Below are 115,343 nucleotides of genomic sequence, written 5' to 3'. Positions count from 1 at the left end.
GAGAAAAGTAAAGAGAAGATGCAGCAGCTATTAAATGAGCTATTTCATATTTTTGAAGAAGGCAAAAAGGATGGAATTCATCCAAATCTTTCAGGGAGAACAATTTTATCCATTGTATTTGGAGCGTTCGTTCAGCTTCATAAACAGATTCTAGCAGAGGAAATTGAACCAACGATTGAATTTTTAGAAGATATTGAGCAATGCTTATGGCGTGCCATTAGCGTTGCATCATAAAGAAATAAAGGGAGTGGGCACATGCAACAAATATCAATCATTCCAAAACCAAAAACATACGGACCTTTAAAAAATATTCCTCATATCAAAAAAGGAGAGCTTTCTCAAACCTTTTGGCGGCTGGCAGATGAATTAGGGCCGATCTTTCAGTTTGAATTTTCAAAAGCAACAAGTATTTTTGTTTCCAGCCATGAACTTGCCAAAGAAGTATTTGATGAGAGGCGTTTTGATAAATTCATTGGAAGCAGTCTCAATAAAGTGAGAACATTTTCAGGGGATGGGTTATTTACAAGTTGGACAGAAGAGCCGAATTGGAGAAAGGCTCATCACATCTTGATGCCGGCGTTTAGCCAGCAGGCCATGAAAGGCTATCATGAGATGATGCTCGATATTGCCACACAGCTTGTACAAAAATGGCAAAGAACGGGCCGTGATGAAGAAATTGAAGTAGCAGAGGATATGACAAAGCTCACTTTAGATACGATCGGGCTATGCGGTTTTGATTTTCGATTTAACAGCTTTTACAAAGAAAATCAGCATCCATTTATTGAAAGCATGCTGAATGGCTTAAATGAAGCGATGGATCAAGCAAGTAGATTGCCGGTCGCAGATAAATTAATGATCAAAAGAAGAAAAGAATTTGAACAAGATGTTGAATTTATGAAGCAATTAGTAGATGACATTATTCAAGAACGGAAAAAACAAGATAAAACGGGCAATGATTTACTTTCTCTCATGCTACATGCAAAGGATCCTGAAACAGGTGAACGCCTGTCAGATGAAAATATCCGTTATCAAATCATTACCTTCTTAATAGCAGGTCATGAAACAACAAGTGGATTGTTGTCATTTGCGATTTATTTTTTACTAAAGAATCCAGACAAATTAAAAAAAGCCGTACAAGAAGCAGACGACGTGCTACAAGGCGGACTGCCGACATTTAAGCAGGTTCAAAAACTAAGTTATACGCGTATGGTCTTAAATGAAGCACTTCGCCTCTGGCCGACGGCGCCTACGTTCTCTCTTTATGCGAAAGAGGATACAGTCATTGGAGGGAAATATCCGATCAAAAAAAACCAAAGTGTCAGTGTGCTACTTCCTAAAATACATCGGGATCAAGCGGTTTGGGGGGAGGATGCAGAAGAATTCAAGCCTGAACGTTTTATGCATCCTGAAAAGATTCCACAGCATGCCTATAAACCATTCGGAAATGGCCAGCGTGCATGTATTGGGATGCAATTTGCCCTTCATGAAGCCACGATGGTTCTGGCGATGGTTCTGCACAACCTTGAACTGATTGACCATACGTCGTATGAACTGGATTTAAAAGAATCCCTGACGATTAAGCCGAATGATTTTAAAATCAAAGTACGGCCAAGAAAGCAGCAATTCTTTATGGCGCCTCCGAAAGAAGAACCAACAAAAAGCACGGCATCTGCTGAAGCAAAAATAGCGAGTCATGGAACACCGCTATTGGTCTTGTACGGATCAAATCTGGGCACAGCAAAGCAGATGGCAAACGAATTTGCTGAAGACGGAAAAGCAAAAGGGTTTGACGTGACAACGGCACCGCTTGATGATTATACTCGAAAGTTACCAGAGTCAGGCGCAGTTTTAATTGTAACGGCTTCATACAATGGTCATCCGCCTGACCATGCGAAACAGTTTGTGGATTGGGTGACGCAGGATGAGGAGCAGGATCTATCAAACGTGACATTTGCAGTCTTTGGGTGCGGGGATCGAAATTGGGCGAGCACGTATCAGCGTATTCCTCGTCTGATTGATGAAGCACTTGAAAGAAAAGGGGCGAAGCGTGTAACGGATATTGGTGAAGGCGATGCGGGCGGTGATATGGATGAAGATAAAGAAACATTCCAGAAGACAGTCTTCGATGAGCTTGCAAAAGAATTCAATTTAACCTTGCAGGAGAAACGCCAAGAAAAGCCAAACCTATCCATTGTATATACGAATGAGCTAGTGGAACGTCCTGTAGCTAAAACATACGGTGCCTTTTCAGCTGTTGTATTGAAAAATCAAGAATTACAATCTGAAAAAAGTACCCGCCAAACAAGGCATATCGAACTTCAATTACCTGAAGGCAAGCATTATAAAGAAGGAGATCATATCGGAATCGTGCCAAAAAATAGTGCAACACTCGTTCAGCGAGTGACCGATCGTTTTAAGCTGGATCCCAAGCAGCACATGATACTCTCTTCGGAAAAAGAAGCAAGTCATTTACCATTAAATCAGCCAATTCAAGTCGAAGAATTGTTGGGGTCACATGTAGAGTTGCAAGAGCCTGTGACACGTACTCAGCTAAGAGATCTTGCAAAATATACGGTATGCCCACCTCATCGTATTGAACTTGAACAAATGGCGGGAGACATTTATCAAGAAGCTGTATTAAAGAAGCGTGTGACCATGCTGGATTTACTAGAACAATACGAAGCATGTGAACTGCCATTTGATCATTTCTTAGCCCTTTTACCAGGATTGAAGCCTCGTTATTACTCGATCTCCAGTTCGCCAAAGGTGGATGAAAAGAGGCTTAGTATCACAGTAGCTGTTGTGAAAGGAAAATCATGGAGCGGACGCGGTGAATACGCAGGCGTCGCATCAAACTATTTATGCGGACTGCAAGAAGGAGATGAAGTGGCCTGCTTCCTCCATGAAGCTCAAGCAGGGTTCGAATTGCCGCCTTCTCCTGAAATACCAATGATCATGATTGGACCAGGAACAGGTATCGCCCCGTTTAGAGGGTTCATTCAGGCAAGGGAAGCATGGCAAAATGAAGGGAAGTCGTTAGGTGAAGCCCATCTTTATTTTGGCTGCCGCCACCCGCATGAAGATGATCTGTATTATGACGAAATGCAGCTTGCACAAGAAAAAGGAGTCGTCACCATCCACCGTGCTTACTCTCGCTACGAGGAGCAAAAAGTGTATGTCCAGCACTTCATTAAAAATGATGGAGCCAAGCTCATTGAATTGCTCGACAAAGGCGCCTACCTGTATATTTGCGGGGATGGAAAGGTCATGGCACCAGATGTCGAGGCAACACTTATTGAACTGTATCAGACTGAGAAACAGTGTGCGAAAGAAACAGCTGAACAATGGCTGACATCTCTAGCCAATGACAACAGATATGTAAAAGATGTATGGAGCTGATCATGTTGAAAAGAAGACAAAGGGCTAAAATAAATCACTTTTTAGCCCTTCGTCAACAATCTTGAAACCGCCAAAATGGCGGTTTTTCTTTTTTCATAGAGAGATCGCTAGAATAAATATTTGGAAGATACGAAACACCTAATTTACAAATGAAATATTTTGTAAAAAATAAGAATATTCTCTCATTTACTCCAATATGAAACAATCGTATCATTTTTGATATAGGACATAAAGGAGGAATATGATGAAAAAGGTGAAAAAATTAATCCCTTCTCTACTCGTTTTTGGTGCTTTAAGTGTGCCTAGTTTTGCCCATGCAGCATCTGATTCAGTACTTACGTCTGATTATGACATGGTGACTTCTGACGGAAAGGTGATTTCTTCAGCTGACTTCCACAACGATATGAAAACCCCCTCATCCTTTGACAAAGTGGATGATCTCTCTTCTACTATTGGCGAAAAAGTAAAACCACTCACAAAATATTTAAAAGACTTTCAAACAAAAGTAGTCATTGGAGACGATGGTAGAACAAAAGTGACGAATACAAGAGTAGCACCCTATAATTCTATTGCCTATATTACATTTGGTGGATCTAGCTGCACAGGAACACTCATTGCTCCAAACAAAATATTGACAAACGGACACTGCGTCTACAATACAGCCACAAGAAGCTATAGTGCAAAAGGGTCTGTCTACCCAGGCATGAATGACAGCACGGCTGTGAACGGCTCAGCAAACATGACCGAATTCTATGTACCAAGTGGATATATCAACACGGGGGCGAGTCAATATGATTTTGCCGTCATTAAAACAGATACGAACATTGGAAATACGGTCGGCTATCGCTCTATTCGTCAAGTGACAAATCTAACAGGTACAACGATTAAAATTTCTGGATATCCAGGTGATAAAATGAGATCGACTGGCAAAGTGTCACAATGGGAAATGTCAGGTCCAGTCACGAGAGAAGATACGAATCTCGCATACTATACGATCGATACATTTAGCGGAAACTCTGGCTCTGCGATGCTAGATCAGAACCAACAAATCGTCGGGGTCCATAATGCGGGTTATTCAAACGGAACGATCAACGGCGGACCAAAAGCGACTGCTGCCTTTGTTGAATTTATCAACTATGCGAAGGCGCAATAAAAATAGAACAATCAGCTTGTTTCCTTTACAGGGGACAGGCTTTTTTTATCGTCAAATGCAGAAAAGTTTCTTTTTTTGTTCATCACTATTTCATATTTAAAAGCTATGCTGAATGAAATAAATGATAAAGAAAGAAGAGATATGAGTGAAAAATAAAAAAATAGATATGATATTGTTGTTGATTTTATTGATTGCAGCTTTTCTCTACACCTATCAAATTTGGCAGAATGACAGTGCCAATCAATATTATTTAGCTGCAGTCAAAAGTATGTCCAAAAGCTTCCATCACTTTTTTTATGCCTCATTTGATGCAGCTGGATTCGTATCAATTGATAAACCACCCGTCGTTTTATGGATTCAAACCATCAGTGCACTTATTTTTGGTTTTCATACATGGAGTGTGATATTGCCGCAGGCACTTGCTGGAGTGGGATCTGTTCTTCTTCTTTATCTCATGATAAAACCGGCTTTCGGTCAAGGTGCTGCAAGGGTGTCAGCGGCCGTTATGGCTCTCACACCAATTGCCGCAGCTGTGAGTAGAACGAACAATATAGACAGTATGCTCGTCTTCACATTACTTGCGGGTACGTATTTCTTAATGCGTGCTGTAAAAAGCGGAAAGATGCGCTGGCTTCTTATGGCCTTCGCTTTGGTAGCGGTAGGATTTAATATGAAGATGCTGCAAGCGTTTATGGTCGTTCTAGCATTTATTTTCTACTATTTCATTTCTGCTCGCGTACCGTTAAAAAAGAAAATTTTCTCTCTCTTATGCTCGATCGTCGTATTAGCCTGCTTATCTCTATCGTGGGCAGTTACTGTAGATATGACAGCTGAAAGTGAGCGCCCTTATGTGGGAAGCAGTCAAACAAATTCAGTGTTAGAACTTGCCTTTGGGTATAACGGCACGGAACGGCTGCTTGGTCAGACGACAGGGAAATCCTTTGGTGACATGAACCAGCAAGCAGGTATGGTGATGCCAGACAATTCTGGATTAGGCGATTCGTCAGAGGATCAGTCAAACAGAAATCAGCCGCCGCCATCCCAAAATCAAATGACGCCACCTCAACATGGTCCAGATGGTGGTTCTCCGCCTGGAAGTGCTGTAGGTCAACAAAGCATGAATATGTATGGCACTGGGAATCCCGGTATATTTCGTTTATTTCAATCTGCATTGTCAGGTCAAATCAGCTGGATGCTGCCGTTTGCTTTGTTTGGACTTTTAGGGATGATCATCAGTTGGTTGAAGGAGAGAAAAGCTCAATTAAATGAATGGAAACAAACGATGTTTTGGACAGCATGGCTGATTCCTGCTGCCGGATTCTTTAGTATTGCGGGTTTCTTTCACCATTACTATCTCATTATGCTTGCCCCGCCTATTGCAGCACTATGCGGCATAGGAGCTAAGAAGATGGGAGAGTTATTTAAGGCAAACAAAGGAGTATCTGCGTATTTGCTTCCAGCAGCAATCGCTGTTACAGCCATCTTCCAAGGGTATATTTTGAGTAACTATACGACTCAAATCAGTAGTATTTGGATGTATGCCATTGCGATTGCGGGAACAAGTATCGCTATCCTATTGCTGATGTACAGAGAAAAACAATTGATCATGAAACGACTGCTCATCACTGCTTTGACAACGCTGTTACTGTTTCCGGGTTTTTGGTCCGCCACCCCAATCATATATGGTGGAAATGCTGTTCTTCCAGAAGCAGGTGTACAGCTGGCTAGTTCACGAGGAGGGAACATGTTTACATCTAGTGTCGATCAAGGCTTACTCACTTATTTAAAGGCTCATCAAACAGGTGAAACGTATTTATTTGCAACGCTTACGACTGTTACCGCAGCGCCATATATCATTGATGAAGATGAGAATGTCATGGCTTTAGGCGGTTTTAATGGGACAGATCCTATTTTGACTGTCAACAAATTAAAAGCACTTATTCAACAAGGAAAGGTGAAATACTTTTTATTACCAGACAATCAGTCATCAGCTAACAGCAAATTGGTGAGTTGGATTAAATCACATGGTACAGTCATCTCATCTGAAGAATATAAACGATCCTCATCAGCTGAAGAGGGGATGCCGTCCGAGATGTCTTCACAAAACGAAACATTATATAGAGTAGATGAAATATCTTAAGTAGAACAAGGCGAATGATGAAGAGATCATTCGTTTTTTCTTATGGATCAGTATCTAGGAAGATTCAGCTCATGTTTTTCACATGTCATCACTCAGCCACTCATACATTAAAAATGACTCATTCCCTTCAAGTCAACATCATTTCATCAAAAGTATGAGGAGGTCACGAGCTTTTGAAGATGAGAAAAGGCTGGATCGCTGCTGTCGTTCTTTGTTTTGTCATTTGGATGGGTGCGTTATTAGGTGGTTTTGGAGAGGATCGTTCAGCAAAAGGGGCAGATCGTTATGATCATGTGATTCAATTTCCTAAGGAACGGTATCCTGAAACAGGCAGTCATATTCAAGAAGCTATTCGAAAAGGACACTCAGACGTGTGTACCATTGACCGAAATGGGGCAGATGCCCGCAGGCAAGAATCATTAAAAGGAATTCCCACAAAACCTGGTTTTGACCGGGATGAATGGCCGATGGCGGTGTGTCTTGAAGGAGGAAAGGGGGCGAGCGTTCAATATGTCAGTCCATCAGATAATAGAGGCGCTGGTTCATGGGTCGGGCATCAAATCAGTGGGTATCCTGACGGGAAACGAATTTTATTTATTGTCAAATAAACATAGACAAGAGGCTCCTTGAGAGGGGCTCTTTTTGTTCAACAGGAGCGTATTCGAGCTAGCAGGTACAAAAGATTCAGTGGTACAATCAATCCATCAGGTACAAAGACTGACAAGTAGAAAATGTGAAGGGACATATGCTTATGGAAAAGAACCGTGCATTATACGATTTTTTCATGCAACATGCAGAGAAACTGACTGAAACATGGTATGAATCAATTGAGGATGATGATCCAGAATCCATTTATCGTTCAACAGATTCCAGCATCATAGCAGAGCTAAAACGGCAAAATCAAGATTATTATCAGCATTTTATACGCGCACTTATTGAAGACAAGACGTATTTACATACGAAATTTAAAAAATGGTCTGAAGACTTAGCAAGTGATCCGAAGCACTTGAACACGCCATTAGATTACGTCGTGAGAGAGTATATGTCCAATCAAAGAGTGGTTCTTCATTACTTAAAAGAGTTTATAAAACAGCATCAAGGTGATATTGACATTGACCGAATATTTTATTGGTATGATTTGATATCTGAGGCATTTAACATTTCAATTCATGTCTTTATTCAGCAATATGTGAAAAATACCACCAATAAACTCGTTGCACAAAGAGACATGATTTATGAGCTGAGTTCCCCAGTCATTGTGTTAAAAAGTCATGTTGCCTTATTGCCTTTAGTTGGAGATATTGACACTGCGCGAGCAAAGATTATCTTAGAAAATACATTAAAACAGTGTTCGCAAAAAGGTGTTCAACATTTATGTATTGATTTATCAGGTGTCGTCATCATTGATACGATGGTAGCACATCAAATCTTTGATCTTGTCACGTCACTTCGGTTAATTGGGGTTGATACGACCATTTCAGGCATTAGACCAGAAATTGCTCAAACGGCTGTACAGCTTGGACTGCCTTTTAATGAATTTCAAACGGCTTCATCACTTGCTCACGCTTTAGATCGTATGACTGAATTTTCATCCATATAAAAACCAGGCCTAGTAAACGGCCTGGTTTTTATTTAGATCACAGCGTCAATTTTTGTTACTTTCCAATCCTTTTGTACTTTCTCGAAAGTGACAGTACGTTTTACTTTGCGTCCATCAAGTGTTGGGACTGTGAATTCGTATGTGCGGATTGTACTTTTCTTAGAGACGAGTTTAGGTGTTGCCTTATCCCAATTAAGCATATTGTCTCCGTCACCAACTGGCACAGCCATTTTACCTTTATGAACGATGAACTGATAGTCTTTTAAACCGTGAGTAATGGCATCTTTTGTGAAAACTTGAGATAGATAGCTGTTTAGTTTTTTCTTTGTATCAAATGTTTTAGACAGGTAGTTGTAAGTCATATCTTTATAAGTAAATGATTTTAATTTGTAATCTGAATGCTCTTTAATGTTGTAGCCTGACATCGCACTCCAAAAGTGTTCTCTTGCATCAAGGGCAATATGTAACGCTTCTTTATTTGTCAAAGCGGCTGATTTTTTGGAAGCGGCCAGTGTTGTTGTTTGTAATGAGATCATAAGCATAATAGCGGTTAATAAAACAAATAATTTTTTCAAGGCGATTGCCTCCTTTTCTCAATGAAAACTTCTTATGTTACAAATGTTACAATAGTTACATAGATATTACAAGTATTAAATCTAAATGTTTTTTATTTCTTTTCTTTCTACATATATAACGTTTGAGGGAGACAAAAAGTTTTCATTTTTTTATTTTTTTCTTCCTCATTAATATTTAACCGTTCTAAAGAAGAATAAAACGTCTTTTGGAAAGATTTCTATTTGTCTCTTCAACACTCTTTTTTTATGTATGACATATACTGTCGTGATGAATGTCTAAGAAAGTGGTGTTTAATATGTATAATCCATATGAAGGTACGTGGAATGGGTACTTGTACGATCGGCAGGTACAAAGCATGCCGGCGTTTCCTATTTCTCAAGTTGGAGGATTTCCCGGCTTGCCATTCGGAGGGACTGGGCAAGGGCAAGGAGCAGGAGGACAATCGGTCCCGCCAGCCCCGCCGCAGCATATCATCTCGCAATATCAACAAGCAGTTTCTCAGCCTCAAAGTATGCAGCCGCTCATTGCAGGGCAGAGTGTAGGCGGAAGCCAGCAAACGGTTCAATTTGCAGCTGGATGTAATAGAAGGTGGACCATTGTGTTCCTTAGAAACGGTCAAGTATTTCTCATGTATGTTCTTTCCTCGCAGCCTTTTGGCCGTACAACGGGTTTCATATGGCCGAACTTTACATTTGGCTCGTTCCCAAGCTCTAGTATTCTTGCATATTCTTGTTCATAAAAGAAAAAGCCGGCTATCATCAGCAGTTGATGAAATACCGGCTTTTTTTAATGAATATTTCTAAATACGCCAATCACTTTACCTAGTATACTCACATTCTGTAAAATAATCGGTTCCATTGATGGATTCTCAGGCTGTAATCTAAAGTGTGTATCTTCCTTATAAAAACGTTTCACTGTTGCTTCATCTTCTTCTGTCATAGCCACCACAATATCTCCATTGTTGGCAGTGCTTTGCTGACGCACAATGACGTAGTCTTTGTCCAAAATACCTGCATCGATCATACTTTCTCCCATAATTTCAAGCATAAATACTTGTTCATCTGGCGCTGCAAAAGTTTCTGGAAGTGGGAAATATTCTTCTACATTCTCAACAGCCGTGATAGGCAAGCCTGCTGTGACTTTTCCGATGACTGGAACATTCATTACAGCGCTCTTTGGAATATTCATTTCCTCTTCATCTAGTACTTCGATCGCTCTAGGTTTCGTTGGGTCTCTTCTAATTAAACCTTTCGTTTCTAGTCTAGCTAAATGTCCATGGACAGTTGAACTTGATGCTAGACCGACAGCTTCGCCAATTTCACGAACGGATGGGGGATAACCCTTGCTTTTTACTTCTTCTTTTATGAATTTCAGGATATCGAGTTGTCTTTTTGATAGCTTCGTCATCTTTTGCACCTCAAAACGTCAATTTTAAAGAAATTATAGCATGTTTTTCCTAACAGTACAAACATAGGTTCGAAAAAAAACGTTTGACAGAAACGTTTGTTCGTATTTATAATGAGTGTCAGAAAGAACGAACACACATTCTATTAGGAGAGATGACATTATGAGGTTAAAGGAATCTATTATTTTTATTGGGCTATTCTCATTCATCGTAGGCATATTTCTCTCACTTATTGCAGTCACTAGCCATAATGATCCAAATCAATATGTTAAAATAGAGGTTCAATCAGGTGATACTCTTTGGGGATTAGCTGATCAAGTAAACGACAGTAAATCAATCGATAAAAATGCTTTTATTGACTGGGTAACTGAACACAATGATCTCGCTTCAACTGACATCCAGCCTGGAGACATCCTTGTCATTCCAGTTAAAAATGAGCATCCAGTCGTATATCAACTTGCAACAGTACAGTAGAAAGGTCGATTGAAGACATGAATGCAATCATTTATGCGAGAGTAAGTACTGCCAAAGAAGAGCAAGAAACCTCGCTTAAAAGACAAGAAGAAGAACTGCTTGCTTTAGCTGCAGCGCACAAGATGAATGTAGTCAAAGTGATTAAAGAAAAAGCGAGTGGATACGATCTTGATCGTGACGGTGTTTTTGACATGCTGGCTGCGCTGAAAGAGGAAGAAATCGATGCTGTTCTCATTCAAGATGAGACACGCCTTGGAAGAGGGCAGGCGAAAATCGCTCTTCTTCATTGTCTGTTTAAAGAAAAAGTCAAGGTGTACAGCGTATTTCATAGAGGAGAGCTTGAGCTTTCAGAAGCAGACGAGATGGTCATTGAAATTGTAGGCGTTGTAGAAGAGTATCAGCGGAAAATTCATAATTTGAAAATTAAGCGTGGGATGAAAAAAGCTGTTGAGCGAGGGTATCAACCCGAACTAAATTTAAAACATCAAGAGCAAGCGCCTGGCCGCGAACGTATTGAAGTACCGATTTCTGAAATTGTTCGATTAAGAAAAAACAACATGACATTCGCTGAAATTGCAGTGACATTGCAGGCACTTGGTTTTGACATTTCAAAAGCAACCGTCCATAGAAGGTACCAAGAATATGAAAAAGGGCTTGCGACTTAAAGCGTGATTTGTTGTAAAAATGACTGATATTTAGTAGTATGTAGAGAAAATGTTTTAAAGGAGTTTGTCATGATTTCTAAAGAACAGCTTGCAAGAATCAATGAGCTTTCAAAAAAGTCGAAAGAGGCCGGTTTGTCGGACGCTGAGAAAACAGAACAGAAGCAATTAAGAGAGGAATATTTAAAGGCTTTTCGTTCTTCTATGAAAAATACACTCAAAACCGTGAAAATCGTCGATCCAGAAGGAAACGATGTCACACCAGAAAAATTAAAAAGAGAAAGAGACCAGAATCTTCACTAAAGGTCATCATTTCTTGATTTTTGAAAAGATGGGAGGAATATTCTCATCTTTTTTCATATTTGTATAAGTTTTTAGGTGATCGATAAACTAAATGTGACAAAATCCTTCTTTTTCGGCGTGAAATAGTTGTGAAAAAAGGACAGTAGATTTATGATAATGGTGTACACAAGATACGGAAGGGGATTTATATGGAAACGATTGAATTGAAATCTATTGCAACAATACGTACTCTCTCCATAGACGCAATTGAAAAAGCGAATTCCGGTCACCCTGGAATGCCGATGGGCGCTGCACCAATGGCGTACGCTTTATGGACGAATCACTTAAACGTAAGTCCGCAAAATCCAAATTGGTTTAACAGAGACCGTTTTGTGTTATCTGCGGGACATGGCTCTATGCTTTTATATAGCATGCTTCATTTAAGCGGATACAATCTGAGCATCGAAGATTTAAAACAATTCCGCCAATGGGGAAGCAAAACACCTGGACATCCTGAGTTTGGACATACAGAGGGCGTAGATGCGACAACAGGTCCTTTAGGACAAGGGATTGCGATGGCGGTAGGAATGGCACTTGCAGAAAGACATCTTGCAGAAACGTATAACAAAGATAACTTTAATGTTGTGGATCACTATACATACAGCATTTGTGGAGATGGAGACTTAATGGAGGGTATTTCCTCTGAAGCTGCTTCACTTGCTGGTCATTTAGGCTTAGGCCGTTTAATTGTTCTTTATGATTCAAACGACATTTCTTTAGATGGCGACCTCGATCGTTCTTTCTCTGAAAATGTGAAGAATCGTTTTGAAGCGATGAATTGGGAAGTTCTTTATGTAAAAGACGGCAATAACATTGACGAAGTGACGGCTGCTATTGAAAAAGCCAAACAAAGTACAGACAAACCTACACTTATTGAAGTGAAGACGACAATCGGTTTCGGATCTCCAAACCGCGCTGGAACGTCTGGGGTGCACGGTGCACCGCTTGGCAGTGAGGAAGCGAAGCTAACGAAGGAAGCTTATTCTTGGACGTTTGAAGAAGATTTCCATGTACCTTCTGAAGTGTACGATCATTTCAAAACAGCTGTAAAAGACGCTGGACAGAAAAAAGAAGCAGCGTGGAATGAACTGTTTGAGCAATATGAAAAAGAGTATCCAGAACTGGCAGCTCAGCTGAAGCTTGCGATTGAAGGGAAACTTCCTGAGAATTGGGATCAAGAGGTTCCTGTTTATGAAGCAGGTTCAAGCCTTGCCTCTCGTGCTTCTTCTGGAGAAGTATTAAATGGCATTGCAAAACAAGTACCATTCTTTATTGGCGGGTCTGCTGACCTTGCTGGATCAAATAAAACAACCATTAAAAATACAACTGACTTTGGCAGAGAGAATTACGCTGGCAGAAACATTTGGTTTGGTGTGAGAGAATTCGCAATGGGTGCAGCATTAAACGGTATGGCACTTCACGGCGGACTTCGTGTATTCGGCGGAACATTCTTTGTTTTCTCAGACTACTTAAGACCTGCCATTCGTCTTGCTGCATTAATGGGACTTCCTGTCACTTATGTATTTACGCATGACAGCATTGCGGTTGGGGAAGATGGACCAACGCATGAGCCAGTTGAACAGCTCGCTTCATTACGTGCGATGCCTAACCTTTCTGTTATTCGTCCAGCTGATGGAAACGAAACAGCTGCAGCATGGAAAATTGCTGTATCTTCAACGAATAAACCGACAGCGCTTGTTCTTACTCGTCAAAACCTTCCAACGATTGATCAATCACCAGAGAAGGCGTATGAAGGCGTAGAAAAAGGTGGATATGTCGTCGTTGAAGCAGCTGATGCACAGCCAGAAGCTCTTCTACTTGCTTCAGGATCTGAAGTAGGTTTAGCCATTGAAGCGCAAAAGGCACTTGAAAAAGAAGGCATTCGCGTTTCTGTCGTGAGCTTACCTGCATGGGATCGCTTTGATGAGCAGTCAGACGAATACAAAGAGTCCGTTCTTCCTAAAGCAGTGAGAGCACGTGTTGCAATCGAAATGGGTGCTTCACTTGGCTGGGAACGTTATACTGGCCTTGATGGCGATGTGATTGCGATTGATAAATTTGGCGCTTCTGCACCAGGCGAAACCATTATTGAAAAATACGGTTTCACTGTCAGCAACGTGGTGAGCCGCGTAAAAGCAAAGCTGAATAAATAATCAGTCTCCAAGCATCATGCTTTTTTGCAGTCGGTTTGCAGAGCTTTTCACTATGCTCTGCAAACTTTTTTCTTTTTTCTTGTTTTTTTGACAAAACTAGTTTCTTCTTGCTTCATATATAGACAATTCTTTCTTTCACATTTTTGTATAATACAAGCAATAAGCGAGATTGACGAAATGTGAAAGGAAGGGATAGACATGGAACGCCATTATTATATTTATTGGATTGAAGATGAGTTTGCTCATCATTATTTTGGTAGAGAATCTATCTTGTTTCATTTGTTTGAATCGTTACACTGGACGAATCGCAGTGATGACGAATTAGTCATGCTTGTTAAGCAAGTGGATTATGTAACGAAACGAATCCCTGCTTTTCATATGCACCAGCGTTTAATGAACAATTTAACCAATATTCACTATACACAAATAGGCTCAATATACAGTGCATCGCTGCCAGATGGAAAAGGCACAGCCGCATTCATTATAAAAGACCGTTACATTCAAATGTCTGCCACAGGCAGTTATGAGGCAGAAGCGGTGTTTTTTGAAGTACTCAGAAAAATTAGTCCTTGTTTCCTGGCTATGGACTTTGGATCAAAGAAGCACGGGTGGCTCAATCCGGTAAAAGTGAGGAATTTTGTTTAAAAAAATAAAATTGAACGTGAAATGTTGTATAATAGCCTTTTGTTTAGTACACTTTATACGAGACAACATGAAGGAGGAAGAATTATGGATTTATGGGTTGTCATCCTTGTAGGCGTTGTTGCACTGCTTGCAGGAGTTGCACTCGGATTCTTTATTGCTCGTAAGTATATGATGAGCTACTTGAAAAAGAATCCACCAATTAATGAACAAATGCTTCGAATGATGATGATGCAAATGGGCATGAAACCGTCCCAAAAGAAAATCAATCAAATGATGAAAGCCATGAACAACCAAGCGAAATAATACGTACGTTATTATGATCATAGATGGAACATGGTCCCTAAAGATTGGACAAGCGATGTCCTTTCTTTATTGAAGTCACCTTCATCAGACGCATAAAACCACTGTACTTGCATGAATAAAGCAGGGAAAGTGGTTTTTATTTTGCCGTGAACCGTTCGTTAAAGACAAAACAAAAAACCACTGTGAGCAGAGGTTTTCGTTTCTTTTATTGTCACACATATCAACTTTTCTAAAATCGTGCGGCATTTGTTTCTATCTTGAGATATCATTAGTTGGCTGAGTTTGAGTGTAAGTGTCGTTGATATTGTAAGAGGAGATGATCTAGCTGCTGGCTATGTTCGATGGTCACTGTTGATGTCATCCCATTATGCAAGACAACTTTCATCAGCTCTTCTCTTTTTTCTTCAATTTGAGTTAATAATGATGTTTTTACCAAAGTCATGTTCCTTTCATGCAAATCTTGATAAAAAGAATCGATTCTATTATATCCATTTTAAGGTTTATTTTCAAATTTAAAGGGTTTGGTATCTTGATGTCAAATTAAATTATATAAGGTTTTAAGAGATTAGACCATCTTTATTGAGATGATGTAAAAAAAATGAAATGAATTTGTCATCTCTTATTGTATATTGTAAGAAGGGGGTGTTCTTTTGTCAGATTTGAATTACTTTTTAGCGTTTGGAGCAGGGTTTCTATCTTTTATCTCACCGTGCTGTCTGCCACTTTATCCAGCCTTTTTATCCTATATTACGGGCGTTAGTATAGATGAAGTGAAATCTGAGAAGGTGATGCTGAGAAGAAGAAGTCTGCTTCATACATTATTCTTTTTAATTGGGTTCTCTCTCATTTTTATTGCCATTGGATTTGGGACATCGTTTGTTGGGAAGTTTTTCATTGAATATCAAGATGCGATTCGTCAAATTGGTGCCATTCTTATTATTCTCTTTGGCTTTATGATTCTTGGTGTATTTCAGCCTTCTTTTTTAATGGGAGAAAAGAGGTTGCAGTTTAAAAATCGTCCAGCCGGTTTTTTTGGATCGATTCTCATCGGAATGGGTTTTGCTGCTGGTTGGACACCATGTACCGGCCCGATTTTATCAGCTGTCATCACACTTGCCAGCAACAAGCCAGAGTCCGCTGTGACCTATATGATTGCGTATGTATTAGGTTTTGCTATCCCATTTTTTGTTCTTTCCTTTTTCATCACAAAAATGGCTTGGATCAGAAAGCGTCAGCAGCTCATCATGAAAACTGGCGGGATTATTATGATCGTAGTAGGGATCTTGCTGTTCTTTGATCTTCTGACATGGATCATTATTATGTTCTCATCATTATTTGGAGGATTTACGGGTTTTTGAAATCGTTTTCTACAGTCGCGGCGAATGGTTTTTTTTCGTCAATTGGAGTATATTATACATAGGCTGACCTTAAAGAATAAAGGAATGATTTGATATGATGATCATAATTTCTTCTATAGTGGCGGTATGTATGGCGGTAGCCGTCATGTTTATTCGCATTAAATCATCTGCAAAACCTGCAACCGCGAAAAAAATTATATTACCTCCTATCTTTATGAGCACTGGAGCACTGATGTTTTTTGTGCCAATGTTTCGAGTAACTGGAGCTGAATTTTTAGAGGCGATTACTGTAGGGATGTTTTTCTCTATCTTTTTAATTAAAACATCGAAATTTGAAATTAGAGGCAATGAAATCTATTTGAAACGTTCAAAAGCATTTGTGTTTATTCTCATTGGACTTCTTGTCCTTCGTATCGGAATGAAGACGATTTTAAGCTCTTCCATTGATTATGGTGCGCTCAGCGGGATGTTTTGGATTCTAGCCTTTGGCATGATTGTCCCTTGGCGGGTTGCGATGTATTTGTCGTTTAGAAAGCTGTCTAAACAATTAGATCCGCAGCAGGTCCAAATGAATTAAACCTCCTTTTTAAAAGGAGGTTATTTTAATAAAGATTCATATGGGGAATGGTCGATCTTTTTTTCTTGAAGGCGCTTTAGTAGAAATTTATGATCCCGCTTCGGTGTAGCGATAATATAGCCGCGAATGATTAAGTCTAAATTAATGCTGGCCGCTTGTTCTTTTAGTGCCAGCTCGCCAATTTTACCGGCGATTTTTTCTTTGGCGACATCTCTAAACAGCTCTGGAACCGGTAATACTAGCTCATTTAATAGCTGTTTGTCTTCATCGCGCCATAGGTGCAGGCTCTTTTGAATATATTCATCCTGCCAATCAAGCTCTGATTTCCCGTCTTCTTTCGGCAATCGTTTTAAAAACTTGCGAAACATAAAAAAGCCACCGATTGCTAGTAATCCAATCATCACTGTACCCCAAAATAAAATGAACCACAAAAACCAGCCGCTTAACATGTTCTCACTCCCTATATCCCTTCTCTCTACTCTATTTTACATGAAGGGAAGGTAGAAGAAAATAACAAAAATGTATGTGTTTTTTCTCTATAAACGCCTTTTTTGATCAAGAGACGCCCATTTACTAGAATGACCCAAACCATTTAGTAGAAAAGGAATACATTATTGTATAGCGACTCTACTATTTGGCCATGGTGGTTCGCACAAGGTATTGACTTGAAACGAACGGAAGAGAGCCCGCCTGTATACAGGCGGGCTCTTAATGTTTGAAGTGCGGCATTTGAAAGGAAAATGCTCCGTCTTGACGATGGGCATCCTTTTTGATTTTGATTGATATGATTCTGTTTTCGTAATCTGTATCAATGTCTTTGTCATTCAAATAAAAAGGCAGTATGACACTTTTTTCAATCGGCTGTTCTCTTTCATCAATCAAATAAGCGAGGATGAGCTCACATCCGGAAAAGGTCAGTTTTAAATCAGTGATCGATAGGGTGGAGAGGTCGATCTCAATAATATAATCACGGCTCGTTTCATAAAGATCTATTGGGAGCTGTTCGTCATACCATGCAAAAGGATCGTCCATTAATACATTCAGCCAATCATCTATTTCAAGAAAATCAGAGGAATTCACTTGCTTTTCATTCTCCATAAACACTCCTCCATCACATCTCATAATAAATCATATGATAAAAGCTGAAATGTGTGAAAGACCTAAAACATCCCGTTTGGTCACGGGCTTTAGAGAAAATGTTTACATATCATGATGTGAATTGTGCTTTTGTCTTGTATGGTTGCGGTTTTTCACTTTTTTACTGCCTGATAGTGGCTCAGGTTGCCCGCCTTGATGCTCTTTAGGAGAGTTTTGACGTATGTCTTTCCCTGTGTTTTTGTTCGTCATCATTTCTCACTCCTTTCTTATTGGTTTTTTTTACGCTTTTTATTGTTTTGCTTTTGTTCTTCTGTTAAAACGAGCTGATCATTTTCTATATAACCTGCACCATTTCCTTGGCTTTTGGCTGCGTTCATGCCGTCAATGACATGATTTGCTTTTCTTTTTGTCATGTTCTATCACCTCAGCATTAGTATGAACCCGTGCTGCTCAGTTTATGAAGAGTAATCATTTCCTTGTGATAAGCTAAACTTATTGAATTTAATAAAAGCATTGTTATTTACTTATGTATGAATTTGTTTTAAGATGAAATTGTGAGAAAATTGTGGTGAAATACGACGATTTTTCTGAGAATTGAAATTGATCTTGATCATCAAAAGGGGGATTTTGGACATGTCGAAACAGCAGCAAGTCGCTAAACAAGACGCTTTTCAATCTAGAAAAACGTTTTCGACAAATGGGAAAACGTATCACTATTATTCGTTAGAAGCACTCGAGAAACAAGGAATCGGAAATGTTTCTAAGCTGCCTTATTCCATTAAGGTACTTTTAGAATCAGTGCTTCGCCAAGTAGACGGTAGAGTGATCAAAAAGGAACACGTTGAAAACTTGGCAAAATGGGGAACTGCCGAGGTAAAAGAAATTGATGTTCCATTTAAACCTTCTCGTGTTATTTTACAAGACTTCACGGGTGTGCCAGCTGTCGTTGACCTTGCTTCTTTAAGAAAAGCAATGGCAGATGTGGGCGGAGACCCAGATAAAATCAACCCTGAAATTCCAGTTGACCTGGTCATTGACCACTCTGTACAAGTCGATAAAGCTGGAACTGAAGATGCATTAAACATTAACATGGATTTAGAATTCGAACGTAACGCAGAGCGTTATAACTTCCTTAGCTGGGCAAAGAAAGCGTTTAACAATTATCAAGCTGTTCCGCCTGCAACAGGGATCGTTCACCAAGTGAACTTAGAGTATCTTGCAAGTGTTGTTCATGCAATCGAAGAAGATGGCGAGATCATCACATATCCAGATACATTAGTTGGTACTGACTCACATACAACAATGATTAACGGTATCGGTGTACTTGGATGGGGCGTTGGCGGTATCGAAGCAGAAGCTGGTATGCTTGGTCAGCCTTCTTACTTCCCAGTGCCAGAAGTCATTGGGGCTAAATTAGTTGGAGAGCTTCCAAACGGAACAACTGCAACTGACCTTGCATTAAAAGTGACACAAGTTCTTCGTGAAAAAGGCGTAGTGAACAAGTTCGTCGAGTTCTTCGGACCTGGTGTTGCACAATTGCCGTTAGCTGATCGTGCAACAATTGCGAACATGGCGCCAGAATACGGTGCAACTTGCGGATTCTTCCCAGTAGATGAAGAAGCGCTAGCTTACCTTCGCCTTACTGGACGTGATGAAGAGCAAATTAATATCGTTGAAGAATATTCTCGCGCAAATGGCTTATTCTATACGCCAGATGCAGAAGAGCCAATTTTTACTGATGTTGTGGAAATTGATCTTTCTCAAATTGAGTCAAACTTATCTGGTCCGAAACGTCCACAAGATTTGATTCCACTTTCTCAAATGAAAGAGACGTTTCATAAACACATCGAAAGCCCAGCTGGTAACCAAGGTTTTGGCTTAGAAAAATCAGAGCTAGATAAACAAATCGAATTTGATCTAGCAAATGGTGAAAAGGCTGTGATGAAGACAGGTGCGATTGCGATTGCAGCGATTACGAGCTGTACGAATACATCGAACCCATACGTCTTAATCGGAGCAGGTCTTGTTGCGAAAAAAGCCAGTGAGCTCGGTATGAAGGTGCCAAATTACGTGAAAACGTCACTAGCACCGGGTTCTAAAGTTGTAACAGGGTACCTCGTGAATTCGGGACTTCTTCCATATTTAAGAGACCTCGGATTTAACATCGTTGGGTATGGCTGTACAACATGTATCGGAAACTCAGGACCGCTGGAAAAAGAAATTGAAGATGCTGTCTCTGAAAATGATCTGCTGATCACTTCTGTTTTATCAGGTAACCGTAACTTCGAAGGTCGTATCCACCCGCTTGTAAAAGGAAACTACCTTGCATCTCCACCATTAGTTGTGGCTTATGCACTTGCTGGTACGGTGAATATTGATTTAACAAAAGATCCGATCGGTGTCGATAAAAATGGAGAGAACGTTTATTTCAATGACATTTGGCCATCAATGGATGAAATCAACAGCGTTGTGAAAAGCACTGTCACACCTGAGCTATTCCGTTCAGAGTATGAAACTGTTTTTGACAACAATGACCGCTGGAATGAAATTAAAACAACGGATGATGCATTGTATAAATGGGATGAAAATTCCACATACATTGATAACCCGCCATTTTTTGAAAACTTATCAGTTGAACCTGGTAAAGTTGAACCACTTAAAGGATTGCGCGTAGTGGCGAAGTTCGGTGACTCTGTCACAACAGACCATATTTCTCCTGCTGGAGCAATTGGTAAAGACACGCCTGCAGGTAAATACTTGCAAGAAAGAGGCGTTTCGCCAAGAGACTTTAACTCATATGGATCACGTCGTGGTAACCACCATGTAATGATGAGAGGTACTTTTGCAAACATCCGCATTAAGAACCAAATCGCACCAGGAACAGAAGGCGGGTATACAACGTACTGGCCAACTGGTGAAGTGACATCCATTTATGATGCATGCATGCGTTATAAAGAAGATGGAACTGGTCTTGCGATCTTAGCAGGCAAAGACTACGGAATGGGTTCTTCACGTGACTGGGCTGCAAAAGGAACAAATCTTCTTGGAATTAAATTCGTTCTTGCGGAAAGCTTTGAGCGTATCCACAGAAGTAACCTTGTCTTCATGGGCGTACTTCCTTTACAGTTTAAAGACGGTGAAAGTGCAGAAACTTATGGACTAACAGGAACAGAAACATTCGAAGTAGATGTTGATGAAACAGTTCGTCCGCGTGATCTTGTCACTGTAAAAGCAATTGATACAGATGGCAACGAGAAAACATTTGAAGTAATTGTTCGCTTTGACAGTGAAGTCGAAATTGACTACTACCGTCATGGTGGTATCCTTCAAATGGTACTGCGTGAGAAATTGGCAAGCAACTAATAAAGCAAAGAAGAGAAGGCGATTAGACAGCTTTCTCTTCTTTTTTAACATAGTGGAGGATCAATCATGTGGAAAAAAGGAATGGCAAGCGCTGTTTTACTTGTGTTGATTGGTTTACTTGCATGGAATGTATTCGGACCAAAAGAACCCGCCATCGGTCTTGAAACAGGGGACAAAGCCCCTGATTTTGAGCTCAAAACCCTTGATGGCAAAACGGCATCTTTATCTGATTATCGAGGGAAAAAAGTACTTCTCAATTTTTGGGCGACATGGTGTAAGCCTTGCCGAACAGAAATGCCAGATCTAGATGCAATTAGAAGTGAAAATGACCAAGTTGAGGTACTAGCGGTGAATTTGACGAACACTGAAAAGAGTGTGGATCACGTCGCATCTTTTATTGATGAACTTAAGGTCAGTTTTCCTGTTTTATTAGATCAAAAAGGTATTCAAGCGAGATATCAGGTACTTTCATATCCGACGACATACATACTAGATGAAAAAGGGCGTATCCTGTCTGTAAAGCATCAAATGCTCACAAAAAAAGAAATTGAAAAAGAGCTGGATCTATAATGATTCAGCTCTTTTTTGCTTATTTTCTAAATGTTTTGGCGAAAATGGTATGAACAGAGTGGAGGTGGTGATAGAAATGAGACGAAGAAAGCGCCGTACTTTTGAAGAACTTGTGCTTGAAAATAAAAAAGAATTATTAAGCAATGAGGAATTTTTAAACCAGCTTGAAGAAAAGTTGGAAGAGCGATTTAGACAGAAATAAGTTATGATTTGACCTTTTTCGTTCATCCTAAAGAAGAGGGAGGGATGAATGATGGGTAGAGAGCATGATAAACAAGCGCAGTTTACACCAGACCATTTAGGGACAAAACCTGTAGCATACAAACGAAATAAAGGCAAAAAGATGCATAATAAATCGAATGAACAGCCTGATGTGATACAGACGAAGGGCGAATAATAGGAGGGAAGCATGATGAATGACAAGTCATATCAATCCAATCCAGATGATCGTTCTGATAATGTTGAGAAGCTGCAGGATATGATCGAAAACACACTTGAAAATATTGATGAATCTGAAGCAGCAATGGGTCTTTCAACAGAGGAAGAAAAGCAGATGATCAAGCAAAAAAATGAAAACCGTAGAACAAGTATTGACGCAATGCGTTCTGAAATAAAGGACGAGGAAGCAGCAAGAAAGAGCGGTTACACTGAATAAACCAGGGATTCCTGGTTTATTTTATTGCCTCTTTTTAGAAGAACCAATTGGAATGTGGTAAAATGTCAGAGACGTTAGGTTTTGATAGGAGAGCGATGAAAACGTGTATGTATCTAAAAAAGAAATAGAAGTCCGTTATGCAGAAACAGATCAAATGGGCATTGTGTATCATGCCAACTATTTAATTTGGATGGAAGTCGGCAGAACAGCGTTAATTAAAGAATTAGGCTTTTCCTATGCCCAGTTAGAGGCAGACGGTGTCCTTGCACCTGTTGTCGATCTTCAGGTTCAATATAAGAAACCACTACTGTACGGTGAAACGGCTACAGTTCACACATGGATAGAAGAATATAACGGCGTGAAAACAGTGTATGGCTATGAAATACAAAAACCTGATGGACAAACGGCTATTACAGGGACCACCTCACATATTTGTGTGGACAAAGAAACCTTTAGACCGATTCAATTTAGAAAAGCTTTCCCTGCATGGCACAGCGTTTACGAACAGTCCAAGAAGCAGGTTTGATTCATGGCATTTGGAATTAAAAGAAAGGATCTACATGCTTGGAAATCAGCTGTTCGGGAAGGGAATGTGGCCTTTTTGACACACTATTGGCTTGATGACCGTTTTCCGCATGCGAATACTGTCACAAAGGCAGCCTGTCAGGATATGGAGCAATTAATCGCTTGGGGACAAAAGCATGGATTAAAGAAAGAATGGATCCATGTTCGCGAAGGTTTTCCTCATTTTGATCTCATTGGTGATTCGCAAAAACGGATTTTGCAAAAAGAGCGGTCATTAGGAAACATTCAGGAGTATGGACTTTATATTGAGTGATAAACAAAAAAGATACCCGAGGGATGAGGTATCTTTTTTGTTTATTCATAATGAAATTCTGGTTCTTTCACGGACTCGTTATAATCAATATGCAGATCATGGTTGTCAAAATACCAAATATCACTTTCTTCCACAAAGAAAGTAATGCCTTCTACTTCAGCGGTTGCGCCGGCATTTTGAGGTTCATCTTTTGCGACGCCGAGAGAAAAGCCTTTTTGTACATTACTGCACCCGCCATATCTGACAAAAAAGCGAACATGATCACCTTTTTCTAAATCCAGTTCATTCTTGTACCAATTGAGTGCATCATCTTTTATCGTTAATTTCAATGTGATCGCCCCTTTTTGAAGTCATGCTGTTTTTAAATGCAGGATGCAAAAACAGCTTTTCTTTACTTTTACCACATATTTAAATTGATGAAACGGCTAAAGCCATTTGATTTTCGGTTCAGTTTTGTTGAGAATTCGTTTGAGGTTGGCGATGTGTCTGAAGATCACAAAGCCAGCAAGAACAGCAACAACAATAATTAAAAATAGATCTTGGGTGAATATGCTGTAAATGAATGTGTAGATCCCAGTCAGCATAGATGATAATGAAACATATTTACTAATGTATAAAAATAAGAAAAAAGCAGCGATCATCGTGATAAATAAGAACGGGGCATAAAATAACAGCACGCCGCCTGATGTAGCGACCGCTTTTCCCCCTTTAAATTTTGCAAAGACAGGAAAGCTGTGACCGATAACAGCAGCCACTCCTGCTAATAAGGGATGAATGTCCAGTTGCATGAAAAACGGTAAAGCCGAAGCAAGAGTCCCTTTTAAAATATCAGCAGTGATAACGATGGACCCTGCTTTCACACCCAGTGTACGGAATGCATTCGTCGCACCTAGGTTCCCGCTGCCATGTTCACGGATATCGATTCCCTTTGCAGCTTTCCCGACAATGAGACCTGATGGAATACTGCCGAGAAGATAAGCCAAAATAAACATCAAAGCAATTAACATCTGCATAACTCCTTTATATTCTCCCTCTTGTCTTACATTTTAACATGATCTTATGAAAAACATGGCGATCTTTTTTTGAAAAAAACGATGGCCGATGAATTCAGCTTTGTTTTTAACAAGAAATTCGCTAAAATAGAAGAAAAGGAGTGTCTGGATGAATCATCCTTCAAAACAAGAAATTGGGCGTATATTAAAAAGCAGTAAGCGAATTGCGGTTGTTGGTTTGTCAGATCAGCCGCACCGAACGTCTTATATGGTTTCAAAAGCCATGCAGGATGCCGGTTATGACATCATTCCTGTCAATCCAACGATTGATGAAGCACTTGGGGTAAAAGCGGTCGCCTCTTTAAAAGACATAGAAGGGCCTGTTGATATCGTCAATGTCTTTAGACGTTCTGAGTTTTTGCCTGAGGTGGCGAAAGAATTTCTTGAAATAGACGCACCTGTTTTTTGGGCGCAGCAAGGCGTATATCATGAAGAGGCAAAAAGGCTGATTGAGGAAAATGGCAAGGTCGCCATCATGGACTTATGTATCAAAGTGGCTCATGCGATGACAAAAACTCATTAAATCGTCAAAAATCCTTGTTTTTTCAAGGATTTTTGCTTTTTTGTTGCAGAAATATATTTGCGATTCTAGAAGAAAGCGATAAAATAAGGCGACAGGGACCTATCGGTGACCTTGCATATCGAGAAAAAGAGCGATAAGATAAATATAGAACATTTGTTCTGTTTTGCTAAAACCATCATATGATTGCATTTGGCTTATGAAACAGTCTTGTTTATAATGGACTTCTAGTTCTGATTGCAGAATGTAGAACATTCTCGTAACCGTGCAAAAGAGCATGTATCGCTGAATCACACATGCATGGTGATGATGCAGCTTATTAAAGTGGACAGTAATGAGCAGCATGATCATCATTAAAATCTAGAGAGATCATTGATGATTAGCCGGTTATGTTTGTTAGTGAAAGGGGATTAAGCATTTGGTTAAAAAGCAGCAAGTAGATTATAACGATGATTCTATTCAGGTGCTAGAGGGGCTTGAAGCGGTCCGTAAACGTCCAGGGATGTATATTGGATCGACGGATTCCCGCGGTCTTCATCACCTTGTCTATGAGATTGTAGACAACTCTGTCGATGAAGTGCTCGCTGGCCATGGAGATCATATCATTGTCAAAATACATAAAGATAACAGCATTTCCGTCCAAGATAAAGGGCGCGGAATGCCTACTGGTATGCATAAGCTTGGAAAACCGACACCTGAGATCATTTTAACTGTCCTGCACGCAGGCGGAAAATTTGGTCAAGGTGGTTATAAAACAAGTGGTGGACTTCACGGGGTTGGGGCGTCCGTTGTGAACGCACTTTCAGAGTGGCTCACCGTGACGATAGAACGCGATGGATTTATTTATCACCAGCGCTTTGAACATGGCGGAAAGCCAGTCACATCACTTGAAAAAATCGGGAAAACGAAAAAGACCGGTACACTGATTCATTTTAAGCCAGATCCAACGATGTTCAGTGTCACCACCTATAATTTTGATATATTATCAGAGCGTTTAAGAGAATCAGCCTTTTTATTAAAAGGGCTAAAAATAGAGCTGATTGATGAGCGCCATGATGTGCAGGAAACCTTTTATTATGAGACAGGTATTGAAGCGTTCGTTGCTTATTTAAACGAGGAAAAGGATGTACTTAGTGAAGTCGTTTCGTTTGAAGGCGAACATCAGTCCATTGAAGTCGATTTTGCCTTTCAATTTAACGACGGATATTCAGAAAATATTCTGTCGTTCGTCAATAACGTAAGAACCAAAGATGGCGGTACACATGAGTCTGGTGCAAAAACGGCCATGACGAGAGCCTTTAATGAATATGCACGCAAAGTGACCCTTTTAAAAGAAAAAGACAAAAATTTAGAAGGTACGGATATTCGTGAAGGTCTGTCAGCTGTTATTTCTGTCAGAATTCCTGAAGAACTTCTTCAATTTGAAGGACAAACAAAAGGAAAGCTTGGAACGAGTGAGGCTAGGTCTGCTGTAGACGCTGTGATCTCTGAAAAATTGGCTTATTTCCTTGAAGAAAACCGCGAAACGGCAACACTGCTTGTGAAAAAAGCGATTAAAGCGCAGCAGGCAAGAGAAGCGGCTAGAAAAGCAAGAGAAGAAGCAAGGAGCGGCAAGAAACGGAAAAAATCTGAAGCAACACTCAGCGGAAAATTAACACCTGCTCAATCTAGAAACCCGGCAAGAAACGAACTGTATCTTGTAGAGGGCGACTCAGCGGGTGGATCAGCCAAGCAAGGACGTGATCGTAAATTCCAAGCGGTGCTGCCGCTTCGAGGGAAGGTCATTAATACAGAGAAAGCAAAGCTTGCGGATATTTTCAAAAACGAAGAAATCAACACCATTATCCATGCCATTGGCGGCGGGGTTGGTGTCGATTTTAATGTAGAAGACATCAATTATGACAAAATTGTCATCATGACAGATGCTGATACAGATGGCGCGCATATTCAGGTTCTATTGCTTACATTCTTCTACCGCTATATGAAGCCGCTGATTGAGCATGGCAAAGTATTCATTGCCCTTCCGCCTTTATATAAAGTTAGCAAAGGCTCAGGGAAGAAAGAAGTCATTGAATATGCTTGGTCTGATGAAGAAATGGATGACGTACTAAAGAAAGTTGGAAAAGGATATACGATTCAGCGCTATAAAGGTTTAGGTGAAATGAATGCCGACCAGCTATGGGAAACGACAATGAATCCAGAGTCGAGAACGCTTGTCAGGGTGAAGATCGATGATGCTGCACGGGTGGAACGCCGCGTCACGACACTGATGGGTGACAAAGTAGAACCACGCCGTAAATGGATTGAAAAGAATGTCGCCTTTGGACTTGATGAGGAAAGCAACATTCTTGAAAATGAAAACTTGTCGCTAGCTGAGGAGGTTTAAACATGGCACAACAAGAACGATTTCATGATTTACCGTTAGAAGAAGTGATTGGGGACCGTTTTGGTCGCTATAGTAAATATATTATCCAAGATCGTGCACTTCCAGATGCACGTGATGGATTAAAGCCTGTACAACGAAGAATTTTATATGCGATGTATGCAGAAGGAAATACACAAGATAAAAACTTCCGTAAAGCTGCCAAAACAGTCGGTAACGTCATTGGTAACTATCATCCGCATGGTGATTCATCTGTTTATGAAGCAATGGTGAGAATGAGCCAGGATTGGAAAGTGCGAAATGTGCTGATTGAGATGCATGGAAATAACGGGAGTATCGACGGAGATCCTCCTGCTGCCATGCGTTATACTGAAGCAAGGCTTTCTGCCATTGCATCAGAGCTTTTAAAGGACCTCGACAAGGAGACAGTCGAATTTGTCGCGAACTTTGATGATACAAGCAAAGAGCCTGTTGTCTTACCAGCGATGTTTCCCAACCTTCTTGTGAACGGTTCAACAGGGATTTCAGCCGGTTATGCGACTGATATTCCACCGCACCACCTAGGAGAAGTGATTGATGGCGTGATTAAGCGAATTGAACAGCCGCATTGTACGGTTGAAGATTTAATGACAGTCATCAAAGGGCCTGATTTCCCAACAGGCGGGATCATTCAAGGTGTGGATGGAATTAAGAAGGCATATGAAACAGGAAAAGGAAAGATTATGATTCGCGGAAAAGCGGAGATTGAAACCATCCGCGGTGGACGCCAGCAAATCGTGATCACAGAAATTCCTTATGAAGTGAATAAGGCCAATCTTGTCAAAAAGATGGACGAGTTCCGCATTGAAAGAAAAGTAGAAGGGATTTCTGAAGTTCGGGATGAGACGGACCGTACCGGCCTTCGGATTGTTGTAGAGCTGAAAAAAGAAGCGGATGCGAATGGTGTCTTGAATTTCTTATATAAAAATTCTGATCTGCAAATCCCTTATAACTTTAATATGGTCGCGATACATAACAGAAGACCGACTTTAATGACGCTTACAACTGTACTAGACGCTTACATTGCTCATCAAAAAGAAGTGATGACGAACCGCTCAGCATACGAGCTTCGAAAAGCAAAAGAACGTCATCATATTGTAGATGGATTAATTAAAGCTCTTTCCATTTTAGATGAAGTCATTGCGACGATTCGTTCGTCTAATGATAAGCGTGATGCGAAAAACAATTTGATGGAGAAATATGATTTTACAGAAGCTCAATCAGAAGCGATTGTTTCTCTCCAGTTATATCGTTTAACAAATACAGATATCACTCAACTAAGAGACGAAGCAAGAGAGCTTGACGTGCGAATTGCAGAGCTTGAAGACATTTTAGCGAATGAGAAGAAGCTGTTTAAAGTCATTACGAACAACTTGAAGAAGTTGAAAAAGACGTATGCTGATGAAAGACGATCTGTCATTGAGGAAAAAATTGAAGAAATTAAGATTAACCTTGAAGTGATGATCGCATCAGAAGACGTGTACGTCACAGTCACAAAGGATGGATACATCAAACGGACAAGCCAGCGTTCCTATGCTGCATCAAACGGTAAGGACTTCGGTATGAAGGATACAGACCGACTGATTCACCAGTTTGAAATGAATACAACCGATGTTCTTCTGCTCTTTACGAATAAAGGGAGCTATATTTACTGTCCAGTTCATCAGCTGCCAGATATACGCTGGAAAGACATGGGGCAGCATATTACGAATATTATTTCGATTGATCGCGATGAATCCATTCAAAAAGCGATCCCAATTAAAGAATTCGATGAATCATCGTATCTCCTGTTCTTCACAAAAGGCGGTATGGTGAAGAAAACAGAGCTTCTCCAATATAAAGCGCAGCGTTATTCAAAACCGCTTGTCGCCTTGAATTTAAAAGGTGATGATGAACTTGTAGATGTTCATGTCACAACAGGTCAGCAAGAATTGTTTATTGCAACGAAAAATGGCTATGGATTATGGTTTGATGAAGAAGAAGTGAGTGTGGTCGGTCCGAGAGCGGCTGGTGTGAAAGGCATCAATTTGAAGGACGGAGACGAGGTGGTCTCTGGACAAATGATTGATCCGAAGAACAATGTGCTTGTTCTCACGACACAAAGAGGTGCTGTGAAGCGGATGAACCTCTCTGAATTTGATAAGACATCAAGAGCAAAACGTGGAGTGATCATGCTAAGAGAATTAAAGAAAAACCCTCACAGAATTGTTGCTGTGATTGCTGCTTCACTACACGATACACTTGAGATTGATACGGAAAAGGGTGCCACGATCCCGCTCGATATTTCCACACTAAGGGCAAATGATCGTTATAGCAATGGATCGTTTATTTTAGATGAGGAAGAGCAGGGAGAAGTAACTCAAGTTCTTTTATCACCTGCTGCATCTGACCAAGATGACAATAAATAAGCAAAATGAAAACCCCCTGCGTAAGGCAGGGGGTTTTTTATGATGAGGTCAATTTAACTCTCGTGATTGCCAAACATGCTTGTGATGGCATGCACTACTTCAATTCCTTGGTAAACGAAAAGAGAAAGTGAAGTGACAGAGAATAGACCTAGAATGAATACTCTTAAGAAAAATAACATCGTGTAAAACCTCCCAATTTTTGTTTGATTTAAATGGTTGGGTTAACACGAGCTACTCGGAAATTCGAAGACTGGTAGAACACTGCAAGTAAATGCTTCTTTTTCCGGTCAAATCGATCAGTATAAGTGATGCGTGCAAATCCAGCTGCCATACTGCCAATGACTAGCAGTGCTGTAAATGCCGCAAATACTGCGTTCACATGTTTTTGTTTCTTTTCATCGCCTGCTGTCTGAACGATTTTCATTTCATGTGATTCTTGATCAGCAACCACCTTTGCATGATGGTATACCTGAACGGAATGAGGCATTGAGAACAAATGAAAACTTGCAAGTGCTATGAATAAGACTGCTAATTTTAACAGCATATTTTTTTTCATTTTTCTCACCCCTTCCTGTTTATTTTCATGATCTTACCACGTTTTCAGTTATTTGAAAAGTCTTATTTTTTTACTTTCCCTCTTTAAAAAAGCGCTAAACATCAAGACATCTATAGGACTGTTTCACTTCATGAAAGGTTTCAATTTTATTTTTTAAATTTAAAAAAAGTACCGAGATCAAAGATCTGGCACTTGTCAAAAAGAATGTATTGATGTCGGTTTTGCAACAGCTTTTGTGAAGATTCCCGCAATACAAATGGCAAATAGAACAAAAATAAACGCATGAAGCAGTCCGACTTGATTGGCGAGCAGTCCTAAAACAGGGGGCCCTGATAGAGAGGCTGTATACCCAGATAAAGTGACGATACTGACACGTTTGACAGCATAGCGGCTATCATCACCAGCTGCTGAAATGGTCAGCGGGAAGCCTAAGGACGCGCCAAGTCCCCATAAAAAGATAGATATCATACACACGACGAGTGAAATCTTTAAAATCACCAAAAATAGTCCGGCGGCAGCAGATAAAATCGCGATTCTTAGCAATAGCACCCTGCCAAAGCGATCAATGAAACGTCCGCTCAGTAATCTGCCACTAATCATTCCGCACAAAAATAATGCATAGATGACCGTACTCATTGAATGAGAAACCTGATAGCCATCAACCATTGCTAGTGGAATCCAATCATTTGCAGAACCTTCTACAAATGCGAGACATAAGGCAATCATCGCTAATGAGATCGTCCGTTTGTTCAGCCATGATGTTTGAGAAGCCTCAACGGATTCTGACTGCGTCTCATCCGGATCTTTTCCTGTCCCGTGCGGAATAAACCGTGTACAAATCAGGATACTGAGAAAGAAAAGGAGTGCAATGGTGAGAAGGTGAATGAGGACAGACACACCTAAATAAATAAAGAGAATTCCGGCACCTGCACCAATTAACGTTCCAATACTGAAAGAAGCATGCAAAATCGGCAGGATCGTTCTCTTGATCTGATACTCAATCTCCGTTCCTTCTAAGTTCATGGCTACATTGCACATGCCTGAGCCTGAACCAAAAAGAAAAAGACCAGCAGTGACAATCAGCGTAGAAGAGAGGGCGGCGCCGATTGCAAGGGTTGAGAATCCAATAAACATCAAAAAAGCGCTGACCACAATCGCCACTCGGCCGCCTTTTTTGCGAACGAATACATTGGAAAGAATCAGCCCGACAATGGAACCTACAGATAGGCCGAGTAAAATGAGTCCCATTGTGCCTGTATCTGCTTGCAACAAATCTCTCACTTCTGGTGTCCTTGAAAACCAAGTGGAGATGGAGATCCCAGACATCGTAAAAATAACAATGATCGCTTTATACCACTTTAATTTCATCTAATCCCTCATATCTATGTAGTCTTACAGAACAAATCTACTCGATTATAAAGGAGACTTCTTGATTCGTAAATAACATGAGGGAGGATCATCATGAAGAAAATATTCCAACTTCATCATTCTTTGATAGAATAAAGACAAAAGGGGCGATACATATGTCATATCGAATAGGTGTTTTAAAGGGAGACGGGATTGGACCGGAAATTGTTAATTCTAGTATGCGTATTTTTAAGACAGCGCTGTCACAGTTCAATGAACCATTTGTGGAATTTGTAGAGTGTCCTATCGGTGCTGAAGCCATTCATTCTCATCAAGATCCAGTGCCAGCTTCTACGATAGCCGCCTTGAAAAAATGCCATGGCTGGATATTAGGACCTCATGATTCAGCTTCATATCCTGATCAATTGAAAGAAAGAAGAAATCCAAGTGGAGAACTGCGTCATACATTTGATTTATTTGCAAATATTCGTCCATCGCAATCGCTACCAGGTGTGAAAAGCGTTGCCAGTGGCGTCGACCTTGTCATTTTTCGAGAAAATACAGAAGGCTTTTATCCAGACCGGAATATGTATCAGGGGACAGGAGAGTGGATGATTACACCAGATGTCGCCATATCTACAGGTGTGTTTACAAAAAAAGCAATTACCCGTATTACCCACGCGGCCTTTCAACGTGCAGTGGAGAGGAGGGGGAAAGTCACCATTGTTCATAAAGCGAACGTGATCAAATTAGGATCTGGCTTGTTTTTACGAACATGTCAAGAGGTAGCGAAAGCATATCCACAAGTGGAGGTTGAGGATATTCATATTGATGCGATGGCTGCTCATTTAGTGAGACGTGCAGGTGATTTTGATGTGATTGTGACAGAAAATATGTTTGGCGACATTTTATCTGATCTTGCAGGAGAACTAGTCGGCAGTTTAGGAATGGCACCTTCATTAAATTGCAACGAAAATCAAGCGATGGCACAGGCGGCACATGGTTCAGCACCTGATATAGCTGGTCAAAATATCGCCAATCCAATGGGCATGATTCTTTCTACAGTGATGCTTTGTAACTGGCTACATGTGAAATATCAAGATGAAAGATTAAAACAGACAGCGAGTCTGATCGAACATACTCTTGGTGAGGCCTTAAAAAAGAACTTGAAAACGAAGGATTTAGGAGGAAATGAGACGACAACACAATTCACCGAGGCATTCATTCAAACGATGAATGAAGTTTCAATAAAAGGGAGATGAACATGAAAACCGAAAAAGAAAAGATGATCAAAGGAGAATACTATCACCCAAATGACCACACATTGATGAAAGATCGAGCAAAAGCGCGACAATTGACATTTGCCTATCAGCAAACAAATGAGCCATCACAGAGAAAGGCCATTTTAAAGGAGCTTTTAGGCGCTTGCGGAGAAGATGTGGTGTTTGAAGGCAGAATACAATGTGATTATGGATACAATATCGAGGTTGGTGAGCATTTTTTTGCAAATTTTGATGCTGTGTTATTAGATGTTTGCAAGATTACAATTGGAGATCATTGTTTGTTAGGTCCGAATGTACATATATACACAGCTGGACATCCGTTAAATCCAGAAGAACGTCAAACAGGTATTGAATTCGGCAAACCAGTCACAATTGGACATCATGTATGGATTGGCGGCGGTGCCATTATCAATCCAGGTGTGACAATCGGAGATCATGCTGTCATTGCATCAGGAGCCGTTGTGACAAAAGATGTTCCGGCAAATGTGATTGTTGGCGGGAATCCTGCAAAAATCTTAAAACATTTAGAGGAATGAAAATCTGACGAATCAACCGTTGGATTTTCATTTTTTATTTTATCTCAATAAGATAAGTATACTTAATAATGAGACAAAGAAAATTCAATTGTTTCTTAACTTCCTAGAATATATATTATGTAAACTAGATATTAATTAATGCAAAAAGAGAATCTTTGACTTGATCCTCTTTATTATTAGATTTTATATTCAATCGACTCAAACGCAGCACTACTTTCCAGTCTCAGCAAACTGTTTCAATCGATCTCCAATTTCATCTCTTACCCTTTGGAAAAATGACCACTTCTCTTCTTCTGTTCCTTCTGCTTTTGCTGGATCATCAAAGTCCCAATGGACACGTTTGACATGAGGTGGAGTCATCGGGCATTTATCAGCTGCGTCCCCGCATAGTGTGACGACTAAGTCAGCGTGATGCAATATTTTCTGATCAATCAGGTCAGACGTTTGATTAGAAATATCAATCCCTATTTCTTTCATTGCTTTTACAGCATTCGGATTTAATCCATGAGCTTCGATACCAGCACTATAGACCTTCCACTCATCTCCAAGATGTTTTTTAGCCCAACCTTCAGCCATTTGACTGCGGCAAGAATTACCGGTACATAAAAAGTATATTGTTTTCTTTGACATGTTGATCGTCTCCTTTAATGTATAATCATTAGCCAGAAATACAATGCTAAAAGTGTGATGAATAGCGTTGGTACAGTTAAAATGACCCCTATTTTGAAATATGTCCCCCAGGAAATCTTCACACCTTTTTGAGAAAGGACGTGGAGCCATAGTAGTGTTGCTAAGGAGCCAATGGGCGTAATTTTTGGTCCTAAATCAGAACCAATGACATTTGCGTATATTAACGCTTCTCTCATCATTCCTTGTGTATCGGTGCCGGAAATGGCTAATGCATCGATCATGACCGTCGGCATATTATTCATGACAGATGAAAGAATCGCTGCGATAAATCCCATACCAAGAGTACCTGCCAATAAACCTTGATTTGCTACAGCTTGAATCACGCTAGAAAGAGCATCAGTAAGCCCTGCATTTCGCATGCCATAGACAACAACGTACATACCTATGGAAAAGAAAACGATCGCCCAGGGAGCTTCTTTTAGAACGCTTTTTGTTTGAACAGAAGGGCTTTTTTGTGCAATGACCAAGAATAAAATAGCAATCACTCCAGCTATGACCGATACAGGTATAGATAAAAATTCGCTTGCAAAATAACCAATCAACAAAAAAGCTAATATATACCAAGATAATCTAAACATCTTTGGATCTTTTATTGCTTCACTAGGTTGTTTTAACTCATTCATATCATAGTGTTTAGGTATACTCTTTCTAAAGAAAAGGTACAGTACAGTGATACTCGCAAGCAACGAAAAAAGGTTTGGAACAACCATTCTGGATGCATATTCAATAAATGTAATGTTGAAATAGTCGGCTGTTACAATGTTCACCAAATTACTTACGACAAGTGGAAGCGATGTTGTATCTGCAATAAACCCACTCGCGATAATAAAAGGGAATACTATTTTTTCATTGAAGTGTAATGCTCTGACCATGGCTAAAACAATGGGTGTCAAAATAAGTGCTGCACCATCGTTTGCAAATAGAGCAGCGACGATTGCACCAAGGATGGTCACATACACAAACATACGTAGCCCACTGCCTTTTGCAGCCTTTGCCATATGCAATGCTGCCCATTCAAAAAAGCCGATTCGATCAAGGATGAGTGAAATGACGATAATGGCGACAAAAGCTAAAGTCGCATTCCAAACAATGCCTGTCACGGTGATCACATCGTCTACATTCACAACACCTACGATTAATGCTAAAATAGCTCCTCCACAAGCGGACCACCCTATGGATAAATTTTTTGGCTGCCAAATAACCAGTACCAAAGTGAACAAAAATATGATTAATGATAAAACGGCAAAACTCAAACCCATCCCTCCTTACGAACAAGAAATGTTTGTTGCTTTATGTTGTATACTTTTTAAAAGGTCATCTTCTTTATCAATTTGATTTAAGATGATCCGAATCGTCTCAAATTCTGGAGACAGTGTATTGATTGAATAATAACGCCACTGCCCTTTTCTGTTCTCATGAACAAATCCAGCTTTTTTTAATTTTCGTAGATGCTGACTAATCGCTGGTTGACTCATTTCGAACATATCTACCAGTTCACAAACACAATATTCTTTCTCCAAAAACAATTTCATCATGATCAGTCTTGTTTGATCACTGAGTGTTTTTAAACAATTCGACATATGTGTCACACCAATTGAAACATCTGTACTCACAATGATTCCCCCTCTTTTCAACTCCTTCAATAGTATATAACTGAAAACTTATATAATCAATTGATTATATGAATTCAAACAAAAATTGATTCGTGTGAAAATGATTGATTTAAATACCGACTTCTCTTCTTCAAATGAAACCACATAGTTATTTAAATAGCCCAGTTCTCTATATTGGCAAAAAAGGTGTTGATAAAAACAAAAGACAGAGGTCTTGTGCCTTTTATCATTCGAGTGAAATTAAATAATCAAGAAGAAAAAACTTACGAGGCAAAGACGGTTATACATGCCACTGGTACGTGGAAAACCCTAACCCAATAAATGCTGAAGGGATTATGACAGAAAATGAAAAAAGAGTTGCTAATCGAATGGCATTCCTGATATTTTAAATCGCGATCTGACTCGGTATCAGAATTGCATTGGGCATTCTGCTGTTAACACTTTGCTAGAGCTGCCAAAGCTAAAAGAGACATCAAAAAGCACAGAAATGATATGGATTTTAAGAAAGCAGGATATTAGTGAGGTATTAAGAGGAGAAAACAATGATCAATTGCCTGCAAGAGGTCAATTAGATGGAAAGGACCCTTCTTGGTGTCCTATGATCAGAAGGTGAAAGAGGGTCCACAAATTAAGATACAGTTATTGTTTCAACTAATTAAAGGACCCTTGTTCTTGTCTTGGTACAAATTAGATAGGTCATAAAGGTTTTTGGGGTAATTCCATTATTTGAATCTCCATCCCCCATGAAGTTGTGATATAGAAAAATCCAAGAGAGCTCAGCTCTCTGACTTTAACATCAGACTGTTCTGCAAAATATTTTAAAGCCTCTTCTATATCGGTAACTGTAATAGCTAGATGGGCTACACCGATATCACTGGGTTTTAGGTGAACATTCTGTTGATCTGGCGTCGACCATTGAACCAGTTCGATCTTTCTACCGCCATATTGCAAAAATGCCGCCCCTTCTACAACTGAATGTTCGTGAACCCCAAAGTACCTTTTTAAACTATCGTCCTCAAACTGCATCCGTTTTGGCCGGAACAAGACTTCAAAACCCAAAATATGAGTGAAGAATTCAACTGCTACTTCGATATCGGGTACTACAAATCCTGAATGCTCGATTGTACCTTGAAAAATTGTATTTTTCATATCGCTAAACCCCTTTGATTTTTGGAAGTAAATGTTTCATTATAAAGTGGTATTTAAAGTAGCTATATCAATCTTTTGTGATTTCTATATCTTTTTTGAATATCCATTAAAATTTACATGTTCCATCTGAACAATATTCATCGAGCGACGACTCTAATTTATGCTCTTCAACCTTACGATTCCCGTACTCTTCTTTCCATACCTGTTGTAATGTTTCTAAAAACACTTCGCTAGGTTGTGCTCCTGAGATGACATATTTATCATTCACAACGTAAAAGGGCACGCCCTGAATCCCAATTTTAGATCCCTCGGCTCTATCAGCTGCGATATTCTCGCTATATTGATCATTTGATAAAACATCCAAAGCTTCGTTGCCATCAAGACCTATTTCACTTGAAAGTTGAGCAAGTGTTGCGTGATCACCGATATCTAGTGAATCTGTGAAATGAGCTTTCAAAATACGTTCCATAAACTCCCGAATCTTCCCTTTCTCTTTTGCATAATAAGAAAGACGAAGTGCATCATATGAATTCGTAGGAATCATTGTATCAAATTGATAATCTAACCCAACCTCTTTTGCTTTCTGTTTCAATTGATTGTTCAGTACTTTTGCTTTTTCATATGGGACACCATGCTTAGAGGATAATACTTGATGGATATCCATTCCTGTATTTTTTTTCGCATATGGATCTAATTGAAAATGTCGAAATAAGACTTCGACCTCTTCTTTATGTTCAAACTGTTCTAACCCTATTTCAAATTGACGTTTGCCAATATAACAAAACGGGCAAACAAAATCAGACCAAATTTCTACTTTCATCCTATGTTCCCCCTTTATGATTTTAATGAATGTATTTTGTCTATTCTTCTTTATTACGCTTTTGAACGTGCGAGGTGGGATGATGTTAATTAAAATCTTTTTAACTAATCCCACCAATGCTCTTTTTTAAAACGTTCGTGCTACCGTTTTTGCTTTTTCAATTGTTGAAGTAACAATTTCTTCTTCTTTAGTTGGATCATAGTCAATACCTTCAACAAAAATCGTTGGTTCCACTTCAATTCCAACAAACTTCAGCGCACCTCTTACGTAAGAATCGGAATGTTCCATTCCAATTGCCTGCGAATAAAATCCTCCCATACCATGAATATGGATTGCTTTTTTCCCTTTCATCAATCCTTCTGGACCTTCTGATGTATATTTAAACGTTTTTCCAGCACTCATGATTGTATCAAAATAGGCTTTTAATAAAGGTTGGATTCCTAAATTCCACATTGAAGACTGAATGATATATTTATCTGCTTCCATAAATTGCTTTGTGAATGCATTCACTGCTTCTATTTTTTGTGATTCAACATCTGTTAGCACTTCCCCACTTCTTAACTTCTTTTGTCCAGTTAAAAAATCAGCATCGATTAATGGCACATTTGCATAATAGACATCTACTTCTATTATTTCATCCGTTGGATTTACTTTCTTATATTCAGTGATAAATGCTCTAGCAACTTGCGTACTTCTTGATTGTTCCTCACTTTGAGGTGTTCCTTTAACAAATAATACTTTTGACATGATCATGTCCCCTTTATGATTTTGATTTTGAATACTTATAAAAAGAATGCACACGCAATATTTTGGTATGACCCTAAATGATTCCTATAATTTCTGCTGAATCAACAACCTCATACAAAAAGCTGATTTAATGATTATAGACAATGGGCATTTTTCCGATTAATTGGTGTTGCCTAGCAGCGTCATACATGAGTTTAGCGACATTTTCCCTAGATACGGACATTTTAGCTGGCTGATCGCCGAATGAATAACCGTAAGATTGCCCGTTGTATTTGATATTAGGATTAATGATTCGAACGACTGTCCAATCCAGGTTCGATTCTTTAATCAGTTCTCCTATCTTCTTCATTTCGGCATAACCATTTGGCATGAGAAGTTTAGGCAATATTCTTGGCAATATCGTCGATAAGCTTTTCTTATCGTCTTCAGATTGCAAGGCTGGCGTCGCGAGTGTAATCAACCTTTTTTTGGTGAACTTCTTCATCGCTTTGACAATTCGGTTATGTCCATCGGCGATCGGTGTACCTTTTTGTTTTCGAGACAAATCAATGCCGGGACCTAAGGTGCTTATCACGACATCAGCTTCTGAAACTGCCGTTTCAATAGCTGAAGTGTTCGTTAGTTCACCCGTTACAATGCGTAAATTCGAATGCTTTTGCTTGATTTTCTCAGGGTTTCTAACATATACCGTAACGATATCTCCGTTTTCTAATGCAAACTGTGTTAAAAGTTGACCGATTGCACCAGTTGCACCAAAAATAGTGATGTTCATGGTCGTCTATCTCCTTTTGTTATTCAGAATGATCACAATGATTTCCTTGATCAAAAATCTTTCGTAATAACATGTGTTATTTAAGCAACGCGCGTTGTATAATTGATGATAAGATGAAAAAGAATAATAAACAATAACCAAAATAGCCAATATGTAGTTTACGCAACACTTCTAATGTATTGTCGTTTTTAGACAAGATGATGAACCCTAAAAGGAGAAGAAAAAATAATTATGCCAAAAAAAGATCCGAGAATACTTCGTACAAGACAATTGATTGTAGACTCTTTTCTTTCGTTAGCTAGTGAAAAAGATTTCAACCATATAACGGTACGTGATATCACAGAAAAGGCTACTATTAACCGGGCTACATTTTATGCGCACTTTGACGATAAATTTGATTTATTACATTCTACAATCACCAATACATTTACAGACAAATTGAAAAAAAGACTCAATGATCACGATGGATTCAATGAAAAAGTCATTGCAAATATTTTTCTAGCCATGTGTGATCACCATAAAGAGATAAGCGACCTATGTCCCAAAGGTTATCATTCTTTAGGAACTATTATCGAAAGTAAAATTAAAGAGGAGTTACAGAAACTAATAGCTGATCTTATGCTAAAAGGAACTAAAAACATCATCGAATTAGAGGATAAACAAATGGTAGCAACCCTATCTACTATGCTAAGTTGGGGGATATACGGAGCTGCATACACATGGAATAAGGATGGAAGACTTATTTCATCAGAAGAGCTAGTGACTAAGACCCTGCCTATCTTTAAAAATGGCATGAGTCAGTATTATCTTTAATGAAAATGATGTTAACAATCTGCTTGAGCCGGCAGTGCTATAAAAAATATTAAAAAAACACAGAAATGGTATGGATTTAAATAATGGTGTATTTGGAGGAGTGCAAGAGGTCAATTAGGCAGGCACGATTTGTTGTTGCTTAAATGACTGGTGATAAAGAGTCTGCTGAAACGTGTAGCACTAAAGTTATAAAGCTTTACTTTAAATAGTGGGATTCTTATACGGCTATTGTTTATCAGGTCATACAATGGATCTGCATTTACCATCTTGTTCAAGCCTATCCTTTTGTTTGTTTTTCAAAACTTCTACGACCTTCTCAATAAATTAAATCGGTCGTAGAAGTTGGCCCTTATTTGTTGTACTGTAAATCAAATATTCTGGGATATTTCTTTTAAGAATTGCTTTCTCTTTTCATCTGTTGTTAAATTCACTCTAGAAAAATGAATCCATTTCGTGGATTCATTTTTCAATCCCAAATCTGCTAGCGTTCTGTTAATAAAAACGCTTTGAATGGCATTTCCAGCTTCAGATTCTATATACTCTTTATCTGTAGTTGATGTTGAGATCACGGTTGTTTTTTTTATATTTGTTAATAAACCTTTTAAAGTACCAGTATTTTGATCTTCAATGAATGCGAAACCGCTTAACATCACTTTATCAATAAATCCTTTTAAAATAGCAGGTAGATCCCACCACCAGACTGGGAATATAAATATCAATTCTGTTGACTGTTTTAATTTTTCTTGATAATCCTTCACTAATGAATAAGGCGTTTCTCCTTTATGAAAATGCTTTAATTCTTCAGCTGTAAAAACAGGATTAAATCCATCTTTATATAAATCGATTACTTGAAACGGTTCTCTCTTTGTTTCTAATTTTTCTGTTATGGAAGTCAAAATGGCATGATTATAGCTTCCATCCCAAGGATGTGCATAGACAATCGTTTTCATTATTCATTCACCCTTTTTCTGAGTTTTGCATCATTTTTTGATGTACATTGATTTTATTGTATGCTATAACATACTACAAGTACGGTAATCAAAGTGCGATACTAACCCAAAGGAGAGTATAAAATGAATGAGGAGTCCTTCCAGACGAAAGCTGAGCTAAAAGATACTGGTTTTGGGTATACTTTGTCATTAATTGGTGGGAAATATAAAATGCCAGTTCTGTATGCTTTATATTCAAACGATGGTCCTGTTCGCTATAATCAGCTGAAACGTAAGCTCGGAACGATTTCTTTTAAAACATTAACCAATACACTAAAAGAGCTTGAGGCGGATCACTTAATTCATCGTAAAGAATATCCCCAAGTGCCTCCAAAAGTAGAATATAGTTTATCTGAAAAGGGCTTATCACTGATGCCTGTATTAGATGAGATATGTTATTGGGGAGAGAAACAAATGAAAAATAATTAGGTAGAGTGGAAAGAAAGCTACTACGGTTTAAACATACTTTTTAAAGTAGCTTTCTTCTCATCTTATATCAATCCGATTGGCTCATTTTGTTGATGCGCTAACTCCATTTCTTCTGCCAGATAGAGATCGTTCATTTTATCCATATCATCATCTGGTCAATTTTGGCTCAGTTTACGCAATTTAACTGCAACGGTCTGACAAACCTCTGGCATTAAGTAACTATCAGAATCCGAAAGGTCAAGCAAAGGAATGATGTCATCTGTAAAGTTTTCAAATGGTATGTCCCCGCCAAATCCCTCCATTTCATCTAAATTCATACCGATACATGCTGCTAACTTGCATCTAAAATCATGGAAGTCGGTGTAAGACCAATGTGCTTCGAAATGAGTAAAATCCATTCCCACGAATCATTCCTCCGTTTTCAAATTGTGATGGTCAATGTATTCAACATTCGCAAATATTACTCCTGATTGATCCTATAATAGGACAACGAGGCACGCAACGGAGTCCTAAGGTTATTTTGATTTAATCCCTGCCCCACAAAGAGGGATGATAATGGTTTCTTTTGATTCCTTTTGATATTTCATGTAGCCAGCAAAATTGATGGCAGATGTCACTTCGACATAAAATCCTTTCTCACTCAGTTTAGAGCGTGCATGTATAATTTCTTCTTCTTCAATATCAATAAACGTACCATTCGTCTTGTATACAGCTTCTAAAATTTGTTTAGAACGCGCTGGGGCAGCAATAGCGATCCCTTCTGCTACGGTCCCTTTATTTGTGACAGGTGATGCTGATTCTTCTTCATTTTGATAGGCTTTCACAAGGGGTGCGCAGTTTTTCGCTTGGACAGCAACAATTTTCGGTATTTTATGAATGAGACCATTTTCGAATAACTCTCTAAAGCCATAATATGCACCAAGCAGCAGAGTGCCGTTTCCAACCGGAATGATTAAAGCATCCGGTGCTCCTTTTAGTTGCTCATAGATTTCATAGGCGTATGTTTTTGTACCCTGGAAAAAATAAGGGTTATAGACATGGCTTGCATAAAAAACGTTTTCTTCGTCTACTGCCTTTTGGGCCGCAGCTGCAATGTCCTCTCGTGTACCATGAATTTCTTTAATCGTTGCTCCGTGGGCTTTTATTTGAGCGACTTTTTTAGGTGATGTTTGATCACTTAGATAGATGTCACAGGCAATACCACAACGCGCAGCATACGCAGCAATTGCCGTTCCTGCATTCCCGCTGCTATCAGCAATGACTTTTGTTACCCCTAATTCCTTAGCTTTTGTCATTAACACAGCTGCTCCACGGTCTTTAAATGATAGTGTCGGCATCATATAGTCAACTTTTACATATGTGTTTGGCTCATTAGGATCTAGAACGATTAAAGGAGATTGGCCCTCGCCCATTGTCACAGTTTCCCACGTCTTAGAACCTTTTGGAAATGGCATGGTTTCAACATAACGCCACAATGAATTTGGATAGTGATCCCAAGCTGTGACGTCTATTTTCGGGGTATCTTTCACTAGATTGAATACTCCACCACAATCACATTTCCATAGAGTTGGTGTCATCTCATATTTTTTCCCGCAATGGTTACAACTTAATTGATTCATTCTTCATCTGCCCCTTTGAATATTTTTTTATACAAAATATAATTTTTTATATAGGGTGGTCAAAAAAATATTCTAAATATATGCAATGGCATCCATTTCAATTTTGAAACCAAAATGTAATTCATTCGTTGGTACAATCGTACGAGCTGGTTTATGTTCACCGAAAAATTCGGTATAAACCGCATCTACTTTGTCCCATAATTCAATATCTGAAATGTATAATGTCATGCGCAAAATCTTTTCTTTTTGACTTCCAGCAGCCTCTACAATCATCTCTACATTCTTAAGCGCTTGTAATGTCTCTTTTTCAATGGGGCCGAACTCTTTTTCTGTCGTTTCAGGATTGATGGCAAATTGTCCCGACACATAGACCGTGTTTTGATGAATGGTTGCGAATGCATAGTGTCCGTTTGATTTTAGATTTCCTACCTCGAGTACGCTTTCCATTTTGACACTCCTTACCTCGATTTATTTTTGATTTCATCCAAATAGCTATAGACGGTTACTTTGGAAATGCCTAACATAGATGCGACCTTCTCAACAGATCCTTTCATTAAAAAAATGCCCTTTTCATCCATGAATTTGATTAGTTCAATTTTTTCATGACGTTTCATAACTGGATGAACACTGTTTTGAATGATTTGTTGAATCAATTGATCGACGATTTCTTCCACATTTTCAAGATCATCATTTGATGTTGTTTCTTTTTCTTGAGCTTCCACTTGTGTAGAAAGAAAAGTATCCATAAATTGCTGCATTTGATTCAGTGCTTCAACATCAAAATTGATACAGAAAGCACCGATCACTTTTTGCTTTGAATCACGTATTAATGAAGTCGAAGAACGAATCGTACGCTTATCTTCTGTTACAAATGTATAACCAGCCAAATAATCTTCTTTAAAATCTTCTGATTGTAATACAGTCTTGACTAGATGATCAAATGATTTGCCGATTTCTCTTCCTGTCACATGGTTATTTACTGTAAACATGACAGATGCTTGAGGATTCGTTAAATCATGAATCACCACTTCACAATTTGGTCCAAACATTTTTGCAGTAGATTTTGCTAAAGGAATATAACTCTCTAATAACTTTTTAATATGTTCCATGCCTAAGCACCTCATTTTTTTATTCCACTAGATTATATAATTTTTTATATATAAAAACAATATATAGATTTATTTATATATTGTAATGCTCACAAGATCACAAATATGAAAATCACCATATAAAAAAAGCAGCCATTGACTGCTTTTTGCTTGTGCTCCTTTCTAATTGTCTTCCTGCTGGATGCCATACAAAATGACGTCAATTCCCCATCGGAACCGTTCCATTGATACGGTATCACCTGCAAACATTTCTTCTTTTACACGATGAATGAAAGGAAACAGCGTTTTGTCTGCTTGAAGAAATGCTTTTTTTGTGTCTGAAATCTGTGAAGAGCCTTGTTTCTTCCAAGAGACCTTTTCGTATGCTACAGAAGATACGTATAACAGCAATAGGTCTACTCCCCATGCTGCAGATGTAGATTTGATCCCGCCTTCATGCAATGCAGCGAGAATACGTTCGGTCAACTGAAGAAAGTTCGTTCCTTGTGGAATGGTGGAAAGAGAAATTTCAGCGAGACCAGGTTTTTCGAATAGCAGGAGGAAATAAGTATGCAATAGGTCGAATAACTGTTCTTTCCATGTGCTATCCTTTGAATCTGGATAAACCATTTGTCCGAGACCATAATCCAATACGTAAGCACTGAGTTCTTGAACATTGTTCACGTAGACATACAAGGATGCAGGTCCCGTATCGAGTGCTTTAGCCACCTTACGCATACTCATGCCCTCTATCCCATGCTCCTTAAGAAGCTCATAGGCCGTTTTCACAATAAGCTCACGGCTTAAGGGTTGTTTAGCCGGCCGAGACCGGCGACTGATCATACGACGATTTGAATTGTTCATACTCTCTTTATAACATGTCAAAGTAAAATAGTAAATTGAGCATCAATTATCATCCTTTTGAAAAGAATTCATCATATTTGCAAGCTTGACCGCAGCGTCATTTGAAAAACACAGTTTTAAACTATTCTCCGATTCATGCGCTTTTTCCGATGAATATTCATACATCATGTCTTCGTATTCTTCAATCGCCTTTTCAATATGATGAGGATGTCGGACAATAGCAAGTGCTAGCTCCCTTGCATCAAACATCGCCATGTTCACACCCTCGCCTGCGAATGGCGACATGACGTGAGCTGCATCACCGATAAGCGTTACTCCTTTATGACGATTCCATTTGAAACCGACAGGAAGCGTATAAATCCGTCTTGGAATGATGGCATCTTCTGCATAACGAATATAATTTTTCAGCTGATCATCCCAATCACTAAATAACGCTAATAATTGTTCTTTTGCTTCTTTCGCTTGATGAAACGGTATACCACAAGTCTCGATCCAGTTGCGTTCTACCATAAGGCTTGCATACACTTTGATTCGGCCATCTCCGTTTAACTGCCCAATCAGTCCTTTGTGGTCTGCCAAAGCAAACATCTTACCTCGTTTATTAAATTCAGCTAAATCAGGGTGTTTCTCCTCTACGCTTAAGACATTCAGTTCTAGCATCGTGAGCCCAGAGTATTCAATCTCAATATCTGTTAACAGAGGACGCACACGAGAAAAAGCACCATCAGCCCCAATCAAAAGGTCAACTGTTTCGACAACTCCGTTTTCAAAATGAAGCTCTGTCATACCACTTTCTAATGAAACGCATCTTTCTAGTTTATACCCATATTTGATGGTTTCAGCATCAATTTGTTCTAACAGTAGTTCACATAACACACCACGATCAATTTCCGGGCGAGTACCTGTTTGATCTGATTCCGTTTCTTCATCTAAATAAATTCTTCCTGATTTATCAAGTAATCGGAAATCTTCCCCTTCATAGCGGGCGTTCTTTTGAAATTTCTCATAAACTTCTGCTTCTTTTAAGGCTTTTTGACCTGTTTCTTCGTGAATATCCAGTGAGCCGCCTCGTTCAAGGCTCTTGTCATGCATCTCCCGTTCATAAATGGTTGTTTGTATACCGTAATTTTGCAAAATTAAGGCGAGTGTTAGTCCCCCAGGTCCTCCTCCAATGATAGCGATTTGCTTTTGATTCTTAGATAATGACGTCATCTTCTGCATCTCCTCATCCCTTTGTGGAAATCGTTTTAAATTCCATTTCATTTATATTATAACGAACATCGTTCGTAAAGAACAGTGTTCGTTCAAAATCGTTTGTTGTACGATTTTGTTTTCATGAAAAGAAACCCATCTCCCACCCTCATATGATACACTCCATCTAGGAAGGTTAAAGGTTGTCGAATCATAACAATGATACTTAGATCAGTAGGTCTCCAGTGTTCTCACTCTAAGTGTAAGAGGTGTTTCTATGAATAAATTATTGGCTATGTTGATATTAGGATTAGGCTTTAGTGGTGCCGCACTTATTCTTTCTATCCCTTTGTTATTCAAAGTCAAACCAGAACAATTTGAGCTGGTGTTTGCTGCTGGATCAGCGGGCGCTTTCGCAGTATTTGCGGTCTCATGCCTAGTGCTTCGAAAGCAATTCAATCGCTAAAAAACCTAAACAAAATCCACCGTCATGAACAGTGGAAATGTGTTTAGGTTTTTGTGATTTACCTTAGTGTTCAGTCAAAGAATGTATACAAGCTGACCCTGATAAGGAATCTACTTATTCAAAACAAAAGAAACTGCTGAAACATATCACGATATGCACGCTAAACGAATCACTAGCTTTGGCATAATAGATATCAATGCGAAAATCTTTGATATGAATTCTGACCTTCCTCATATCACAAAAGGTCCATTAAACGCATATCGTTTTGTGATATAATCTTGAGTCAAAGACAAGCGCTAAGAGAAAATGAACTGGCTGAATGGACATCATGAATGTGAAAAATTCTGTAGAAATGAAAGGGTGATAGCGATGAGAAGACTTGAGTCTGGTATATCAGTAGACAACGAAACATTTTCTGATGTTGCCAGGTATGAAAATGAAACAATCAGCAGAACAACGATCATCAACTCAAATGTTTGTTCTCCTATTTTTTGGAGCTGTCACTTGGATCATCTTGTATTTGATACGTGTGATCTGACGAATGCGAGATTTTTTGCCGGTAGTACGATTGATCATTGTACTTTTAGTCATTCAGATTTGCGCTCTGTGGGCATTGGCAAAAACGAAGCTGTCTTCACCAATTGCGAATTTTCTTCCTGCGATATGAGGGGAATGACATTGGAGAATGCTACGTTTATCGATTGTACTTTCTCTAATTGTAGATTCAATGACCGTGTTTTACAGGCAGCGAACATCGTCAATTGTACCTTTGCTGGTAAGCTAATAGATATAACGTTTGAGGGAAATGGCAAACAAAAGCTGATCGCCAATTTTGAAAACTGCACCCTTGATGGTGTTCGTTTTATAGGCTGTGACCTAGCGGCATGTATTCCGCCAGCATCCAAAAACCATTTATATGTTGAACATGAATCTGCACGTGTGAAAAAGGCCTTAGAGAAGATAGATGATGATCCTACTCTGTCTGATCATGATCGGAAAATACTAGTGCGGAGTCTGCGGAAGCTTGAACAAATGGAACAGTATATTTTTAACACGAAATATATGGAGAACATACATGGGGCCGCTTTTGTTGAACGCTTTTTCAGTCATCTTGGATGTAGCAAGGATCACATGTAACGTTTGCTACATCTCTTTTCCTATTTTATCTTTATGTGGTACATCAGTTTCGAGTATATTTGAGCGGAATGAGTTCTTCGATTTTCACCTTGACCAGCTCCCCATCCATATCAAGGATGACAAAACATGTTGGTCCAAAGTCTGAAATGAGCTCTCGGCAGATGCCACAAGGGCTGACTACCCTAATTCTTCTATCTTCTTCATCTGAATAAGGGTGTCTCACTGCAACAATTGTATCAAAATCTTTGTATCCATTCGATAAAGCGCTGCCAATCGCAATGGCTTCTGCACAAACAGTTACCCGTCCGATATAGGCTTCTATATGGACAGCTGATATGATTTCTCCTGTTTTCATGCGGATCGCTGCCCCTACATGATGCTTGTCATCTTCATAAAGACTGATAATCCTCTTTTTTGCTTCGTCTATTAATTCGATATCATCTTGTGATAGATCAAACGTTTTCATCGCGTTTCCCCTTTCGCCTCACTGCTCGTATGTATTATACCAAACATGAGGTGATGAACTGAACTTCACTCTCCTTTACTAACCAGCCAAAAGACCGTTTAATCTATTGAAAAAAGCTGCTTTCAAGTAAGCAACCTTTTCCCTTATTTACATCAGAACATGTCCCCTTTCTACGTGTGAACTGAATGCCTAACGATTGATCACTTGAATGATTTTCTTCAGAGCATCTGCCGCTTCTGGAATTGGCATGACAACAAACACATGCAGCATTTCAGGATAAACAAAGGTTTTGATGTCTATTCCTTGTGCTGTTAATTTTTCATCAAGCTTGATGGCATCTGGATATAACATATCATGTGTTCCAATGAAATGAGTGATCTTCGCTAGTCCTTTGAAGTCGCCGTATATGGGACTGATCAATGGATCTGTGAGACTTTGATCAGCTGCCCACAATTTTGTGATGACTTCCATTCCTTCATGACCTAGAATCGGGTCCTTTTTTGCATATTCAAAAATGAGAGGGTTGCTCATACTCATATCAACACACGCAGATAGTAACACGATATCCTTTGGCTGCGGCAGATCTTCCTTCTTTAAAAGATGCGCAAGACCAAGTGAGATGTTTCCGCCAGCTGAATCTCCCATGATCGTCAATTGATTGGCACTTCCGGCAGTTTTCAGAAGGTCTTTATATAGGTTAAGAATTTTCGGATACGTATCCTGGTTGCTATAATGAGGTACTTTTGGGTAAATAGGAGCGACTACTTTCGCACCTAGTGATTGCGCCATTTTATCCATGAACCACCAATGGACATTCAAAGGCTGATTTGTCCACGCGCCACCATGTAGATAGAGAATGGTTTTTTGATTTTGTGATACTTTTTCATTCAATGTGAAAACTTGCATGCCTTCGAATGTCTGCTCTTGTACCTCACTGATTAACTTCACATCATCCCCAATGGCATAAGGCTGCGTATTTTCAATTCCTTTTTGCTTAAGAAATTTTTTTGTCTGTTCGATACTAGAAAAACTCTCTTTATTACTTTGCGAAGCGAATAATGTTTCAAATTGAATACTTTCTTTAGAACGTTCACCATGATACATTTCTACACTCATTTTTTTCTCTCCTTCACTCAATAGGTTTATTGATCATCCTGCTTTGGAACACGAAATGATTCCAGGTAGAGTTGTACTTTTTTTTCAGGGGTTTTTAATAAGTTAGATAAAAGGTCTTGAATGAGACGAAGGCTTTTAATTTTCTTTTCAATTTCTTCATGTTTAAGATGGACAATTTGTCTTAGGGTATCAAGGTCTATGTCTTGACTTAGCATGTCCATAATTTCAGCTATTTCCTTTAATGAATAACCGAGCGTTTTCGCATCTTTGATCAATTGAATTTTCACAACATAGTCGTCTGTATAGAATCTGTAACCGTTTGAACGTCGTCTTGGAGCAGGTAATATGTTGTGTTCTTCATAGTAACGAATTGCGGCAGGACTTACTCCTGTTTTTTTGGCAAGTTCTCCTCTAGTCATCAACTCCATCGTTACTCCTTTTTTATTATTTTGTTTTACTATATGTACATTATAAAGGTTGAACTATACTTCAAGGTCAAGGTGAAACATTTTTCGGCCAACTTTTGTTATCAAATGATTGTAGCAAAGAGATCTCTAGCTTGAACATCCGGGTAGAACATCTTCAAATGGTTCGACTTTACTGATTGTAGATTCAGAGGGGGCGAAGTCAACTTTTTTTCTGAAAAAATAAATTGAAATATCGATCATCATTTTATGGTTTAACATATTTAAGGTTGCTGTAAGGTTCGGATTAATACGAGTTAAGGTTGAGGTTGTACAATGAGTTTGTAAGGAATTGAGGGATGAGTCAAATGGTCCCCTCTTCTAAATCAATCATAGAGGTGAAAAGCTTTGAGAGAAAATAAAATTTTGTCTTCATTATGTTACTTCAGTATCTTTTTTGCACCGTTTCTATTTCCGATTATCGTTTATTTCTTAGGAAAAGACGAAGTGAAATACCATGCGAAAAAATCACTATGGACACATATTATTCCTTATTTGATTTTCGGTCTTGGTATTGCCGGTTCAGGTTTACTTGGCATGAACGATATCAGTCATGCTGGTCCGTTCTTAATTGCAACGTATGCTGTGACATTCCTTGTGGCGATCTACTTCTTCATTTGGAACATTGTGAAAGGCATTAAAGTGTTTTCAGAATAAGAGTTAGAAAAAACGGTTCTGTGATTGATCAGAACCGTTTTTTGTATGTCCGTTTAAGCGGGTAATTGGATATCAATCGTTGTTCCTTCTCCTATTATACTTTGTATTGTCATATCTCCCCCGTGTTTTTGGATGATATCTTTTGCAATCGCCATTCCAAGACCTGAGCCTGCATGTGTCCCTCCTGTATTCGTCCCTCTATAGTAGCGGTCAAACACTTTTTCTAGCTCTGCCTCTTCAATTCCTTTGCCGTTGTCTTGAATGGTGATGTGGGTATGTTCTTTTTGTTCAAGCTGTACAATGATTTTCACATCAGCATCATTGTGAACAAGGGCATTTAAAATGAGATTGGTGACCGCTCTTCTTATGAGGATCGTATCAATATTCAGCATAAGCTTGTCTACATGCGTTTGCAGCTCAATGGTCTGATCTGCATATCTCGAATCGTTGAGGATATCAATTAACGTTTCACGCAGCAATGGCACAATGTTCACCAGTTCTTTATGCAGCATCACGTCGTTATTTTTCAGCCTTGTTGTTAAATTGAGATCCTCCATCACATCTTTGATGTACAGTGATTTATTCTCTATGATGCTGGCATAATGTCTAATGTCTTGATTTGAAAGAGGATAATTTGGATCTTTCATGATTTCTGCATAGCCTTGAATAGAGGATAATGGTGTTTTAATATCATGAGAAATATGACTGATCCACTCTTCCCGCATTTGCTCTAATTTGTCTTTTTCTTTTTGGCTTGAAGCGAGCTGCTCGGATAAGTGATTGACATTATAGAACACATCTTTATATATCCCCTTCGTTGGCAGCTTTGTCGTATAATCTCCGTTTGCGAGCCGCTGGATGCCATAAATGGCACGGCCGAGCGGTTTGATGAGTTGCCGGCTGAATAAGTATCCAATGAATAAGGCAATGATGGCATCAATCGATAATAAAATCATCGTCCCGATATTGAATTGCGATATTAATTCTTTCGTATCAAAAGAAAATAAATATTTTCCGATGGAAGGGTCCTTAAATCCGATGAAGTAGCTGTATTCCTTACCCTTTCCATTTTTCCCGCCAGCATAGATCGTCGACATCAATTGCTTATCTTTATATTTATGTAAGTTTACAATTTCTATAGGTGTGTATTTGCTTTTTAAGCCTTTAGGTGCTAGTGCATGATAGACGTCTTGTCCATTTTCGTCTAATATTTGAATCCACGCATTTTGTTGTTTTAAAGCTTGCTGTCCTTCTTTATTCACAGTGATATTTTGATTAGACAAGGTGATGTATTGTTCAAATGTTCTTGTGAAGGTTTCCGGCGTATTTTCTTCGTTTTGCTGACTGCTTGCTTGTAGTACAAGCCATATCATGAATCCAAATAAGTTAATAAAGACCGTGATAATGGTCACGATAATGACAGAGACCATGTATCTGCCTGTTAATCGCCATTTCATCTTTACGCATCCTTTACAACAAATTTATAGCCAAGTCCTTTGACCGTCACGAGAAATTCTGGTGTAGATGGGGAATGTTCTATTTTTTCCCGCAGTCTTCGTATATGAACCATTACCGTATTATCAGAACCGAAGAAATCCTCTCCCCAAACCGTTTGATAAAGCGTTTCTTTACTGATGACGCGATTCGGATGCTGCAAGAAATAAGTCATCAACATAAGTTCTTTCGGTGTGAGTTCAATTGCCGCTCCGTTTTTCGTCAGTTCGGCTTGCTGCTCGTTTAACTCAAATGGTCCTTTTTTGATCACGGGCTCCGCTTGAGAAGGCTGTAAGTAGGATGACCGTCTTAGCTGGGCTTTTACCCGGTAGGCGACTTCTTTTGGACTGAACGGTTTTGTAATGTAATCATCGCCGCCAATGGCAAGTCCTACAATTTTGTCTGATTCCTCTCCCTTTGCTGATAAAAAGATAATCGGAACATGTGAGACATCTCTGATTTGTTTGCAAATATCGTAGCCTTCTCCGTCTGGCAACATAATATCCAGTATGACGAGATCTGGTTGTTCTTGATGAAATTGCGTGAGCCCATCACGGGCAGTTGAAGCTGTTAACACCTGGTCAATGCCTTCTCTTGTTAATACGGTATGGATTAATTCTAAAATTTCTTTTTCGTCATCTATAATCAATACTTTGCTTTGAACCTTTGGCATAATGATCACTCTCCTGAAGTCATTGTTATTATTATACCCAAAGTGTTGACGTCGTGAAAAATCAACTTTCTATTTACACAGAAAAAAGCCAATTTTCTTTTTTAATGAGAAAATTGGCTTTTCGTGTTTCTCTAGCGTTTGACCACAAATGTTGTCACACTTTGAGCAGGGAGATGAGCCCAAAATTGATTTCCTGATATGTTTAAGTCAGTTCCAGGTTGAAGGTTGCTGCTGCCGCTCGTCACCCATCTAGACGCCTGAGAAACAGAGCCATTTTGCACGACGAAGTGTTGATTGACCCCTGCATTGTTTTTATTAATCGCCACAATGACGACCTGATTGTTTCCTTTATAAGCTGAGACGAAAACATTTGATTCAGGGCTTTTCGTTGCATCAATTCTGACGTACCCTGGACGCACAAACTTGGAGAAATGCGCCATGTTGTATCCGCGCTTGCTAATCATTCCATCTTCTTTCATAGGACCGTATGATCTCCGGATGTACCACCACACATACGCCTGAAAGTCCCCTTCCACCATTGATTGGTGAATATGCTCTGATACCCCTAATGCCTCAGGCCAGCGGTCCGCTGAATTGTTATCACTATTCGGATAGTAGACCTCTGTCATCCATAGCTCTTTCCCTGCCCCTTTTTGTTTGAAAAGAGGGTACGGAAGCTGGCTAATTTGGGTTCCGTATAGATGAGCGCCGAGAATGTCCATATTCCTTAGCGCCTGCGGATCGTTTAAGATAGGATCTGAGATATTCTTAAGGTATTGAAACGATTCTGGTGCAATCACACGTGCATTAATGGAGCCGGCATTTTCTCTCATGAATCGCAGGATTTCCTGAGGTGTCCACCATGTCCATTCATGCGCATAATCAGGCTCGTTTTGTACAGAAATGGCATAAAGATTGACTCCGTTGTTTTTCATGTAAGTGACAAAATCATTCAGATGCTGAGCATATGCTGCGTATTGATTGTATTTAAGCCGCTTGGCAGGTGATCCATTCCGGTTAAATGTTTCAACCATACTGCTTGGAGGATTCCAAGGGGAAGCGATGACTAAAGCACCATGCTCGATCGCTCGTTTGGCCGTCGCGACTTCTCTGCTCCAATTGTTTCTGTTTTCGTCTACATATATTCTAAGAATGGAAAACCCTAACTGATTTTGTCCATTGCCAAAGGCGGTTTCCCTTTGTGGCGCTGTCAAGTCACCAATCCAAGCTGGGTGGTTCATTCCGCCAAAACCACGAATCACTTGTCTTTCTGCGTTAAGGTTAATGTTTGCGTCACTGGCTGCTGATACCTCAGCTGCTCCGGGTCCAATGAACATGACAGACAGCATGGTGAAACACACCAATAAAGCAAGCATTGGTTTTTTTATACATGACATCAAATTCCCCACTCCTCTATCAAACATTTAAGCACCTTTATTCTCTACCTTTGAGTAAACTGCCAAGAATCAAATTGGAATAGATTTCCCCCGCCTGTTCCGGTAAAGACAAAAAATACGTTGTGCACACCGGATGCGCCGTTAATCGCTGTTTCTATTTCCCGCCAGTTTTGTGTTCCACCGGTGGAAGGAACATCAAGTGTACCGACCAGTCTGCCGTTTGCGCTGCCAAGGCGTACTTCTATTTTCCCGCCTACTGTCGATGCGACATTGGCTTTAAATGTTCTAGCGCCATTTGAACCAAAGTCTACATTCCCTAAAGCCACCCAATCGCCGTTTTGAATGTTGGTGACATGCTGGTTATTCACTGGTCCTCCTGGTGCTGACGAGGCTTCGGTCAAAATGCGTCCATTCCAAGCGAATGTTTCAGCTTCAACACGTTGATATGGATTCAGATTAGATAGCTGTTTCACTCCTTCATAATTGGCTGCTACTTCTCGAAGGGAGCCATCTGCATTATGCACAAGCTTATTAATATGTGGAGAGCGGTAACCCTTGCCGGCCCCGTATAAAGCAGAGCTAACGGTTTGCGTATGATACACCACATACCACTCATTTTTAAAATTGAACACCGCATGATGGTTGTTACCGCCGCCACCAAAAAAAGCACCCGGATTTTTTAGAAAGTGTCCTTTATACGTGAAGGGTCCCATCGGACTTGAGCTCGTCATATAGCCGATTTCACCAGGTGGTTTATCAGCAGGATGTGAGCCGCCAAAATTGATGCAATAGGAATAGTAATAGGTTCCGTTATATTTATGCATCCCTGAATCTTCAAACATAAAAGGAGCATCAATGGTGGATGCGCTACTGGCCACACTTGTCATATCAGCACCTAGCTTCAGGACTCTTGCTGTTTTAGGATTTGCCCATTGTCCCTGCGTTGGATTGGAACCGCCTGGAACGCCTCCGCCGGCATATAGATAGCCAGTACCGTCATCATCTACAAATACGGCCGGATCAAAAAGCCATACAACTCCGGACATGCCAGGTGTACTTGGCGTAACGAGCGCTTTCCCAATTGGATCAGTCCATGGGCCAATCGGGCTGTCTGCTGTAAGGACACCTATCCCTCCGCCGCTGTTAGCGAAATAAAGGAAAAATTTATCCTTTCCATTGATCTTCTTTACAGCAGCGGCTGGAGCCCAAGAAGCGCCTGCCCATTTGGCAATGCCTCTGCCGCCATTTGCCCCATTTGCCCCAGCTACTGGAATCGCTCCGTGATCGGTCCAGTTGACCATATCCGCCGAAGAGATGACGAATACTCTATTCAGATTCGCAAATGAATTGTCCTTAATCGTTCCGTTGCTTTGATATTCATAGTCATCACTCGACATATAAAGGTACACTCTTCCGTTATAGGTAAGCGCAAACGGATCTGCTCCTAAGTGATGGTCAATGAGCGGGTTTGCATTTCCTACTTGCTTGGCAATAGGAGTGCTTGCCGCATTCGCTTCATATACCGGCAAACAACTCAGTACCAAAGTGAAAATCAATAAACAAACGCTGCACTTCATCCTCGTCCTCATCGTGTCATTTCCTCCTGTTTTCATCTTCCTGATATTGGGGTTTAGGCCCAATTTCAAATTATGTTGATGTTTCGTGATGAAGAATGAATACAAAGAATGATTTCTCCCTGTGAATCCCTGTAAAGAGTGCGATGAAAACCCTTACTTTTTAACTAGAAGACAACAAAAAAATGCAGTCTCCATGACGGAGCTGCATTCTTCCTCAATGTTCAATAAATGTAGGCTACATATAACGAGCGGTCACCATTTTCTTTCTCGTGTAAAACTCTACTCCATCTGTCCCATTGGCGTGCAAGTCTCCGTAGAAGGAGTCTTTCCAGCCGGAAAATGGGAAGAAAGCCATTGGAGCAGGGACACCAATGTTAATGCCTAACATGCCGGCTTCGATGTTTTCACGAAATTCTCTTATGCTTGAAGCGCTGTCTGTGTATAGGCAGGCACCGTTTGCGAATTTTGATTGATTGGACAGGTCGATTGCTTCTGCGAGTGATGAGACACGGAGAATGGATAAGACTGGGGCAAAAATCTCGTCCTGCCAGATTTTCATTTGATTTGTGACATGATCAAAGATCGTTGGTCCGACAAAATACCCTTCTCCATTTGTTTCGTTATCTTGTCTGCCATCACGAATCAGGCTTGCGCCTTCTTCAATTCCTGATTGAATATATTGAAGAGTTCGTTCTTTATGCTCTTTCCGAATGACTGGTCCGAGAAAGACATCTTTATTTATTCCGTTTCCGATGACAAGCTGGTTGGATTCATCGACCAATTGTTGAATCAAGTCGTCCGCCACGTCTTCTTCCACTGCGACAACGGCTGCTGCCATGCAGCGTTCACCTGCTGATCCAAAAGCAGCGCCAATGATTTGTTTTGTGGCTGATTCTAAATCAGCATCTTTCAAGACGATAGAGTGATTTTTTGCACCGGCAAGTGCTTGTACACGTTTACCATGTGATGTCCCTTTTTTATAGACGTATTCTGCGACTGGCTGAGAGCCGACAAACGAAATGGCTTTTACCTTTTCATGTTCAAGAAGACCGTTTACTACATCGTGAGCGCCATTGACAATGTTGAGCACACCTTTTGGAAGTCCCGCTTCTTCAAATAGTTCTGCTAACCGTGCAGCAAGGATTGGCGTCCGTTCTGAAGGCTTTAAAACAAATGTATTTCCGCAAGCGATGGCAAGCGGGAACATCCAGCATGGGACCATCATCGGAAAGTTAAACGGGGTAATGCCGCCGATGACGCCAATTGGGTAGCGGTACATGCCAGACTCTAGACCAGTCGCAATATCAGGTAGTTGTTTCCCCATCATTAAGGTTGGTGCACCAGCGGCAAATTCCACACATTCAATTCCTCGCTGCACCTCTCCTTTTGCTTCTGTTACACTTTTTCCGTTTTCCAGCGTGACGAGTTCAGCTAACTCATCCCATTTCTCAACGAGTAACTGTTGGTATTTAAATAAGATACGTGCGCGCCGGGGAACAGCTGTTTTAGACCAAGTGGTGAACGCTTCTTGTGCAGCTTGGACTGCATGTTCTACATCCGTTTTTGTTGAAAGTGGTACTTCTGCGATGACTTCGCCAGTAGCTGGATTATAAACAGCTTCCGTTTGGTTCGTTTCGGCGTCCACCCATTGTCCGCCAATATAATTTTTCAACGTTTGTACATCTGTTTTGGTCATGTTCCCTCTCTCCTCTTTGTTTGGATTGTGATGCAATCGTGTGTTGATTTATCGTCATTGTCTCATCTAAGGGGCCTTCATCTGTATACACTCTTTGTCAAATGAAACCACAGTTTTGCTTTACGTTCTGATAAAACATGTGAAGTCTATCGCTTTCAGCTCTTTTGGTTCCGCAGATCTGTCCCCCCTTTTAGGTCGTTTTATCTGTGTGTCATGTGGCATGATCATGTTAACTAATTGATGATGTATTTTTGGTTAACTGTTGGTTAACTTTAGAAAAATCATAATATTAAAAACGCTTTCAGTCAATGATCAGTTTGTTGATCTAAAAAAACCTGATGCCAAGTGCATCAGGCTAAGACTGTTTATGTTAGTTATTTAGAAGAAATTGCGTATTGACTCGGCTCTGTATAAGCCGGGAGCATCTCCCCGTGTGCTTCAATTAATTCATTACATAGTTTAATGGTGTCATCAATTGATAATTCAGCACTTGTATGCGGGTCTAATAATGCCGCTTGGTAAATGTGTTCTTTTTTGCCGCTGATTGCAGCTTCAATCGTCATGAGCTGTGAGCTGATATTGGTCCGGTTGAGTCCAGCCAATTGTTCAGGTATCTCTCCGATATAACATGGCATGATACCGCTCCGGTCTGCAACACATGGCACTTCGACACAGGCTTTTTCAGGAAGGTTGTGAATGAGTCCTCCTGTGTTCAGTACATTTCCTCCAAATTTAAAGGGAATGTTCGTTTCAATCGCTTCAATGATACGTGAACCATATTCTTTAGAGCGCGTATGCGTGATTTGTGTGTTCCCCACAAGGTCATGTTTCATCGTATTCCAATTGTTGATTTGTTCCTCGCAGCGTCTTGGATATTCATCGAGCGGAATGTTAAACTGTCCAATCAGTTCTGGATAACGAGATTTGATAAAATACGGATGATATTCTGCATTGTGCTCTGAGGATTCGGTGACATAGTAGCCGAATTTATCCATTAGTTCAAAACGAACCATATCTGGATGCCGCGTTTTTTGTTTTTCTTTTGCTCGTGCTTTGATTTCTGGATACAAGTCTTGACCGTCCCGTTTCACTTCTAATAACCATGCCATGTGATTAATGCCGGCAATTTTTTCTTCAATGCCTTCATGGTCCATTTCAAGTGATTGAAATAAATCTTTCGTACACACCTGTACGCTATGGCAAAGACCAACCGTTTGAACCCGAGTATAACGCAGCATAGCGCCAGTCAATGTGGCCATTGGATTCGTGTAATTTAATAATAAGGCGTGTGGACATACCTCTTCCATATCCTTTGCGAAGTCCAGCATCACGGGAATGGTTCGAAGTGAGCGGAAAATACCGCCGATGCCAACCGTATCCGCAATCGTTTGTCTTAATCCATATTTTTTTGGAATCTCAAAATCAATAACAGTGCTTGGCTGATAGCCTCCTACCTGGATGGCATTGATGACATATTTCGCATTCTTTAAGGCTTCTTTCCGGTTGTGATACGACTGAATGGTCACATGTGCACCGTAGTTCTCTTTTAAGTGACGTAGCATCGTTTCTGATTCTTTCAGCCGGTTGTGGTCGATATCATATAACGCAAATTCAAAGCCGGCAAGTGCGGGAACGAACAGACAATCTCCTAATATATTTTTAGCAAACACGGTACTTCCTGCACCGATAAATGTAATTTTAGACATAGACGACACTCCTTTTTACATCAAGGTTGGATTACCCTTTAACAGAGCCTTGAGACAGCCCTGCAATAAAGTATTTTTGCAACAGTAAAAACATCGTGACCATTGGCAGCATCGCAATAAGAGCAGCGGCGCCAACGAGCTGGAGCTGGTGTTGATTTTGACCAAAGAAATTGGATAAGGCGACTGTAAGTGTATGCATCTCTTTATCTTGCAAGAAGAAGATGGCAAATTGATAGTCGTTCCAAATATACACACAGGCAATGATTAAAACAGAAGCGGTAATCGGCTTCAGCAGCGGAAAAACGACGGTGAGAAAGACTCTTAGTGTTCCCGCGCCATCAATTCGAGCGGCTTCTTCAAGCTCCTTTGGAATCGTCGACCGGATAAAACCGGCATATAGAAAAATCGTCAGTGGCAAAAAAGCAGCAACATTGTTTAAAATAGCGATTTGATAAGTATTCATCATGCCAATTTGTACAACCATTTTGTATAAAGGGACAAGGGCTGTGAGCGGCGGTATGACCATAATGGCAATGAATAAGAGATACACCGCTTGATTCAGCTTTGTTCCTCTTCTTGCGAGTGGATAGGCGGCAAGTGATCCAAAGATGATGAGTAGGGCAGCCGAGCTGAACGTAATGATCACTGTATTCAAAAAGGACTGGCCAAGCTGAGCATCTGTCCATGCCATCAGAAAGTTTTCAAAATGAAGCGTTGATGGGAACAACCATTTTGAGCTAAAATCTCCTATCCCCTTTAGAGAGGTCGTGACTAAAATATAAAATGGAATCAGGTGAAGCAATGTAATCGAAAGGGCGAGTAAGGAGTACCATCTTTTCTTTCGTTTATAGGCGTTATCCATCACACCTCGGTCTCCTTTCGTTTGAAATAAATGAGCGCTGCGACACTTACGACAAGGATGATGACAGCCATGAAGACACCTTGCGTCGCTGCATAGCCTGCATCCTGCCGTTTGAAATACAAATCGTACATAAAAGTCGACATCGATTGCGAGGAATCTCCGGGTCCTCCGCCAGTGAGCGCGACAATGACATCAAATAATTTAAGTCCACCGATCACATTGAGCACAACATTGATGGTGATAGATGGCATTAAAAGCGGTAATGTGATGCGCCAAAATTGCTGAAGACCTGAAGCGCCATCGAGTTGTGCTGCTTCATAATAATCTTTAGGTATGCTTTGGAGTCCTGCTAAATAAATGATCATGGCAATCCCGACGAATTGATACGTATTCACAAACACAATGATCCAAGTGTTTAGCTGCGGATTACCAAGTGCGTTCATTGGATCAAATCCAAAAAAGGTAACAACGTCGTTTAAAGCACCACCTTGGTACGCAAAGACAAAATACCAAATATAGCCCATAGCAATCGGGCTGATCATGACGGGTAAATAGATCACCGTTCTTGTGATGGCTCTCATTTTTAAACTTTGATTTAATAAGAGTGCATATCCAAGACCAATCATATTTTGTAAGATGGTGCTCCCGATGCCGTAAAGAAGGGTATTTTTCACAACAAGCCATGTGGTTGGATCTTGCAGCAATCGTTTGTATTGATCCAGTCCAATCCACTCATACTGTTGTGAGAAACCGTTCCAATTTGTAAAAGAAAGCTGAATCCCGTTAAAAAAGGGATAAATGATAAAGGCACTGACAACGAGAACAGCAGGCAGATACATCCACCAAAGTGAAGAATTTTGGCTATTTTTCATCTTCTGTTTTGGAAAAGAGGTAAATGTCGCCGCCTGTTTTTCTTTTGTGATGTCACTCATTGGCTTCACTCCTGTTTCAGCATGAGCCTGCTATTGTTTTTTCAGACGCTTATATTCCTCTTCCATTTTCTTCGATAGTTGTTCCGGTGTGATGGAGCCTGCTAATAATTCTTGACCGGTCGTTGCCATGACAGCCCACATGCCGCTCGGTAAGTATTTCCGATCAAAATAGGGTTCAATCTTAATATCTTCATATTGCTCGTAAAATGTAGAGTAATAGTTTTTGGCTTTGACTTCTTTTAAGGCCGTTTCAGAGGAAGTGCCCTCTGCGATTTTCTTTGCGTTTTCAGGCTTTGCTAAAAAGTCAATGAATTGTTTTGCTTCTTTTAGATGCTTTGAGTCTTTCCATGCCGCAACAGTAAAGCGTTCCCCGCCAATCCAGCTTTGCTCATCACCTTCATGAATAGCTGGTACGGGCATGGTGCCTACTTTGATCGATTGATTGAGTTCAGTCGCCTCAGGTCCTAAAGATCCTCCCACAAAGGTGAAAGCGATTTTGTTTTGTGCCATCAGCTCAGGTGCTTGGGATAGTTTCGCCGTGAGTACGTCTTTGTTTAAAAGGTCTTGATCTTTCAGCTCCTTCATAAACTGTGCAAGCGGTGTATAGTGAGACCAATCAAATGATCCATTTTCAAGGTCTTTTCCGTATTGATGTTTTTGATCGGTAATGAGTAAAGGCGTTGCCAGCTCATCAAAGACTTGGGCAATATTAGAATTGTCGCCTCCTGGGATCCAGAGCGGCACAACGTCTCCTTTACTTTTTTCTTTGACAGTTTGTAAAGCACTTTTCAGTTCATTCAGTGTTTTAGGAACTTTTATGCCATATTCTTTTAATAGATTGGCATTAAAACTAAGTCCGTCTTTTGCTTGATTCAGCGGATAGGCATAGACTTTGCCGTCTTTGTCTTTTAAAATTTGATCGAGTGAAGGATCGAGTTGTTTTACCCAGTCCATCTCCTTTAGATCAGCCACGTATTCGCTATATCGCAGCTTGGCCCAGCCGTGTGTATCAAATAGGTCTGGCATATCGTTTGCCCCCATTTTGACGCGTATCATATCTTCATAGCTGTTGCCAGGGAAGTTGGCATCAATTCGGATGTTTTGATGTTCTTTTTCAAAATCACGGATCACTTCTTCAAATGCCTTTCTCTCCCCGCTGTTACTCATTGTGGAGAATAGAGTCAAGGTCACTTTCCCGTTTGCTTCAGACGCACCGTTATTGCCGCAAGCAGACAAGATCATCGACAAAACTAGAGCTACACACAGCATCAGAATTTTTTTACTCATCGTTTCCTCCTTTTGATTACTGAAAATTCAGACGATTATCGGTAGAATTCATGCAGTTGCGGAAACAAAAGAAGTCCATTATACTGGAATTCTATTCTTTTCAAAGAGATAAGAGAGCAATTGGGTGAACTGCGTTGTTTTCAGCATGATCTGGCCATCATGCTCAGCAGCTCCCTTCCTGCTTTTTTGTCTCTTTTTTGTTTGCTGAAATGCTCGTTCACCCCCTTTCATGGATTGGGCATGTGCTGCCTCTTTGCATGAGCTTTGTTGGCACGACGACTTTTAGGGGAAGCTTTCTTCCTTCTATCCGCTCAAGCAAAAGCTTTAGACCTACTTCCCCCATTTGTTCTGTATATACTTTAACCGTTGTGAGCGGCGGGCTTGAAAAGGAAGCGGCTTCGATATCATTAAACCCCACGATTGAGACATCTTGAGGTACACGAAGACCGGCTTCATGTAGCGCACGCATAGCGCCTATTGCCATAGAATCACTTCCGATAAAAAAGGCTTCTGGAAGCTTTCCTTTCTGAATGGCTTTTTGCATAAGTGAGTAGCCTTCTTGCATCGAATATTCGCCTATGTGGATGTCATTCATATGAAGAGTTCCCGCTTCTTGCATTCTTTTGATAAAAGTTGTTTGTCTTTCATCCTCAATCACAGCATTTCCTTCAAAATAATGCTCCCTCTCTTTCCCGCCAATATATCCTAGATGTGTATAGCCGAGAGATTGCAGATGACGAATGGCACGATCTGCCGCTCTGACAAAATCCACATGTACACAATCATACAAATCTTCATCCGCATAATGATTGATAAACACAATATGTTCCATTCGGTTTGTCATCTTTTCAACCGTATCAGGGCTGATTCGTCCAATGACGATCAAACCGTCAATATCCTTTAGTATCGCCCCTTTATCCATGTTTCTTAGGCGAAAGGTATGGAGAGTGGACAGACCTCGTTTGGCATATTCTTTTTCAATTCCTTTTCGAATCGATGAAAAAAAAGGATCATTTAATTCTTCGTCAATGGATTGGGCGACAACGACACCGATGACTGGGGATGCGGGCGGGCTTTTTACTTCTGCTTGATCGGCTTTTCTTGCTCTGACTGGGGTATAGTTTAATTTCTTGGCTATGTCGAGGATGTTTTGTCTTGTTGCGTGTGAAACGGCAAGCGTTTGGTCGCCATTTAACACACGGGATACAGTAGAGACGGATACTTTTGCATCATGAGCAATATCTTTGAGTGTAGTCATAGGTAAACTCCTCATCATTTTTGACTAAATGTTTACTAAAGATATTTGAAGAATAACACATAAATAAAGCGCTTTCAATTATAAATTTGTGCTTTTATGAAGTTTTTGAGTATGTTTTGATAAGGAGATAGTTTGTTTAGTAAAATTGCGTAAAAAAGAGGATGGGCTTCATCCTCCTTTTTACTAAGGTGATTTCATTGTGGCTGTTTCTTTTGCGAACAATTGCTTCATTATTTCCCATGCTTTATCTAATTCTTCGTGAAGGCCAAATAAACCTGAAGTGCCAATGATGTAAATTTCATTTCCTGCCTCAGCAAGCAACCGGAACGTGCTTTCATTACAAGAGCCGTCTACCTCAATTGAAAATGAGTATCCCCCCTTCTCTTTGATTTCTTTCACCTCTTTCATTTTCGGAAGCATTTCTTTGATAAAAGGCTGACCCGCAAACCCTGGATCAATTGTCATGATCGTCACCCGGTCTATTAAATGAATAAAAGCATCTAATGCTGCAACTGGTGTGGCGGGATTGAGAACAAAGCCGACCTCACACTTTCTTTCGTGAATATGCCGAATGATTCGAAAAACGTCTTTTTGCACCACTTCTGGATGTAAACAAATCATCGTTGCGCCTGCATCAATACATGCATCAATTAAAAATTCCTGAGGCTGTTCGGCCATTAGATGAACATCAATCGGAACGTCTGTCAGTTTCCGAAGTTGTTCAATGAAAAAGGGTGATAAGGTCATATTTTTTACGTAATGACCATCCATGACGTCGACATGATAACGGTCTGCCCTTGTGTTCAGAAGCTGAATTTGTTCACGGAAGTGTGTTAAATCCATGCACATCAATGAAGGTGAGAAAATAGCTGTCATCCTGAAATGCCTCCTTTTTAAAGATGAAATAAAAATTTGATCAATCCAATCAATATTCCGATGATACCGAAGTCTGTATCGCCAAATGTTGTCCCTTCAAAGCCAAGAGTGCCTAACACAGGGAGTAAACAAGCTGGTAAAAATGAAAGGAGTATTCCATTCACAAAGGAACCGGCGACTGCACCTCTCACTCCCCCCGTTGCATTGCCATATACGCCCGCTGTCGCACCGCAGAAAAAGTGTGGCACAAGTCCAGGAACAATGACAGTTAAACCAAACAAAGGAAGAAGGAAAATAGACACGATGCCTCCTGCAAAACTGCATAAAAAACCGATGATCACTGCATTTGGAGCAAATGGGAAAACAGTTGGTGCATCAAGTGCCGGCTTTGCCCCTTTGACGAAACGATCGGCAATCCCTTTGAAAGCAGGCACAATTTCCCCGATTGCCATCCGTACACCTGCTAAAATAATGTACACCCCAGCAGCAAAGGTAATGGCCTGAATGAGAATGAAGACAGCAAAGTTCGTACCACCACTAATGTTTTCTATGAATGAAATTCCCGCAAACGGTGCAATCGCAAAGAAAAGCAAAGCCATCGTAATGGAGATGGCCACCGATGTATCTCTTAGAAAACCGAGTGATTTAGGCACTTGAATGGTTTCCGTTGATTTCTCTGGGCGCCCGACCCATTTGCCGATCATTCCCGCTGTAAAATAGCCGAACGTACTGAAATGACCGAGCGCCAGATCATCATTTCCAGTGACTTTCCTTGTAAACGGCTGAAGGATTGCGGGAGCAATGACCATTGCTGCACCTAATACGATTGAACCAGTGGTGATCAGCAGCGTTCCTTGCATGCCAGCTGTTGACAGAACGACTGCAAGCATAGCCGCCATATATAGCGTATGATGACCAGTTAAAAAGACGTATTTAAAGGGTGTGAATTTTGCCAAAAGCAAATTGACCACCATACCAAAAATCATAATAAGCGCTGTCTGTGTACCGAATTCCTTTTGGGCAATGGCCGCCATGGCATCAGTATTTGGGACAACCCCTTGAATGTGAAAGGCTGCTTCAAACATCTTTCTGAAAACCCCAAGTGAATCAGATACGACTGTGGCGCCCGCTCCTAATATTAAAAAACCCATTGTTGTTTTTAAGGTGCCTGATACAGTATCGGCAGCTGACTTTTTCTGCAAAAGTAAACCAGCGAGTGCAAACAAACCGATGAGAATTGCGGGTGTGCCCAATATATCGTTCATGATCAGTTCTATCATGATGTGAATCCCCCTTTTTCCGTCGATTATATGTGTTTACGAAGGACGTCTTTAATGGCTTCCTGGTCTAACAAGTTATTTAATCCAGCGACCTTTCTTGTGCCGTCATCCAGCTGATCGATAATATCTGTTGCTCCGATATAAAGATCTGCTTGTTCATTTTTGCTTGTACTGAGATCGGTGTGATCCACTTCCGCTAAAAGTCCTAATTCTTCTAATGCTTTTTTGACATTCATTTCAACAATAAAGCTGCTTCCTAAACCGTTTCCGCATACAACTAGAATTTTTTTCATTCTCTTTTTCCTCCTTTATACTTGTGAAAATCGATTGATTAATTGTTGAATGGCTGCTAATTCCTCTGCTTCAATCAATTGTCTCACCCGTTTTTCTTCACTTAACAGCATCGTCAGCTGTTTGAGTGCTTTCAGGTGGGTCATACTGTCAATGGCAGCTAATACAATGATGAGCCGAACTTGCTTTTTTCCATCCTTTGAAAAGGAAACGGGCTGATGACATGACATAAGTGACATGCTTAATTTGTTCACGCCATCTTCTGGTCTGGCATGCGGAATCGCCACTTGTGGCGCAATCACAATATAAGGGCCATTTTGATGAACAGACTGGATCATCGCTTTCACATAACTTTCCTGAATCGCTTGTTGATCAAGCAAAGGCTGCGCTGCTTTTGTAATGGCCTCCTGCCATGTGTCTGCTGTTTGCTGGAGCTGAATGGTTTCTTCTGTTAATAAATCGTTTAACACTGGTTTCCACCCTTTCTGGTGTGATACATATGTCGGATGAAGCAGCTCCTTCAGGTCATGAAGCAATGCTTTTTCATTTTGAACGATGGTATGCTGCTGAATGATATTGAATAAAGCATTCACATGGTGCTCATCAAGCTTAGGTTCTGAGCCTTCTCCATATTGAAGCAATGTTTTTTTCTCATAAGCAGTGAGAATCGGGTGCACGAGATGAACAGGTTTTCCTTTAAACGATATAGGTGTCGTTGACACAACAAAGTCGGCATCAATGGATGTTAATTCTTCATATGAACGTTTTGATAACAGTCCGCGTATGTCGATGTAGCCGATTAATTCAAGAAGCTGCGTTTTCAGCATGTGACTGGTGCCAATTCCTTCTCCGCAGACAATGTAAACAGAACGTTTCGCAATCGATGAAATCCCTTCTCTTCTCATCCAGCCGCCAAAATGCATCGCCACATAGGCAATTTCATGATCGCTCATCTTTGAACAGGCTGCCTTCTCTAAATGGCAAGCAACCTTTTGCGTGATGTCAAACACCTCTGGCTGTGCATGTTTCATGGAATCTGTTAATTCATTGATGATCTCAATGTGATAGATGAGCCTATAATAGGCCGGAATTAAATGCATGGTTAAGTTTTGTTCCAAGACTTCTACTTCCTGGAAGGAAATACACGCATAACGCTGAAAGTCCATGATCATTTGTCTCGCAATGGTTCGAATGAGATGTTCTTCTGGTTTTTGACTTGTTGGAAGTTTTTGTTTTTTGGCACTGAGCCATAAGGTGCTAAGAAAATAGATTTCATCATCATGAACCAAAAGACTGGTTTCTTTTTGAATTTGCGCCATGAAACGAATAGCAGCCAAGCATTCATCTGTTTCCTGCAATGTCCGTTTTTCTTCTGTTGAAATGTGTACAGCACGTTCTAGCTTCATCCGTTTAAAGTAGAAAAAGAGATCCATAGACAGCTGATCCAGCATATCATCTGCAAACTCAAGCTTCAGATCTTGTTCGGATTGTTGAAGGAGATCATGTATTCTCTTATATGAGATAGGCCCCTTTAACCAAACCGATGGAAACGTTTTTTCATTTTTTATCATGGTGCGAATGAAATGAATATAAGGTTTCAGCGCCAACCTAATTGTTCTTTCTTCTCCTGAAATTAAATAGCCACTGGCCGCCTGATAATGAAGTGTAAGCTGCTGTTTTGAAAGTGCTTCTTTTAGTTGTTTCATATCTTCAAGCAGTGTATTGCGGCTTACCTTCGTCATCTCCATAAAATCATCAATTTTTAGATGCTTCTCACTGCATGCAATGGATAGGAGCAAGATGGCACGTCTTTCTTTCACACATGGTTCATAGTCATGACCGACAAGAACAGTCTCAGCTTTTTCGATAATGACTTCTCTCTCGTGTGGATGTAAATAGTAGCCTCGTTGATCTTTTCGCTGGACGCCACTAAGCTGATGGGTTTCCAGCCAGCTATTCATTCGTTTGATTTCAGCGTAGACCGTTCGAGTAGAGACATTCAGTCGATTCTGTAAATCTTCAATTGATAGATAAGTGGTCGTGTGAAGCAGCATCGATAATAAAGTCGTGCCCCTTTTGGTTAAGTGCAGTTGGAATCCCTCCCCTCTTCCCTTTGGTTATAAGTCTAATCAACTCGCATGCGTCAAAGAAGTCCAAATGTTTTCAGTAAATGTTGTGCAGGTTTTGGGTGCTGTTTTTTCGTCAAAAAAGCACACCCGTATGAGTGTGCTTTTAAACTTATATCCAAAGAGTTCTTTGTCTTCTTTTATTATGAAAGGAATGAGGTCATAAATGTCCTGGTAAATCTTTTTAAATGCCTATATTTTAATATTTCTCAATGCCTTTCACGTTCTTGATTCACCCATATATACTGCATAAAACGGACATTCATCACAGGGCCAATAGCCTTTGTTTCGGTTTTATTCGGTTTGAAGCGCAACAAACACAAAAACCTTAAAAGGCATAAAGACAATCAAGATTCATTTTGTTACTTCATTTTCACTGCTTCTTTCATTTCCTCTATTACTTTATCAAACCACTGTAGAGGATTTAATGAGATCGCCGGAAAGTAGATTTCTGCATTATTTTCGATAAAGCTTTCTTTTTCCTGTATTGTTAAAGGACTATTCGAAAAATCCTGACAATCCTTTATAGTGGACAGCAGACATTCTTTGCTAGCTTCATGGATAAACTCATCTAACGCTTCCTCTGGTGAATCAATATCCTGATGAAATGTCCCACCTAAAAAATCTTCTAACTTTTTTAAATAACTAGAGCTCTCATTCATTGAATCACCTATCATCATTAAAATTATCAGTTTAAATAGCGAGTTTAAAAACCTTCATCTCATAGAAAACAAAGTAGTGGTGTTTGCTAACCTAATGAATGTCAAACGAGAGCTTTCAGGTTGTGGTTCTGCTCTTTGATCAATTAATCTTGCTTACAATTAAATTGCGCAGTTTCCAATATGAAGTTCAAAGTGTTTTTCTTCTGAAAATATTTGAGCAATTTTACCTGTTATTTTATCTGCTACAATGATGCTATGATTCTCTGAAAATAGCCAAATTTCTTCAATTGCCTTATCGAAATCTAAAGCTTTTACATTTGCCCAAACAGGAAAAGGGTCATTTTCAATTAAAATAAACCATTCGTTTTTCTCTTTGAGAAAATCTAATGAATTTTTTAACCAAGTCATAATCGAGTCTTTGTCTGTATTTGTTAATATTTCGGAAGGTGTTGAATCTATTTGGCGAAATTGTTTTAATACTGTTTCACATAAATTTAGCCATTGAGAAGTATCATCTTCAAAATCAATTACCTCAATATATGCTAATTGTTGTATTTTCTTTTTAGCATTCATCAAAGCAATTTTTTTCTGTATTTTTTCATTTTTATATGCCATATTTTTCATTCCTCGTTATTCATTGTAATAGATATGGTGATCACCATTTGGTCCATATATATTTGAATATCTTTCTTTTTTAAAATCATAATTAAATGGATCAGCACCCTCTTTTGGTTTCCCTGCGTGAGTGTGTAATTTTCCATCATTAGTATGTTGCACTATAACTCTTTTTCCTTTTGGGGTATCAAATTCATAGTACCGGCCATGGTGAGTATGGTTAGAACTGTACTCATAATTACGATGTTCTTGCCCTTTCTTAAAAACATTATCTCCTACTTGCCATTGACGAGTAGGCTGTTGAGACCTAGGTATCCCCCCTAAATCCTTAGCGTGTCGCAAAGCCCTTTTTCGATTAAATCCTTCTGGACTTTGAGAACTTAACCCCATCTTCCCATGAAACCCCTTCGCCCCAATCGGCAAAAGCATTCCAAGCGCGGCGTTCATACTCGCTTCCTGCTGTTCTTTCGAGATCTTATTTCCAAACATGTCTCTACCTGTAATTGCTTCGTTGAAGCCGTTTGTTGTGGTGAGGCCATATAAACCTTTTTGCGATGTTTTTAAGGCGTTAAAAGACTTTTGTGACGTCTTGTAAATGTCCACTGCCCTGACTGCAGCTGACGTGGCTTGAGTTGTTTTATAGACGGCCTTTCCGCCTTTGAAAATGCGTCCTGCCCAACCGACGATTGGAATATAGCCTGCTGCTGCCATGCCACCTGCAGCGACTCGTTGGCCTGCCGTGAGTTCCTCGCCTGTTATTGGATCAATGCCTGTTGCGGCTCGTTTTGCATCATTCACACCGGTTAGCTCATTGACAATGTTTCCCCCATAATCAAGGGCTTTTTCATACCAAGGACGGTTGGCGAGCGCTTTTTGTTCCTTTGCGATCTTGCGGGCTTCTTCTTGATCTTTTTTGATTTTTAGATATTCAGAAGTTTGCTTCTCAATATCGCTTTTTGCCTTGAAGATTTCGCTATTTTGATACGCTTTCTTGTCAAAATTCATAGGCGAAATGGATTTTCCGTCATTTGTGGCATTGATCATTTCTGCATACAATGCCATTGTAGCCTTCTCCTCAGTCTCTGACAAAGCATATTCATCTTTTAGATTTTGATCGAGTTCTCTTAAATCTTTTACTGTTTTTTTTCGTTCATCTTCTGCATCTTCTATTTTTTCGTCAAAGGTTTTGCTATCAAATACTTCTAGTGAAATGAGGTCATCTATGTCTTGAAAAATGGTTTTGAGTGCGTTTTTTTGATCCTTTACAATGCTTTTGGCATTTTTGATTCCCATATGTACAGCGTTGTCTAAAAAGTGTTCTTCTACAAAGGTATCGCCGCCAAAGTTTGTATCATCAAGCGTTCCAGAAACACCTTCATGAAAGGCTTTTTGCTTATCGATGAAGCTGATAAACATGTCTACATTTCCGGCAAGTTCTTTGTAGAAGCTTTTAATGTTATCGGCACCTTTTCCTGTGAAATCATCACCGAGGTTTACCACGGCTTGAAGTGTCTTTTTTAAATCTACCATTTGTTCACGGAGTTCCTGATAGTGTTTTGCCCTTGCATCCATGGCATTTATCAGTACTTTTGCATCAAGTATCTTCTCCAGAAGAATTCACTCCTTCCTATTCATTGACAAGGTTAATTTTACCAACGCGAAGTTTGTCATTAAATAGGAATATAGATACAAAAACAGTACTTAATATGTAAATGATCAGAAGCATATCCTCGCTATTTTATTTTTCAAAGAAAAGCACCTCCTTAACATTGTGCTCTCTTAAGACTTAGACTTAAGCAATTGTAGCTCTTGGTCCATAATATCTGCTGCTTCGTTAATAAATTGAATGATCAAGTCTAATTCTTCTCGTTTGTATTCATTTGTGAGTTTTTTGGTGGATGCCGATAAGGATAGAAAGAGTTCCTTCACTTGTGATTTCCCAGCCGTTAATGGAACAATGATGACTCTTCGCTTGTCTTGTGGGTCCTTCTCCCTTTTGACGTAGCCTGCTTTTTCTAACCGGTCAATGAGAGCGGTGACCGCACCTGAGCTGAGACCGGTTTTTTCACTTAATTCACCTGCTGTGAGTGGTCCAAGTTCGTTTAACAAATCTGCTGATTTGAGATCTGTTGGGAAAAGGCCGAGCGATTGAGCAGCTGCTTGGTGAAATAGGACTGTTCGTGTAGCAAGGCGTCTCATCGTATGTATGATCTGGTCCGCTCGATCTTCTGCCTCGTTCTTTATTGACAACTTGTTCTCCTCCCTTTAAAATCAATTTATCTTGATCATCAAGATAAATGTTCTCTTACTTTATATTTAAGTTGATCATAGCAAAAATAAGAAGAGAACGTAAGCAGGAGGTAAATGAAATGAATAACGTGGATCATAAAGGCAAGGCATCCACTCGCTTTGTTGTCGTCGGGTTGCTGTTAGGGATTTTTATGGCAGCGATGGACAACACCATTGTCGCAACAGCAATGGGAAGCATCGTCGCCGATTTGGGCAGTTTTGATAAATTTGCTTGGGTGACTGCTTCTTATATGGTGGCAGTGATGGCCGGTATGCCGATTTATGGAAAGCTTTCAGATATGTATGGTCGAAAGCGTTTTTTTCTGTTTGGACTTATTTTCTTTTTAATTGGATCTGCGCTGTGTGGCATCGCACAAACAATGGATCAGCTCATTATTTACCGTGCGATTCAAGGACTTGGAGGCGGTGCTCTTCTTCCGATCGCTTTCACGATTATCTTTGATATCTTCCCGCCAGAAAAACGCGGGAAAATGTCCGGTATGTTTGGTGCAGTTTTTGGTCTATCCAGTGTATTAGGACCGCTGTTAGGAGCAATTATTACGGATTCGATCGGCTGGCATTGGGTGTTTTATATTAACGTACCAATTGGTATCGTCAGTGTATTCTTAATCGCCAAATTTTATCAAGAATCGCTTGAGCATCGCAAGCAGAAAATTGACTGGTCAGGTGCCATTACACTTGTCGTTGCGGTTGTCAGTTTAATGTTCGCCCTTGAGCTTGGCGGTAAATCGTATGCATGGGATTCTGTTCAAATCTTGACACTATTTGCTGTGTTTGTTGTCTTTGGCACCATCTTCTTCATTGTTGAACGGAAGGCAGAAGAACCGATTATTTCATTTTGGATGTTTAAAAATCGTTTGTTTGCGACATCTCAAATTTTGGCGTTTTTATATGGCGGGACGTTTATTATTCTAGCTGTCTTTATTCCTATCTTCGTCCAGGCGGTGTACGGTGAATCTGCAACAAGTGCCGGGTTCATTTTAACACCGATGATGATTGGTTCCGTGATTGGCAGTATGATTGGTGGAACGATGCAGACGAAAGTACCTTTTAGACGATTAATGACCATCTCTGTGATTTCATTTTTTGCTGGGATGCTGCTGCTTGCCAATATGTCGCCTGATACAGCAAGATTGTGGCTTACGCTCTTTATGATGATTTCAGGTTTTGGCGTTGGATTTAGCTTCTCCCTTCTGCCATCTGCTTCAATGAATGATCTCTCTCCGCGCTACCGCGGCAGTGCTAATTCTACCAATTCGTTCATGAGATCACTTGGGATGACTTTAGGCGTGACGATTTTTGGAACGATTCAAACCAATGTCCTGACAAATCGTTTAGCAGATGCTTTTAGCGGAATGAAAGGAGCTTCTTCTCCAGTTGGTGATCCACAAGCCATTTTTCAAGAGGGGGCACGCTCACAAATTCCGCCTGATATTTTAAATAAAGTGATTGATGCGATGTCACAAAGTATTACGTATGTATTTATGATTGCTTTATTCCCGATTGCACTTGCGGCGATTACGGTCATATTTATGGGAAATGCACGAGTACGTACATCAAATGAAATGAAAGAAAGCGAATAATGTGAAAAAAGCAGAGCGATGCGGCTCTGCTTTTTTTCATCTTATTGATATAAAAGTTGGGCTTTTCCTTCACTGCCAACGATCTTTATTTTAGATGTGACCATGTCTTTGGCTGCTTGTTTTGCTTTTTGTAAATACATACGCGGATCTAAGCTTTCAGGTTCGTTTGAGAAATGATCACGAATCGCTTCAGAGTATGCATTTTTCAATTCAGTGGACACATTGACCTTTGCCATACCGAGTGCGACACATCTTTTGACATCCTCATCTGGTACAGCTGAACCACCATGAAGGACAAGCGGCACATCGACAAGCGCTGCAATTTGTTCAATGCGGTCAAAGTCGATATCCGGCACCCCTTTATAGATGCCGTGGGCCGTGCCGATCGCAGGTGCTAAAGTAGGTACACCAGTTTCTTCTACAAATTGACGGCATTCTGATGGAATGGCTTTTTCAGCATCTTTTTCATCCACGACAATATCATCTTCTACCCCGCCTACCTTGCCTAACTCGGCTTCTACATTCACACCTACTTTTAAGGCAAGGTCAACCACTTCTTTTGTGCGGCGTACATTTTCTTCATATGAATGCATGGAAGCATCGATCATCACGGATGTATATCCTGCTCGTATACAAGTAAGAATCACATCAAAATCAGTGCAATGATCGAGATGAAGGCCGATTGGGATTTGGTATTGATCAGCTGCCGCCTTTACTGTATCTGCAATGGCTTTTGCGCCAAGCGATTGGACCGTGCCAACCGTTGTTTGCAAAATGACAGGTGATTTTAATTCAGCTGCCGTTTCGAGTACCCAGTAAATACTATCAAAGGAATGTACATTGAATGCGACAATTCCGTATTTTTCTTTTTTTGCTGCTTCAAGCATAGGTGTTGTGGAAAGTAAAGGCATGGTCAAACATCCTCTCTCGTCAGAATCTCTGTTTTTAATAAAGTGAGCATTTCTTCATTTGTTCTTGTTTCGAGCAGTTTTTGTCGTCTCGTTTCATCCATTAATCCGCGTGAAAGAGCAGAAAGTGCTTGTAAATGAGTGGTTCCTGCTTCACTTTTTGGAATGAGCAAGGATAAGAAGAAAAAGCAAGGCTTCCCATCAAAAGCGTCCCATTCGATTCCGGTTTCTGTACGGACGATGACGAGTGCCGGTACTTGAATGGCGTCTGACTGTGTATGCGGAATGGCAAATCCATCTTGAAAGCCGGTTGTACTAAGAGCTTCTCTTTCAGCTAGTCCTTTTTTGACTGCCTCAGGAGATGTACAAATCCCTGCTTCAGAGGCAATGTCAGCTATGGCTGCGAAAACGCCAGCCTGTGAAGAAGCCGTTTCATGTAGATTCATATAAATATGTTCCATCATTTCTCTTCCTCCCTATTAAACTGCGGGTTTGTCTATTTTCTTGCGGTAAAGTCCGTATAGAATCGCACCTACAAGTGAGCCGATAAGTATGGAAAGCACCCACTGAAATGCGCCTGTGACGACTGGAAGGACAAGGAATCCACCATGCGGAGCAGGAACCTGTACGCCAAAGAGATACGTCAATATAGCAGAGATGGCGGAACCAAACATGATAATTGGCAGGACAACGACTGGGTTTTTGGCCGCAAATGGAATGGCTCCTTCGGTAATATGAGTCGCTCCGAGAATATAGTTGATCATCCCAGCATTTCGTTCTTGTGGTGTAAAATGTTTTCGGAAAATCGTTGTGGCAATCGCAATGATAAGCGGTGGTGTGATACATGCTGCTGACACCCCTGCCATGAAGTAAAGGTTACCTTCTGCGAGTAAAGCCGTTCCTGTGACATAGGCTGCTTTGTTAAAAGGTCCTCCCATATCAAATCCACACATGGCTCCAACAATTAAACCTAAAAGCAATGGATTTGTGGATTGAACTGATGAGAGAAAATCCATTAATGAATGATTTAGCCCTGTGATTGGAACTAATAGCGGGGTCATGACAGCCCCAATTAAGAAAATACCGATAACAGGATAGAGGAAAATTGATTTTAATCCGTCAAGTGATGCTGGTAATTTTTGAAGCAGGAATTGAAGAAGTACGATGATATACCCTGCTGCAAAACCTGCGATAATACCACCTAAGAATCCAGCGCCTCCATCGTTTGCAAGCAGGCCGCCGATAAATCCGACAACCATCCCTGGGCGTTTGGCGATTGAATCAGCGATAAATGCTGCTAAAATAGGCACCATTAAGCTAAAGCCGAGCCCGCCAATGTTTTTCAAGTAGGCAGCGAACGGATGATACGTTTCATGCTGAGGATCAGCTGAGTAAATACCGAATAGAAAAGATAAAGCGATTAAGACACCGCCCCCAACAACAAATGGAAGCATGTGTGATACACCGTTCATTAAATGCTTATAGATGGTGTGTATCCACTTATTCGCTGACTTTTGTTGAGCTGATGAAGGCGCAGATGGTTTTTCTGTTCCAGAAGCTCTTCCTTTCACTTGATGAACGGGGGCTTCTCCATTGATAATGCCTTGAATCAGTTCGTTTGGTGTGCGAATACCCTTTGCTACAGGTACTTCAATGAGTGGTTTGCCGTGAAAACGATCTGTATTCACATCTTTGTCAGCAGCGACAATGACCCCATCGGCCTCCAAAATGTCTTGATCCGTTAAAGCGTTTTCAATTCCTACTTGACCATGCGTTTCAACTTTGATGTCGACCCCTAATTGCTCAGCTGCGATTTTTAATGCCTCAGCTGCCATAAATGTGTGCGCAATGCCTGTTGGACAGCCAGTGGCAGCGACAATTTTCTTGCGGCTCATGTGAACTCCCCCTTATATGTTCTGAATGTGTATTTGCTCAATTAATGAATCAATGTCATGTAAATCACTTAACCCTTTTGAAAAGGCGGTAGATGCCCCTGTTGCAATGCCGTAGCGTAAGCATTCTTCATGAGGTTGTCCTTCCAGCTGTTTACTTAGGAATGCAGCGAGCATGGCATCACCAGAACAAGCCGTATTTACGACCGTTCCTATTGGTGCATTTCCTTTTAATACGGCTTCATTTGTAAGGAATAGTGCTCCTTCCCCTCCTCGGGAAATGAGTACTTGCTCTGCACCCATCTCGATCAGCTTTCGCCCTGATTCAACGAGTTCTGTTTCTGATAAACGGTGGGTTTTTCCAAAAAATGCGGCCATCTCTTCTTCATTTGGTTTTAGTAAATATGGTTTGTATTGAAGTGTTTCTAAAACCGCTTTAGAGCTTGTGTCTAAAATAAATTTCACGTTGTTTTGATGACAAATAGCGGCTATCTCTGAGAAAATGCTAGCAGGGACGCCTTTAGGCAGACTGCCTGACATAATGAAGATGCTGCCTTTTGGAATGGTCGAGATTTTTTCGCGAAAGGCATCAAGCGCTTTTGCCTCAATAGCAGGTCCTTGATTCACAAGCTTGTATTCTTCCGTTGTGTTAATAAATACATTAATGCGTGTAATCCCATCCACTGGGATAAAATCGGTTTGAATGGAAAGATCTTTTAACGATTGTTCAATATATGAACCTGAAAACCCAGCAATAAATCCTAATGCAGTGCTGGTGAAGCCATATTTCTTTAGCATAATGGAGACATTAACACCTTTTCCATTTGGCTGATAATCCTCATCTTCCGTACGGTTGACTGTATCTGCCCGCATTTCTTTTAATGCAATATATAGGTCAATAGCAGGATTTAAGGTGCAGGTATAAATCAATTGGTTTCACCTTCTTTCTTTTCTCTAAAGAAAGTATCTCATACGATTCAGTGAAAATGTTTTCAGATTGTGTAAAGGTTTTCACGGTAAAAAGCCTCCCATCATAAAGTGTGGAAGGCTTTTTGTGTGTTTATTTCATCCGAATCACATAGGCGTCTAGTAAAATGCGGGCAATGACATGAAGGGACAGGCGAGACCTGACTTCATAATCTGGGAAGAATGATTGTTCCCCTTTATATCCGACGAGTGTCATATCTGATATTTTACTTAATGTAGAATCAATTCTCGTTGTGACCGTAATGGTCGTGACCTGCTTCATACTGAGGTTTTGGCAGGCTTCCACTAGTTCAGACGTTTCTCCATTTAATGAAACAAAGATGGCAAGTTCGTTTTTATCAATGTCACGCGATTTGAGCCGAATGATATTCGGGTCGTCATGAACTTCACATGTTTTTCCGATGAGCTGCAATTTGATGGTCATCTCTTTGGCAATCATCTCTGAAAAGCCTCTGCCAAAAATATAAATTTTGTCCGCATCGTGGATTTTTTGAACTGCATCCTCAATTTGCCCAATACTTTGCAGTTGAATCGTCTTTAAGACCTCTTCTTCATTTTTTCGAATGGCTAGTTTGATGTCTTCGTCAATATTTTTTAGTTGATCACTATCATCTGTCATTTTCTTTTCTTGTTTCAATCGATATTTAAAGGATGTATAGCCATTGTATCCGATTTTCTTCATCAGTCTGACAATGGTCGCTGTCGACACGTTGGCTCTTTCACTTAATGTGACGATGGATAAGGTGGAGATATCCTCTAAATGCTGGTGAATATAATGCAGTAAATAACGTTCTGTTTCACTTAACGTTTGATACACATCACTTGGTATATTAAATAATGGTTCATTCAATGCGATTCCCCCTTACTCATTTCATACTATAATTAAATGCCCTATGAAAACAAGATGATTCTTTTATCCTGTATTTTTTATTAGAAAGCTGGATGAGTGAAATTTTGTTTTTAACATAAGCTAAGAAAAAGAACGGTTTGTGTGAAAGGAGTTGATCACTGTGCTGCAATTCTTGTTTTTTCTGATCCTTTTATATGTGGTGTATGTATTTTTGACCGCATTTGTCTTGTTTTATTTACCGTTTCAAAAAACTTGTAAAGAACATTGCATCTATAAAGCTTCTTCCATCTCAGGAGACGACCAAGGCATAAATCAAGTCATGCTGCTTGATGACGGGTTTGAATCGGGTCAAGTGAGAGTTCAAATGATTCGAGAGGCTAAAAAGAACATTCGTTTGAGTTATTATTCCATTCAAAAAGGAAAAACCGCCGAATGGGTGCTTGGTGCTTTAATGGAAGCGGCTGATCGAGGAGTAAAAGTTCAGCTGTTGTTAGATGGCATTTGCCATAGCCTGCGTGGACCGCTGAAGCATTTGCGTTATGCTGTGGCGAATCACCCGAATATGGCCATTCGTTTTTATGAGCCTTTTCGTTTGTTCAAGCCATGGACGTGGCATAACCGCCTTCACGATAAGCTTCTTTTGGCAGATGGCAGGGTCGCTGTCATGGGCGGCAGAAATATTGGTGATAAATACTTTGCAGATCAGCCGCCGAAAGACTTTGCATATGACCGAGATGTGCTGCTCTACAACGCCAAAAAAGGAAAAGTATTAGATGAAATGGAGCAGTATTTCGTTTATTTGTGGAATCATGATTTTACGAAAAGAACGAAAGATGTATTTTCCAAGGCAAAAGCGAAAAAAGGAAAAAAGCTAAGAAAACAGCTGCTTCGATCTTATCAGGAAGCCATTCGTACAAAAGAACCCTTTGTGACGTCCACATATGATTGGGCAAAAGACGCCATTCGTGCAAAGCAGATTGCATTTTTCACAAATCCAGTGGAACGCTTAAATAAACGTCCGCTCGTCTTGAAAAAGTTAAACGATCTCGCACAGCGGTCAAAGCGTTCGGTTCTGATCCAGACGCCTTATGTCATACCGACACGGCCAATGAAAGACGGACTCACGCCATTACCAAGTGATATTCAAACGACGGTCGTGACGAATTCTCTTACAGCGACACCAAACCCTTTAGCATTTGCAGGATATTTAAGCACGAAAAAGGAACTCATGAAAACAGGTGTTCATTTGTATGAATATCAAGGTCCGTATTCAATTCACGCCAAATCAATGGTCATTGATGATAACTTAAGTATTATTGGAACATATAATCTAGATGCAAGATCCAGCTTTTTAAATACTGAATCGATTTTGGTAATTGATAGTGCACCATTTGCGTTATCTCTGACGGAAGCAATCGAACGAAAAATCGCTTATAGTGTTCTCGTAGCGAAAGATCGAACAGAATATAAAGCAAGCGACGATGGACAGAAAAAAAAGCCTTTCATGAAAAGGCTCCTTTTAACTGGTTTATCTACCATAACGGTTTTATGGCGGCGGTTGATTTAAATAAAAGGGCAGCTACTTTTGTGGCAGCCCTTTTTCTCTTGACTGCTCCTCTTCTACTGGTTCAAGCTTGGTTAACTTAAATACGAGGATTCCTGCTACAATGACAAGTACACCTAATAATTTTGTAAAAGAAAATGTTACTTTTTCTAACCCAAGCCAGCCAAGCGAATCAAATAGAAGCGCACAACCTAGCTGGGAGGTGAGAACAATCGAGATTCCATAAGTGGGACCGAGACGTTTGATGCTCTGAACAAGACAGATGACAACGCCTACCCCGATGGCTCCGCTTATCCAGTACCAGGCTTCCATATGCCTTAATTGAAACATGCCGGTTCCTTCTAACAAAAGACCCATCAAAAGTGAAGCGATAAAGCCCATTCCTAGAACTAGCGTCGTTGTTGACCAAGAGCCTGTATGCTCATTGACTTTACTATTAAAAATGGTTTGTAAGCTGACAAGTGCCCCAGCAGTGACAGCTAATATTATTCCTATGATCATATAAAAGTCCTTTCGTTTCTTCTATTCATAAATGTTGTGTTCTGCTATTTCTAAAAGCCCTTTTTGATCACAAATCGTAATCTTTCCTCTTCGCCTTTCAATCAGTCCTTTTTCTTGGAACTGCTGAATGACCCGATTAATATGGCGGTAGCTTGTTCCAATTAAGCTCGCTGCATCCGTGAGGCGAAGCGTGCGTGCACGCGCGTCATCATCACCTGTTAAAACAGACAATAAATAGCTTGCAAGCCTGACCTCTACAGGGTATAAAAGGTGGAAGCTTAAATCATTTGATTTTGTATAAAATTTGTTTGTGATGCCCTTGAGCAAAAAGGCTAAAACTCGTGGATCGTCCTTTGCATGCCGCATGAGGGCTTGATGAGAAATCCTGAGCATATGTACTTCTGTAACGGCTTCAACTGTATTGACCATATCTGTCTGCTGAACGTATTCAATATCTCCAATCGCTTCAAGAGGGTTTTTAAAGCAAAGAATAAACGTTTTTCCTTCCTTTGTGGTGGTGAAAATCTTTAATTTTCCTTTCACCAGCAAGTACATATACTCCCTTTTATCCCCTTTTGAACAAATCAGCTCACCTTGCTGATAGCGCCACAAGCTCACATGTGAGATGAGTTTTTGATGAAAGACATTCTGTAACTGATGCGTCTTCATATAAGAGGAAAAAAGAGATTCATCATGCAGCTCCTCCATCTGATGCCCTCCTTTATAGTTTTAAGATGATGACGCCTGCAATCATTAAAAAGATGCCTGCATAATGGGGCCATTTCATTTTTTTCTTCTGAACACCAAACCATCCTTTTGCATCGATGGCAAAGGTAAACGCAAGCTGTGCGATAAGTAAAGCAGCGATGGTGAGTGTCACACCAATGATTTGAATGGCAGTGACCTCATTAAAGATAATAATGGCTGCAAATGCACCTCCAATTAAATAAAGAGGCTGCACTTTTTTGTATTCCTTAAAGTGGCCATCCCGTACGATGAGTAAAATGACGAGAGAGATGATAAACCCTGTCAGCTGCGTGATCGTTGCCGCCTGCCACGTCCCGATATCTTGACTAATTCTGGCGTTGGCTACGCCTTGCAGTGTAATACAAGCGCCTCCTAATAATGCGAAAATAACACCTTTCATTCGTTCAAAAGCTCCTTCTTTTTTCAGTCTAGTTCCATTAAATGATAGATGCCCTCATGTTGAAAAGGACATATGTCCCACTTTGCGTATTATATCAGAAACTTTTTCTTATGCAGTTTCTCTGTTTTAGATTTTTCACAGTGGGTACAGTTTTATATCAGCTGAAAACAAAATAATGGATTGAATCACACATAAAAAGGAGACATGTCAGAATGAGAAATCAAGAGAAACACTTTATTAATGGAGAATGGGTCGCATCAACAGGAAACGAAACGACGGAGGTCATTAACCCTGCGACAGAGGAAGTCATTGGCACCATTAGTTTAGGAACGAAAGAAGATTTAGATAAGGCAGTCAAAGCAGCCCGAGCCGCCTTCCCTTCTTTCTCAAAAACATCTCGAAATGAACGAGTAGAAATGCTGGAAAACATTGTGCGCGGGTACGAAAAACGCAAGGATGAACTTGTAGAAGTGATGACAAAAGAGCTTGGTGCACCGCTGAAAGTGTCCGAAGAAGTTCATTACAAAATGGGTTATGAACATTTTTCTAAAGCAGCGGAAGCACTGAAATCTTATACATTTACCGAAGATCGTGGTGGACATACGATTATAAAAGAGGCGATTGGTGTCAGTGGATTGATTACACCGTGGAACTTCCCGACGAATCAGACATCTCTTAAAATTGCGGGTGCCATTGCGGCAGGTTCACCAGTTGTCTTAAAGCCAGCGGAAATTACCCCTTTTGCTGCGATGATTCTTGCAGAAATTATTGATGAAGCAGGTGTACCGAAAGGAGTCTTCAACTTAGTAAACGGAACGGGTGACGTGATTGGTGACGGCATTAGCTCACACCCTGATATTGACTTCGTTTCATTTACAGGATCAGGTGCCGTCGGCTCTAAAATTATGGAAAACGCAGCGGACAATGTGAAGAAAGTAGCACTTGAGCTTGGCGGAAAATCCCCTCTTATCGTCTTAGACGATGCAGATGTGGACGAAGCAGCAGAAACAGCCATTCATCATATTGCGATGAATACAGGTCAAGTGTGTTCTGCAGCTACACGTGTGCTGATCCCAGAATCAATGAAAGGCAAGTTTGAAAAAGCGCTGCTGAACGCCCTGCCGAAGTTTACAGTTGGTGATCCGAGAGAAGATCACGCTACTGGTCCGCTTGTTTCTAAAAAGCAGTGGGATACGGTGCAATCTTATATTGAAAAAGGAATCGAAGAAGGTGCTACCCTTCTTGCTGGGGGAACTGGAAAGCCAGACGGAATCGATAAAGGATATTTCGCCAAGCATACCATTTTCACCAATGTGAAAAATGATATGACCATTGCGCAAGAAGAAATCTTTGGGCCAGTCATGAGTGTGATCACGTATCAAGACCTCGATCATGCCCTTGAGATCGCCAACGATACAGTGTATGGTCTTGCCGGGTATGTTGTTGGTCAAGATGAAAAAACATTAAAATATGTCGCTGAACATATTCGTGCCGGTCAAATCACCATTAACAATGCAGAAACAGATTACTTTGCCCCATTTGGAGGCTTTAAGCAATCAGGTATCGGAAGAGAATGGGGAGACTTCGGTATCGAGGAATATTTAGAAGTGAAAGCTGTGATGGGACTTCCAACGGCGTAATTTAAGAAAGGAGAAAAACCTTAAGGTTTTTCTCCTTTCTTTATTTAACAATAAGAACCCAGTTCGAATTTTAAGAACATCTCATACTCTCCTATTTATTCTTATCCATAATGATTAGATCATGATAATACTTATCAATAAGAAGAGTATTATTTGATGAATAATCGAGAATTTAATTTTTAACTAATTCCCAAAATTACTTCAACTTCTTTAATATGGTCTAATTCATAGAACATAAAAAATTCAGCTTCTTTTAAATTTGGAGATTTCATCAAAATCTCTAAACGATCAGAATAATAACCAAAAGAGATTACTTTCCAATTCACAGCTCTTATCTTTTGCAATTGTCTATAATCCTCTTGGAATTTTTCCTCTCGTTTTAATTTCATTAAATATATTTCATCAATTAAATTGAAAAGTTTATTTGTTTTGGAAACATCAAATCTTCTAATGAGAAGAACGATAAAAACAATTATTAAAATACTTGAAGCACAATATAAATAAGTATCAAATATACTGAATGAAAGTTTATCAAAATCATTCTGCTGCTCATGTGAGCTATCAAGTAATTTCGGATCGTTAGAATTGTATTTTCTAGAAATAAAATTTAATCCAAAGTTAAAATATGAATTAAAGTAAGAATTCAAAAATAAAAATATTGGCACAATTGTTATTGTAATAATTGAAGCTTTTGTAGAAAAATTGGCAGCTCTTTCGTATTTATCTTTCGCATAAATTCGTAAATCAGAAATTTGACTCAGATTTAATTTTTCTAATTCCTTTCTATGGATTGACACATTCTTTGCTAACTTAAACTTAACTTTTGGATCTTCTAAATCTCTAATAATACTCATATTACCTCCTTGACTAAACATGTTCATTTCACCTTGCACAGCTATTAGAAATCTTAATCATGACAATCAATATTATATATTTTACTTAATGGCAAACTTTCGGTAAAGTTCAAATTGAACCTATATATATAATTCCTATCGAATTAATCTATGTTTATATTCCTTGTGAGGTGGATATTGTTGCAACTTCATGTATTGAACAGTCCGTTTAGCCAGGAGCAGGCAGAGTTACTCAATCAGCTGCTTCCGACTTTAACAGATCAGCAAAAAATTTGGCTTACTGGTTATTTATCAGCGCAGGCAGCGCTTGCCGGCTCAGAAGCTGTCACTCCGGCGCCTTCTGCCGCAGCACCTGTACAGCCTGTGAGCAAAGATGTGACCGTGCTTTATGGGTCGCAAACAGGCAATTCCGAAGGGTTAGCAAAAAAGACAGCCCAGCATCTTGAAGAGAAAGGCTTTCAAGTGACGCTCTCTTCTATGTCCGATTTTAAACCGAATAATCTGAAAAAAATAAACAATTTACTGGTCATTGTCAGCACACATGGCGAAGGAGATCCGCCGGATAATGCCCTTTCGTTCCATGAATATGTTCACGGCAGACGTGCGCCAAAGCTCGATCATTTAAGCTTTTCTGTCCTTTCATTAGGTGACAGCTCATACGAATTCTTCTGTCAGACAGGAAAAGAATTTGATGAACGCTTCCAAGAGCTTGGCGGTACTCGCCTGTTTGACCGAGTGGACTGTGACCTTGATTATGATGAGCCGTTTTCAGAATGGCTTCAAGGTGTTGCCTCTTCTTTGAGTGAAGGTGAAGCTGTCTCACTGCCGCAAGAATCAGCGGGAGCCAACAGTACGGCCGTTTCTGAATATTCAAGAACGAATCCTTTTTATGCTGAAGTTCTTGAAAATATCAACTTAAATGGGCGTGGATCTAATAAAGAAACACGTCACTTAGAGCTTTCTCTTGAAGGATCAGGCCTCGTGTATGAGCCAGGTGACAGCCTTGGCATTTATCCGACAAATGATCCTGCGCTTGTCGACGAACTGATTCAAACATGCGGGTGGAATGCAGAAGAATCCGTCACCGTTCATAAAAATGGAGACACTCTTCCTTTAAAAGACGCACTCACCTCGCATTTTGAGATCACGGTTTTAACAAAACCACTTCTTCAAAAGATCGCTGAACTGACAAAAAGCGAATCCTTGCATGCCCTTTTAGAAGAAGGAAACGAAGAAAAACTGAAAGAATATATCGCAGGCCGGGACTTAGTAGATGCGGCTCGTGATTTCGGTCCTTTTGAAGGAACCGCCGCAGATTTCACGTCCATTTTAAGAAAAATCCCTGCACGCCTTTATTCCATTGCAAGCAGTCTCAAAGCAAATGACGAAGAGGTTCATTTGACGATAGGGGCTGTCAGATATGATGCGCACGGCAGAGAACGCCAAGGTGTCTGTTCGATTCTATGTGCAGAGCGCCTGCAGCCAGGTGATACGTTACCTGTTTATATTCAGCACAACCAAAACTTTAAGCTTCCTCAAGATCCAGATGCACCGATCATTATGGTAGGACCAGGCACAGGCATCGCCCCTTTCCGTTCATTTATGCAGGAGCGTGAGGAACTGGGTGCAAACGGAAAGTCATGGTTATTCTTCGGTGATCAGCATTTTGTGACGGATTTCTTATACCAAACGGAATGGCAAAAGTGGTTAAAGGACGGCGTCTTAACGAAAATGGACGTGGCTTTTTCAAGAGATACTGAGGAAAAAGTATATGTCCAGCACCAAATGAAGAAACAAAGCAAAGAATTATTTGAATGGCTTGAGCAAGGTGCTTACGTGTATATTTGCGGAGATGAAAAGCATATGGCGCATGATGTCCACAATACCCTTCTATCCATCATTCAAGAAGAAGGTGCGATGAGCAAAGAAAAAGCAGAAAGCTATCTTGCCAACTTACAGCAACAAAAACGCTATCAGCGTGACGTTTATTGATTTGATGCTTGAAAGAAAGGAGCTTTTACTTACATGGTGAAGACAGCATTAACAGCGCCGGATGGACCTCCGAGCGACGTAGAGGAAATCAAAGAAAAAAGTGATTATTTACGGGGTACGTTAAAAGAAGTGATGCTTGATCCGATTTCAGCGGGAATTCCTGATGATGACAACCGTCTGATGAAGCATCACGGCAGCTACTTACAAGACGATCGTGATCTGAGAAATGAACGACAAAAACAAAAGCTTGAGCCTGCCTATCAATTTATGCTGCGTGTCCGTCTGCCTGGCGGAATCGCCACATCTAAGCAGTGGCTTGTGATGGATGAGCTTGCTCACAAATACGGAAACGGTACGTTAAAGCTGACTACTCGTGAAACCTTTCAGCTTCACGGTATTTTAAAATGGAACATGAAAAAGACCATTCAAGACATTCATTCTACTATGCTTGATACAATTGCTGCTTGCGGCGACGTGAACCGGAATGTCATGTGTACTTCAAACCCCTATCAATCAGAAGTGCACCATGATGTATACGAGCTGGCGAAAAAATTAAGTGATGACCTGCTCCCGCAAACAAGAGCTTATCACGAAATTTGGCTTGATGAGGAAAAGGTTGCGGTAACGCCAGATAAGGAAGTTGAACCGATGTATGGTCCGCTTTATTTGCCAAGGAAATTCAAAATTGGTGTGGCGGTCCCTCCTGCTAACGATATTGATGTCTTTTCGCAGGATTTAGGCTTTATTGCCATTATCGAAAACGATCAACTGGTCGGTTTTAATGTCGCAATTGGCGGCGGAATGGGTATGACGCATGGTGATACAGCGACTTATCCGCAGCTTGCAAAGGTCATCGGTTTTTGTACACCTGAACAAGTCGTAGAAATTGCCAAACAAGTCATCACCATTCAACGTGACTACGGAAACCGTTCCGTGCGAAAAAATGCCCGCTTTAAATATACGGTGGACCGCCTTGGTCTTGAGAATGTAAAAGAAGAACTTGAGCGCCGTCTTGGGTTTACTCTTTTAGAGGCAAAGGACTATCACTTTGATCATAACGGTGACCGTTATGGCTGGGTAAAAGGCATTAATGGCAGATGGCATTATACGATGTTTGTAGAAGGCGGACGCATCACAGATTATAATGATTATCCGCTGATGACAGGCATCCGCGAAATCGCCAAAGTTCATACAGGTGACTTCCGTCTAACCGCCAATCAGAATTTAATCATTGGGAATGTGACAACTCATAAAAAGAAACAAATCGAACAGCTCATTCAGAAGTTTGGTTTATCAGACGGCCAGCAGCATTCCGCCCTGCGCCGCAGCTCAATGGCTTGTGTATCTTTGCCAACTTGCGGTTTAGCGATGGCTGAAGCAGAGCGCTACCTTCCACGATTGATTGATAAAATCGAAGACATCGTTGAAGAAAACGGATTAAGTGATAAAGAAATCACCATTCGAATGACTGGTTGTCCAAATGGTTGTGCTCGTCATGCGCTTGGAGAGATTGGATTTATCGGAAAATCACCTGGTAAGTATAATATGTATCTTGGTGCCGCATTTGATGGCAGCAGATTAAGTAAATTATACCGTGAAAATGTGGGTGAGGAAGACATTCTAAAAGAACTTGGCTCTATTCTCCCCCGCTACGCAAAAGAACGAGAAGAACATGAACATTTCGGCGATTTTGTCATTCGTGCAGGGATTGTGAAAGAGACAACAGATGGAACGAATTTTCATGTGCAATAAAAAGAGACAGGAATTATCCTGTCTTTTTTATTTTTTCTGTCTCTTATTCAAGTATTCGGTCAGACTCTTATATACATCTGGATTGTCTAATGAAGATAGATCGGGTGAAGGCTGCTCTTCATACGCCCCTTTAAGTAAACGTCGTACAATTTTTCCATTCCTTGTTTTCGGTAAAGCTGAAATGAGATGAACTTCTTTTGGTGTGAGCGCTTTTCCAGCATGTGAACCAACATGGGCTGAAAGCTCTTGGATAAGGGCTGCTTCTTCAAAAGCATGCGGACTGGTCACGATGAAACAGACGAGCGCCTCCCCTTTCACCTCATCCTTTACCCCAATCACAGCGGCTTCATGCACGGCAGGATGCCATGTAAGGATGGATTCAATTTCAGCTGGCCCGATACGTTTCCCTGCTGTATTAATGACATCATCCGATCTGCCGGTGATGTGGAATTCTCCGTCCTCTGTTTGCATGACCCAATCTCCATGTGTCCATACACCATCAAATCGTTTGAAATACGTATCTTCATAACGCTCCGGTTCGTTCCAAAAACCACATGTCATGCCGACCCATGGCTTTTTCACCACAAGCTCCCCTACCTCATTCATCACGCTTTGCCCAGCTTCATTGTATACATCTGCCGCCATTCCTAAGATCGCCGCATTAAAGAGAATCGGTTTGATGGGTCGAAGCAGCGTACTGCCTACAATGCCACCAGAAACCTCGGTTCCTCCTGAATAATTTAAGATGGGAATGTTCTTTTGACCAATGGTGTGAAATAACCATTGCCACGGAGCTTCATTCCACGGCTCCCCAGTAGAAATAATGGCTTTGACATGCGGTAACTCGACCCCATCAATCGATTGCTGCATCGCAGAACGAACAAATGTAGGGGAAAGTCCAAAATGAGTGACTTTCTTCTCGTGGATGAATGACCAGAGCTGCTGCTCATCTGGATAATCGGGAGCGCCGTCATATAAAACGATGGCAGCGCCATTGATCAAGCCGCCAAAGACGAGGAATGGCCCCATCATCCAGCCCATATCAGTCAGCCAAAACAACCGGTCTCCTTTTGCCACATCCATACATAGCCCGGCATCAAAAGCTGCCTTTATCGGAAAGCCTGCGTGTGTATGAACGGCTCCCTTTGGTGTGCCGGTTGTGCCTGACGTATATAAGATCATCAGCGGGTCTTCATTTGTGACATAGGTCGCGCCGGTGATCGGCTGTTCTTGTAACAAATCATTCAGCAGGACATCGCCCTGATATCCGGTATGAGAGGAAGTGTGCACAATCACTTTTTGCACAGTTGTGGTTTTGTTGATGGCATCTGCCACACATTCCCGCATGTTGATCGTTTTCCCTCGCCGCATCATTTCATTCGCTGTGACGACAATGGATGCGCCTGACGCACGAATGCGTACAGCGAGTGGCTCGCTTCCATAGCCTGAGAAGACTGGGCTGAAAATCACACCAATCTTTGCAAAGGCAAGCATGACGGCGACCGTTTCTGGAAGCATCGGCATATAGATGATGGCTACATCCCCTTTTTGAAGTCCTTCTTTCAAAAAGCCAGCTGCAAGACGGCTCACCTTCTCTTGAAGTTCGAGAAATGACCATTTCTTTTCTTCACCGGCTTCATTGCTCCAAATGATGGCGGGCTGATGCCTCGTCTCTTCTTTTTCTGCCCATTTGTCCACAGCCGTTTCGGTGATGTTGAGTGTGCCGCCCTGATACCATTTCGGCCACATCAATGAGTGGTGACCTAATGCCGCTTCATATGGTTTTTTCCACTGAATGCCGACCGCCTTTTCCGCTTCTCTCCAAAACCAGTCTGTGCGATCAATACTGGCTTGATAGAATGAGTCATACGTAGAAAAACCAAGAGATTTCATCCACTGATGCAAACGTGTTTTTTGGCTCTGCTTTTCTTCCGGTATCCATTCTGGTTTCTGGTTGATCATGAGGTCTGCCCCCTTTAGACCGGATAGACCGGATGTTTTCGTTTCGTAAATGTCATGTCTTTCGATGAGTAGGCTAGTAATCTATGACAAAGTTCCGTTCTTAGACGTTCAAATGGGATGACGCCATCGACAATCATTTCAGAGGCAAGCTCATAGATATTCATATCTTCCTGGTATTCCTTCCGTTTCTCTTGTATAAATAAAGCCCTCTCTTCGGGCGGGAGTTCTGCAATTTTATTTGCATAGACGGCATTTACAGCGGCTTCTGGACCCATCACAGCGATTTGCGCCGATGGAAGAGCGAGACAGCAGTCTGGCTCAAAAGCAGGGCCTGCCATTGCATATAGTCCTGCTCCGTATGCTTTACGGACGATGACGGATATTTTCGGAACGGTCGCTTCTGACATAGCGGAGATCATTTTTGCCCCATGACGAATAATGCCGGCTTGTTCCACTTTTGTTCCAATCATAAATCCTGGTATGTCCGCGAGAAAGAGCAGCGGGATATGAAAGGCATCACAGAGCTGAATAAACTTGGCGGCTTTATCAGCTGAGTCGTGGAATAATACGCCGCCTTTGACCCTTGGCTGATTGGCAATGAGACCGATAGGCTGACCGTTCATTCTGCCAAAGCCGGTGATTAACTCTGCGGCAAACAGCTTTTTGATTTCAAAAAATGACCCTTCATCAATCAGTAAATCGATGAGTTGATACATATCAAATGGGGTATTCTGGCCTTTAGGGATTAAGTCTTGGATGGTGGTTTCAGATGGTTTAGGTGCTTTTGCTGCTGTCGTTTTTGGTTTTTCTGTATAGTTGGCAGGCATATAGGTTAAATAATCACGTGCAATTTGAATGGCCTCTTCCTCTGTTTTGGCTAATATATCTCCGCATCCAGAAATGCTACAATGCATTTTCGCACCGCCCATTTCCTCAAGCGATACTTTTTCACCGATCACCATTTCAGCCATTCGCGGCGAGCCTAAATACATAGAGGCATTTCCTTCGACCATGACGACAATGTCACAAAAAGCAGGGATATACGCACCGCCGGCTGCAGATGGACCGAAGAGTAAACAAATTTGCGGGATACGTCCAGACAGCTTGACTTGGTTATAAAAAATGCGCCCTGCTCCTCTTCTGCCTGGGAACATGGCGATTTGATCAGTGATTCTTGCACCCGCAGAATCGACTAAATACAGCATTGGACAATTGAGCTTCTCGGCCGTTTCTTGAATTCGAATGATTTTTTCTACTGTTTTGACGCCCCACGATCCTGCTTTAACCGTAGAGTCGTTTGCCATGACGCAAACAGTCTGCCCATTCATACGCCCGGTTCCTGTGACGACACCATCTGCTGGTAAATGTTCATCTTTGCACTCTGCAAACATGGCATCTTCAATGAAAGAATCCTCATCTAATAGCAAATGAAGCCGATCACGGACAAATAATTTTCCTTTTTCTTTGTTTTTTTGATGGTAGCGTTCTGCCCCGCCCTTTTCAATTTGTTGTTTTTTTAATTCATATTCTTCGATCATAAACATACCCCTCTCTTGCTATTTCCCTCTGTAATAAGGCGTTCGTTTTTCTTGAAAAGCCTTGAGACCTTCTAGTCGATCTTCTGTATGAATAAGCCGCAGATAAGCTTCGTATTCTTTCGTCAGACCTGTTTGTAAATCGTGATCAAGGCTGGATTGAATGGCTTGTTTTGCTTCTTTTAAAGCAATCGGTCCATTCTTGGTGATTTGTTTTGCGAGTGTGATGGCATCATTCATCAGTGAATCGGCTGTAGAGATACGTTCAATCAATCCGATTTGAACAGCTTCTTCTGCTCGTAAAGAAGTGCCTGTGAAGATCATTTCTTTCGCTTTCCCGGGTCCGATCAGGCGCGGAAGTCTTTGTGTGCCCCCTGCTCCCGGCAGGATAGCTAGTCCTGTTTCCGGCAGGCCTAGCGCTGCACCCGCTCTTGCGATGCGGAGATCACAGGCGAGCGCCAGCTCAAGACCCCCGCCAAGTGCGTGTCCGTTTATCACGGCAATGACAGGAACAGGCAAAGATTCAATGTCTGTAAAGGTTTGCTGAATGGTCAGAACGGCTTCTTTGGCTTCTTGTTCTGTCATCAATCGCCGTTCTTTTAAGTCTGCTCCTGCGCAAAAAACTTTAGCGCCAGCTCCTGTCATGAGCAAACAGCGGATGTTTGCATCATGTTTGATTTCTTGAATTGTTTGGTTGATTTCCTCTAGCATAGCAGCTGATAGAGCATTGGCTTGTGCTGGTCTGTTTAAGGTCATGATGCCAATGTAATCATCTTGTATTGAAAAATGGACCAATGATGTCATGTGATTCACCCTTTATCAAGTAGTGTGAGACTGAAAAGCGCGTAAACAGTGACTTGGCAGGGTTCGATCCACTTTTGCTTCAATCCATTCAGCCGCTTTGATCAAGCGAGGGAGGTCGACATTTGTTTCGATCCCGAGTTTGTGAAGCATGTGCACCACGTCTTCTGTCGCCACGTTTCCGCTGGAGCCAGGTGCATAAGGACAACCGCCAAGCCCCCCGCTAGAGGCATCAAATATGGTGATGCCGGCTTTTAATGCTGTATAAATATTGGCAAGCCCCATTCCTTTCGTATCATGAAAATGAAGCGCGATTTTATCAGCAGGAAAGCGTTCAAGTAAAAGGTCTAACCGTCTTTCTACTTGTAGGGGATGGGCTTCCCCAATGGTATCCCCGAGTGATATTTCATCAATGCCGAAGGAGAGCAGTTGTTCCGTTAATCGCAGCACTTGGTCCATCGGCACTTGTTTTTCATAAGGACATCCAAACACGGTTGAAATATAGGCCCGCGTTTGCCGTCCTTCTGCTTTTAAATCGGCTGTCATTTGTTTGATCACAGGCAGTGTTTCCTGTATAGATCGATTCATATTCTTTTTGTTATGTGTCTCACTCGCTGAGATAAACATAGCCCCTACCTCAAGGTTTGCTTCAAAAAAATGAGCTAACCCCTTTTCATTTGGGATGAGTGCGGCATAGGTAATATCCTCTTTTTTGTTTAATGATTGGGCTAATTCTTTGGCGTCTTTTAAGGCTGGAACCCATTTCGGATGAACAAATGAGGTGACTTCAATATAAGGAAGATGGGCTTCTTCGAGTAAATGGATCCATGTTCGCTTCTCCATTGTGTCCAGCCAAACGGATTCATTTTGCAGGCCATCGCGCGGGCCGACCTCTCTAATGAGCACGTTTTTTGGTAATGCCATGCGGCTTTCCCCCTATTCTGTCAGCTCCAAAAGTACCTCTCCCTCGTCAACAAAGTCCCCCTCCGCCTTATACACTTTACTGATCACACCTGCTTCTTCTGCAACAATGGGAATCTCCATTTTCATCGATTCTAAGATGGCGACTTCCTGTCCTTTTTGCACGTCATCACCCTGTTTCACAAGAAGCTTCCATAAGTTTCCGGCCATTTGTATCGTGACAGTTTTCATGAACGGTTTTCCTCCCTTTTTTTCATCAGATAATCGGTTGTGATGCTGCCATGTAAAAAGGCAGTTGATTCGGCTATTTCCTTTAAAAGCGGTACATTGGTTTTGATCCCTTCTATTTCATATGCTTGTAATGCTGCTTTTAATCGTTCTATGGCGAGTTTTCGAGTATCACCGTACACAATCATTTTCGCAATCATTGGATCGTAAAATGGGGTAATGACACTTCCACTCGTGACGCTTGACTCATGACGGATGTATGGGGCATCAGGTGTAGAAAGCCGAGTGATCGTGCCTGGCGAAGGGTAAAATGTCACAGGGTCTTCAGCGTATATTCTAACTTCAATCGCGTGCCCAATTTGATGGATATCCTCTTGGCTGAAGGACAGGGGCTCTAATGCTGCAATTTTTAGCTGCTCCTCGACAAGGTCAATCCCCGTAATTTCTTCAGTGACAGGGTGTTCTACTTGCAATCTCGTATTCATTTCTAAGAAATAAAATTGCTGGTTTTGATCGACTAAACATTCAATCGTGCCCGCATTTTCATACCCAATTGCTTTGGCAGCTTTGACGGCCATCTGTCCCATTTGCTGTCTCACCGTTTCTTCAAGACAGACGGCTGGTGCCTCTTCAACAATTTTCTGATGTCTTCTTTGGAGTGAACAATCTCTTTCAAATAAGTGAACGCCGTGACCGAACGAATCAAAAAGAACTTGAATTTCGATGTGCCGTGCGTGTTCAATCACCTTTTCCATGTACAACGTACCGTCTTGAAAGAAACTTTGTGCTCTTTTTTGATTTCCTTCAAACGCTCGATGCAGTTCTTCGTCATTGCGGACGAGCTGCATACCAATCCCACCGCCACCACTCGATGCTTTTAGCATAATGGGATAGCCGAGTGTCTGTGCTTTATGAACCCCTTCGTCTGCATCATGGAGCGGGGCTGAAACACCAGGAACGATTGGGATGCCCGCTTGTTCCATCGTTTTTCTCGCTTCAATTTTATTTCCCATCTGCTGAATGACTTGTGCAGATGGTCCAATAAAGGCAATGCCTTCGCTCCGGCAGCGCTCAGCAAATGCCGCATTTTCTGATAAAAGACCATACCCTGGGTGGATAGCATCAGCATTTGTTTGTTTGGCAACCTTAATGATCGCTTCCATGTTTAAATAGCTTTCAGAAACTTTAGCGCCGCCGATATAATAGGCGCTGTCTGCTTCTTGCACATGGAGTGCATGCTGATCAGCCTCTGAATAAACGGCAACGGTTTTGATTCCGAGCCGTTTACATGTCCGAATCACTCTACGGGCAATTTCGCCTCGATTGGCGATCAATACTTGTTCAAACATCGCTGCCTTCACTCCTTTATTAGATCAAGCGCCTGCTTTTTCAAGCGGAATTTCTGAATTTTGCCTGAGGCGGTCATTGGGTACTCATCTGTAATGAAAAAGTATTTCGGGATTTTGTAGCGTGCCATTTGTGACTGACAATAGCTCGTTAATGTCTCAATTGAGACCGACTTCCCTTGTTTCAGCCGAATGAATGCGGCTGCTTCCTCGCCGTATGTCTCGTCAGGAATACCAACGACCTGTGCGTCAAGAATGGCAGGGTGAGTGTATAGGACATCCTCAATCTCTTTTGGGTACACATTCTCTCCGCCTCTGATGATCATATCTTTGAGCCGGCCTGTGATTTTCACATAACCGTCATGATCCATCTCAGCTAAATCCCCTGTATGAAGCCATCCGTCCTCATCAATGACTTCATTTGTTGCTTCTTCGTTTTTATAATAGCCCTTCATGACATGGTAACCTCTTGTACAAAGCTCTCCTTGCTGTCCTCTTGGCACTTCTTCTGATGTCCCTGGTAAAGCAATTTTGACTTCAATTTGAGGAAGCGCACGTCCGACCGTTTGAACACGTCTTTCAAACGAATCATCGGTTCTTGTTTGGGTAATGACGGGTGAACTTTCGGTTTGACCATAGGCAATCGTGAGCTCTCTTAATCCCATTTTTTCAATGACTGCTTTCATGACGTGGGATGGGCAGAGTGAACCGGCCATAATCCCCGTTCGTAATGTGGACAGGTCATAAGAGTGGAAATTTGGATGATCGAGCTCTGCGATGAACATGGTTGGTACACCGTGAAGAACCGTGCATTTTTCTTTTTCTACTGTTTGAAGGACTCGTTCTGGATGGAATGATTCAAGTGGAATGATCGTTCCCCCTTTTGTGAGACAAGCAAGTACACCAAGAACAGAGCCGAAGCAATGAAAAAACGGTACTGGGATACACATACGGTCCTGCTCTGTTAATTTCATACAATCTGCGATCTGACTCGCATTACAGACGATGTTTGTGTGGCTGAGCATGACGCCTTTTGGATAGCCGGTTGTGCCTGAAGTGTACTGCATATTAATAACGTCATCAGGCGTGAGCTCATTCATTCGCTTCTCCCATTCATGATCTTCGGTTCTTTTGGCTGCCACTTGAAGACGATCCCAGCTGAGCATGCCGTTTGGTACATGCTGACCGATATAGATACATCTTTTTAAATAAGGAAATTGTGTGGAAGTGATCTCCTCTTGATGAGCGGTTTGAAGTTCTGGAATCAGCTCTTCAAGCATGTTGACATAGGACGTTTCTTTAAAGCCGTCTACAATAAACAACATTTTGCTGTCAGAATGCTTGAGTAAATAGGCGAGTTCCTGTGATTGAAAATTGGTATTCACAGTGACAAGAACAGCACCAATGTAGGCGCAGGCAAATTGAAGAATGAGCCATTCAGGTATATTTGGTGCCATAATGGCGATGTGATCTCCCTTTTGAACCCCTAATGCCATGAGACCTTTACCTGTTTCCTTGACCTCTCGATAAAACGCTTCGTACGAATAACGTAAAGAACGTTCTGGGTAAACAATGGCTTCATGTGCTGGGTGCTGTTCTTTTTTTTCTCTTAATAGGGAGCCAATCGTTTGCGGGTGAATCGACATCATTGCTTTCCTCCCTTATGTGTAGTAAGCGTTTTCATTGAGGTATTACGCTAACAGCTGTCTTGCGATCACGAGCCGCTGAATTTCAGAGGTTCCTTCTCCGATTTCCATCAGCTTGGCATCTCTCACAAGCCGTTCAACACCGCATTCTTTCATATAGCCTGTTCCGCCATGAATTTGGACCGCATCAAGACTTGCTTTTGTGGCCATTTCTGAAGCAAACAGTTTGGCATAGGCCGCTTCTTTTGTAAATGGTTTGCCTTGATCTTTCAGCCAAGCGGCTTTCCAGACCATTTGTCTTGCAAGCTCTATTTGCATCGCCATATCCGCCAGCTTAAACTGAATGGCCTGGAAGGATGAGAGCGTCTTTCCAAATTGCTTTCTTTCTTTTGCATAGGAAAGTGAAGCATCAAGTGCCGCTTGTGCAATTCCGACGGATAAGGCTGCAATGGAAATTCGTCCGCCGTCTAATGTATATAAAAATTGCTTGAATCCTTTCGATTTGTCTCCTAATATATGATGCGCTGGTACACGTACTTCGTCTAAAATGATTTCAGCCGTATCTGAACCACGAACCCCCATTTTGTCATATGGGTTTGTAATCGACAGTCCCTTTTGTCCTTTCTCCACAATAAAGGCGGAGATGATTGGACGTCCGTTTTCATCATGATCTGTTACAGCGGTGACAATAATCGTTCTGGCATAATTGGCATTTGTGATCCAGCACTTTTCCCCACTGATGACATATTCTTGTCCGTCTTGAATGGCTTTTGTTTTTGTTCCTTTTGCATCTGATCCAGCGTTTGGTTCTGTTAATCCGAAGGAGCCAAGCGCTGTTCCAGAGGCTAATGGAACAAGATGGTCCATCTTTTGCTCCTCCGTCCCGAAGTAATAAAGTGGACTTGCGCCTAAGGAAACCGCTGCGGCATAACTTAAACCTGTACTCGCACACTGTTTTCCAATTTCCTCGACTGCCAGTGCATACGAGATCGTATCTCCTCCAGATCCTCCATATTTCTCTGGAAAGGGTATACCCATAAAACCGAGCTCCCCCATTTTTTGAAATGTTTTTACGGGAAATGCTGCCTGTTCATCAACAGTTTGAGCGTGCGGTGCAATTTCTGTTTTTGCAAATTCTTTGACCATCTGACGGATCATTTGCTGCTCTTTCGTTAATTCAAAATCCATTGTGCTTCCCCCTTTGGCGCTTTTCTATCATATTTATTATTGAAATAGCTGCTTCATGCCAAGCTTGATTGAATTCAGAAAATTAAAATAAAAATAGTAGAAAAATAGAGAAAGCAAAAAAGCATAAATGGAGGAAAACCCTCATTTATGCTGTCTTTGTTATTTTACTGTTTTTGTAGAAGGTTTGCTTTCATGATGAAGGCGATTGAGTGCCGTCACTTTATAGGTATAGCTCTTCTTTTGATTGGCTAAAATGTCTTTCGTTTGTGTGAAGGAACCTGTTTCTTTTCTGACCGTTTGCACAAATTCGTATGTCCCTTTATTCGACAATCGATAGACTGCATAATAGGATGCACTAGAGCGCGGATCATTTTGTATCTGTAAAACTGCGCCATACTCTGTCTTTTTCACAGATTGGATGATTGGTTTTTTTGGCGCTTTTTGATGAAGCCATGGCATCTCTGGTATGAGAGCTGGTTTGCTATAGGTTTCTTCTATTAATCGTTTCTTTACATTCAAGGGATTCCGATTGATATCTTTCAGACTAAAATGCATGCTTCCTTGTACGAGCTGTGACTGCCTGTTCAGCTCGATCTGGCGAAAATACTCCTCTGGATCAGACCAAGCAGGATCACTGTTTTGATTGATTTTATACGTCGCTTGACCAATGTACAAATGAACAGGCTGCCCCTTCACTTCATTTGACCACCATTTCGTCAGCACATCATAGGCAGCGGGCTGAAAGCCGATACTCCAATAAATTTGCGGGGTGATATAATCAATATGGTGCTGCTGTATCCATTCTCTTGTATCAGCATACAAATCATCATAATTGGTCATCCCTGCTGTTGTGTTTGAACCGGTTGGGTCATCTTTTATGTTGCGCCATACACCAAATGGGCTAATGCCGAATTTCACATACGGCTTTTCTTTCTTAATGGTGTTATTGACTTGCTTCACTAGCTCGTTCACATTATCTCTTCGCCAATCTTCTATATGTGTGAATTTCTGCCCGTAAGTTTCATACGTTTCTTGATCTGGAAATGGCACACCAGCGATTTTATTCGGGTAAAAATAATCATCCATATGCACCGCATCAATATCGTAGTTTTTCACCACTTCCTCTATCCCGTCAACAATGAAGTCCTGAGCATCAGGAATGCCTGGATTAAAGTACAGCTGATTTCCGTAGGCGATGGTCCAATCAGGGTGTGCTCTTGCAGGATGATCGGCTGATAACCGGTTGAGATCGGTATGATTCATGGTGATTCGATAAGGGTTAAACCAAGCATGAAATTCAAGGCCGCGTTTATGTGCTTCTTCTATCATAAATTCAAGCGGGTCATATCCAGGGTCTTTCCCTTGTATACCAGTCAAATATTCAGACCATGGCCCGAATTTCGACGGATAAAAGGCATCTGCTGTTGGTTTAATTTGCATGATGACGGTGTTCATATTCATCGCTTTGATGTCGTCTAACAGTTGAATGAACTCTTGTTTCTGCTCATCTCTGGGCAGTCCTTTCTTTGAAGGCCAATCTAAGTTATAAACCGATGCGACCCACACTGCACGCATCTCTCTTGTGCTCTCAAGCTTCCCTTTTGGCATCGAACGAGCTAGACTGCTAGACGGAATCAATAAGAAGACACCCATGAAAACTAGTGTCAGAACCGTCATACTGATCTTTTTCAGCATGGTTTGCATCACCTCATATTAAGTTTATTCTGCGTTTTGTGATGGAATGCCAGCAGATGGTGTAAGCAAGATGTTTTTCATTTTAAGCAGCTGAGCTTGCGGGACGTCGCAGGCTTCTAGTAAATACCGCTCTGCACTTCCGTATGTATCCATCATCTCATTCAGTACATCTTCAAGATAATCTTGCTGCACACCGAGCAGGGGCTGAATTTGTTCTTTTGACACCCGATATAAACTCATCATGCGAACAAATCGTTCTTGTCTTTTCACTAGCATTTTCACGCCTTCATTGGAACGCATGTATTCACTTAAAACGGTATGCACCGGTACACCCGCTGCTAATTGAATAAGAGCAGATAAAAAGCCTGTACGGTCCTTTCCGCTTGTACAGTGAAGCATAAGCGGATAATTTTTTTCATCGGACAGTAATGTAAACAATTGCTGAATCTCTTTTTTTCGCTCATAGAGCATGCTTTGATATACATCTTTCATGATCGGTGTAAAAGATAGAGATTTTCCTTCTGCTATCAGCATTCGAAACATGGTCCATTTGCTAGGCATCATGCTGTCAGGCTGCATAGGGATATGAACAATTTTGTCATGTTCCATGATCTTTGGCGGGTGTGATTTTCGTTCTGAGCTTGTACGCAGGTCACAAATCGTTTGAATTCCAAGTGTTGAGAACGTCAATATGTCTTGCTTCGTGAGACGTGATAAATCGGCAGAGCGATAAATCATTCCTTGTTTGATGACCATCTGATCCGTTGTTTGGAGTCCCCCTACTTCTCTAAAATTTGCAAGCTTTGAAAATTGTATGTTGTGTTGATTCATAGAAGTGAAAATCCTTTCTATCCTCTTTTCTCTATCATACGCTTTTATGAAAAATGAGAAAAGATAAGAGAAAAAGATCATTCGATTCTCCCATGTTGATCAGTGACATCTTTTACGTGGAATTATTGTTATAATAGAATCAGCATATTCGTATTGATTGGAGATTGTAGCATGATAAAAACAAAACGTATTCAGCAAATAAAAGAGTATGTATTTGACCGGGAATCTGCCTCTCTTGATGAGCTTGTGACGCATTTTGGCGTCTCAAAAAACACCATACGCCGAGATGTACAAGCATTGGTAGAATCCGGCGTGCTAAAGAAAGTGTACGGTGGCGTCGCTGTGAATCACTCAACATTGGTGGTGTATCAGGAGCGAAAGACTCGTCAGCTGAGTAAAAAACAATTGATCGGACAGGCTGCCGCTGCTTTTGTTGAACATGGTGATATGATTTTTGTTGATTCTGGTACAACGACACTGGAGATGCTTCCCTATTTGAAGGAGAAACGGATTACCGTTGTGACAAATAACGTGGATTTCATTACACAGGCTATGCCTTATGAACACCTCACCATCTTTTCAACCGGCGGTATGCTAGAACGAAAAACAAATTCTTTCGTTGGTTATCAAAGTGTTGAGCGTCTAAAAGCATACAATGTCAATAAAGCATTTATTGCATCAACGGGTTTATCCATTGATCATGGCGTCACGAATTCCTCCCCGCTTGAGACAGATATTAAAAAAACGCTCGTTGAAAAAAACGCCAAAACCTTTTTATTAGTCGATGATAGTAAGTTTGACCATTATGCCTTGACCACGTTTTGTGACTTAAAAGACATAGACATCGTCGTGACGAATGAACAACCAAATGAAGATTACCTTCAATATGGAAAAGAGCATGATGTGAAGTTTGTCACGCCTTAGTCCAGAGCAAAAAAGCCAAGCGCCAATGTTTTGGCTTTTTTCTTATGCGCAAAAGAGTGAAACGGCGAAGTGTTGGTTACATTATGATTGTACATTTAACACATGTTTGGAGGTTGACCTGATGCCGTTGTTACGTTTTGACGTGATAGAAGGCCGTTCAAAAGAGGAATTAAAAAAACTGCTGGACACCTGCCATGAAGCAATGGTTGATGCCTTTGGGGTACCTGAACGAGATCGCTATCAAATTGTTCATCAGCACCGTCCTGAAGAAATGATCATCGAAGACACTGGGCTTGGTTATCCGAGAACAAAGGATCCGGTTGTCATTAGTGTTGTCAGTAAACAGCGGACGAAAGAGCAAAAGGAACAGCTTTATGCACAAATCGCAGAACGTATAGAAAAAGAATGCGGGGTTGCCAAGACGGATGTGATGATCTCCATCGTGGAAAATGGAGACGCCGATTGGAGCTTCGGGATGGGGAAGGCTCAATTCATAAGAGGATGGCTCTAAAAAACGGCTCAGGAATGTGAGCCGTTTTTTGATTCATTCATTTTCAAGCTGCATGAGCAAGTTGAATAAATAGCGGTACACTGCTGAGATCACACCAATTAAAGGCGTATCTTCTTTGATGTCTTCTAGTTCAAGAAGCGGAATGTTGATATCAAATAACCCGTCTTGTCCATTAAATTGAAGCTGAGCACCATTTAATGTTGAGAGCATCTCTTTTAGTAATCCAGTATCTTTTTTAGGACGCTTCAATCCGAATAACACGGTATACGTCTGAAATACTTCATCCCATTCTATGGCAAGTCCGTCGGCTCTCACCACATCAAACCACTTCGACTCGATATAAATGAATTCTTTTTGTTGTTTTTTTACGTATGTAAGAGGTGTATTTAAAAAGGAAGCATTTTCTGTTTGAATCATTTCCTCCGATTCCTTGTCTACACGTTCTATATAAACATCAGCAAAGCGTGCTTCTTCTGTCATTTTTGCCCCTTCTAACGGCCAATTTTGACTTGCGGCTTTGTTATATTCAAATTCGGTGAGCGCCTGCCCTTCTTTCAATAAATCTTGTAAGCGATTTTGCAGTGACATGACTGTATCTCCTTTCATCTACTTCATATGCGTTTTTTATTTTAGCATAACACATGAAAAGAAAGATATGCCTGAGCATATGATGGTATGATAGTGGAAAAAGAAACATCTCGGAGGGGACCGTTTTGCTCACAATGACACTGGCAGAAAAAATCGTAGATGAGGTCAAAAAGGTACTGACGGAAGAAATCATCATCACACAAACAAACGGTACCATTATTGCTGCAACAGATCCAGCACGCATTGGTCAATTTCATGAAGGAGCATATGTCACATCCTTAGAAGGGCAGAAACGAATTCTCACAAAGGATGATGTGCTGCAGATGAAAGGCGTCAAAGCCGGTATCAATCTGCCTATTTATTTTAAACAAGAAGTCATTGGGGTCATTGGAATGACAGGTGATCCTAGGCATGTCTCCCCTTTTGGCGACATTTTACGTAAAATGACGGAGCTGCTCATTCAAGAGCATGAATTTTTTCAAGAAACGGAAACAGATGAACGGCAGCTTGAAGCCTTTGTGTTCGACTGGCTTCATCTGCCAGAGACAGCGGTTGATATGACCGAGAAAGCGCAGCGGCTTGGCCTTGATGTCAACAAGCAGCGTGTCGCTATTCTCATTGATTGTCAAGACGAATCGTTTATGAAGCAGGATCAATACAAACTGATGAAGGACAAATTGCAACTCACCAATCAGGAGATCATTGTGCGCTGGGGGCATGCACGTTTTTTGCTCATGCTACAAGCCACACCAGATGGTCGTGATACATGGCACAAGCGCTTGTTCCATATTCATGCTGCGCTCACAGCGCTGTCACCATCGAGGATTTTAATGGGGGCAGGAAAACCAGCAGCTTCTCATGTCATGAAGCAGTCCTTTCATCAAGCTTTTCGCGCTTTAAAATTGGCGCATGCTGAAACACCCATTGTGTTTGATGAAGATTTGACGCTTGAACTTTTTATGGAGGAAATCAGTCAGGAAACAAAAGATGCGTTTCTTGATCGAACGATTGCGTCCCTTTTCCCCTATCCTGAACTAGTGAAAACATTGCGGGTTCTCATCGCTTCGGATTACTCATTGAAACATACAGCAGAAGCTATGCATGTCCATATTAATACACTTCATTACCGATTAAAACGGATCCAGGATTTAACCACACTTGATCCAAAGCGTATGCAAGATGCGATGCTTTTTTATTTGGCCTTGCTGCTTTTAGATCATGATACAAAAAATACGATAAAACATCCTGATATTTTGTAGAATCGTCTATAGTCATGTGACGGTTCTTTTTTTATACTGGTAGAAACGAGTTGTTAAATGAGCGGGAGTGATTGTATATGCTAGATTCAGAATTTTCAAATCAATTAAAAGAGATTGTCGGTGCGCCCAATGTCCAAGACAGCAAGGCGGATCGTCTTGCCTACTCTTATGATGCGACACCAAATTTTCAACAGATGCCAGATGCGATCGTGCGGCCTCACACGGCTGAAGAAGTGCAGCAAATTGTGAAACTGTGCGCCTCTTACAAAGTGCCGATCGTCCCAAGAGGCTCAGGGACGAATCTGTGCGCAGGAACATGCCCTACTCAGGGCGGATTGGTAATTCTCTTTACTAGAATGAATCAATTATTAGAAATAGACGAAGAAAATTTAACCGCAACGGTGCAGCCTGGCTTAATTACGCAGGAATTGATTCATCAAGTAGAGGAAAAAGGTCTCTTCTACCCGCCAGACCCAAGCTCTATGAAAATTTCCACATTAGGCGGCAATATTAACGAAAATTCAGGGGGGCTGCGGGGGTTAAAGTATGGAGTGACAAGGGATTATGTCCTTGGGCTTGAAGTGGTTTTGCCAAATGGTGACATCATCAAAACAGGCGGAAAGCTTGCAAAAGATGTCGCTGGATATGATATGACTCGATTGTTCGTTGGTTCAGAAGGAACACTCGGGATTGTCACAGAAGCGGTGCTAAAGCTCCTGCCGCTTCCAGAAACGAAACAAACAATGCTTTGTTTATACGAAAGCCTTGAAGAAGCTGCGACTTCTGTATCGGCCATCATTGCTGAGCGTATCATTCCTGCTACATTAGAATTTATGGATCAGCCGACCCTTGAAGTCGTTGAAGATTTTGCAAACATCGGCCTGCCTACTGACGTTCAAGCTGTGTTATTAATTGAACAGGACGGCAACCCTGAAGCTGTTTCTCGTGATATCCAAAAAATCGCAGAAGTCTGTGAGCAACACGGGGCTACAAGCGTCAAGATTGCACATTCAGAAGAAGAGGCAAGTGCGCTCTTAACAGCGAGACGCTCTGCTTTATCTGCCCTCGCTCGATTAAGTCCTACAACGATTTTAGAAGATGCTACCGTTCCCCGGTCTGAAATTGCCAATATGGTTCGTGCAATCGAAGACATTGCACGAAAGTACGAGGTGAACATTTGTACGTTTGGTCATGCCGGTGATGGCAACTTACACCCCACTTGTGCGACAGATGCAAGAAATGAAGAAGAAATGAAACGGGTAGAAGCTGCTTTTCAGGCCATTTTTGAAAAAGCCGTTGCCCTTGGCGGCACGATTACAGGCGAACATGGCGTGGGTCTTATGAAAGCGCCCTATTTGGAGCTGAAGGTCAAAAAAGAAGGAATCGCTGCAATGAAGGCGATTAAACAGGCACTTGACCCTGCACATATCATGAACCCAGATAAAGTGTTTGGAAAAGCCTCAAGAAAGCGAGTGGTGGTCTCATGAGTTCTTCTTCTAAGCAAAAAGAGATCCAGCAGCAGTTTCAGGAGCAAATGGATGAAAAGGAGCTGCTTAATTGCATGCGCTGCGGATTCTGCCTCCCTTCCTGCCCTACCTATATTGAATCTGGACAAAAAGAAACGCACTCCCCTCGGGGCCGAATTGCGTTAATGAAAGCTGTAAGAGATGGCGTCATTGAGCCAGATGAAGATGTTGAACATTCCCTTAATCTTTGTCTCGGCTGCCGTGCATGTGAACCAGTCTGCCCTTCTGGCGTCAAGTATGGACAGCTGCTAGAAGATGCAAGAGACATTATTCAACAACATAAAAAACAATCGTTTCCCGTCAAATTGATGAGACGTGTTGTGTTTAAAGGTCTCTTTCCGTCACAAAGTCGTATGCGACAAGCTGCTAGTTTTCTTCGATTTTATCAAACATCTGGTCTGCAAACAGCCGCCAGGAAGACTCGCATACTGAAGGTGCTTCCCTCCCATTTACAGTTGATGGAACAGGCACTTCCAAAGGTGCCGCCTCAAAAGAAAAAACGTTTGAATGAATATAAAGCCATTGGTCAGGCAAAAAAACGGGTGGCGTTTTTTACTGGCTGTTTAATGGATACAGTTTTCTCAAACACAAACAAAGCGACCATTCATCTCTTGCAGCTGGCAGGCTGCGATGTGATCGTTCCTCCTATACAAACGTGCTGCGGCGCGCTACATGGTCATAGCGGAGAAAAAGACCAAGCAAAACAGTTAGCCAAGCGGAATATTGAAGCATTCGAGGAAACAGATGCCGATGCGATTGTCATGAACGCGGGCGGCTGCGGCGCCTTTTTAAGTGATTACAGTCATTTGCTTCAGGATGACCCAGATTTCCAAAAACGAAGTAAAGCCTTCTCACAGAAAATAACCGATATATCAAGCATCCTTGTGGAGCTGGAGTTTCACCGCCGCGTGCCACTGGCTTTGCCAGCGCAAGTAATCACCTATCAAGACTCCTGTCATTTACGAAATGGGATGAATGTACAACAGGCGCCGAGGGTGCTCATGAAAGCCATTCAAGGGGTAACGTTTAAAGAAATGAAAGATGCCGGCCGCTGCTGCGGATCTGCAGGAATCTACAATATCTTGCAGCCAGACATGTCGATGCAAATTTTAGATCATAAAATGACGGAAGCGAGCAACACAGCTGCAGCTGCCATTGTGACGTCGAATCCAGGTTGTCAATTACAAATGGCAGCTGGCGTCAAAAAGGCAGGACATATGCCTAGCATGAGAGCGTTTCATCTGGCTGACTTTTTATTAGAAGCCGTTCAATATGGAAAAAAAGCGTCCAGTTCATGAAGCTGAACGCTTTTTTTATGCATATCTTCAGAAGATCGGTTGGATAATAGAGGCAAATCGCGGAAGGAGATGGTTCAAGTGCTGAAGAAAAACAAATCAAAACAGAAAGACCCGAATTCAGTATTTGAGGCACTATCGCGTTCCTCTGATTTTATCAATGAATTATCAAGTTCCGGAGGTTTCCTTTATAGAATTTCTTTTTTTCGTCCTTTAATTAATGGCAATCTCCTTCATGAACAAATCTTGCCTTTTATTCAGCAATTGCATCTGACACCCACCCTTGAAGAACTGAAAGAACACATCCCAATCGAACAAGCTGTGATTACGAGGGACCTTCAAAAAGTGGAAGAAGCTCTTCATCGAGGCAGTATTGCTGTTCGAATTGAGACAGACTGGGGCAAAGTCCTCCTTTTGCCGATTGAAGAAAAGAAAGGCAGACAAGTGAGCCAACCTGAGATTGAATTCGGGATTATCAGTGCGCAGGAAGCCTTTGTGGAAGGGCTGGATACAAACTTAAACTTGCTGAGACGTAGGCTGCCCACTCCTGACCTTAAAGTAGTTGAACACACAGTTGGTACCCTTTCTCAAACGAAAGTAGCCGTTGTATACATAGAGGATATCGCCAACCCGCAGAACATTGAAACCGTTCTTCAGCGGATTCAAGATGTTGACTATGACCAAATTCTAGATTCTAATTATCTTGCGCAAATGCTTTATGATGTGTCCAATACAATCTTTCCATTGTTTTTAAATACAGAACGGCCAGACAGGGTTTCCTCAGGTTTAACGGAAGGAAAAATAGCCATTATGGTTGACGGTTCGCCTCATACCCTGCTTGCACCTACAATTTTACTCGAGTATTTTTCTACAATGGAAGACTATAACATGTCTTGGATCGCAGCATCCTCCTTTCGGCTGTTACGCATTTTTGCTGTGATTTTTTCTATTTTTGCAACTCCTTTGTATGTAGCTGTTTTAACGTTTCACTATGAACTGATTCCTAAGGACTTATTAGAAACGATTGTCGCATCACGCTATCTCGTTCCCTTTCCGCCTATTATTGAAGCATTATTTTTAGAGATATCGATTGAGCTGCTTAGGGAAGCCGGGTCTCGCCTTCCTGCAAAAGTCGGACAGACGCTCGGGATTGTTGGAGGTATTGTGATCGGACAGGCTGCGGTTGCAGCGGGATTAACAAGTAATATCCTGCTCATTATCGTCGCATTATCAGCTCTTGCCTCTTTTGTCACCCCTATATATAAAATGGGGTCTGCTATTCGTCTCTTACGTTTCCCATTCCTTTTGGCTGCACAAGTGTGGGGAGCGCTAGGGATTTCACTAATGGGGGCTTTTCTTCTTACACATTTAATGAAATTAACGTCTATAGGCCAGCCTTACTTAGAGCCAATCTTTCCACTTCGATTGGCCGATTTAAAAGGTAGTTTGATTCGGCCCCAACTCCGCTTTTTGAAAAAACGTCCAGAAAATTTACGCCCGCAAAATGAAACGATACACCGCCAAAAGCCAAAGCAAGGCCGTAAGGGGAAAAATGATTTTTATGAATAAGGAAGTGAAGGCATGAGCTCTTCTTCTGTGAAAGAAAAATTTCAAGTATCCCCTTTTTTTGTGTTTTTTCTGATCAATGCCAATCAAGTTGGTGTTGGTATTTTAAATTTCCAGACGAATCTGGTCCGGACGATTAATAATGATGGGTGGATCGCCATTTTAATTGCTGGTGCAAGCGTCAATTTGATGATCTTCCTCATTTACTTTTTGTTTAAAAAAGCACCTACTGACGAATTTAGTGACATTACGCAATCTGTGTTTGGTAAATGGCTTGGACAATTCATCAACATTCTCTACATTTTGTATTTTTCTTCATTATCTTTGATTGTGCTTGTTCATTATATGGATGTAATCCATGTTTGGCTGTTTAAAGAAATTCCCGGTCTTCTATTTGCATCAGTGCTGCTCATCCTCGTCTATTACATTCACACAGGCGGATTTAGAACAATCGCTGGCTGGGCATTCTTTAGCATTGTCCTAACGTACTGGATGACCTTTATCTGCTTTTATGTCATGAAATATAGTCACATCCGCTTTATGTTCCCCATGTTTGATCATTCATTTTCACAACTCATGATGGGGGTCAAAGATGCCTCTTTATCCATGTTTGGTTTTGGAACATTGCTTGTCTATTATCCCTTTATTAAAAAAGCACAAACGTCGCAAAAATTTGCACATATGGGAGTGTTGCTGACTACATGCCTGAATTTGCTTGTATTTCTCGTCTCTATAGCGTACTACTCAAGTGCTCAGCTCGAACTAACGAAATGGCCAACATTGACATTAACCAGCATTGTCAAACTTCCGTTTATCCAGCGCTTTGAATTTATTGAAGTGTCCCTATGGCTTTTGCTTATCGTTCCAAATATCGCCATTCCATTATGGGCAGCCAGTAGAATGGCAAAACAAGTGTTTCACACGAGCCAACGCATGACGTTAATTGTTCTCAGCCTTCTCATTCTCGTCATGTTTTCATTTTTGATCGAGGCCACCTCTTTTGAGACGTTTAATAAATGGGTGGAATATAGCGGATATATCCTCATATATGGATTGACTGGATGTATGATCATTGGGCTGCTGCTGAAAAAAAGGTGGGTGAAAAAACGCGCATGAAACATTATATTCTCGTGTGTCTCATGTTATTGAGCCTTTTCTTAACGAGCTGTGCACAGCCTCGTCTCTTAGATGAATTAAGTATCTCGCAGGCAGCGGGATTTGACTTATTGGATGATGGAGAAATGAAGGGCTTCTTTGTTTTCCCTGTTTTTAAAAGCGAAGAACAAGGCAGTTACCAAATTGTAAGTGCTAAGTCAAATACCATTAGTAATATTCAGTTTCTTGTGTCGGAAAAATCGCCTTTCCCCGTTGTCATGGGACAAGTACTCGTGATTTTAATAAGTGAAAAGCTGGCGAAAGAAGTGGGTATGATTGATTTGATGAATTACATTTATCGTGATCCGATCATTGGGTCCCGTCAAGTATTTGCCATAGTAGGCGGAGAAGTTGAAGATTTGTTGTATACAAAGATGAATCAAACCAACTTAAATATCGGTGTATATCTTTCAGATTTGCTGGCCCAAAACATGCGAAATGGCAATCAACCTGTGACCAATCAGCATATTTTTATGAATCAGATGATGGCAAAAGGCGTGGATGCCTACCTCCCTTACATTAAAAATACAAGCAACTCTATTAAAGTGTCGGGTGTCGCTCTTTTTGATCAAGAAAAAATGGTTGGGCATATTCCAGGGGAAGATACATTTACGTTTAAAGCGATGATTGAAAATCATAAAAATGGGATTTATGAGTTTCGATTTAATGACACAAAGAAAACCCATGTTGTCATTGAAAATATCAAATCACATGTGTCTTATCACATTAAACCAACTGAAAACCTTTCAAAAAAGCCTCATATCACCATTGATATCAAGCTGAAAGGTGAGTTGAAAGAATTTATGAAATCAAAAAAAATCGATACGCCTTCTATCTTGCAGCATGTTGAAAAAGAAGTGGAGAAGCGTGTGGCCCAGCAAGGAAAAGACCTTGTTCAATCCTTTAAAAAGCAAAAAATTGATCCGCTTGGACTTGGTTTGAGATATCGTTCTAAAGATAAAGCCATGACACCGGAGAAATGGCAAAAACTCTACCCAGATGCAGATGTTCAAGTGAATTGTCATATGAACATTGTTCAAACGGGTGTCAGCCAATAAAAAAGACTGTATGAAAAGGTTCTCCCTTCTCGTACAGTCTTTTTTAATCTTCATCTTTTACGTCCGGGTCCTCAGGGATTGGTTCATTTAAGATGTCTTGAATGAGCTCTTTATATTGTTCTAGCTGTTTCATATGGGTTTGAAACTGCCCTTGATAAATGAGATACGATTCCCCGTCAAATACGTAACGAATCTTTTTTTGCTGAATTAATTTTTCAACATATGCTTCAGATACTTCTAAGTATTCAGCTGTTTCTCCAATTGTTAAATACATGCATGTGCACCACCGTTCGTTTCATCTTACAAATTATATCACGAGCTGGTGAAAAAACAGATATCGCTTGTTCATGTTTTTTTCATCTTTTCTTCACTGATTCGTCAACTCGCTTTTGTACAGTATTCATACACCCACTCAAACACTAGGAGGTGATGATCCTTCGCATGACAAAGAAAAATATTCGGACCTATGCCGCATTTCTAACTGTAGGCGCTAGCAATACAATGATTGACTTTCTGTTCTTCTTTTTTTTCACTGCTTGCTTTGTTCCCTCTTTTCTTGCACAGTGCCTGTCCTATACCGCAGGAATGCTGAACAGTTATGTTTGGAATCGAAAATGGACGTTCCAAGTGAAAAAGAAAGCTGACAAGTGGGAATGGATCAAGTGGGCCACAGTCAACGGCGCAGCGTGCCTCCTCACCTATGTTGTCTTATATGTCATGCAGCAAGCAGGTTTCTCATTATTCATTAGTAAAGCGATTGGTACCCTTCTTGGCATGATGATCACTTTTACCGGAAGCCGCCTATGGGTGTTTCCATCAGAAAATAAACCATCAGAAATGGAGCGATGATTCAATGAATATCAAAAAAGCCGTTATACCAGCAGCCGGATTAGGCACACGTTTTTTACCCGCAACGAAAGCACAGCCAAAGGAAATGCTGCCGATTATCGACAAACCCGCCATTCAATACATAGTTGAGGAGGCTGTTCAATCAGGCATTGAAGATATACTAATTATCACAGGAAGAAATAAAAAATCGATTGAAGATCACTTTGACCGTTCGATTGAGCTAGAACACACGTTGCTTGAAAAAGGGAAAAATGAACAGTTAGCTGAAATCAAACATATTGCGGATATGGCCAATATTCATTATATTCGTCAAAAGGAGCCCTTAGGTCTTGGACATGCGGTATTATGTGCACGTCATTTTACTGGCAATGATCCTTTTGCGGTCCTTTTAGGTGATGATGTCATGGTGTCAGAAAGACCTGCACTCTCTCAGCTCATGGAAGTCTTTGAAGACAAACAAAGAGAGGTCATTGGCGTCCAGCAAGTGGATCGTCTAGATGTCAGTAAGTATGGTATGATAAGACCAGCTAGAGTAGACGGTCAAGTGTTTGAAGTCACAGACTTAGTGGAAAAGCCAGCTATTCATGAAGCTCCTTCCGATTTAGCCGTGATGGGCAGGTATCTGTTAACACCATCGATTTTTCCTATTCTACAAGGAATCGAGAGAGGTGCTGGGAACGAAATCCAGCTGACAGATGCCCTGAAAATCATTGCACATGAATCACCCATTTATGCAAAACAATTAGATGGGATGAGATTTGACGTTGGTGATAAGCTGGGCTCATTTAAGGCAGCGGCTGAAATTGGATTGATGCGTCATGATATGCGGCCAGCCATGCTAGCATATATGCAAAGCATACTCATGAGAGAAGCAAAACAAGCATAGGCTCTTATAAGAATGCTTGAAGAAAATTCGTATTTAAAGGCAGAGTGAAATGAATGGGAACCTTGTTTAATGAAATTTTAACCTGGCTGACAAGCCTTGGTTACGCAGGTGTTGCACTCGGACTGATGATTGAAATTATCCCGAGTGAAATTGTACTTGCCTACGGCGGATATATGGTGTCAACAGGAAGCATAGGATTTGTTGGAGCCGTCATCGCTGGGGTTATTGGAGGAACACTTGCCCAGTGCTTTATTTACTGGATCGGCCTTTACGGCGGCAGACCTTTTTTAACAAAGTATGGGAAGTATTTATTCATCCATGAGCATCATATTGCCACGGCAGAACGCTGGTTTGACCGATATGGAACTGGTGTCGTATTTACAGCTCGTTTTATCCCAGTCGTGCGCCACGCGATCTCAATTCCAGCTGGTATTGCAAAGATGCCATTTCTCAAATTTGTTCTTTTGACCGGATTAGCCGCCATCCCTTGGTCCATCCTATTTATTTATCTTGGAATGCAGCTTGGGACAAAATGGGACCACATTCAAAGTGTCGCTCACACGTATACAACACCAATTATGGTCATTGCCATCGTTCTCATCGTACTGTATTTCGTTTTGAAAAAAATTCGCACAAATCGAAAACGGACAATCTAACGAAAACGCCTTTCACTCGTCATGTGAAAGGCGTTTTTTCTATGCGTGCGTCGATTGTTTTTTCATATATTGAGATAATTCCATAATCATTGCACCCATTCTTTCAAGTGAAGGGGCTAGAATGCGGCTTATCCCCTCTTCTTTTAAAGCTTCAGCTGTGACTTTTCCAACAGCTACAGCTAATACATTCTGCTCGAATAGATGTTGCAGTTCTTCTTTTTTGTCCCATTCTTCTGCTAGTTTGAAAAAGGCATGAACCTGAACAGCGGTTGTAAAACAAACGGCATGGACCTTCCCTTCTTTCATTTCTTGAAGCAAAGTGTCCGCCGCCTCTGGTTCAGGGGGCGTGTGCTGATATGGCATGAGCTGCAAAACGTCTGCTCCCTTGTGATGTAAAAAATCAATGAGAGCTGGTGCATTTTCGCCGTGAAGCTGCACCATGACCCGTTTACCTTGAAGTTCTTTGTCTTCTAACTTTGAAATGAGGTCACGAACGGTTCCATCTTCATCAGAAACATCTGGCTGAATGCCGTGTTTTTTTAGAGCCGCAAACGTTTTGTATCCTCTTGAAGCGATATGGGCACTTGATAAAATGTTCATAAAAGCTTCTCCAAGCTGCAGCTCTTCTGCACTTTCAATTAATGTGTCTGTGCCGATACCCGTTGTTAAAATGACCCAGTCAGCTCCCTTCTTTACAAAGGTTTCTATGCCTGGCTTCAATTCCTCTTTGGCTAAAAATACAGTGCCCTGAAGAGAACGAATAACAGCTTGTCCTCCTTGCTTTTCAACAAGTGTACGCATTTCTTCTGTTTTTCTTGTTCCGCATATGGCAATGGTCTTTCCAGCTAAGCCTTTACTCATTCTCATCCCTCTTTTTCTATCACATGTATGATGTATTGTATTAAATATAGATTTATTTGGAAGACGTTGCAAGTGTCTACTAAAAAAGAGCTTGACGTTTCTATCGAATTCGAGTATCTTTTGTAAGTGCAAATTGTAGGAGGTCATTATGGAAAAACAGAATGTTCAAGCAATTCGATTATCAATCGCAGACCCAACACCACTTGGTTTGTTTGGTTTAGCAATGGTGACGCTTGTTGCGTCTTCACAAAAACTAGGAATCACAGATGGCACATCCCTTATTTTACCTTGGGCTATCTTCCTTGGAGGAATCGCGCAGCTGATTGCGTCCATACAAGATTCAAAGCATCATAATATTTTTGGAGCCACTGCCTTCGGCGCATTCGGTCTTTTTTGGATGGGCGTTGGAACCACTTGGCTCATTCAAGCGGGCGTTTTTGGGAAAACGCTTGCGGGAGCTGCGGACCCAAAACAACTAGGTTTTGCTTTTATTGGTTATTTGATTTTCAGCTTATTTATGACGATCGGTGCAATGGAAACACATAAAGTATTGTTTTTGATTTTCGTCTTTATTGATTTCTTATTCATTGGCCTGTCCCTAAGCTCGTTTGGTGTGATGTACGATGTGACTCATACGATGGCTGGTATTGCAGAATTGATTATTTCTCTTCTTTCATTTTATGGTTCTGCAGCTGTTGTGCTGAATACACATTTTGGTCGTACAGTACTGCCAGTTGGACAACCATTTCGCGTGTTTACTAAAGCATAAATAAAAAAGAACTGCTCTTGGCAGTTCTTTTTTTATTCTTATTTTTCTTGTTCCTCTTGAAATATCTCTGCAATGATTTCATAAGAACGCATTCTTTCTTGATGGTCAAACATATCAGAATTAATCATGACTTCATCTGCTTGAGTCGCCTCAATAAAGGCTTCTAACTCTTTTTTCACCTTTTGTTTATCCCCGATCATCGTCGAACTTAATTGTTCGTCCACCATCGCCTTCTCATATGGACTCCATAGCCCATCCATACTTTCAACAGGGGCTTTGAGTTTTCCTGGTGTATTGCGAATGAGGCTCAAGAAGCGCTGATAATGAGACGTCGCCAAATATTCAGCCCGCTCTGTTTGATCAGCAGCAAAAACCGTCACACCAACCATCGCATAAGGTTCTTTTAACACATCTGAAGGTTGAAATGACTGTCTGTATAATTCTAAAGCAGGAATGGTATTTTTAGGGGAGAAATGTGCCGCAAAGGCAAATGGCAGTCCCAGTTCTCCTGCAAGCCTTGCACTAAAACCACTTGAACCAAGAAGCCAAATTGGTATATCCAATCCTTCTCCCGGAACGGCTCTTACATGTTTTTTGACCTGACCAGTCGGTTTGAAATATTGCCGAAGTTCTTCAAGCTGCTCAGGGAAATCCTCCCCATTATGAAGATTACGTCTAAGTGCCCTTGCCGTTAACTGATCTGTTCCTGGTGCCCTGCCAAGACCTAAATCAATTCTCCCTGGATACAAAGTCTCCAGTGTTCCAAATTGTTCTGCAATAACGAGTGAAGAATGGTTTGGAAGCATAATCCCCCCAGAACCAACCCGGATCTTTTCAGTCCCTCCGGCAATATATCCAATTAAGACGGATGTTGCTGAACTCGCAACCCCTTCCATATTATGATGCTCCGCAAGCCAATATCTATGGTAGCCCCACTTCTCAGCTTTTTTTGCTAAATCCATACTATGTTCAAATGACTCTTTGATTGTGCCACCTTCTGTTACAGAGGATAAATTTAACACGGAATATGCTGCACGTTGTAAAACTGATTGACTCATACATGATGCCCCATTTCTTTCAAAAATCATACTAGTTTCATTCTTTCAACACCATAACATAAAACGATTTAACTTTTAAATGATTTGATTCGATGATTTTCGAAATGATGAATTTTCTAGGTTTTACTTCCGATTTAAAAATTCGTACATAGAATGAAATATCAATTTTAGGAGATGGGCAATTTGTACAATCAATTCGATCACAAATGTCCCTTTTGCGGTAGATATCATGAGCAGCCTCATTACAAAAGATCACGTCATGATCGTCCTCAAAGAAGAGACTGTCCTTTTATTAAACAAGAACATTCAAAACAAAACAGACCTCAAGGGGATCCGTCTTGTGCAAAAGGAGAAAAACAATCAAAAATAATTCAAAGGGTTGGACGAAGAGGCCCAGCAGGTCCGGTTGGGCCTACCGGACCAACCGGACCTGCTGGCGGATTAACCGGTGTCCTCCCTTTTAACCCCTCACAATCACAAGATTACGAGGCTGGTCAAGTTGTCACGTATAATGGCAGTACTTATATTGCTAAGGTAGATGCTCCCTCAGGAATACCTGGACTTTCCCCCGACTATACCCTTTTGGCGGCTTCTGGGAAAACTGGCCCAACTGGCCCTACAGGGGTAGGATTAAGTGGTATTGAAACATATGATCCAGAAAGAGCATCAATGTATTCAGTCGGTCAAGTGGTCACTTATGAAGGTGGTACGTATATTGTGAACTCTGCTCCACCTTTAGGTACGCCAGATACGTCCCCGGATTATACGCTTTTGGCAGCATCTGGTGCTCCAGGTTCTACTGGAGTAACGGGCAGCACTGGAGCTACAGGAATTACTGGTTCAACCGGACCTACTGGGGCAACGGGAATCACAGGTGCAACTGGATCTACTGGTGCTACAGGTATCGCAGGTTCAACCGGTCCGACTGGTGCTACTGGTATCACAGGTGCTACCGGCCCGACTGGGGCCACGGGTATCACAGGTTCAACCGG

The 115,343-nt window shown here is 40.9% G+C and carries 119 protein-coding genes and 2 pseudogenes (1 of these 121 running past the window's edge); 51 read left to right on the top strand and 70 right to left on the bottom strand.

All coding sequences use genetic code 11. The annotated features are described in order from the left end of the window. From N521_RS14685 to N521_RS14660, 6 genes are all read left to right on the top strand, one after another. A protein-coding gene (locus N521_RS14685) for a TetR/AcrR family transcriptional regulator (RefSeq protein WP_017359589.1) crosses the window boundary here: on the top strand, positions 1-234 show its 3' end. Its footprint begins 348 nt before the window's first position; 234 of the gene's 582 nt are visible here — the last part of the coding sequence; its start codon lies beyond the left edge, outside the window; it ends in the stop codon at positions 232-234. Between the two features lie 21 nt (positions 235-255). Beyond that, on the top strand, positions 256-3,399 hold the full coding sequence (locus N521_RS14680; RefSeq protein ID WP_035391941.1) for a bifunctional cytochrome P450/NADPH--P450 reductase: 3,144 nt from the start codon (positions 256-258) through the stop codon (positions 3,397-3,399). Positions 3,400-3,643: 244 nt separating this feature from the next. Further along, positions 3,644-4,552, top strand: a complete 909-nt coding sequence (locus N521_RS14675; RefSeq protein WP_008343827.1) for a trypsin-like serine peptidase — start codon at positions 3,644-3,646, stop codon at positions 4,550-4,552. Between the two features lie 145 nt (positions 4,553-4,697). Beyond that, positions 4,698-6,692 (top strand): glycosyltransferase family 39 protein, encoded by a 1,995-nt coding sequence (locus tag N521_RS14670; RefSeq protein WP_035391939.1) that lies wholly within the window; start codon positions 4,698-4,700, stop codon positions 6,690-6,692. A gap of 227 nt (positions 6,693-6,919) precedes the next feature. Beyond that, a complete protein-coding gene (locus N521_RS14665) occupies positions 6,920-7,300 on the top strand; it encodes a NucA/NucB deoxyribonuclease domain-containing protein (RefSeq protein WP_224559893.1) in 381 nt (126 codons plus the stop codon). 143 nt (positions 7,301-7,443) lie between these two features. After that, positions 7,444-8,292 carry an STAS domain-containing protein gene (locus N521_RS14660; protein WP_017367323.1) on the top strand — a complete coding sequence of 283 codons (849 nt, stop codon included), beginning with the start codon at positions 7,444-7,446 and terminating at the stop codon, positions 8,290-8,292. 32 nt (positions 8,293-8,324) lie between these two features. Here N521_RS14660 and N521_RS14655 read toward each other — a convergent pair whose 3' ends face one another. Then, entirely contained in the window at positions 8,325-8,867 is a 543-nt protein-coding gene (locus tag N521_RS14655; RefSeq protein WP_017367324.1) for an IseA DL-endopeptidase inhibitor family protein, read from the bottom strand. A 296-nt stretch (positions 8,868-9,163) separates the two neighbouring features. Between N521_RS14655 and N521_RS14650 the strand changes: the two genes are divergently transcribed. Then, on the top strand, positions 9,164-9,607 hold the full coding sequence (locus N521_RS14650; protein ID WP_008343821.1) for a hypothetical protein: 444 nt from the start codon (positions 9,164-9,166) through the stop codon (positions 9,605-9,607). Between the two features lie 47 nt (positions 9,608-9,654). Here N521_RS14650 and lexA read toward each other — a convergent pair whose 3' ends face one another. After that, on the bottom strand, positions 9,655-10,275 hold the full coding sequence (gene lexA / locus N521_RS14645) for a transcriptional repressor LexA (protein WP_007499350.1): 621 nt from the start codon (positions 10,273-10,275) through the stop codon (positions 9,655-9,657). Between the two features lie 160 nt (positions 10,276-10,435). Here lexA and yneA point away from each other — a divergent pair, with 160 nt between their 5' ends. The 6 genes from yneA to N521_RS14615 all read left to right on the top strand — a co-directional run bounded on the left by yneA (position 10,436) and on the right by N521_RS14615 (position 14,852). Then, positions 10,436-10,747, top strand: coding sequence for a cell division suppressor protein YneA (gene yneA / locus N521_RS14640; protein WP_035391937.1), 312 nt, complete (start codon positions 10,436-10,438; stop codon positions 10,745-10,747). A gap of 17 nt (positions 10,748-10,764) precedes the next feature. Continuing rightward, the gene (locus tag N521_RS14635; protein WP_017359583.1) at positions 10,765-11,412 is read left to right on the top strand and encodes a YneB family resolvase-like protein; all 648 of its coding nucleotides are present in this window, start codon (positions 10,765-10,767) and stop codon (positions 11,410-11,412) included. Between the two features lie 69 nt (positions 11,413-11,481). Further along, positions 11,482-11,712, top strand: coding sequence for a DUF896 domain-containing protein (locus N521_RS14630; protein ID WP_008343816.1), 231 nt, complete (start codon positions 11,482-11,484; stop codon positions 11,710-11,712). 188 nt (positions 11,713-11,900) lie between these two features. After that, positions 11,901-13,904, top strand: coding sequence for a transketolase (tkt, locus tag N521_RS14625; protein WP_035391935.1), 2,004 nt, complete (start codon positions 11,901-11,903; stop codon positions 13,902-13,904). Between the two features lie 198 nt (positions 13,905-14,102). Beyond that, a complete protein-coding gene (gene sirA / locus N521_RS14620) occupies positions 14,103-14,549 on the top strand; it encodes a sporulation inhibitor of replication protein SirA (RefSeq protein WP_007499339.1) in 447 nt (148 codons plus the stop codon). 84 nt (positions 14,550-14,633) lie between these two features. Further along, positions 14,634-14,852, top strand: a complete 219-nt coding sequence (locus N521_RS14615; RefSeq protein WP_003212379.1) for a YneF family protein — start codon at positions 14,634-14,636, stop codon at positions 14,850-14,852. A gap of 268 nt (positions 14,853-15,120) precedes the next feature. Here N521_RS14615 and N521_RS14610 read toward each other — a convergent pair whose 3' ends face one another. Then, positions 15,121-15,294 carry an aspartyl-phosphate phosphatase Spo0E family protein gene (locus tag N521_RS14610; protein WP_369810454.1) on the bottom strand — a complete coding sequence of 58 codons (174 nt, stop codon included), beginning with the start codon at positions 15,292-15,294 and terminating at the stop codon, positions 15,121-15,123. 208 nt (positions 15,295-15,502) lie between these two features. Here N521_RS14610 and N521_RS14605 point away from each other — a divergent pair, with 208 nt between their 5' ends. Together N521_RS14605 and N521_RS14600 are read left to right on the top strand one after the other, a co-directional pair. Beyond that, entirely contained in the window at positions 15,503-16,210 is a 708-nt protein-coding gene (locus N521_RS14605; RefSeq protein WP_007499338.1) for a cytochrome c biogenesis CcdA family protein, read from the top strand. Positions 16,211-16,304: 94 nt separating this feature from the next. Continuing rightward, the gene (locus N521_RS14600; protein ID WP_008357842.1) at positions 16,305-16,787 is read left to right on the top strand and encodes a CcdC family protein; all 483 of its coding nucleotides are present in this window, start codon (positions 16,305-16,307) and stop codon (positions 16,785-16,787) included. Between the two features lie 20 nt (positions 16,788-16,807). Here N521_RS14600 and N521_RS14595 read toward each other — a convergent pair whose 3' ends face one another. From N521_RS14595 to sspO, 4 genes are all read right to left on the bottom strand, one after another. Beyond that, on the bottom strand, positions 16,808-17,236 hold the full coding sequence (locus tag N521_RS14595; protein WP_007499335.1) for a DUF2621 domain-containing protein: 429 nt from the start codon (positions 17,234-17,236) through the stop codon (positions 16,808-16,810). A 259-nt stretch (positions 17,237-17,495) separates the two neighbouring features. Next, positions 17,496-17,885 (bottom strand): Hsp20/alpha crystallin family protein, encoded by a 390-nt coding sequence (locus tag N521_RS14590; protein WP_035391929.1) that lies wholly within the window; start codon positions 17,883-17,885, stop codon positions 17,496-17,498. A 102-nt stretch (positions 17,886-17,987) separates the two neighbouring features. Beyond that, positions 17,988-18,134, bottom strand: a complete 147-nt coding sequence (locus N521_RS14585; RefSeq protein WP_003211331.1) for a small acid-soluble spore protein P — start codon at positions 18,132-18,134, stop codon at positions 17,988-17,990. A 17-nt stretch (positions 18,135-18,151) separates the two neighbouring features. After that, positions 18,152-18,298, bottom strand: coding sequence for a small acid-soluble spore protein O (gene sspO / locus N521_RS14580; RefSeq protein WP_017359581.1), 147 nt, complete (start codon positions 18,296-18,298; stop codon positions 18,152-18,154). Positions 18,299-18,518: 220 nt separating this feature from the next. On the opposite strand from sspO, the gene acnA reads away from it, so the two are divergent. The 7 genes from acnA (at position 18,519) to N521_RS14550 (ending at position 23,311) form a co-directional block, all read left to right on the top strand. Beyond that, positions 18,519-21,248 carry an aconitate hydratase AcnA gene (gene acnA / locus N521_RS14575; RefSeq protein WP_008343808.1) on the top strand — a complete coding sequence of 910 codons (2,730 nt, stop codon included), beginning with the start codon at positions 18,519-18,521 and terminating at the stop codon, positions 21,246-21,248. Between the two features lie 66 nt (positions 21,249-21,314). Further along, entirely contained in the window at positions 21,315-21,818 is a 504-nt protein-coding gene (locus tag N521_RS14570) for a TlpA family protein disulfide reductase (protein ID WP_008343807.1), read from the top strand. Positions 21,819-21,894: 76 nt separating this feature from the next. Continuing rightward, a complete protein-coding gene (locus tag N521_RS19380) occupies positions 21,895-22,020 on the top strand; it encodes an FbpB family small basic protein (protein WP_003211002.1) in 126 nt (41 codons plus the stop codon). A 51-nt stretch (positions 22,021-22,071) separates the two neighbouring features. Further along, the gene (locus tag N521_RS14565) at positions 22,072-22,215 is read left to right on the top strand and encodes an acid-soluble spore protein N (RefSeq protein WP_008357830.1); all 144 of its coding nucleotides are present in this window, start codon (positions 22,072-22,074) and stop codon (positions 22,213-22,215) included. Between the two features lie 15 nt (positions 22,216-22,230). Continuing rightward, positions 22,231-22,473: a small acid-soluble spore protein Tlp gene (tlp, locus tag N521_RS14560; protein WP_017359579.1), complete on the top strand. Its 243-nt coding sequence runs from the start codon at positions 22,231-22,233 to the stop codon at positions 22,471-22,473. Positions 22,474-22,576: 103 nt separating this feature from the next. Continuing rightward, positions 22,577-22,999, top strand: coding sequence for an acyl-CoA thioesterase (locus tag N521_RS14555; RefSeq protein WP_008343800.1), 423 nt, complete (start codon positions 22,577-22,579; stop codon positions 22,997-22,999). A gap of 3 nt (positions 23,000-23,002) precedes the next feature. After that, the gene (locus tag N521_RS14550) at positions 23,003-23,311 is read left to right on the top strand and encodes a hypothetical protein (protein WP_017359578.1); all 309 of its coding nucleotides are present in this window, start codon (positions 23,003-23,005) and stop codon (positions 23,309-23,311) included. Positions 23,312-23,352: 41 nt separating this feature from the next. Here N521_RS14550 and N521_RS14545 read toward each other — a convergent pair whose 3' ends face one another. Both N521_RS14545 and plsY read right to left on the bottom strand, forming a co-directional pair. Next, positions 23,353-23,640 (bottom strand): HesB/YadR/YfhF family protein, encoded by a 288-nt coding sequence (locus N521_RS14545; protein WP_008343795.1) that lies wholly within the window; start codon positions 23,638-23,640, stop codon positions 23,353-23,355. Positions 23,641-23,736: 96 nt separating this feature from the next. Then, positions 23,737-24,318 carry a glycerol-3-phosphate 1-O-acyltransferase PlsY gene (plsY, locus tag N521_RS14540; RefSeq protein WP_008343794.1) on the bottom strand — a complete coding sequence of 194 codons (582 nt, stop codon included), beginning with the start codon at positions 24,316-24,318 and terminating at the stop codon, positions 23,737-23,739. 154 nt (positions 24,319-24,472) lie between these two features. Between plsY and N521_RS14535 the strand changes: the two genes are divergently transcribed. The 3 genes from N521_RS14535 to parC all read left to right on the top strand — a co-directional run bounded on the left by N521_RS14535 (position 24,473) and on the right by parC (position 29,713). Beyond that, positions 24,473-24,886 (top strand): CoA-binding protein, encoded by a 414-nt coding sequence (locus tag N521_RS14535; RefSeq protein ID WP_017367328.1) that lies wholly within the window; start codon positions 24,473-24,475, stop codon positions 24,884-24,886. A 415-nt stretch (positions 24,887-25,301) separates the two neighbouring features. Beyond that, a complete protein-coding gene (parE, locus tag N521_RS14530; RefSeq protein ID WP_017367329.1) occupies positions 25,302-27,269 on the top strand; it encodes a DNA topoisomerase IV subunit B in 1,968 nt (655 codons plus the stop codon). Between the two features lie 2 nt (positions 27,270-27,271). Next, positions 27,272-29,713: a DNA topoisomerase IV subunit A gene (gene parC / locus N521_RS14525; RefSeq protein ID WP_035391924.1), complete on the top strand. Its 2,442-nt coding sequence runs from the start codon at positions 27,272-27,274 to the stop codon at positions 29,711-29,713. 53 nt (positions 29,714-29,766) lie between these two features. On the opposite strand, the gene N521_RS19915 is transcribed toward parC, so the two are convergent. From N521_RS19915 to N521_RS14515, 3 genes are all read right to left on the bottom strand, one after another. Further along, positions 29,767-29,892, bottom strand: coding sequence for a hypothetical protein (locus tag N521_RS19915; RefSeq protein ID WP_008343787.1), 126 nt, complete (start codon positions 29,890-29,892; stop codon positions 29,767-29,769). Between the two features lie 29 nt (positions 29,893-29,921). Next, complete coding sequence (locus tag N521_RS14520) at positions 29,922-30,269, bottom strand: hypothetical protein (RefSeq protein ID WP_008343786.1); 348 nt, start codon at positions 30,267-30,269, stop codon at positions 29,922-29,924. A gap of 195 nt (positions 30,270-30,464) precedes the next feature. Beyond that, positions 30,465-31,637 carry an MFS transporter gene (locus N521_RS14515; protein WP_035391922.1) on the bottom strand — a complete coding sequence of 391 codons (1,173 nt, stop codon included), beginning with the start codon at positions 31,635-31,637 and terminating at the stop codon, positions 30,465-30,467. A gap of 77 nt (positions 31,638-31,714) precedes the next feature. Here N521_RS14515 and N521_RS14510 point away from each other — a divergent pair, with 77 nt between their 5' ends. Both N521_RS14510 and N521_RS14505 read left to right on the top strand, forming a co-directional pair. Further along, positions 31,715-32,878, top strand: a complete 1,164-nt coding sequence (locus N521_RS14510) for an isocitrate/isopropylmalate dehydrogenase family protein (RefSeq protein WP_035391920.1) — start codon at positions 31,715-31,717, stop codon at positions 32,876-32,878. A 2-nt stretch (positions 32,879-32,880) separates the two neighbouring features. After that, a complete protein-coding gene (locus N521_RS14505) occupies positions 32,881-33,435 on the top strand; it encodes a sugar O-acetyltransferase (protein ID WP_035391917.1) in 555 nt (184 codons plus the stop codon). 210 nt (positions 33,436-33,645) lie between these two features. On the opposite strand, the gene arsC is transcribed toward N521_RS14505, so the two are convergent. The 7 genes from arsC to N521_RS14470 form a co-directional block, all read right to left on the bottom strand. Then, positions 33,646-34,065, bottom strand: a complete 420-nt coding sequence (gene arsC / locus N521_RS14500; RefSeq protein WP_025207406.1) for an arsenate reductase (thioredoxin) — start codon at positions 34,063-34,065, stop codon at positions 33,646-33,648. 14 nt (positions 34,066-34,079) lie between these two features. After that, on the bottom strand, positions 34,080-35,384 hold the full coding sequence (locus N521_RS14495) for an arsenic transporter (protein ID WP_407968822.1): 1,305 nt from the start codon (positions 35,382-35,384) through the stop codon (positions 34,080-34,082). 6 nt (positions 35,385-35,390) lie between these two features. Then, positions 35,391-35,705, bottom strand: coding sequence for an ArsR/SmtB family transcription factor (locus N521_RS14490; RefSeq protein WP_034646476.1), 315 nt, complete (start codon positions 35,703-35,705; stop codon positions 35,391-35,393). A 729-nt stretch (positions 35,706-36,434) separates the two neighbouring features. Next, positions 36,435-36,887: a VOC family protein gene (locus N521_RS14485; RefSeq protein ID WP_025207410.1), complete on the bottom strand. Its 453-nt coding sequence runs from the start codon at positions 36,885-36,887 to the stop codon at positions 36,435-36,437. 106 nt (positions 36,888-36,993) lie between these two features. Next, positions 36,994-37,707, bottom strand: coding sequence for a DsbA family oxidoreductase (locus N521_RS14480; RefSeq protein WP_035391913.1), 714 nt, complete (start codon positions 37,705-37,707; stop codon positions 36,994-36,996). A gap of 126 nt (positions 37,708-37,833) precedes the next feature. Beyond that, complete coding sequence (locus tag N521_RS14475; protein ID WP_025207412.1) at positions 37,834-38,454, bottom strand: FMN-dependent NADH-azoreductase; 621 nt, start codon at positions 38,452-38,454, stop codon at positions 37,834-37,836. Positions 38,455-38,581: 127 nt separating this feature from the next. After that, entirely contained in the window at positions 38,582-39,226 is a 645-nt protein-coding gene (locus tag N521_RS14470; protein WP_007499309.1) for an NAD(P)-dependent oxidoreductase, read from the bottom strand. 231 nt (positions 39,227-39,457) lie between these two features. Here N521_RS14470 and N521_RS14465 point away from each other — a divergent pair, with 231 nt between their 5' ends. Beyond that, entirely contained in the window at positions 39,458-40,039 is a 582-nt protein-coding gene (locus tag N521_RS14465) for a TetR/AcrR family transcriptional regulator (protein WP_017367339.1), read from the top strand. A gap of 368 nt (positions 40,040-40,407) precedes the next feature. Here the strand turns inward: N521_RS14465 and N521_RS14460 are convergent, their stop codons facing one another. After that, the gene (locus N521_RS14460; protein WP_035391910.1) at positions 40,408-40,989 is read right to left on the bottom strand and encodes an NAD(P)H-dependent oxidoreductase; all 582 of its coding nucleotides are present in this window, start codon (positions 40,987-40,989) and stop codon (positions 40,408-40,410) included. A 123-nt stretch (positions 40,990-41,112) separates the two neighbouring features. On the opposite strand from N521_RS14460, the gene N521_RS14455 reads away from it, so the two are divergent. Further along, a complete protein-coding gene (locus tag N521_RS14455) occupies positions 41,113-41,457 on the top strand; it encodes a winged helix-turn-helix transcriptional regulator (RefSeq protein WP_007499303.1) in 345 nt (114 codons plus the stop codon). Positions 41,458-41,612: 155 nt separating this feature from the next. Here the strand turns inward: N521_RS14455 and N521_RS19695 are convergent, their stop codons facing one another. From N521_RS19695 to N521_RS14425, 6 genes are all read right to left on the bottom strand, one after another. Then, positions 41,613-41,861, bottom strand: coding sequence for a hypothetical protein (locus N521_RS19695; RefSeq protein WP_197025619.1), 249 nt, complete (start codon positions 41,859-41,861; stop codon positions 41,613-41,615). Between the two features lie 111 nt (positions 41,862-41,972). After that, positions 41,973-43,076, bottom strand: a complete 1,104-nt coding sequence (locus N521_RS14445; RefSeq protein ID WP_035391907.1) for a threonine synthase — start codon at positions 43,074-43,076, stop codon at positions 41,973-41,975. A gap of 72 nt (positions 43,077-43,148) precedes the next feature. Continuing rightward, positions 43,149-43,523 carry a RidA family protein gene (locus N521_RS14440; protein ID WP_007499298.1) on the bottom strand — a complete coding sequence of 125 codons (375 nt, stop codon included), beginning with the start codon at positions 43,521-43,523 and terminating at the stop codon, positions 43,149-43,151. An 11-nt stretch (positions 43,524-43,534) separates the two neighbouring features. After that, entirely contained in the window at positions 43,535-44,185 is a 651-nt protein-coding gene (locus tag N521_RS14435) for a helix-turn-helix transcriptional regulator (protein WP_035391904.1), read from the bottom strand. A 162-nt stretch (positions 44,186-44,347) separates the two neighbouring features. After that, positions 44,348-45,007: a TetR/AcrR family transcriptional regulator gene (locus N521_RS14430; RefSeq protein ID WP_019744142.1), complete on the bottom strand. Its 660-nt coding sequence runs from the start codon at positions 45,005-45,007 to the stop codon at positions 44,348-44,350. 63 nt (positions 45,008-45,070) lie between these two features. Beyond that, positions 45,071-46,240, bottom strand: a complete 1,170-nt coding sequence (locus N521_RS14425; RefSeq protein ID WP_035391902.1) for an FAD-dependent oxidoreductase — start codon at positions 46,238-46,240, stop codon at positions 45,071-45,073. A 256-nt stretch (positions 46,241-46,496) separates the two neighbouring features. Between N521_RS14425 and N521_RS14420 the strand changes: the two genes are divergently transcribed. The 3 genes from N521_RS14420 (at position 46,497) to N521_RS14415 (ending at position 47,822) form a co-directional block, all read left to right on the top strand. After that, entirely contained in the window at positions 46,497-46,685 is a 189-nt protein-coding gene (locus tag N521_RS14420; RefSeq protein ID WP_025207418.1) for a hypothetical protein, read from the top strand. Positions 46,686-46,793: 108 nt separating this feature from the next. Then, positions 46,794-46,961: a YdhR family protein gene (locus N521_RS19375; protein ID WP_123768181.1), complete on the top strand. Its 168-nt coding sequence runs from the start codon at positions 46,794-46,796 to the stop codon at positions 46,959-46,961. A 93-nt stretch (positions 46,962-47,054) separates the two neighbouring features. After that, positions 47,055-47,822: a pentapeptide repeat-containing protein gene (locus tag N521_RS14415; protein ID WP_035391900.1), complete on the top strand. Its 768-nt coding sequence runs from the start codon at positions 47,055-47,057 to the stop codon at positions 47,820-47,822. Positions 47,823-47,865: 43 nt separating this feature from the next. On the opposite strand, the gene N521_RS14410 is transcribed toward N521_RS14415, so the two are convergent. The 3 genes from N521_RS14410 to N521_RS14400 form a co-directional block, all read right to left on the bottom strand. Next, positions 47,866-48,288, bottom strand: a complete 423-nt coding sequence (locus N521_RS14410; RefSeq protein ID WP_035391898.1) for a cytidine deaminase — start codon at positions 48,286-48,288, stop codon at positions 47,866-47,868. A gap of 189 nt (positions 48,289-48,477) precedes the next feature. Next, positions 48,478-49,404: an alpha/beta hydrolase fold domain-containing protein gene (locus tag N521_RS14405; protein WP_035391896.1), complete on the bottom strand. Its 927-nt coding sequence runs from the start codon at positions 49,402-49,404 to the stop codon at positions 48,478-48,480. A gap of 26 nt (positions 49,405-49,430) precedes the next feature. Continuing rightward, entirely contained in the window at positions 49,431-49,832 is a 402-nt protein-coding gene (locus N521_RS14400) for a MerR family transcriptional regulator (RefSeq protein WP_035391894.1), read from the bottom strand. A gap of 384 nt (positions 49,833-50,216) precedes the next feature. Between N521_RS14400 and N521_RS14395 the strand changes: the two genes are divergently transcribed. Then, positions 50,217-50,525: a magnetosome magnetite crystal formation protein family gene (locus N521_RS14395; protein WP_007499277.1), complete on the top strand. Its 309-nt coding sequence runs from the start codon at positions 50,217-50,219 to the stop codon at positions 50,523-50,525. Positions 50,526-50,578: 53 nt separating this feature from the next. On the opposite strand, the gene N521_RS14390 is transcribed toward N521_RS14395, so the two are convergent. From N521_RS14390 to N521_RS14305, 18 genes are all read right to left on the bottom strand, one after another. Beyond that, positions 50,579-51,982 (bottom strand): sensor histidine kinase, encoded by a 1,404-nt coding sequence (locus N521_RS14390; RefSeq protein ID WP_035391892.1) that lies wholly within the window; start codon positions 51,980-51,982, stop codon positions 50,579-50,581. A 2-nt stretch (positions 51,983-51,984) separates the two neighbouring features. Continuing rightward, positions 51,985-52,692 (bottom strand): response regulator transcription factor, encoded by a 708-nt coding sequence (locus N521_RS14385; protein ID WP_008343743.1) that lies wholly within the window; start codon positions 52,690-52,692, stop codon positions 51,985-51,987. A 131-nt stretch (positions 52,693-52,823) separates the two neighbouring features. After that, the gene (locus tag N521_RS14380; protein ID WP_081832196.1) at positions 52,824-54,092 is read right to left on the bottom strand and encodes a glucuronoarabinoxylan endo-1,4-beta-xylanase XynC; all 1,269 of its coding nucleotides are present in this window, start codon (positions 54,090-54,092) and stop codon (positions 52,824-52,826) included. Positions 54,093-54,133: 41 nt separating this feature from the next. Beyond that, positions 54,134-55,678, bottom strand: a complete 1,545-nt coding sequence (locus tag N521_RS14375; protein ID WP_035391887.1) for a glycoside hydrolase family 43 protein — start codon at positions 55,676-55,678, stop codon at positions 54,134-54,136. 223 nt (positions 55,679-55,901) lie between these two features. After that, a complete protein-coding gene (locus N521_RS14370; protein WP_035391886.1) occupies positions 55,902-57,362 on the bottom strand; it encodes a CoA-acylating methylmalonate-semialdehyde dehydrogenase in 1,461 nt (486 codons plus the stop codon). 374 nt (positions 57,363-57,736) lie between these two features. Beyond that, positions 57,737-59,068, bottom strand: a complete 1,332-nt coding sequence (locus N521_RS14365; RefSeq protein ID WP_035391884.1) for an alpha-glucosidase/alpha-galactosidase — start codon at positions 59,066-59,068, stop codon at positions 57,737-57,739. Positions 59,069-59,099: 31 nt separating this feature from the next. Then, the gene (locus tag N521_RS14360; protein WP_035391882.1) at positions 59,100-59,930 is read right to left on the bottom strand and encodes a carbohydrate ABC transporter permease; all 831 of its coding nucleotides are present in this window, start codon (positions 59,928-59,930) and stop codon (positions 59,100-59,102) included. Further along, positions 59,930-60,862, bottom strand: coding sequence for a carbohydrate ABC transporter permease (locus N521_RS14355; RefSeq protein WP_025207432.1), 933 nt, complete (start codon positions 60,860-60,862; stop codon positions 59,930-59,932). The genes N521_RS14360 and N521_RS14355 overlap by 1 nt, the downstream gene beginning before the upstream one ends. Before the next feature lie 30 nt (positions 60,863-60,892). After that, positions 60,893-62,149: an ABC transporter substrate-binding protein gene (locus N521_RS14350; RefSeq protein WP_025207433.1), complete on the bottom strand. Its 1,257-nt coding sequence runs from the start codon at positions 62,147-62,149 to the stop codon at positions 60,893-60,895. A 217-nt stretch (positions 62,150-62,366) separates the two neighbouring features. Beyond that, positions 62,367-63,407 (bottom strand): LacI family DNA-binding transcriptional regulator, encoded by a 1,041-nt coding sequence (locus tag N521_RS14345; protein ID WP_008343725.1) that lies wholly within the window; start codon positions 63,405-63,407, stop codon positions 62,367-62,369. A gap of 183 nt (positions 63,408-63,590) precedes the next feature. Beyond that, positions 63,591-64,283: a D-allulose 6-phosphate 3-epimerase gene (alsE, locus tag N521_RS14340; RefSeq protein WP_008343724.1), complete on the bottom strand. Its 693-nt coding sequence runs from the start codon at positions 64,281-64,283 to the stop codon at positions 63,591-63,593. A gap of 17 nt (positions 64,284-64,300) precedes the next feature. Further along, a complete protein-coding gene (locus N521_RS14335) occupies positions 64,301-65,563 on the bottom strand; it encodes a PTS ascorbate transporter subunit IIC (protein WP_025207436.1) in 1,263 nt (420 codons plus the stop codon). Positions 65,564-65,589: 26 nt separating this feature from the next. Then, complete coding sequence (locus tag N521_RS14330; protein ID WP_017359544.1) at positions 65,590-65,856, bottom strand: PTS sugar transporter subunit IIB; 267 nt, start codon at positions 65,854-65,856, stop codon at positions 65,590-65,592. A gap of 15 nt (positions 65,857-65,871) precedes the next feature. Continuing rightward, positions 65,872-67,944, bottom strand: coding sequence for a BglG family transcription antiterminator (locus N521_RS14325; protein ID WP_269320984.1), 2,073 nt, complete (start codon positions 67,942-67,944; stop codon positions 65,872-65,874). A 398-nt stretch (positions 67,945-68,342) separates the two neighbouring features. Continuing rightward, positions 68,343-68,642, bottom strand: coding sequence for a contact-dependent growth inhibition system immunity protein (locus N521_RS14320; RefSeq protein WP_035391876.1), 300 nt, complete (start codon positions 68,640-68,642; stop codon positions 68,343-68,345). Between the two features lie 159 nt (positions 68,643-68,801). Next, positions 68,802-69,257: a hypothetical protein gene (locus tag N521_RS14315; RefSeq protein ID WP_051632386.1), complete on the bottom strand. Its 456-nt coding sequence runs from the start codon at positions 69,255-69,257 to the stop codon at positions 68,802-68,804. Between the two features lie 15 nt (positions 69,258-69,272). After that, on the bottom strand, positions 69,273-70,868 hold the full coding sequence (locus N521_RS14310; RefSeq protein ID WP_035391874.1) for a T7SS effector LXG polymorphic toxin: 1,596 nt from the start codon (positions 70,866-70,868) through the stop codon (positions 69,273-69,275). Between the two features lie 168 nt (positions 70,869-71,036). Next, positions 71,037-71,456, bottom strand: a complete 420-nt coding sequence (locus N521_RS14305) for a MarR family winged helix-turn-helix transcriptional regulator (RefSeq protein ID WP_051632391.1) — start codon at positions 71,454-71,456, stop codon at positions 71,037-71,039. Positions 71,457-71,626: 170 nt separating this feature from the next. Between N521_RS14305 and N521_RS14300 the strand changes: the two are divergent. Continuing rightward, positions 71,627-73,148 (top strand): annotated as a pseudogene (locus N521_RS14300) (MDR family MFS transporter); the annotation flags it as partial. 43 nt (positions 73,149-73,191) lie between these two features. On the opposite strand, the gene N521_RS14295 reads toward N521_RS14300, so the two are convergent. The 5 genes from N521_RS14295 to N521_RS14275 form a co-directional block, all read right to left on the bottom strand. Further along, positions 73,192-74,061, bottom strand: coding sequence for a class II fructose-bisphosphate aldolase (locus N521_RS14295; RefSeq protein WP_035391866.1), 870 nt, complete (start codon positions 74,059-74,061; stop codon positions 73,192-73,194). A gap of 2 nt (positions 74,062-74,063) precedes the next feature. Next, the gene (locus N521_RS14290; RefSeq protein ID WP_019744150.1) at positions 74,064-74,522 is read right to left on the bottom strand and encodes a PTS sugar transporter subunit IIA; all 459 of its coding nucleotides are present in this window, start codon (positions 74,520-74,522) and stop codon (positions 74,064-74,066) included. A 15-nt stretch (positions 74,523-74,537) separates the two neighbouring features. Then, positions 74,538-75,953: a PTS fructose transporter subunit IIC gene (locus N521_RS14285; protein ID WP_035391864.1), complete on the bottom strand. Its 1,416-nt coding sequence runs from the start codon at positions 75,951-75,953 to the stop codon at positions 74,538-74,540. Positions 75,954-75,965: 12 nt separating this feature from the next. Further along, on the bottom strand, positions 75,966-76,880 hold the full coding sequence (gene pfkB, locus N521_RS14280; protein ID WP_035391863.1) for a 1-phosphofructokinase: 915 nt from the start codon (positions 76,878-76,880) through the stop codon (positions 75,966-75,968). A 130-nt stretch (positions 76,881-77,010) separates the two neighbouring features. Next, positions 77,011-77,787, bottom strand: coding sequence for a MurR/RpiR family transcriptional regulator (locus N521_RS14275; protein WP_007499235.1), 777 nt, complete (start codon positions 77,785-77,787; stop codon positions 77,011-77,013). A 160-nt stretch (positions 77,788-77,947) separates the two neighbouring features. Here N521_RS14275 and N521_RS14270 point away from each other — a divergent pair, with 160 nt between their 5' ends. Next, positions 77,948-79,354, top strand: coding sequence for a phospholipase D-like domain-containing protein (locus N521_RS14270; protein WP_035391859.1), 1,407 nt, complete (start codon positions 77,948-77,950; stop codon positions 79,352-79,354). Positions 79,355-79,366: 12 nt separating this feature from the next. On the opposite strand, the gene N521_RS14265 is transcribed toward N521_RS14270, so the two are convergent. The 3 genes from N521_RS14265 to N521_RS14255 are packed head-to-tail and all read right to left on the bottom strand — an operon-like array spanning position 79,367 to position 80,999. Further along, positions 79,367-79,852: a DMT family transporter gene (locus N521_RS14265; RefSeq protein WP_024718278.1), complete on the bottom strand. Its 486-nt coding sequence runs from the start codon at positions 79,850-79,852 to the stop codon at positions 79,367-79,369. Positions 79,853-79,873: 21 nt separating this feature from the next. Then, positions 79,874-80,560 carry a Crp/Fnr family transcriptional regulator gene (locus N521_RS14260; protein WP_035391856.1) on the bottom strand — a complete coding sequence of 229 codons (687 nt, stop codon included), beginning with the start codon at positions 80,558-80,560 and terminating at the stop codon, positions 79,874-79,876. A 13-nt stretch (positions 80,561-80,573) separates the two neighbouring features. Beyond that, positions 80,574-80,999, bottom strand: a complete 426-nt coding sequence (locus tag N521_RS14255; RefSeq protein WP_008343684.1) for a DMT family transporter — start codon at positions 80,997-80,999, stop codon at positions 80,574-80,576. Positions 81,000-81,211: 212 nt separating this feature from the next. Between N521_RS14255 and N521_RS14250 the strand changes: the two genes are divergently transcribed. Beyond that, positions 81,212-82,639 (top strand): aldehyde dehydrogenase family protein, encoded by a 1,428-nt coding sequence (locus tag N521_RS14250; protein WP_035391854.1) that lies wholly within the window; start codon positions 81,212-81,214, stop codon positions 82,637-82,639. 179 nt (positions 82,640-82,818) lie between these two features. On the opposite strand, the gene N521_RS14245 is transcribed toward N521_RS14250, so the two are convergent. Continuing rightward, positions 82,819-83,514 carry a hypothetical protein gene (locus N521_RS14245; protein ID WP_142759405.1) on the bottom strand — a complete coding sequence of 232 codons (696 nt, stop codon included), beginning with the start codon at positions 83,512-83,514 and terminating at the stop codon, positions 82,819-82,821. A 159-nt stretch (positions 83,515-83,673) separates the two neighbouring features. Here N521_RS14245 and N521_RS14240 point away from each other — a divergent pair, with 159 nt between their 5' ends. Continuing rightward, the gene (locus N521_RS14240; protein WP_035391849.1) at positions 83,674-85,485 is read left to right on the top strand and encodes an assimilatory sulfite reductase (NADPH) flavoprotein subunit; all 1,812 of its coding nucleotides are present in this window, start codon (positions 83,674-83,676) and stop codon (positions 85,483-85,485) included. A gap of 33 nt (positions 85,486-85,518) precedes the next feature. Continuing rightward, positions 85,519-87,237 (top strand): assimilatory sulfite reductase (NADPH) hemoprotein subunit, encoded by a 1,719-nt coding sequence (cysI, locus tag N521_RS14235; RefSeq protein WP_035391846.1) that lies wholly within the window; start codon positions 85,519-85,521, stop codon positions 87,235-87,237. Between the two features lie 27 nt (positions 87,238-87,264). On the opposite strand, the gene N521_RS14230 is transcribed toward cysI, so the two are convergent. The 10 genes from N521_RS14230 to N521_RS14185 form a co-directional block, all read right to left on the bottom strand. After that, on the bottom strand, positions 87,265-89,199 hold the full coding sequence (locus N521_RS14230) for an AMP-binding protein (protein WP_035391844.1): 1,935 nt from the start codon (positions 89,197-89,199) through the stop codon (positions 87,265-87,267). A gap of 14 nt (positions 89,200-89,213) precedes the next feature. Beyond that, complete coding sequence (locus tag N521_RS14225) at positions 89,214-90,737, bottom strand: acyl-CoA carboxylase subunit beta (protein WP_035391843.1); 1,524 nt, start codon at positions 90,735-90,737, stop codon at positions 89,214-89,216. 18 nt (positions 90,738-90,755) lie between these two features. Next, on the bottom strand, positions 90,756-91,538 hold the full coding sequence (locus N521_RS14220) for an enoyl-CoA hydratase (RefSeq protein WP_035391841.1): 783 nt from the start codon (positions 91,536-91,538) through the stop codon (positions 90,756-90,758). 15 nt (positions 91,539-91,553) lie between these two features. Next, positions 91,554-92,459, bottom strand: a complete 906-nt coding sequence (locus N521_RS14215) for a hydroxymethylglutaryl-CoA lyase (RefSeq protein ID WP_035391839.1) — start codon at positions 92,457-92,459, stop codon at positions 91,554-91,556. A gap of 12 nt (positions 92,460-92,471) precedes the next feature. Continuing rightward, on the bottom strand, positions 92,472-92,687 hold the full coding sequence (locus N521_RS14210) for an acetyl-CoA carboxylase biotin carboxyl carrier protein subunit (protein WP_008346646.1): 216 nt from the start codon (positions 92,685-92,687) through the stop codon (positions 92,472-92,474). Next, positions 92,684-94,033 (bottom strand): acetyl-CoA carboxylase biotin carboxylase subunit, encoded by a 1,350-nt coding sequence (locus N521_RS14205; RefSeq protein ID WP_035391838.1) that lies wholly within the window; start codon positions 94,031-94,033, stop codon positions 92,684-92,686. The genes N521_RS14210 and N521_RS14205 overlap by 4 nt, the downstream gene beginning before the upstream one ends. 8 nt (positions 94,034-94,041) lie before the next feature. Further along, complete coding sequence (locus N521_RS14200; RefSeq protein ID WP_035391835.1) at positions 94,042-95,679, bottom strand: AMP-binding protein; 1,638 nt, start codon at positions 95,677-95,679, stop codon at positions 94,042-94,044. A 42-nt stretch (positions 95,680-95,721) separates the two neighbouring features. Beyond that, positions 95,722-96,864: an acyl-CoA dehydrogenase family protein gene (locus N521_RS14195; RefSeq protein WP_008346640.1), complete on the bottom strand. Its 1,143-nt coding sequence runs from the start codon at positions 96,862-96,864 to the stop codon at positions 95,722-95,724. A gap of 159 nt (positions 96,865-97,023) precedes the next feature. Further along, positions 97,024-98,559 (bottom strand): glycoside hydrolase family 10-like protein, encoded by a 1,536-nt coding sequence (locus N521_RS14190; RefSeq protein WP_035391833.1) that lies wholly within the window; start codon positions 98,557-98,559, stop codon positions 97,024-97,026. A gap of 24 nt (positions 98,560-98,583) precedes the next feature. Further along, positions 98,584-99,471 carry a tyrosine-protein phosphatase gene (locus N521_RS14185; protein WP_035391830.1) on the bottom strand — a complete coding sequence of 296 codons (888 nt, stop codon included), beginning with the start codon at positions 99,469-99,471 and terminating at the stop codon, positions 98,584-98,586. A 90-nt stretch (positions 99,472-99,561) separates the two neighbouring features. Between N521_RS14185 and N521_RS14180 the strand changes: the two genes are divergently transcribed. Beyond that, positions 99,562-100,314, top strand: a complete 753-nt coding sequence (locus N521_RS14180; RefSeq protein ID WP_017359514.1) for a DeoR/GlpR family DNA-binding transcription regulator — start codon at positions 99,562-99,564, stop codon at positions 100,312-100,314. 121 nt (positions 100,315-100,435) lie between these two features. Further along, positions 100,436-100,825: a tautomerase family protein gene (locus tag N521_RS14175; RefSeq protein ID WP_035391828.1), complete on the top strand. Its 390-nt coding sequence runs from the start codon at positions 100,436-100,438 to the stop codon at positions 100,823-100,825. A 33-nt stretch (positions 100,826-100,858) separates the two neighbouring features. Here N521_RS14175 and N521_RS14170 read toward each other — a convergent pair whose 3' ends face one another. Beyond that, the gene (locus N521_RS14170) at positions 100,859-101,413 is read right to left on the bottom strand and encodes a hypothetical protein (RefSeq protein WP_035391826.1); all 555 of its coding nucleotides are present in this window, start codon (positions 101,411-101,413) and stop codon (positions 100,859-100,861) included. A gap of 125 nt (positions 101,414-101,538) precedes the next feature. On the opposite strand from N521_RS14170, the gene N521_RS14165 reads away from it, so the two are divergent. The 6 genes from N521_RS14165 (at position 101,539) to N521_RS14140 (ending at position 109,272) form a co-directional block, all read left to right on the top strand. Next, positions 101,539-102,672 (top strand): CdaR family transcriptional regulator, encoded by a 1,134-nt coding sequence (locus tag N521_RS14165; protein WP_035391824.1) that lies wholly within the window; start codon positions 101,539-101,541, stop codon positions 102,670-102,672. 77 nt (positions 102,673-102,749) lie between these two features. Further along, positions 102,750-104,159 carry a glycolate oxidase subunit GlcD gene (gene glcD, locus N521_RS14160; RefSeq protein ID WP_035391821.1) on the top strand — a complete coding sequence of 470 codons (1,410 nt, stop codon included), beginning with the start codon at positions 102,750-102,752 and terminating at the stop codon, positions 104,157-104,159. Beyond that, entirely contained in the window at positions 104,156-105,496 is a 1,341-nt protein-coding gene (locus tag N521_RS14155; protein ID WP_035391818.1) for a (Fe-S)-binding protein, read from the top strand. Before glcD ends, N521_RS14155 begins: the two co-directional genes overlap by 4 nt. 78 nt (positions 105,497-105,574) lie before the next feature. Next, the gene (locus N521_RS14150) at positions 105,575-107,062 is read left to right on the top strand and encodes a spore germination protein (protein WP_035391815.1); all 1,488 of its coding nucleotides are present in this window, start codon (positions 105,575-105,577) and stop codon (positions 107,060-107,062) included. A 12-nt stretch (positions 107,063-107,074) separates the two neighbouring features. Further along, positions 107,075-108,175 (top strand): GerAB/ArcD/ProY family transporter, encoded by a 1,101-nt coding sequence (locus tag N521_RS14145; RefSeq protein WP_007499199.1) that lies wholly within the window; start codon positions 107,075-107,077, stop codon positions 108,173-108,175. Beyond that, positions 108,172-109,272: a Ger(x)C family spore germination protein gene (locus N521_RS14140; RefSeq protein WP_231493315.1), complete on the top strand. Its 1,101-nt coding sequence runs from the start codon at positions 108,172-108,174 to the stop codon at positions 109,270-109,272. Before N521_RS14145 ends, N521_RS14140 begins: the two co-directional genes overlap by 4 nt. A 43-nt stretch (positions 109,273-109,315) precedes the next feature. Here N521_RS14140 and N521_RS14135 read toward each other — a convergent pair whose 3' ends face one another. After that, positions 109,316-109,546: an excisionase family DNA-binding protein gene (locus N521_RS14135; protein WP_008346618.1), complete on the bottom strand. Its 231-nt coding sequence runs from the start codon at positions 109,544-109,546 to the stop codon at positions 109,316-109,318. Positions 109,547-109,713: 167 nt separating this feature from the next. On the opposite strand from N521_RS14135, the gene N521_RS14130 reads away from it, so the two are divergent. Genes N521_RS14130 through N521_RS14120 form a run of 3 tightly spaced genes read left to right on the top strand, consistent with a single transcriptional unit; the run spans position 109,714 to position 111,663 of the window. Next, a complete protein-coding gene (locus N521_RS14130; RefSeq protein WP_035392637.1) occupies positions 109,714-110,121 on the top strand; it encodes a GtrA family protein in 408 nt (135 codons plus the stop codon). Between the two features lie 4 nt (positions 110,122-110,125). Beyond that, entirely contained in the window at positions 110,126-111,007 is an 882-nt protein-coding gene (gene galU / locus N521_RS14125) for a UTP--glucose-1-phosphate uridylyltransferase GalU (protein ID WP_035391811.1), read from the top strand. A 53-nt stretch (positions 111,008-111,060) separates the two neighbouring features. Next, entirely contained in the window at positions 111,061-111,663 is a 603-nt protein-coding gene (locus N521_RS14120; RefSeq protein WP_007499192.1) for an undecaprenyl phosphate transporter UptA, read from the top strand. Between the two features lie 39 nt (positions 111,664-111,702). Here the strand turns inward: N521_RS14120 and N521_RS14115 are convergent, their stop codons facing one another. Beyond that, a complete protein-coding gene (locus tag N521_RS14115) occupies positions 111,703-112,524 on the bottom strand; it encodes a uroporphyrinogen-III synthase (protein ID WP_035391809.1) in 822 nt (273 codons plus the stop codon). A 148-nt stretch (positions 112,525-112,672) separates the two neighbouring features. On the opposite strand from N521_RS14115, the gene N521_RS14110 reads away from it, so the two are divergent. Continuing rightward, positions 112,673-113,293: an acetate uptake transporter gene (locus N521_RS14110; RefSeq protein ID WP_007499188.1), complete on the top strand. Its 621-nt coding sequence runs from the start codon at positions 112,673-112,675 to the stop codon at positions 113,291-113,293. Positions 113,294-113,331: 38 nt separating this feature from the next. Here the strand turns inward: N521_RS14110 and N521_RS14105 are convergent, their stop codons facing one another. After that, entirely contained in the window at positions 113,332-114,351 is a 1,020-nt protein-coding gene (locus N521_RS14105) for an LLM class flavin-dependent oxidoreductase (protein ID WP_008346608.1), read from the bottom strand. 174 nt (positions 114,352-114,525) lie between these two features. On the opposite strand from N521_RS14105, the pseudogene N521_RS14100 reads away from it, so the two are divergent. After that, positions 114,526-115,343 (top strand): annotated as a pseudogene (locus N521_RS14100) (BclA C-terminal domain-containing protein); the annotation flags it as partial.

The sequence above is a fragment of the Bacillus sp. UNC125MFCrub1.1 genome (assembly GCF_000701305.1).
Lineage (GTDB): Bacteria > Bacillota > Bacilli > Bacillales > Bacillaceae > Bacillus > Bacillus altitudinis.
This window is presented reverse-complemented; position numbering and strand designations above follow the sequence as displayed.

Coding starts and splice junctions, on each gene's coding strand:
- N521_RS14480 (WP_035391913.1), bottom strand. CDS start 37,707: ATGAAAGTAGAAATTTGGTCTGATTTTGTTTGCCCGTTTTGTTATATT.
- N521_RS19915 (WP_008343787.1), bottom strand. CDS start 29,892: ATGTTATTTTTCTTAAGAGTATTCATTCTAGGTCTATTCTCTGTCACT.
- N521_RS14175 (WP_035391828.1), top strand. CDS start 100,436: ATGCCGTTGTTACGTTTTGACGTGATAGAAGGCCGTTCAAAAGAGGAA.
- N521_RS14215 (WP_035391839.1), bottom strand. CDS start 92,459: ATGGCATTACCAAAAAACGTGCTCATTAGAGAGGTCGGCCCGCGCGAT.
- N521_RS14120 (WP_007499192.1), top strand. CDS start 111,061: ATGGGAACCTTGTTTAATGAAATTTTAACCTGGCTGACAAGCCTTGGT.
- N521_RS14365 (WP_035391884.1), bottom strand. CDS start 59,068: ATGTCTAAAATTACATTTATCGGTGCAGGAAGTACCGTGTTTGCTAAA.
- N521_RS14465 (WP_017367339.1), top strand. CDS start 39,458: ATGCCAAAAAAAGATCCGAGAATACTTCGTACAAGACAATTGATTGTA.
- N521_RS14425 (WP_035391902.1), bottom strand. CDS start 46,240: ATGACGTCATTATCTAAGAATCAAAAGCAAATCGCTATCATTGGAGGA.
- N521_RS14490 (WP_034646476.1), bottom strand. CDS start 35,705: ATGTCGAATTGTTTAAAAACACTCAGTGATCAAACAAGACTGATCATG.
- N521_RS14260 (WP_035391856.1), bottom strand. CDS start 80,560: ATGGAGGAGCTGCATGATGAATCTCTTTTTTCCTCTTATATGAAGACG.
- N521_RS14495 (WP_407968822.1), bottom strand. CDS start 35,384: ATGGGTTTGAGTTTTGCCGTTTTATCATTAATCATATTTTTGTTCACT.
- N521_RS14140 (WP_231493315.1), top strand. CDS start 108,172: ATGAAACATTATATTCTCGTGTGTCTCATGTTATTGAGCCTTTTCTTA.
- N521_RS14250 (WP_035391854.1), top strand. CDS start 81,212: ATGAGAAATCAAGAGAAACACTTTATTAATGGAGAATGGGTCGCATCA.
- N521_RS14550 (WP_017359578.1), top strand. CDS start 23,003: ATGGCATTTGGAATTAAAAGAAAGGATCTACATGCTTGGAAATCAGCT.
- N521_RS14440 (WP_007499298.1), bottom strand. CDS start 43,523: ATGGAAAGCGTACTCGAGGTAGGAAATCTAAAATCAAACGGACACTAT.
- N521_RS14585 (WP_003211331.1), bottom strand. CDS start 18,134: ATGACGAACAAAAACACAGGGAAAGACATACGTCAAAACTCTCCTAAA.
- N521_RS14375 (WP_035391887.1), bottom strand. CDS start 55,678: ATGAGGACGAGGATGAAGTGCAGCGTTTGTTTATTGATTTTCACTTTG.
- N521_RS14295 (WP_035391866.1), bottom strand. CDS start 74,061: ATGCCTTTACTTTCCACAACACCTATGCTTGAAGCAGCAAAAAAAGAA.
- N521_RS14390 (WP_035391892.1), bottom strand. CDS start 51,982: ATGAAATGGCGATTAACAGGCAGATACATGGTCTCTGTCATTATCGTG.
- N521_RS19380 (WP_003211002.1), top strand. CDS start 21,895: ATGAGACGAAGAAAGCGCCGTACTTTTGAAGAACTTGTGCTTGAAAAT.
- N521_RS14245 (WP_142759405.1), bottom strand. CDS start 83,514: ATGTTTAGTCAAGGAGGTAATATGAGTATTATTAGAGATTTAGAAGAT.
- N521_RS14360 (WP_035391882.1), bottom strand. CDS start 59,930: ATGGATAACGCCTATAAACGAAAGAAAAGATGGTACTCCTTACTCGCC.
- sirA (WP_007499339.1), top strand. CDS start 14,103: ATGGAACGCCATTATTATATTTATTGGATTGAAGATGAGTTTGCTCAT.
- N521_RS14475 (WP_025207412.1), bottom strand. CDS start 38,454: ATGTCAAAAGTATTATTTGTTAAAGGAACACCTCAAAGTGAGGAACAA.
- N521_RS14515 (WP_035391922.1), bottom strand. CDS start 31,637: ATGAAATTAAAGTGGTATAAAGCGATCATTGTTATTTTTACGATGTCT.
- N521_RS14435 (WP_035391904.1), bottom strand. CDS start 44,185: ATGGAACATATTAAAAAGTTATTAGAGAGTTATATTCCTTTAGCAAAA.
- N521_RS14600 (WP_008357842.1), top strand. CDS start 16,305: ATGATGATCATAATTTCTTCTATAGTGGCGGTATGTATGGCGGTAGCC.
- N521_RS14335 (WP_025207436.1), bottom strand. CDS start 65,563: ATGATAGAACTGATCATGAACGATATATTGGGCACACCCGCAATTCTC.
- N521_RS14665 (WP_224559893.1), top strand. CDS start 6,920: ATGGGTGCGTTATTAGGTGGTTTTGGAGAGGATCGTTCAGCAAAAGGG.
- N521_RS14110 (WP_007499188.1), top strand. CDS start 112,673: ATGGAAAAACAGAATGTTCAAGCAATTCGATTATCAATCGCAGACCCA.
- N521_RS14210 (WP_008346646.1), bottom strand. CDS start 92,687: ATGAAAACTGTCACGATACAAATGGCCGGAAACTTATGGAAGCTTCTT.
- yneA (WP_035391937.1), top strand. CDS start 10,436: ATGAGGTTAAAGGAATCTATTATTTTTATTGGGCTATTCTCATTCATC.
- N521_RS14145 (WP_007499199.1), top strand. CDS start 107,075: ATGAGCTCTTCTTCTGTGAAAGAAAAATTTCAAGTATCCCCTTTTTTT.
- N521_RS14385 (WP_008343743.1), bottom strand. CDS start 52,692: ATGCCAAAGGTTCAAAGCAAAGTATTGATTATAGATGACGAAAAAGAA.
- N521_RS14455 (WP_007499303.1), top strand. CDS start 41,113: ATGAATGAGGAGTCCTTCCAGACGAAAGCTGAGCTAAAAGATACTGGT.
- N521_RS14255 (WP_008343684.1), bottom strand. CDS start 80,999: ATGAAAGGTGTTATTTTCGCATTATTAGGAGGCGCTTGTATTACACTG.
- arsC (WP_025207406.1), bottom strand. CDS start 34,065: ATGTCAAAGAAAACAATATACTTTTTATGTACCGGTAATTCTTGCCGC.
- N521_RS14630 (WP_008343816.1), top strand. CDS start 11,482: ATGATTTCTAAAGAACAGCTTGCAAGAATCAATGAGCTTTCAAAAAAG.
- N521_RS14285 (WP_035391864.1), bottom strand. CDS start 75,953: ATGAGCCGCAAGAAAATTGTCGCTGCCACTGGCTGTCCAACAGGCATT.
- N521_RS14535 (WP_017367328.1), top strand. CDS start 24,473: ATGAATCATCCTTCAAAACAAGAAATTGGGCGTATATTAAAAAGCAGT.
- tkt (WP_035391935.1), top strand. CDS start 11,901: ATGGAAACGATTGAATTGAAATCTATTGCAACAATACGTACTCTCTCC.
- N521_RS14220 (WP_035391841.1), bottom strand. CDS start 91,538: ATGACATCATTGGTCCATTTTTCAATACAAGATGATTACATTGGCATC.
- N521_RS14155 (WP_035391818.1), top strand. CDS start 104,156: ATGAGTTCTTCTTCTAAGCAAAAAGAGATCCAGCAGCAGTTTCAGGAG.
- cysI (WP_035391846.1), top strand. CDS start 85,519: ATGGTGAAGACAGCATTAACAGCGCCGGATGGACCTCCGAGCGACGTA.
- plsY (WP_008343794.1), bottom strand. CDS start 24,318: ATGTTAATTGCTTTGATGTTTATTTTGGCTTATCTTCTCGGCAGTATT.
- N521_RS14350 (WP_025207433.1), bottom strand. CDS start 62,149: ATGAGTAAAAAAATTCTGATGCTGTGTGTAGCTCTAGTTTTGTCGATG.
- N521_RS14430 (WP_019744142.1), bottom strand. CDS start 45,007: ATGATCAGTCGCCGGTCTCGGCCGGCTAAACAACCCTTAAGCCGTGAG.
- N521_RS14420 (WP_025207418.1), top strand. CDS start 46,497: ATGAATAAATTATTGGCTATGTTGATATTAGGATTAGGCTTTAGTGGT.
- N521_RS14330 (WP_017359544.1), bottom strand. CDS start 65,856: ATGAAAAAAATTCTAGTTGTATGCGGAAACGGTTTAGGAAGCAGCTTT.
- alsE (WP_008343724.1), bottom strand. CDS start 64,283: ATGACAGCTATTTTCTCACCTTCATTGATGTGCATGGATTTAACACAC.
- glcD (WP_035391821.1), top strand. CDS start 102,750: ATGCTAGATTCAGAATTTTCAAATCAATTAAAAGAGATTGTCGGTGCG.
- N521_RS14595 (WP_007499335.1), bottom strand. CDS start 17,236: ATGTTAAGCGGCTGGTTTTTGTGGTTCATTTTATTTTGGGGTACAGTG.
- N521_RS14470 (WP_007499309.1), bottom strand. CDS start 39,226: ATGAACATCACTATTTTTGGTGCAACTGGTGCAATCGGTCAACTTTTA.
- N521_RS14370 (WP_035391886.1), bottom strand. CDS start 57,362: ATGACCAAAACAGATGTACAAACGTTGAAAAATTATATTGGCGGACAA.
- N521_RS14675 (WP_008343827.1), top strand. CDS start 3,644: ATGAAAAAGGTGAAAAAATTAATCCCTTCTCTACTCGTTTTTGGTGCT.
- acnA (WP_008343808.1), top strand. CDS start 18,519: ATGTCGAAACAGCAGCAAGTCGCTAAACAAGACGCTTTTCAATCTAGA.
- N521_RS14190 (WP_035391833.1), bottom strand. CDS start 98,559: ATGCTGAAAAAGATCAGTATGACGGTTCTGACACTAGTTTTCATGGGT.
- N521_RS14135 (WP_008346618.1), bottom strand. CDS start 109,546: ATGTATTTAACAATTGGAGAAACAGCTGAATACTTAGAAGTATCTGAA.
- N521_RS14590 (WP_035391929.1), bottom strand. CDS start 17,885: ATGGAGAATGAAAAGCAAGTGAATTCCTCTGATTTTCTTGAAATAGAT.
- N521_RS14305 (WP_051632391.1), bottom strand. CDS start 71,456: ATGAGACGCCTTGCTACACGAACAGTCCTATTTCACCAAGCAGCTGCT.
- N521_RS14460 (WP_035391910.1), bottom strand. CDS start 40,989: ATGAAAACGATTGTCTATGCACATCCTTGGGATGGAAGCTATAATCAT.
- N521_RS14230 (WP_035391844.1), bottom strand. CDS start 89,199: ATGATCAACCAGAAACCAGAATGGATACCGGAAGAAAAGCAGAGCCAA.
- N521_RS14510 (WP_035391920.1), top strand. CDS start 31,715: ATGAGGGAGGATCATCATGAAGAAAATATTCCAACTTCATCATTCTTT.
- N521_RS14410 (WP_035391898.1), bottom strand. CDS start 48,288: ATGAAAACGTTTGATCTATCACAAGATGATATCGAATTAATAGACGAA.
- N521_RS14680 (WP_035391941.1), top strand. CDS start 256: ATGCAACAAATATCAATCATTCCAAAACCAAAAACATACGGACCTTTA.
- galU (WP_035391811.1), top strand. CDS start 110,126: ATGAATATCAAAAAAGCCGTTATACCAGCAGCCGGATTAGGCACACGT.
- N521_RS14265 (WP_024718278.1), bottom strand. CDS start 79,852: ATGATCATAGGAATAATATTAGCTGTCACTGCTGGGGCACTTGTCAGC.
- N521_RS14200 (WP_035391835.1), bottom strand. CDS start 95,679: ATGATGTCGATTCACCCGCAAACGATTGGCTCCCTATTAAGAGAAAAA.
- N521_RS14170 (WP_035391826.1), bottom strand. CDS start 101,413: ATGTCACTGCAAAATCGCTTACAAGATTTATTGAAAGAAGGGCAGGCG.
- N521_RS14505 (WP_035391917.1), top strand. CDS start 32,881: ATGAAAACCGAAAAAGAAAAGATGATCAAAGGAGAATACTATCACCCA.
- N521_RS14405 (WP_035391896.1), bottom strand. CDS start 49,404: ATGAGTGTAGAAATGTATCATGGTGAACGTTCTAAAGAAAGTATTCAA.
- N521_RS14355 (WP_025207432.1), bottom strand. CDS start 60,862: ATGAGTGACATCACAAAAGAAAAACAGGCGGCGACATTTACCTCTTTT.
- N521_RS14345 (WP_008343725.1), bottom strand. CDS start 63,407: ATGACTACACTCAAAGATATTGCTCATGATGCAAAAGTATCCGTCTCT.
- N521_RS14635 (WP_017359583.1), top strand. CDS start 10,765: ATGAATGCAATCATTTATGCGAGAGTAAGTACTGCCAAAGAAGAGCAA.
- N521_RS14205 (WP_035391838.1), bottom strand. CDS start 94,033: ATGTTTGAACAAGTATTGATCGCCAATCGAGGCGAAATTGCCCGTAGA.
- N521_RS14615 (WP_003212379.1), top strand. CDS start 14,634: ATGGATTTATGGGTTGTCATCCTTGTAGGCGTTGTTGCACTGCTTGCA.
- lexA (WP_007499350.1), bottom strand. CDS start 10,275: ATGACGAAGCTATCAAAAAGACAACTCGATATCCTGAAATTCATAAAA.
- N521_RS14570 (WP_008343807.1), top strand. CDS start 21,315: ATGTGGAAAAAAGGAATGGCAAGCGCTGTTTTACTTGTGTTGATTGGT.
- N521_RS14650 (WP_008343821.1), top strand. CDS start 9,164: ATGTATAATCCATATGAAGGTACGTGGAATGGGTACTTGTACGATCGG.
- tlp (WP_017359579.1), top strand. CDS start 22,231: ATGAATGACAAGTCATATCAATCCAATCCAGATGATCGTTCTGATAAT.
- parC (WP_035391924.1), top strand. CDS start 27,272: ATGGCACAACAAGAACGATTTCATGATTTACCGTTAGAAGAAGTGATT.
- N521_RS14565 (WP_008357830.1), top strand. CDS start 22,072: ATGGGTAGAGAGCATGATAAACAAGCGCAGTTTACACCAGACCATTTA.
- N521_RS14520 (WP_008343786.1), bottom strand. CDS start 30,269: ATGAAAAAAAATATGCTGTTAAAATTAGCAGTCTTATTCATAGCACTT.
- N521_RS14320 (WP_035391876.1), bottom strand. CDS start 68,642: ATGAATGAGAGCTCTAGTTATTTAAAAAAGTTAGAAGATTTTTTAGGT.
- N521_RS14180 (WP_017359514.1), top strand. CDS start 99,562: ATGATAAAAACAAAACGTATTCAGCAAATAAAAGAGTATGTATTTGAC.
- N521_RS14660 (WP_017367323.1), top strand. CDS start 7,444: ATGGAAAAGAACCGTGCATTATACGATTTTTTCATGCAACATGCAGAG.
- N521_RS14610 (WP_369810454.1), bottom strand. CDS start 15,294: ATGACTTTGGTAAAAACATCATTATTAACTCAAATTGAAGAAAAAAGA.
- N521_RS14185 (WP_035391830.1), bottom strand. CDS start 99,471: ATGATCTTTTTCTCTTATCTTTTCTCATTTTTCATAAAAGCGTATGAT.
- N521_RS14400 (WP_035391894.1), bottom strand. CDS start 49,832: ATGGAGTTGATGACTAGAGGAGAACTTGCCAAAAAAACAGGAGTAAGT.
- N521_RS14130 (WP_035392637.1), top strand. CDS start 109,714: ATGACAAAGAAAAATATTCGGACCTATGCCGCATTTCTAACTGTAGGC.
- N521_RS14195 (WP_008346640.1), bottom strand. CDS start 96,864: ATGGATTTTGAATTAACGAAAGAGCAGCAAATGATCCGTCAGATGGTC.
- N521_RS14445 (WP_035391907.1), bottom strand. CDS start 43,076: ATGAATCAATTAAGTTGTAACCATTGCGGGAAAAAATATGAGATGACA.
- N521_RS14225 (WP_035391843.1), bottom strand. CDS start 90,737: ATGATCGAAGAATATGAATTAAAAAAACAACAAATTGAAAAGGGCGGG.
- N521_RS14315 (WP_051632386.1), bottom strand. CDS start 69,257: ATGGCATATAAAAATGAAAAAATACAGAAAAAAATTGCTTTGATGAAT.
- N521_RS14290 (WP_019744150.1), bottom strand. CDS start 74,522: ATGATGGAACATATTTATATGAATCTACATGAAACGGCTTCTTCACAG.
- N521_RS14115 (WP_035391809.1), bottom strand. CDS start 112,524: ATGAGTAAAGGCTTAGCTGGAAAGACCATTGCCATATGCGGAACAAGA.
- sspO (WP_017359581.1), bottom strand. CDS start 18,298: ATGACAAAAAGAAAAGCAAATCATGTCATTGACGGCATGAACGCAGCC.
- N521_RS14415 (WP_035391900.1), top strand. CDS start 47,055: ATGAGAAGACTTGAGTCTGGTATATCAGTAGACAACGAAACATTTTCT.
- N521_RS14105 (WP_008346608.1), bottom strand. CDS start 114,351: ATGAGTCAATCAGTTTTACAACGTGCAGCATATTCCGTGTTAAATTTA.
- N521_RS14485 (WP_025207410.1), bottom strand. CDS start 36,887: ATGAAAAATACAATTTTTCAAGGTACAATCGAGCATTCAGGATTTGTA.